Origin of the sequence: Mycobacterium novum (assembly GCF_010726505.1) — a bacterium.
GTDB lineage: Bacteria > Actinomycetota > Actinomycetes > Mycobacteriales > Mycobacteriaceae > Mycobacterium > Mycobacterium algericum.
In genome coordinates, this window is record NZ_AP022562.1 from 2,819,898 (window position 1) to 2,933,882 (window position 113,985).

At 67.4% G+C, this 113,985-nt stretch carries 112 protein-coding genes (2 of these 112 running past the window's edge); 79 read left to right on the top strand and 33 right to left on the bottom strand.

Annotation, left to right across the window (positions count from 1 at the left end; translation table 11 throughout):
• The 8 genes in view from G6N19_RS12990 to G6N19_RS13025 are tightly spaced (at most 53 nt apart) and all read left to right on the top strand, a layout consistent with a single transcriptional unit that may run on beyond the window.
• A protein-coding gene (locus G6N19_RS12990; protein ID WP_193465063.1) for a bifunctional 3-(3-hydroxy-phenyl)propionate/3-hydroxycinnamic acid hydroxylase crosses the window boundary here: on the top strand, positions 1-1,342 show its 3' portion. 368 nt of this gene lie to the left of the window's left edge; only the last 1,342 of its 1,710 coding nucleotides appear in the window; its start codon lies beyond the left edge, outside the window; its stop codon occupies positions 1,340-1,342.
• Positions 1,278-2,228, top strand: a complete 951-nt coding sequence (locus G6N19_RS12995) for a 3-carboxyethylcatechol 2,3-dioxygenase (RefSeq protein WP_081465570.1) — start codon at positions 1,278-1,280, stop codon at positions 2,226-2,228. Before G6N19_RS12990 ends, G6N19_RS12995 begins: the two co-directional genes overlap by 65 nt.
• 53 nt (positions 2,229-2,281) lie before the next feature.
• Positions 2,282-3,970 carry an FAD-binding protein gene (locus G6N19_RS13000; protein ID WP_232062698.1) on the top strand — a complete coding sequence of 563 codons (1,689 nt, stop codon included), beginning with the start codon at positions 2,282-2,284 and terminating at the stop codon, positions 3,968-3,970.
• The gene (locus G6N19_RS13005) at positions 3,967-5,289 is read left to right on the top strand and encodes an LLM class flavin-dependent oxidoreductase (protein WP_013830380.1); all 1,323 of its coding nucleotides are present in this window, start codon (positions 3,967-3,969) and stop codon (positions 5,287-5,289) included. The genes G6N19_RS13000 and G6N19_RS13005 overlap by 4 nt, the downstream gene beginning before the upstream one ends.
• Positions 5,286-6,122, top strand: a complete 837-nt coding sequence (locus G6N19_RS13010) for a coniferyl-alcohol dehydrogenase (protein WP_041318716.1) — start codon at positions 5,286-5,288, stop codon at positions 6,120-6,122. The genes G6N19_RS13005 and G6N19_RS13010 overlap by 4 nt, the downstream gene beginning before the upstream one ends.
• The gene (locus G6N19_RS13015; protein WP_013830378.1) at positions 6,110-7,099 is read left to right on the top strand and encodes a cyclase family protein; all 990 of its coding nucleotides are present in this window, start codon (positions 6,110-6,112) and stop codon (positions 7,097-7,099) included. The genes G6N19_RS13010 and G6N19_RS13015 overlap by 13 nt, the downstream gene beginning before the upstream one ends.
• A gap of 18 nt (positions 7,100-7,117) precedes the next feature.
• Entirely contained in the window at positions 7,118-7,876 is a 759-nt protein-coding gene (locus tag G6N19_RS13020) for an alpha/beta fold hydrolase (protein WP_013830377.1), read from the top strand.
• A 10-nt stretch (positions 7,877-7,886) separates the two neighbouring features.
• Positions 7,887-8,714, top strand: coding sequence for an alpha/beta fold hydrolase (locus G6N19_RS13025; RefSeq protein WP_013830376.1), 828 nt, complete (start codon positions 7,887-7,889; stop codon positions 8,712-8,714).
• Between the two features lie 103 nt (positions 8,715-8,817).
• Here the strand turns inward: G6N19_RS13025 and G6N19_RS13030 are convergent, their stop codons facing one another.
• From G6N19_RS13030 to G6N19_RS13040, 3 genes are read right to left on the bottom strand one after another with little or no spacing between them, the layout of a single operon-like run.
• Entirely contained in the window at positions 8,818-9,252 is a 435-nt protein-coding gene (locus G6N19_RS13030; protein ID WP_013830375.1) for a nuclear transport factor 2 family protein, read from the bottom strand.
• A complete protein-coding gene (locus G6N19_RS13035) occupies positions 9,249-10,733 on the bottom strand; it encodes an aldehyde dehydrogenase family protein (RefSeq protein WP_041318713.1) in 1,485 nt (494 codons plus the stop codon). The genes G6N19_RS13030 and G6N19_RS13035 overlap by 4 nt, the downstream gene beginning before the upstream one ends.
• A 36-nt stretch (positions 10,734-10,769) precedes the next feature.
• Positions 10,770-11,384, bottom strand: a complete 615-nt coding sequence (locus tag G6N19_RS13040) for a TetR/AcrR family transcriptional regulator (RefSeq protein WP_013830373.1) — start codon at positions 11,382-11,384, stop codon at positions 10,770-10,772.
• Positions 11,385-11,438: 54 nt separating this feature from the next.
• Here G6N19_RS13040 and G6N19_RS13045 point away from each other — a divergent pair, with 54 nt between their 5' ends.
• Positions 11,439-12,359 carry a TIGR03619 family F420-dependent LLM class oxidoreductase gene (locus G6N19_RS13045; RefSeq protein WP_041318710.1) on the top strand — a complete coding sequence of 307 codons (921 nt, stop codon included), beginning with the start codon at positions 11,439-11,441 and terminating at the stop codon, positions 12,357-12,359.
• Positions 12,360-12,371: 12 nt separating this feature from the next.
• On the opposite strand, the gene G6N19_RS13050 is transcribed toward G6N19_RS13045, so the two are convergent.
• Positions 12,372-12,983, bottom strand: a complete 612-nt coding sequence (locus tag G6N19_RS13050; protein ID WP_013830371.1) for a TetR/AcrR family transcriptional regulator — start codon at positions 12,981-12,983, stop codon at positions 12,372-12,374.
• Positions 12,984-13,095: 112 nt separating this feature from the next.
• Here G6N19_RS13050 and G6N19_RS13055 point away from each other — a divergent pair, with 112 nt between their 5' ends.
• The 13 genes from G6N19_RS13055 to G6N19_RS13115 all read left to right on the top strand — a co-directional run bounded on the left by G6N19_RS13055 (position 13,096) and on the right by G6N19_RS13115 (position 26,757).
• Entirely contained in the window at positions 13,096-14,472 is a 1,377-nt protein-coding gene (locus G6N19_RS13055; protein WP_013830370.1) for an aromatic ring-hydroxylating oxygenase subunit alpha, read from the top strand.
• 5 nt (positions 14,473-14,477) lie between these two features.
• On the top strand, positions 14,478-14,999 hold the full coding sequence (locus G6N19_RS13060) for a hypothetical protein (RefSeq protein WP_193465064.1): 522 nt from the start codon (positions 14,478-14,480) through the stop codon (positions 14,997-14,999).
• A 29-nt stretch (positions 15,000-15,028) separates the two neighbouring features.
• Complete coding sequence (locus tag G6N19_RS13065; RefSeq protein ID WP_013830368.1) at positions 15,029-15,493, top strand: hypothetical protein; 465 nt, start codon at positions 15,029-15,031, stop codon at positions 15,491-15,493.
• Entirely contained in the window at positions 15,490-16,773 is a 1,284-nt protein-coding gene (locus G6N19_RS13070) for a cytochrome P450 (RefSeq protein ID WP_013830367.1), read from the top strand. The genes G6N19_RS13065 and G6N19_RS13070 overlap by 4 nt, the downstream gene beginning before the upstream one ends.
• Positions 16,774-16,877: 104 nt before the next feature.
• Positions 16,878-17,696 (top strand): SDR family NAD(P)-dependent oxidoreductase, encoded by an 819-nt coding sequence (locus G6N19_RS13075; RefSeq protein ID WP_013830366.1) that lies wholly within the window; start codon positions 16,878-16,880, stop codon positions 17,694-17,696.
• A gap of 44 nt (positions 17,697-17,740) precedes the next feature.
• The gene (locus G6N19_RS13080; RefSeq protein WP_112683941.1) at positions 17,741-18,406 is read left to right on the top strand and encodes a TetR family transcriptional regulator; all 666 of its coding nucleotides are present in this window, start codon (positions 17,741-17,743) and stop codon (positions 18,404-18,406) included.
• A complete protein-coding gene (locus tag G6N19_RS13085; RefSeq protein ID WP_013830364.1) occupies positions 18,403-18,600 on the top strand; it encodes a ferredoxin in 198 nt (65 codons plus the stop codon). Before G6N19_RS13080 ends, G6N19_RS13085 begins: the two co-directional genes overlap by 4 nt.
• A 21-nt stretch (positions 18,601-18,621) precedes the next feature.
• Entirely contained in the window at positions 18,622-19,842 is a 1,221-nt protein-coding gene (locus G6N19_RS13090) for a cytochrome P450 (protein WP_049793057.1), read from the top strand.
• 23 nt (positions 19,843-19,865) lie between these two features.
• On the top strand, positions 19,866-21,038 hold the full coding sequence (locus G6N19_RS13095; RefSeq protein ID WP_013830362.1) for an amidohydrolase family protein: 1,173 nt from the start codon (positions 19,866-19,868) through the stop codon (positions 21,036-21,038).
• Positions 21,038-22,282: a M24 family metallopeptidase gene (locus G6N19_RS13100; protein WP_013830361.1), complete on the top strand. Its 1,245-nt coding sequence runs from the start codon at positions 21,038-21,040 to the stop codon at positions 22,280-22,282. The genes G6N19_RS13095 and G6N19_RS13100 overlap by 1 nt, the downstream gene beginning before the upstream one ends.
• The gene (locus tag G6N19_RS13105) at positions 22,272-23,387 is read left to right on the top strand and encodes a M24 family metallopeptidase (RefSeq protein ID WP_013830360.1); all 1,116 of its coding nucleotides are present in this window, start codon (positions 22,272-22,274) and stop codon (positions 23,385-23,387) included. The genes G6N19_RS13100 and G6N19_RS13105 overlap by 11 nt, the downstream gene beginning before the upstream one ends.
• A 15-nt stretch (positions 23,388-23,402) precedes the next feature.
• Positions 23,403-24,368, top strand: a complete 966-nt coding sequence (locus G6N19_RS13110; protein ID WP_013830359.1) for an enoyl-CoA hydratase/isomerase family protein — start codon at positions 23,403-23,405, stop codon at positions 24,366-24,368.
• A gap of 7 nt (positions 24,369-24,375) precedes the next feature.
• On the top strand, positions 24,376-26,757 hold the full coding sequence (locus G6N19_RS13115) for a CaiB/BaiF CoA transferase family protein (RefSeq protein ID WP_013830358.1): 2,382 nt from the start codon (positions 24,376-24,378) through the stop codon (positions 26,755-26,757).
• Between the two features lie 88 nt (positions 26,758-26,845).
• On the opposite strand, the gene G6N19_RS13120 is transcribed toward G6N19_RS13115, so the two are convergent.
• The 4 genes from G6N19_RS13120 to G6N19_RS13135 are packed head-to-tail and all read right to left on the bottom strand — an operon-like array spanning position 26,846 to position 31,339.
• Entirely contained in the window at positions 26,846-27,904 is a 1,059-nt protein-coding gene (locus tag G6N19_RS13120; protein WP_232062385.1) for an ecdysteroid 22-kinase family protein, read from the bottom strand.
• Between the two features lie 8 nt (positions 27,905-27,912).
• Positions 27,913-28,752 (bottom strand): mycofactocin-coupled SDR family oxidoreductase, encoded by an 840-nt coding sequence (locus G6N19_RS13125; protein ID WP_193465065.1) that lies wholly within the window; start codon positions 28,750-28,752, stop codon positions 27,913-27,915.
• A gap of 49 nt (positions 28,753-28,801) precedes the next feature.
• Positions 28,802-30,007: a cytochrome P450 gene (locus tag G6N19_RS13130; protein ID WP_193465066.1), complete on the bottom strand. Its 1,206-nt coding sequence runs from the start codon at positions 30,005-30,007 to the stop codon at positions 28,802-28,804.
• A gap of 33 nt (positions 30,008-30,040) precedes the next feature.
• On the bottom strand, positions 30,041-31,339 hold the full coding sequence (locus tag G6N19_RS13135) for a cytochrome P450 (RefSeq protein ID WP_193465067.1): 1,299 nt from the start codon (positions 31,337-31,339) through the stop codon (positions 30,041-30,043).
• A gap of 140 nt (positions 31,340-31,479) precedes the next feature.
• On the opposite strand from G6N19_RS13135, the gene G6N19_RS13140 reads away from it, so the two are divergent.
• Positions 31,480-32,133, top strand: coding sequence for a TetR/AcrR family transcriptional regulator (locus tag G6N19_RS13140; RefSeq protein ID WP_193465068.1), 654 nt, complete (start codon positions 31,480-31,482; stop codon positions 32,131-32,133).
• On the opposite strand, the gene G6N19_RS13145 is transcribed toward G6N19_RS13140, so the two are convergent.
• The gene (locus G6N19_RS13145) at positions 32,130-32,852 is read right to left on the bottom strand and encodes an enoyl-CoA hydratase/isomerase family protein (RefSeq protein ID WP_193465069.1); all 723 of its coding nucleotides are present in this window, start codon (positions 32,850-32,852) and stop codon (positions 32,130-32,132) included. The two genes, G6N19_RS13140 and G6N19_RS13145, sit on opposite strands and share 4 nt — an antisense overlap.
• 57 nt (positions 32,853-32,909) lie before the next feature.
• On the opposite strand from G6N19_RS13145, the gene G6N19_RS13150 reads away from it, so the two are divergent.
• From G6N19_RS13150 to G6N19_RS13200, 12 genes are all read left to right on the top strand, one after another.
• Complete coding sequence (locus G6N19_RS13150; RefSeq protein ID WP_193465070.1) at positions 32,910-34,556, top strand: AMP-binding protein; 1,647 nt, start codon at positions 32,910-32,912, stop codon at positions 34,554-34,556.
• A 35-nt stretch (positions 34,557-34,591) separates the two neighbouring features.
• Positions 34,592-35,782, top strand: coding sequence for an amidohydrolase family protein (locus G6N19_RS13155; protein ID WP_013830350.1), 1,191 nt, complete (start codon positions 34,592-34,594; stop codon positions 35,780-35,782).
• 29 nt (positions 35,783-35,811) lie between these two features.
• Positions 35,812-37,242, top strand: a complete 1,431-nt coding sequence (locus G6N19_RS13160; RefSeq protein ID WP_232062699.1) for a FadD3 family acyl-CoA ligase — start codon at positions 35,812-35,814, stop codon at positions 37,240-37,242.
• A 6-nt stretch (positions 37,243-37,248) separates the two neighbouring features.
• The gene (locus tag G6N19_RS13165) at positions 37,249-37,431 is read left to right on the top strand and encodes a (2Fe-2S)-binding protein (RefSeq protein WP_193465072.1); all 183 of its coding nucleotides are present in this window, start codon (positions 37,249-37,251) and stop codon (positions 37,429-37,431) included.
• Positions 37,432-37,514: 83 nt separating this feature from the next.
• Entirely contained in the window at positions 37,515-38,126 is a 612-nt protein-coding gene (locus tag G6N19_RS13170) for a TetR/AcrR family transcriptional regulator (protein ID WP_193465073.1), read from the top strand.
• Positions 38,127-38,171: 45 nt separating this feature from the next.
• A complete protein-coding gene (locus G6N19_RS13175; protein ID WP_083037788.1) occupies positions 38,172-38,849 on the top strand; it encodes a hypothetical protein in 678 nt (225 codons plus the stop codon).
• Between the two features lie 362 nt (positions 38,850-39,211).
• On the top strand, positions 39,212-40,744 hold the full coding sequence (locus G6N19_RS13180; protein ID WP_193465074.1) for a nitric oxide reductase activation protein NorD: 1,533 nt from the start codon (positions 39,212-39,214) through the stop codon (positions 40,742-40,744).
• 13 nt (positions 40,745-40,757) lie between these two features.
• Positions 40,758-41,549, top strand: a complete 792-nt coding sequence (locus G6N19_RS13185) for a CbbQ/NirQ/NorQ/GpvN family protein (RefSeq protein WP_193465075.1) — start codon at positions 40,758-40,760, stop codon at positions 41,547-41,549.
• Positions 41,550-41,563: 14 nt separating this feature from the next.
• A complete protein-coding gene (locus G6N19_RS21610) occupies positions 41,564-41,695 on the top strand; it encodes a hypothetical protein (RefSeq protein WP_013830342.1) in 132 nt (43 codons plus the stop codon).
• Entirely contained in the window at positions 41,692-42,378 is a 687-nt protein-coding gene (locus tag G6N19_RS13190; RefSeq protein ID WP_013830341.1) for a hypothetical protein, read from the top strand. The genes G6N19_RS21610 and G6N19_RS13190 overlap by 4 nt, the downstream gene beginning before the upstream one ends.
• A gap of 15 nt (positions 42,379-42,393) precedes the next feature.
• Entirely contained in the window at positions 42,394-42,798 is a 405-nt protein-coding gene (locus tag G6N19_RS13195; RefSeq protein ID WP_193465076.1) for a hypothetical protein, read from the top strand.
• Positions 42,799-42,813: 15 nt separating this feature from the next.
• Positions 42,814-43,983 (top strand): cytochrome P450, encoded by a 1,170-nt coding sequence (locus G6N19_RS13200; protein WP_193466392.1) that lies wholly within the window; start codon positions 42,814-42,816, stop codon positions 43,981-43,983.
• Here G6N19_RS13200 and G6N19_RS13205 read toward each other — a convergent pair.
• Genes G6N19_RS13205 through G6N19_RS13215 form a run of 3 tightly spaced genes read right to left on the bottom strand, consistent with a single transcriptional unit; the run spans position 43,978 to position 47,472 of the window.
• The gene (locus G6N19_RS13205) at positions 43,978-45,456 is read right to left on the bottom strand and encodes a class I adenylate-forming enzyme family protein (RefSeq protein ID WP_193465077.1); all 1,479 of its coding nucleotides are present in this window, start codon (positions 45,454-45,456) and stop codon (positions 43,978-43,980) included. The two genes, G6N19_RS13200 and G6N19_RS13205, sit on opposite strands and share 6 nt — an antisense overlap.
• 8 nt (positions 45,457-45,464) lie before the next feature.
• Entirely contained in the window at positions 45,465-46,286 is an 822-nt protein-coding gene (locus tag G6N19_RS13210) for a mycofactocin-coupled SDR family oxidoreductase (RefSeq protein WP_193465078.1), read from the bottom strand.
• 22 nt (positions 46,287-46,308) lie between these two features.
• The gene (locus G6N19_RS13215) at positions 46,309-47,472 is read right to left on the bottom strand and encodes an acyl-CoA dehydrogenase family protein (protein ID WP_193465079.1); all 1,164 of its coding nucleotides are present in this window, start codon (positions 47,470-47,472) and stop codon (positions 46,309-46,311) included.
• A 60-nt stretch (positions 47,473-47,532) separates the two neighbouring features.
• Between G6N19_RS13215 and fabG the strand changes: the two genes are divergently transcribed.
• The 4 genes from fabG (at position 47,533) to G6N19_RS13235 (ending at position 51,523) form a co-directional block, all read left to right on the top strand.
• Positions 47,533-48,318 (top strand): 3-oxoacyl-ACP reductase FabG, encoded by a 786-nt coding sequence (fabG, locus tag G6N19_RS13220; RefSeq protein ID WP_193465080.1) that lies wholly within the window; start codon positions 47,533-47,535, stop codon positions 48,316-48,318.
• 146 nt (positions 48,319-48,464) lie between these two features.
• Positions 48,465-49,622: an acetyl-CoA C-acetyltransferase gene (locus G6N19_RS13225; RefSeq protein WP_232062700.1), complete on the top strand. Its 1,158-nt coding sequence runs from the start codon at positions 48,465-48,467 to the stop codon at positions 49,620-49,622.
• Positions 49,619-50,812, top strand: a complete 1,194-nt coding sequence (locus G6N19_RS13230; protein WP_193465082.1) for an acyl-CoA dehydrogenase family protein — start codon at positions 49,619-49,621, stop codon at positions 50,810-50,812. The genes G6N19_RS13225 and G6N19_RS13230 overlap by 4 nt, the downstream gene beginning before the upstream one ends.
• A gap of 3 nt (positions 50,813-50,815) precedes the next feature.
• Entirely contained in the window at positions 50,816-51,523 is a 708-nt protein-coding gene (locus G6N19_RS13235; RefSeq protein WP_193465083.1) for a GntR family transcriptional regulator, read from the top strand.
• A gap of 18 nt (positions 51,524-51,541) precedes the next feature.
• Here G6N19_RS13235 and G6N19_RS13240 read toward each other — a convergent pair whose 3' ends face one another.
• From G6N19_RS13240 to G6N19_RS13265, 6 genes are read right to left on the bottom strand one after another with little or no spacing between them, the layout of a single operon-like run.
• Complete coding sequence (locus tag G6N19_RS13240; RefSeq protein ID WP_193465084.1) at positions 51,542-53,074, bottom strand: class I adenylate-forming enzyme family protein; 1,533 nt, start codon at positions 53,072-53,074, stop codon at positions 51,542-51,544.
• Complete coding sequence (locus G6N19_RS13245) at positions 53,067-54,569, bottom strand: class I adenylate-forming enzyme family protein (protein WP_193465085.1); 1,503 nt, start codon at positions 54,567-54,569, stop codon at positions 53,067-53,069. The genes G6N19_RS13240 and G6N19_RS13245 overlap by 8 nt, the downstream gene beginning before the upstream one ends.
• A complete protein-coding gene (locus G6N19_RS13250; RefSeq protein WP_193465086.1) occupies positions 54,559-56,025 on the bottom strand; it encodes an AMP-binding protein in 1,467 nt (488 codons plus the stop codon). Before G6N19_RS13250 ends, G6N19_RS13245 begins: the two co-directional genes overlap by 11 nt.
• Positions 56,025-56,816 carry an enoyl-CoA hydratase/isomerase family protein gene (locus G6N19_RS13255; RefSeq protein WP_041320176.1) on the bottom strand — a complete coding sequence of 264 codons (792 nt, stop codon included), beginning with the start codon at positions 56,814-56,816 and terminating at the stop codon, positions 56,025-56,027. Before G6N19_RS13255 ends, G6N19_RS13250 begins: the two co-directional genes overlap by 1 nt.
• Positions 56,813-57,619 carry an enoyl-CoA hydratase/isomerase family protein gene (locus G6N19_RS13260; protein ID WP_193465087.1) on the bottom strand — a complete coding sequence of 269 codons (807 nt, stop codon included), beginning with the start codon at positions 57,617-57,619 and terminating at the stop codon, positions 56,813-56,815. Before G6N19_RS13260 ends, G6N19_RS13255 begins: the two co-directional genes overlap by 4 nt.
• A gap of 16 nt (positions 57,620-57,635) precedes the next feature.
• Positions 57,636-58,472, bottom strand: a complete 837-nt coding sequence (locus G6N19_RS13265) for an enoyl-CoA hydratase/isomerase family protein (protein WP_232062386.1) — start codon at positions 58,470-58,472, stop codon at positions 57,636-57,638.
• A gap of 92 nt (positions 58,473-58,564) precedes the next feature.
• On the opposite strand from G6N19_RS13265, the gene G6N19_RS13270 reads away from it, so the two are divergent.
• The 3 genes from G6N19_RS13270 to G6N19_RS13280 all read left to right on the top strand — a co-directional run bounded on the left by G6N19_RS13270 (position 58,565) and on the right by G6N19_RS13280 (position 61,373).
• Entirely contained in the window at positions 58,565-59,251 is a 687-nt protein-coding gene (locus G6N19_RS13270) for a hotdog family protein (RefSeq protein ID WP_193465088.1), read from the top strand.
• Positions 59,248-60,123, top strand: coding sequence for an enoyl-CoA hydratase/isomerase family protein (locus tag G6N19_RS13275; protein ID WP_013830322.1), 876 nt, complete (start codon positions 59,248-59,250; stop codon positions 60,121-60,123). The genes G6N19_RS13270 and G6N19_RS13275 overlap by 4 nt, the downstream gene beginning before the upstream one ends.
• Positions 60,124-60,197: 74 nt before the next feature.
• Positions 60,198-61,373 carry a thiolase family protein gene (locus tag G6N19_RS13280; protein ID WP_193465089.1) on the top strand — a complete coding sequence of 392 codons (1,176 nt, stop codon included), beginning with the start codon at positions 60,198-60,200 and terminating at the stop codon, positions 61,371-61,373.
• 6 nt (positions 61,374-61,379) lie between these two features.
• On the opposite strand, the gene G6N19_RS13285 is transcribed toward G6N19_RS13280, so the two are convergent.
• Positions 61,380-62,132, bottom strand: a complete 753-nt coding sequence (locus G6N19_RS13285) for a TetR/AcrR family transcriptional regulator (RefSeq protein ID WP_013830320.1) — start codon at positions 62,130-62,132, stop codon at positions 61,380-61,382.
• 166 nt (positions 62,133-62,298) lie between these two features.
• Here G6N19_RS13285 and G6N19_RS13290 point away from each other — a divergent pair, with 166 nt between their 5' ends.
• From G6N19_RS13290 to G6N19_RS13325, 8 genes are all read left to right on the top strand, one after another.
• The gene (locus G6N19_RS13290) at positions 62,299-63,060 is read left to right on the top strand and encodes a crotonase/enoyl-CoA hydratase family protein (protein WP_041318687.1); all 762 of its coding nucleotides are present in this window, start codon (positions 62,299-62,301) and stop codon (positions 63,058-63,060) included.
• A 15-nt stretch (positions 63,061-63,075) separates the two neighbouring features.
• Positions 63,076-63,873, top strand: a complete 798-nt coding sequence (locus G6N19_RS13295) for an SDR family NAD(P)-dependent oxidoreductase (RefSeq protein WP_013830318.1) — start codon at positions 63,076-63,078, stop codon at positions 63,871-63,873.
• 139 nt (positions 63,874-64,012) lie between these two features.
• The gene (locus tag G6N19_RS13300) at positions 64,013-64,852 is read left to right on the top strand and encodes an enoyl-CoA hydratase (RefSeq protein WP_193465090.1); all 840 of its coding nucleotides are present in this window, start codon (positions 64,013-64,015) and stop codon (positions 64,850-64,852) included.
• A gap of 4 nt (positions 64,853-64,856) precedes the next feature.
• Positions 64,857-66,107 carry an amidohydrolase family protein gene (locus tag G6N19_RS13305; protein ID WP_193465091.1) on the top strand — a complete coding sequence of 417 codons (1,251 nt, stop codon included), beginning with the start codon at positions 64,857-64,859 and terminating at the stop codon, positions 66,105-66,107.
• Positions 66,108-66,109: 2 nt separating this feature from the next.
• On the top strand, positions 66,110-67,726 hold the full coding sequence (locus G6N19_RS13310; RefSeq protein ID WP_193465092.1) for an acyl-CoA synthetase: 1,617 nt from the start codon (positions 66,110-66,112) through the stop codon (positions 67,724-67,726).
• 10 nt (positions 67,727-67,736) lie between these two features.
• Complete coding sequence (locus tag G6N19_RS13315; RefSeq protein WP_013830314.1) at positions 67,737-68,576, top strand: amidohydrolase family protein; 840 nt, start codon at positions 67,737-67,739, stop codon at positions 68,574-68,576.
• A 1-nt stretch (position 68,577) separates the two neighbouring features.
• Positions 68,578-69,648 carry an acyl-CoA dehydrogenase family protein gene (locus G6N19_RS13320; RefSeq protein WP_013830313.1) on the top strand — a complete coding sequence of 357 codons (1,071 nt, stop codon included), beginning with the start codon at positions 68,578-68,580 and terminating at the stop codon, positions 69,646-69,648.
• A gap of 13 nt (positions 69,649-69,661) precedes the next feature.
• A complete protein-coding gene (locus G6N19_RS13325) occupies positions 69,662-70,834 on the top strand; it encodes an acyl-CoA dehydrogenase family protein (RefSeq protein ID WP_193465093.1) in 1,173 nt (390 codons plus the stop codon).
• On the opposite strand, the gene G6N19_RS13330 is transcribed toward G6N19_RS13325, so the two are convergent.
• Complete coding sequence (locus G6N19_RS13330) at positions 70,827-71,222, bottom strand: carboxymuconolactone decarboxylase family protein (protein ID WP_041318684.1); 396 nt, start codon at positions 71,220-71,222, stop codon at positions 70,827-70,829. The two genes, G6N19_RS13325 and G6N19_RS13330, sit on opposite strands and share 8 nt — an antisense overlap.
• A gap of 98 nt (positions 71,223-71,320) precedes the next feature.
• Positions 71,321-72,139 carry an AraC family transcriptional regulator gene (locus G6N19_RS13335; RefSeq protein ID WP_013830310.1) on the bottom strand — a complete coding sequence of 273 codons (819 nt, stop codon included), beginning with the start codon at positions 72,137-72,139 and terminating at the stop codon, positions 71,321-71,323.
• A 25-nt stretch (positions 72,140-72,164) separates the two neighbouring features.
• Between G6N19_RS13335 and G6N19_RS13340 the strand changes: the two genes are divergently transcribed.
• The 11 genes from G6N19_RS13340 to G6N19_RS13390 all read left to right on the top strand — a co-directional run bounded on the left by G6N19_RS13340 (position 72,165) and on the right by G6N19_RS13390 (position 82,196).
• On the top strand, positions 72,165-73,427 hold the full coding sequence (locus tag G6N19_RS13340; protein ID WP_193465094.1) for an amidohydrolase family protein: 1,263 nt from the start codon (positions 72,165-72,167) through the stop codon (positions 73,425-73,427).
• 64 nt (positions 73,428-73,491) lie between these two features.
• A complete protein-coding gene (locus tag G6N19_RS13345; RefSeq protein WP_013830308.1) occupies positions 73,492-73,710 on the top strand; it encodes a type II toxin-antitoxin system CcdA family antitoxin in 219 nt (72 codons plus the stop codon).
• Complete coding sequence (locus G6N19_RS21800) at positions 73,698-74,030, top strand: type II toxin-antitoxin system PemK/MazF family toxin (RefSeq protein ID WP_370492496.1); 333 nt, start codon at positions 73,698-73,700, stop codon at positions 74,028-74,030. The genes G6N19_RS13345 and G6N19_RS21800 overlap by 13 nt, the downstream gene beginning before the upstream one ends.
• Positions 74,031-74,193: 163 nt before the next feature.
• Positions 74,194-75,033, top strand: coding sequence for an SDR family oxidoreductase (locus G6N19_RS13355; protein WP_193465096.1), 840 nt, complete (start codon positions 74,194-74,196; stop codon positions 75,031-75,033).
• Position 75,034: 1 nt separating this feature from the next.
• Complete coding sequence (locus G6N19_RS13360) at positions 75,035-75,931, top strand: IclR family transcriptional regulator (protein ID WP_193465097.1); 897 nt, start codon at positions 75,035-75,037, stop codon at positions 75,929-75,931.
• Positions 75,928-76,953: an NAD-dependent epimerase/dehydratase family protein gene (locus tag G6N19_RS13365; protein ID WP_193465098.1), complete on the top strand. Its 1,026-nt coding sequence runs from the start codon at positions 75,928-75,930 to the stop codon at positions 76,951-76,953. Before G6N19_RS13360 ends, G6N19_RS13365 begins: the two co-directional genes overlap by 4 nt.
• The gene (locus tag G6N19_RS13370; protein ID WP_193465099.1) at positions 76,950-79,175 is read left to right on the top strand and encodes an acyl-CoA dehydrogenase; all 2,226 of its coding nucleotides are present in this window, start codon (positions 76,950-76,952) and stop codon (positions 79,173-79,175) included. Before G6N19_RS13365 ends, G6N19_RS13370 begins: the two co-directional genes overlap by 4 nt.
• A 24-nt stretch (positions 79,176-79,199) precedes the next feature.
• Positions 79,200-80,408, top strand: a complete 1,209-nt coding sequence (locus G6N19_RS13375) for a thiolase family protein (RefSeq protein WP_013830300.1) — start codon at positions 79,200-79,202, stop codon at positions 80,406-80,408.
• Between the two features lie 6 nt (positions 80,409-80,414).
• Positions 80,415-80,837 carry a Zn-ribbon domain-containing OB-fold protein gene (locus G6N19_RS13380; protein ID WP_013830299.1) on the top strand — a complete coding sequence of 141 codons (423 nt, stop codon included), beginning with the start codon at positions 80,415-80,417 and terminating at the stop codon, positions 80,835-80,837.
• On the top strand, positions 80,830-81,315 hold the full coding sequence (locus G6N19_RS13385; RefSeq protein WP_013830298.1) for a nuclear transport factor 2 family protein: 486 nt from the start codon (positions 80,830-80,832) through the stop codon (positions 81,313-81,315). The genes G6N19_RS13380 and G6N19_RS13385 overlap by 8 nt, the downstream gene beginning before the upstream one ends.
• Positions 81,316-81,422: 107 nt before the next feature.
• A complete protein-coding gene (locus G6N19_RS13390; protein ID WP_013830297.1) occupies positions 81,423-82,196 on the top strand; it encodes an SDR family NAD(P)-dependent oxidoreductase in 774 nt (257 codons plus the stop codon).
• Positions 82,197-82,268: 72 nt separating this feature from the next.
• On the opposite strand, the gene G6N19_RS13395 is transcribed toward G6N19_RS13390, so the two are convergent.
• From G6N19_RS13395 to G6N19_RS13405, 3 genes are all read right to left on the bottom strand, one after another.
• Positions 82,269-83,498 carry an amidohydrolase family protein gene (locus G6N19_RS13395; protein WP_193465100.1) on the bottom strand — a complete coding sequence of 410 codons (1,230 nt, stop codon included), beginning with the start codon at positions 83,496-83,498 and terminating at the stop codon, positions 82,269-82,271.
• 85 nt (positions 83,499-83,583) lie between these two features.
• A complete protein-coding gene (locus G6N19_RS13400; protein ID WP_013830295.1) occupies positions 83,584-84,729 on the bottom strand; it encodes a thiolase family protein in 1,146 nt (381 codons plus the stop codon).
• On the bottom strand, positions 84,726-85,151 hold the full coding sequence (locus G6N19_RS13405) for a Zn-ribbon domain-containing OB-fold protein (RefSeq protein ID WP_013830294.1): 426 nt from the start codon (positions 85,149-85,151) through the stop codon (positions 84,726-84,728). Before G6N19_RS13405 ends, G6N19_RS13400 begins: the two co-directional genes overlap by 4 nt.
• Positions 85,152-85,234: 83 nt before the next feature.
• On the opposite strand from G6N19_RS13405, the gene G6N19_RS13410 reads away from it, so the two are divergent.
• The gene (locus tag G6N19_RS13410) at positions 85,235-86,251 is read left to right on the top strand and encodes an NAD-dependent epimerase/dehydratase family protein (RefSeq protein WP_041318678.1); all 1,017 of its coding nucleotides are present in this window, start codon (positions 85,235-85,237) and stop codon (positions 86,249-86,251) included.
• A complete protein-coding gene (locus G6N19_RS13415) occupies positions 86,248-87,045 on the top strand; it encodes a thioesterase family protein (protein WP_193465101.1) in 798 nt (265 codons plus the stop codon). The genes G6N19_RS13410 and G6N19_RS13415 overlap by 4 nt, the downstream gene beginning before the upstream one ends.
• Here G6N19_RS13415 and G6N19_RS13420 read toward each other — a convergent pair.
• Positions 87,042-88,256 (bottom strand): CaiB/BaiF CoA transferase family protein, encoded by a 1,215-nt coding sequence (locus G6N19_RS13420; protein ID WP_193466393.1) that lies wholly within the window; start codon positions 88,254-88,256, stop codon positions 87,042-87,044. The two genes, G6N19_RS13415 and G6N19_RS13420, sit on opposite strands and share 4 nt — an antisense overlap.
• A gap of 57 nt (positions 88,257-88,313) precedes the next feature.
• Here G6N19_RS13420 and G6N19_RS13425 point away from each other — a divergent pair, with 57 nt between their 5' ends.
• Positions 88,314-89,870, top strand: coding sequence for an aldehyde dehydrogenase family protein (locus tag G6N19_RS13425; protein ID WP_193465102.1), 1,557 nt, complete (start codon positions 88,314-88,316; stop codon positions 89,868-89,870).
• 83 nt (positions 89,871-89,953) lie between these two features.
• On the opposite strand, the gene G6N19_RS13430 is transcribed toward G6N19_RS13425, so the two are convergent.
• The 3 genes from G6N19_RS13430 to G6N19_RS13440 form a co-directional block, all read right to left on the bottom strand.
• Positions 89,954-91,165, bottom strand: coding sequence for a cytochrome P450 (locus tag G6N19_RS13430; RefSeq protein ID WP_013830289.1), 1,212 nt, complete (start codon positions 91,163-91,165; stop codon positions 89,954-89,956).
• A gap of 73 nt (positions 91,166-91,238) precedes the next feature.
• Positions 91,239-92,519: a cytochrome P450 gene (locus tag G6N19_RS13435; protein WP_193465103.1), complete on the bottom strand. Its 1,281-nt coding sequence runs from the start codon at positions 92,517-92,519 to the stop codon at positions 91,239-91,241.
• Positions 92,520-92,533: 14 nt separating this feature from the next.
• Positions 92,534-93,319 (bottom strand): SDR family oxidoreductase, encoded by a 786-nt coding sequence (locus G6N19_RS13440; RefSeq protein WP_193465104.1) that lies wholly within the window; start codon positions 93,317-93,319, stop codon positions 92,534-92,536.
• A 147-nt stretch (positions 93,320-93,466) separates the two neighbouring features.
• Between G6N19_RS13440 and G6N19_RS13445 the strand changes: the two genes are divergently transcribed.
• Complete coding sequence (locus tag G6N19_RS13445; protein WP_193465105.1) at positions 93,467-94,276, top strand: NAD(P)-dependent oxidoreductase; 810 nt, start codon at positions 93,467-93,469, stop codon at positions 94,274-94,276.
• A 14-nt stretch (positions 94,277-94,290) separates the two neighbouring features.
• Positions 94,291-95,718 carry an aldehyde dehydrogenase family protein gene (locus tag G6N19_RS13450; protein WP_193466394.1) on the top strand — a complete coding sequence of 476 codons (1,428 nt, stop codon included), beginning with the start codon at positions 94,291-94,293 and terminating at the stop codon, positions 95,716-95,718.
• Here G6N19_RS13450 and G6N19_RS13455 read toward each other — a convergent pair.
• The 3 genes from G6N19_RS13455 to G6N19_RS13465 are packed head-to-tail and all read right to left on the bottom strand — an operon-like array spanning position 95,715 to position 98,987.
• The gene (locus tag G6N19_RS13455) at positions 95,715-97,364 is read right to left on the bottom strand and encodes an acyl-CoA synthetase (RefSeq protein ID WP_193465106.1); all 1,650 of its coding nucleotides are present in this window, start codon (positions 97,362-97,364) and stop codon (positions 95,715-95,717) included. The genes G6N19_RS13450 and G6N19_RS13455 overlap by 4 nt on opposite strands.
• Positions 97,352-97,969, bottom strand: a complete 618-nt coding sequence (locus G6N19_RS13460) for a cysteine hydrolase (RefSeq protein WP_013830283.1) — start codon at positions 97,967-97,969, stop codon at positions 97,352-97,354. The genes G6N19_RS13455 and G6N19_RS13460 overlap by 13 nt, the downstream gene beginning before the upstream one ends.
• A gap of 1 nt (position 97,970) precedes the next feature.
• Positions 97,971-98,987 (bottom strand): aromatic ring-hydroxylating oxygenase subunit alpha, encoded by a 1,017-nt coding sequence (locus G6N19_RS13465; protein ID WP_193465107.1) that lies wholly within the window; start codon positions 98,985-98,987, stop codon positions 97,971-97,973.
• Positions 98,988-99,067: 80 nt separating this feature from the next.
• On the opposite strand from G6N19_RS13465, the gene G6N19_RS13470 reads away from it, so the two are divergent.
• From G6N19_RS13470 to G6N19_RS13490, 5 genes are read left to right on the top strand one after another with little or no spacing between them, the layout of a single operon-like run.
• Positions 99,068-100,696 (top strand): flavin-containing monooxygenase, encoded by a 1,629-nt coding sequence (locus G6N19_RS13470; RefSeq protein WP_193466395.1) that lies wholly within the window; start codon positions 99,068-99,070, stop codon positions 100,694-100,696.
• A 5-nt stretch (positions 100,697-100,701) separates the two neighbouring features.
• Positions 100,702-101,805, top strand: a complete 1,104-nt coding sequence (locus G6N19_RS13475) for an alpha/beta hydrolase (RefSeq protein ID WP_041320167.1) — start codon at positions 100,702-100,704, stop codon at positions 101,803-101,805.
• On the top strand, positions 101,802-102,872 hold the full coding sequence (locus tag G6N19_RS13480) for a phosphotransferase (protein ID WP_193465108.1): 1,071 nt from the start codon (positions 101,802-101,804) through the stop codon (positions 102,870-102,872). The genes G6N19_RS13475 and G6N19_RS13480 overlap by 4 nt, the downstream gene beginning before the upstream one ends.
• Positions 102,869-103,252: a nuclear transport factor 2 family protein gene (locus G6N19_RS13485; protein WP_193465109.1), complete on the top strand. Its 384-nt coding sequence runs from the start codon at positions 102,869-102,871 to the stop codon at positions 103,250-103,252. Before G6N19_RS13480 ends, G6N19_RS13485 begins: the two co-directional genes overlap by 4 nt.
• A complete protein-coding gene (locus tag G6N19_RS13490) occupies positions 103,249-104,295 on the top strand; it encodes a TIGR03857 family LLM class F420-dependent oxidoreductase (RefSeq protein ID WP_013830277.1) in 1,047 nt (348 codons plus the stop codon). The genes G6N19_RS13485 and G6N19_RS13490 overlap by 4 nt, the downstream gene beginning before the upstream one ends.
• 90 nt (positions 104,296-104,385) lie before the next feature.
• On the opposite strand, the gene mftR is transcribed toward G6N19_RS13490, so the two are convergent.
• Positions 104,386-104,985, bottom strand: a complete 600-nt coding sequence (mftR, locus tag G6N19_RS13495) for a mycofactocin system transcriptional regulator (protein ID WP_232062387.1) — start codon at positions 104,983-104,985, stop codon at positions 104,386-104,388.
• Positions 104,986-105,094: 109 nt separating this feature from the next.
• Here mftR and mftA point away from each other — a divergent pair, with 109 nt between their 5' ends.
• The 7 genes from mftA (at position 105,095) to mftG (ending at position 111,687) form a co-directional block, all read left to right on the top strand.
• Positions 105,095-105,196, top strand: coding sequence for a mycofactocin precursor MftA (gene mftA, locus G6N19_RS13500; RefSeq protein WP_041318669.1), 102 nt, complete (start codon positions 105,095-105,097; stop codon positions 105,194-105,196).
• 2 nt (positions 105,197-105,198) lie between these two features.
• Positions 105,199-105,516, top strand: a complete 318-nt coding sequence (gene mftB, locus G6N19_RS13505) for a mycofactocin biosynthesis chaperone MftB (protein WP_013830274.1) — start codon at positions 105,199-105,201, stop codon at positions 105,514-105,516.
• Positions 105,513-106,700: a mycofactocin radical SAM maturase gene (mftC, locus tag G6N19_RS13510; RefSeq protein WP_193465111.1), complete on the top strand. Its 1,188-nt coding sequence runs from the start codon at positions 105,513-105,515 to the stop codon at positions 106,698-106,700. The genes mftB and mftC overlap by 4 nt, the downstream gene beginning before the upstream one ends.
• A gap of 3 nt (positions 106,701-106,703) precedes the next feature.
• On the top strand, positions 106,704-107,897 hold the full coding sequence (gene mftD / locus G6N19_RS13515) for a pre-mycofactocin synthase MftD (protein ID WP_013830272.1): 1,194 nt from the start codon (positions 106,704-106,706) through the stop codon (positions 107,895-107,897).
• 170 nt (positions 107,898-108,067) lie between these two features.
• Positions 108,068-108,823 carry a mycofactocin biosynthesis peptidyl-dipeptidase MftE gene (gene mftE, locus G6N19_RS13520; RefSeq protein WP_193465112.1) on the top strand — a complete coding sequence of 252 codons (756 nt, stop codon included), beginning with the start codon at positions 108,068-108,070 and terminating at the stop codon, positions 108,821-108,823.
• Positions 108,820-110,235, top strand: coding sequence for a mycofactocin biosynthesis glycosyltransferase MftF (gene mftF / locus G6N19_RS13525; RefSeq protein ID WP_041318663.1), 1,416 nt, complete (start codon positions 108,820-108,822; stop codon positions 110,233-110,235). Before mftE ends, mftF begins: the two co-directional genes overlap by 4 nt.
• Before the next feature lie 6 nt (positions 110,236-110,241).
• On the top strand, positions 110,242-111,687 hold the full coding sequence (gene mftG, locus G6N19_RS13530) for a mycofactocin dehydrogenase MftG (RefSeq protein ID WP_041318660.1): 1,446 nt from the start codon (positions 110,242-110,244) through the stop codon (positions 111,685-111,687).
• Here mftG and G6N19_RS13535 read toward each other — a convergent pair.
• A complete protein-coding gene (locus G6N19_RS13535) occupies positions 111,669-112,922 on the bottom strand; it encodes a cytochrome P450 (RefSeq protein ID WP_193465113.1) in 1,254 nt (417 codons plus the stop codon). The two genes, mftG and G6N19_RS13535, sit on opposite strands and share 19 nt — an antisense overlap.
• Positions 112,923-113,202: 280 nt before the next feature.
• Between G6N19_RS13535 and G6N19_RS13540 the strand changes: the two genes are divergently transcribed.
• Positions 113,203-113,985, top strand: the beginning of a protein-coding gene (locus G6N19_RS13540) for a carboxylesterase/lipase family protein (protein ID WP_013830266.1). It continues 861 nt past the right edge of the window; 783 of the gene's 1,644 nt are visible here — the first part of the coding sequence; its start codon is at positions 113,203-113,205; its stop codon lies off the right edge, out of view.

The following is a 113,985-nucleotide window of genomic DNA, read 5'->3' on the forward strand; positions in this document are numbered from 1 at the left end:
ACGGTTCGACCACGTCCGGGTGCTGTGGGGTCGCCCGATGACCGGCTGCACTGAGACGGCCGACGGCGTCACCGTAAGCCTGGGTGGTTCGGATGGCCAGGAACCGCAGCCGATTTCGGCTCGCTACGTCGTCGGCTGCGATGGCGGCCGCAGCGCCACCCGCCGACTGATGGGGGTGTCCTTCGACGGCACCACATCCTCGACCCGCTGGCTGGTCATCGACCTCGCCAACGACCCGTTGGGCCACCCCAACAGCGAGGTCGGCGCCGACCCCGCGCGGCCCTACGCCTCCATCTCGATCGCCCACGGCATCCGGCGCTTCGAGTTCATGATCCACGCCGATGAAACCGACGAGCAGGCCGAAGACCCCGAATTCGTCGCGGCCATGCTGGCGCCGTTCCTACCGCATCCGCACGACGTCGACGTGATCCGGCACCGAGTCTACACCCACCACTCCCGAATCGCCGGCGCCTTCCGCCGCGGCCGGCTGCTGCTGGCCGGCGATGCCGCACACCTGATGCCGGTCTGGCAGGGGCAGGGCTACAACAGCGGAATCCGCGACGCGATGAACCTTGGCTGGAAACTGGCCGCGGTGGTGCAAGGGCAAGCGCAGCCGAGCCTGCTGGACAGCTACGACACCGAACGGCGCAAGCACGCCCGCGCCATGATCGACCTCTCCACGATGGTGGGCCGGGTGATCTCCCCGACCAACCGTCGGGTCGCGGCGGTGCGCGACCGGGTGATCCGGGCCGCCTCGGCGGTACCGACGCTCAAGCGCTACGTGCTGGAGATGCGGTTCAAGCCGATGCCGCGCTATGACCACGGTGCGGTCGTCCACGACCAGCCGCATCGTCCCGATTCGCCGACCGGGACCCTGTTCATTCAGCCCCGCGTGGACACCCGCACCGGGACGGATCTGCTCCTCGACGACGTCATCGGGGTCGGATTCGCGGTGCTGGCCTGGAACAACAATCCCCGTGCGCTGCTCGGGGAGGAAGCCTTCGCGCAGTGGAACGCGTTGGGAGCGAGCTTCATCGCCATCCGGCCGCTGACTCAGCTGCACTGGACGCCGCCCGGCCAGGTCGATGATCCGGCCGTCACCATCGTGGGTGACCGGACCGGAGAGCTGAAGGCCTGGTTCGACCGCCACACCGAGTCGGTGTTGTTCCTGCGCCCGGATCGCTGCATCGCCGCGGCGTGCATCGCCCAGCGCGCCGCCGAGGTGAGCGCCCGGCTCGTCGACGTCCTGACGCTGACCGTAGGGGGTGATAACGCCGATGGCACTGGCCCTGTGCTGCATGTCCCACAGCCCGCTGCTGAATCTGCCGGGACCACCCCCTGAGTTGATGGCCGACATCGAGGCCGCCGTCGATGCGGCGGCGGCGTTCGTCGCCGACTTCGACCCGCAGCTGACGGTGGTGTTCGCGCCGGACCACTACAACGGGTTCTTCCTGCAACTGATGCCGCCGTTCTGCATCGGCACCGCCGCGCACGGTGTCGGCGACTACGGCACCTACGCCGGCCCGTTGAACGTCGCCGCCGACCTCGCCGGTGAGACTGCGGCCGCGGTGCTGGAACACGGTGTCGATGTGGCTGTTTCGGCTCACATGGATGTCGATCACGCCACGGTGCAACCGCTGGAGCGGTTGCTCGGCGACGCAGGCGCATGCCCGGTAATCCCGATCTTCATCAACGCCGTCGCCGCGCCGCTGGGGCCGATACACCGCGCCCGCGCGCTAGGCGCTGCGGTCGGTGCTTACCTGCGCACCCTGGATCTTCGGGTGCTGATCCTGGGATCGGGCGGGCTATCGCACGATCCGCCGATGCCTACCCTGGCGACCGCGCCACCGGTCACTCGCGACCGGATCCTGCACGGCACCCCGATGAGTGCCGAGCAGCGCCAGGCCCGCCAGAACGCGGTGACGGCGGCAGCCCGCGATTTCGCCGCGGGCGCCAGCGACCTCAGGCCGCTGAACCCGGAATTCGATCAACGGTTCCTGTCCATTCTCGACAGTGGCCGGCTCGACGACCTGGCCGACTGGTCGAATTCGTACATCACCGAGGCGGGTGGGGGATCTGCACACGAGATCCGCACCTGGGCTGCTGCTTTCGGTGCGTTGGCGGCGCAAGGCCCGTACCGTACGGCCAACCACTACTATCGGCCGGCCCCGGAGTTGATCGCCGGATTCGCCGTTCGCACCGCGCAACCGGTGGAGGTGGGCTCGTGACCGAGAACGACCACATCGTCGACGTGCTGGTCATCGGCTCCGGCGGTGGCGGAATGACCGCCGCGCTGGCCGCCGACGCCTGCGGCCTGCAGACCCTGGTCGTGGAGAAGTCGCCGTACTTCGGCGGATCCACCGCGTTGTCCGGCGGCGGCATCTGGGTGCCCGGCGCACCGGCGCAGCGCCGGGAGGGTTACGTCCCCGACCCCGACGGTGTCGTCGCCTACCTGCGCGCGATCACCGGCGGTCTGGTCACCGAGGCGCGGCTGCGGCAATACGTGGACACCGCGCCGAAGATGATGGCGTTCCTGGAACAGGCCAGCGGCTGGCTCGAGTTCGTCTGGAAGCCCGGCTACGCCGACTACTATCCGGAGCTGCCGGGGGGATCGGCACTGGGCAGCACCATCAACGTGCCGGAGATCGACCTGCGCAAGCTCGGCGATCAGGAGCAGCACCTGCTGGCGCCGTTGGCGTTGGCGCCCAAGGGAATCTGGTTCGGTCCCAAGGACCTGCGGCTGTTCTACCAAGTGCGGCAGTCCTGGCGCGGCAAGGCGGTGCTGCTCAAGCTGGCATGGCGGATGTTCCGCGCCCGGGTGTTCGGCGACCGCATGGCGGCCATCGGCCAATCACTGGCGGCCCGGCTGCGGCTGGCGATGCTCGAACGCGACATGCCGCTCTGGCTCGACACCCCGATGACCGAGCTGATCACCGATGCCTCCGGCGCGGTCACCGGCGCCGTGGTGCAGCGCGACGGTCGGCCGCAGCGCATCACCGCGCGCCACGGCGTCATCCTGGCAAGCGGCGGCTTCGACCACGACATGGCGTGGCGCAAGGAGCATCAGCCGGTGCTGGAACAGGACTGGAGCTTCGGCAACCCCGTCGCCACCGGCGACGGCATCCGGGCCGGGGAGCGCGTCGGGGCGGCCACCGAACTGCTGGACGAAGCCTGGTGGTTCCCGGCCATCTGCTGGCCGGACGGACGGCTGCAGTTCATGCTCAACGAACGCATGATGCCGTCGCAGTTCATCGTCAACGGCGACGGGGAACGCTTCATCAACGAGGCCGCGCCCTACATGGACTTCGCGCACGCCATGATCGCCGGACAGCAAACCGGCGTCACCCACATCCCGTGCTGGCTGATCACCGACCAGCGGTCCTTCCACCGCTACGTCGTCGCCGGGCACCTGCCGATCCCGAAGGTCCCGGGCGCCCCGGTACCGACCGGGCGCAAGATCCCGCAGGCCTGGCTCGACTCGGGAGTGGTCAAGGCCGCCAAGTCATTCGCCGAGCTGGCCACCGCGATCGGTGTCCCGCCCGACCGGCTGGAGCGCACCGCGCAACGGTTCAACGAACTGGCGAGATCCGGCCACGACGACGACTTCAATCGCGGCGACAGCGCCTACGACAACTACTACGGCGACCCGACCCTGCCCAACCCCAACCTGTATCCGCTGGGCAAGCCGTCCTACTACGCATTCCAGATCATCCTGGGCGATTTGGGCACCTCGGGCGGCCTGCGTACCGACGAGCACGCCCGGGTGCTGCGCGCCGACGACTCGGTGATCGACGGGCTGTACGCGGTGGGCAACACCTCGGCTCCGGTGATGGGCCGCAGCTACGCCGGTGCCGGAGCCACCATCGGCCCGGCGATGACCTTCGGCTACGTCGCCGCCCGACATATTCACGCGACCCGCCGGCCTCTCGGCACCCAGACTGCAACCAAACTCCAAGGAGGTAACCCGTGAAGATCTCACTGTTCTACGAATTCGCACTGCCCCGGCCATGGTCCGACGACGACGAGCACATCCTCTTTCAAGATGGCCTCGACGAGGTGGAGGCCGCCGACAAGGCCGGATTCTCGACGGTGTGGCTCACCGAGCATCACTTCCTGGAGGAGTACTGCCACGCGACCGCGCCGGAGATGTTCCTGGCCGCCGCCAGCCAGCGCACCAAGAACATCAGGCTCGGCTTCGGAATCATGCACCTGCCGCCGGTGGTCAACCACCCCGCCCGGGTGGCCGAGCGGATCGCCACCTTGGATCTGCTGTCGGGCGGCCGGGTCGAGTTCGGCACCGGTGAGGGATCGTCGATCGCCGAACTCGGCGGATTCGGCATCGACCCGGCTGACAAACGCGCCCAGTGGGAAGAGGCGCTGGAGGTCTCGATCCGCTGTATGACCGAGGAGCCGTTCACCGGCTTCGAGGGCCAGCACGTGCAGATGCCGGCCCGCAACGTCATCCCCAAGCCGATGCAGAAGCCGCACCCGCCGGTCTGGGTGGCCTGCACGCGGCCCGCCTCGGTGCAGATGGCCGCCCAGAAGTGCATCGGCGCACTGAGTTTCGCCTACACCGGCCCGGGACCGCTGGCCGAACGTGTCAACGGCTACTACAAGGAACTCGAGGAGAACGGCGTCCCGGTCACCCCGCAGGTCAACCCCAACATCCTGGCCATCGGCGGCGACCTGTCGATGATGGTGGCCCCCACCGACGAGCAGGCGTTGCAGCGGCTCGGTGTGGGCGGCGGGTTCTTCTCGTTCGGGATCATGCACTACTACATGACCGGCGAGCACACCCCCGGTCGCACCCGGGTATGGGAGCGCTACCTCGAAGAGGTCGAGAAGGACCCGACGCTGGCCTACGGGCCGGGCCGCGGCGCAATCGGCAGCCCCGCGACCACACGGGAGTTCCTGCGGGGCTACGAGGAAAGCGGTGTCGACGAGCTCATCCTGCTGCTCAACCCGCGCAGCCACGAGGCGACGATGGAAGCCATCGAGCTGATGGGCAAAGAGGTGCTGCCGGAGTTCATCGAACGCGACGAGAAGGCGGTCGCCGACAAGGCCAAGCGGCTGGCGCCGGTGCTGGAGAAACTGGAGGCGCGGCGTACGGAGTCGGTCGCGCCGAAGTTCGACGAGTCCTACTCGTTCGGCGGGTTGCCGACCGGCCGCGGTGGTAAGTTCACCGCGACTGAGATCCCCGAGGCGATGGCCGAGATGAACGAGGGCCGGGTGCAGGCTGCACAGCTGGCCAAAGACGAGCGAGCAGAGCGGGGCCGCGGCCAGAAATGACTGCACCCGCCGGGCTTTGGCGCTACGACGGTCGACGGACCGTGGTCACCGGCTGCGCGTCGGGTATCGGCGCGGAGCTGGTCGCCCAGCTCGGTGAGCTCGGAGCTGACGTGATCGGTCTGGACCTGGCCGAGCCCACCGGGGCGGTGGGCGAATTCCACCGGCTGGACCTGAGTGATCCGGCGTCGATCGATTCTGCGGTGGCGGCGATCCGAACGGGAGGTCGGGTCGATGCGCTGTTCAACGTCGCCGGGGTGTCGTCGGGCATCGGCGATCCGGAGCGGGTGGTCATGATCAACTTCCTGGGCATGCGCCACCTCACGGAGGCGTTGCTGCCGGCGATGTCGGCCGGCTCGGCGATCGCCAACGTCTCCTCGCTGGCCGCCGCGGCCTACCTGGAGAACGCCGAGACCACCGCCGGCCTGCTGCACACCGCCGACATGCCCGCCGGATTGCGGTGGTGCCGAGCGAATCCCGAAGCGCTCGCCGACGGCGGCTACCGGCTGTCGAAGGAGGCGGTCATCCTCTACGGCATGATCAACGCGGGCCGGCTGGGTAGTCGTGGTATCCGAATCAACTGCACGGCCCCCGGCGTCACCGAGACACCGATACTGGACCAGCTGCGCAGCAGCTACGGGCAGCGCTATCTCGATGACATCCCCAAACCGCTCGGCCGGGTTGCCAGCCCGGCCGAACAGGCCGCACCGCTGGTGTTCCTCAACAGCCCGGCCGCCGGTTACATCACCGGTCAGGTGCTCTGGGTCGACGGCGGCAACATCGGGAGTCGCACCGCCGCAACGCTTCCGAACGGATCGTGTGCATGGCCGGCCTGACCGAGTTCCGCCGGGTCGGCGATGCGGTGCGCAACTGGGGGCGCTGGGGCGACGACGACGAACTGGGCACGCTGAACCTCATCACACCGGAGAAGGTTGCTGCGGCCGCGGCCCTGGTGCGGCACGGCAAGGTCTTCCCGCTCGGCGTCGACTTCGGATCCTCGGGTCCGCAGGGCGCATTCGCGTTCCGGCACAACCCGATTCACGTGATGACCGTGGACGGCGGAGACGTCCACACGCTGGCGCAATACGGCCCGGAATGGCACCGCAATATCGTGGCACAGCAGCTGAGTGAGTTCTTCACCGACAATCCCTTCCGATTCAACGACGACATGGTCGTCATGCCGCTGCAGGCCGCCACCCAGTGGGATGCGCTGTCGCACGTCTACTACGACGATCAGCTCTACAACGGTTTCCCGGCCGGCTCGGTGACGAGCCTGGGCGCCTACCACTGCGGCATCGACAAAGTCGACGGCAAGGGCATCACCTCCCGCGGGGTGCTGCTCGACGTGGTCGCCCACCGTGGTGCGGAGACATTCCTGCCGCTCGGCACCCCGATCACCCCGGACGAACTCGACGACGTAGCACGTTCCCAGCAGGTCACGATCTCCCCCGGCGACATCGTGCTGGTCCGAACCGGTTGGTGGCAACGGTTTTCCGAGACCGGCGACGGCGCCGAGCCGGGCGCGGGACTGGACTGGCGGTGCGCCACCTGGCTGCACGAGCATGACATCGCCGCGGTGGCCGCCGACAACCTGATGGTCGAGAACCCGGTCTCCGGGGTCGAGGGCACGTTTTTGCCGATGCACATGCTGTGCCTGCGCGACATGGGGATGATGCTCGGGGAGTACTGGGATCTCGGCGCGCTGGCTGCCGACTGCGCCGCGGACGGCGTCTATGAGTTCCAACTGGTGGCGCCACCGCTGCGGGTGACCGGTGGCGTCGGGTCACCGGTGAACCCGATCGCGATCAAGTAGACCGGCAGAGGAAAGCACATGCGATTCGTATTCGTCCACGGCGGATTTCACGCCGCCTGGTGCTGGGAACGCACCATGGCGGAGCTGGAGCGCATCGGCCACAGCGCTATCGCCATCGACCTGCCCGGACACGGCGCCCGGCTCGGCGAGGAGTCGACGCTGGCCAACCGGCGCGAGGCCGTCACCGAGGTGCTACAGCCCGGCGACGTCCTGGTGGGACACTCCGGCGGCGGCTTCGATGCGACGCTGGGCGCCGACAGCGCACCGGACCTGGTGCGCCACATCGTCTATCTCGCCGCGGCGCTGCCCCGGGAGGGACGCAGCTACACCGATGCGATGACGATGGGCAGCGACGGAGCCGAGTTCTTCGACACCGCGGCCGGCGACATGCTGTCCCACCTGCACTTCGCCGACGACGGCGCGATGACCTTCGCCGACATCGACGGTGCGCGGCAATACTTCTACCACGATTGCGACGACGACACGCTGCGATGGGCGTTCGAACGGCTGGGCCCGGAACGTTTCGGCGACACCACGGTCGCCCCGGTTTCGGTGCCGAACTTCTGGGCGGCCGATATTCCGCGCAGCTTCATTCGCTGTGAGCAGGACCGCGCCTATCCGCGCTGGCTGGCCGACCTGGTATGCCGCCGACTCGGAGTCGAGCCGCTGACGATCGACGCCTCGCACTCGCCCTTTCTGAGCCGCCCCGCCGAGCTCGCCGAACTGCTGGTGCACGCCACCACGACCCGGCCGGTCGGCCCACTGATCCCGGACTGAGGAGTCGACGTTGCCGATCGAGCGTAAGACCGTCACCGTGGACGGCCTGAGCACCTCCTACCTCGAAGCCGGGGATCCGGCCGCCCCGGCGGTGGTGCTGCTGCACGGCGGAGAATTCGGCGCGGGCGCCGAAATCGGTTGGGAGCGCAACATCACCACCCTGGCGCAGCGGCACCGGGTGTTGGCCCCGGACCTGCTCGGCTTCGGCGAGTCGGCCAAGGTCATCGACTTCAACGACGGCCGCGGCATGCGGATTCGCCACGTCGCGCGGTTCTGCGCCCAGCTGGGTGTCGAGTCAGCCGATTTCGTGGGCAACTCGATGGGCGCGATCATGCTGCTCGTCGACACCACCTCGGACGCGCCGCTGCTGCCGGTACGCCGGCTGGTCGCCATCTGCGGCGGCGGCGAGATCCAGCAGAACGAACACATGGCCGCGCTCTACGACTATGACGCGACGCTGCCCGCGATGCGCCGGATCGTGGCGGCACTGTTCCACGACCCGGCCTATCCCGCCGACGAGGAGTATGTGCGACGGCGCTATGAGTCGAGCACTGCGCCCGGAGCGTGGGAGGCCATCGCGGCGGCCAGGTTCCGCCGGCCGGGTGCCGAGCCCCCGCCACCGGCGTCGAGCAGCCGTGCCTATGAACGCATCTCGGTGCCGGCGCTGGTGGTCGAGGGCGGCAGCGACAAGCTGCTGCCGTCCGGCTGGGCGTCGCAGATCGCCGATCAGATCCCCGCCGGCCGATCGGTCGTCGTCGATGCCGCGGGGCACTGTCCGCAGATCGAGCAGGCCGAGCAGGTCAACCGGCTACTGCTGGACTTCTGTTCCGGCGACTGATCAACTCCGCCATCTCCTCGACCAACCGCGAGCCTGTAGTTGGCGCGTGAAACTGCGAGTAGTGGGCACGCCAACTACAGGCCCGGGGGGAGGGGAAGGGAAATCAGCAGGCGTCGGGCCGCGTCGGGGGATTGGTGAACCAGAGGTTTTCCTCGCGCAGCCCCCGGCTGCGCCAGCCGTCGGCGGCGCGAACGAGGTCGTGGTGGTAGTAGCCGCCGCAGTAGCTGAGCTCGGCCATCCCCGGTAGCTGCATCGGGTTGTAGAACATCGCCCGCACCTGCGCGGAATCCCCGGCGTAGTCAAGTATCTCGATGTTGCTGATGTAATGCATCGACATCGGGATCGCGGTGAAGCCGGCGGCCAGCCAGTCGGCCACCTCGTCGCGGGTGCCGCAGATGGCCCCGGCCGACGAGTAATCGATGACGGCGTCATCGGTGAACACCGACCGGTACAGCGCCCAGTCCTTGGTGTCGACCGCGCGGGCGTAGCGGTACAACAGCGCAGCGATCTCCAGCCGGTCGTCGGCCGGGAACGTCATTCCGGCATCCCGATCGTCTTGATGTGCAGGTATTCGGTGAAGCCCTGGGCGCCGTTGCGATACCCCAGGCCGCTCTGCCTGGTGCCGCCGAACGGGCTGTCGATACCGAAGTGGCTCTTGCCGTTGATGCTGACGTTGCCGGTGCGCATCCGGGTCGCCACCGCCATCGCCCGGTCCATGTCGGCGCTGCTGACCTCGCCGGACAGGCCGTAGATCGAGTTGTTGGCGATCGCGACCGCATCGTCGTCGGTGTCGTAGGGGGTGACGGTGAGCACCGGGCCGAAGATCTCCTCCTGGGCGATCTGGCTGTCCGGGTCGACGTCGGCCAGCAGGGTCGGCTGCACGTAATAGCCGGTGGCCAGGTGCTCCGGGACGCCGCCCCCGGTGACCAGCCGCGCGCCCGAGTCCAGGCCGGAGGCGATCAGGCCCAGCACCTTGCGTCGCTGGGTCTCGCTGATCTGCGGGCCCTGCATGTTGCCCGGGGTCCACGGATCGCCCATCGGGAAGTTCTCCATCGACGCCTGGAGCACCGCAAGACCTTCGTCGTAGCGGCTGCGGGGCAACAGGATCCGCGACGGCAGCACACAGCTCTGGCCCGACATCACACAGGCCATCATGGCCGCCAGCGGCAGCGCGGAGTTGAAGTCGGCGTCGTCGAGCACGATGTGCGCCGACTTGCCGCCGAGTTCCAGCAGCGTCTTCTTCACCGTGGGTGCTGCGGCCGCCAGGATGGCGCGGCCGGTGGCCGTGGAACCGGTGAAGGTGATCATGTCGACCCGCGGGTCGGCCGACAATGCCGCGCCGACCTCGTTGGCGTTCGAGGTGACGACGTTGAACACCCCGGCCGGGATGTCCGTCTTTTCGGCGACGATCCGGCCCAGCTCGCTTCCGGACCACGGCGTGAGCTGCGCCGGCTTGAGCACCACGGTGTTACCGGCCATCAACGCCGGCACGGTCTCGGCGATGTTGAGATACAGCGGCACATTCCACGGCGTGATCGCACCGACCACGCCCTGCGGTTCGTAGTGCAGCTTGCGCCGTGCCGGGCCCAGCGGTGTGTCGTGCAGGCCGGTGTCCACCAGGTATTCGAACGCCCGGCCGTGATCCGCCCAGTGCTTCACCTCCGCGATCGGGGACTCGATCTGGCTGCCGGTGACCGTGACCGGGCATCCCACCTCGGTGATCAGGATCCGGCGCAGCCGTTCCTTGTCGGCCTCCAGTGCAGCGTGCAGCTGCATCAGGCAGTGGTGTCGGAACTCCAGATCGCGGGACCAGTCACTGGTGTCGAATGCGCGCCGGGCAGCGCCGACCGCGCGTTCCATGTCGTCGACGGTGCCGTCGGTGGCGGTTCCGGCCACCTGTTCACTGGCAGGGTGCACGACGTCGAACGTCGCCCCGCTGTTGGTTCCCACCAACTCACCGTCGACGAGCATCCGGGCCTCGCCGGCCAACACACCCGAATCATCTTGTACCGCAGTCATCGCAGATCCTTCCGTATGCGCGGTAACGCTACTCTATTAACGTAGAGCGTAGGAAGAGCCGACGCCGGCGACGATCCCCGAAATGAGCGCGTCCAGTTCCGCGGCGCTGCGAATACTGCGGTCACCGCTGGCGAACGCCTGCATCACGCCGCTGATGAACATCATCACCACGTAGGCCTGCCGGTCGGCCAGTGCTCGGTCCGGCTTGTCCTGTAGCCGCAGCACCACGTCGACGATCAGGGCGCGGAACCGGTCACCGTAGCTGCGGAGGGCCTCGTCGAGCAGTGGGTCCCGGCCGGCCTGCAACGCGAGTTCGTAGCGGGCCTTGGTGCGGATCAGCCTCGTGCCGGTCGCCGTGCGCATCACCAGGGTGGCCAGCCCGGACGGTTCGTCCGCGGTGAGTCCGGCCGGCGATTGCGCCCGAGTCGCCGCGATCAGGTCCTTGAGATCCAGCTCGGAGACCCGGACCGCGACCGCCTGCAGCAGTGCCGACCGGGTGCGGAAGTAGAACGACGTGGTTCCATCGGGGACACCGGCTTTGCGGTCCACCTTGAGATGGCTGACCCCCTTGACCCCGTCGTCGGCGAGTAGCCGGATGGCGGTATCGCAGAGCTCGCGCCGGCGTTGATCTGGATTGGGCTTGCGTCGCATGGTGCTGCCGAGTCTAGTCCGCAATGTCTCTACTGTTGTAGAGTCAGCGGCGATATGAAGCTAATATTCAACCTTCCCCACATGCTGCGGCTCAAAGCCATGATGCAACCGTGGGAGGCCGACGTCACCGGAGCCGACCAAACCCGGATGGCCAAGTGCGCCGACGAGTGGGGCTACGACATGATCGCCGTCCCCGAGCACTTCGTGATCCCCACCGAGCACGTGGAACTGTCCGGGCCGCACTATTTCCAGTCGACGGCCGCCCAGGCATATCTCGCCGGTGCGACCAACCGGATCATGCTGAACTCGTGCGTCACCGTGCTGCCACTGCACCAGCCGATCGTGCTCGCCAAGGCGCTCGCCACCGCGGACTGGCTCAGCGGCGGCCGCATGATGGTCACCTTCGGGGTGGGCTGGCTCCAGCGTGAGTTCGAACTACTCGGCGTGCCGTTCGCTGAACGCGGGCGCATCGCCGATGAGTATCTGGCGGCGATCATCGAGTTGTGGACCAGTGAGTCGCCGCGGTTCGAGGGCCGCTATGTCTTTTTCGACGAGGTGGCGTTCGAGCCGAAGCCGGTGCGCAAACCCCATCTGCCGGTCTGGATCGGTGGCGATGCAGATGCGGCGCTACGGCGTGCGGCGAAGTACGCCTCGGGGTGGTGGAGTTTCCTGACGCCGCCGGAGCAGATCGCGCAGCGCGTGGACTTCATCAAGTCCCAGCCGGAATATGACGGGCGTCCCTTCGAGGTGGTGCACGGCATGGCGACCACGCGGGTCGGGGAGGGCCACGTTGCGCGCAACGACCCGAACGCGCGATCAGGGATGAGCGGTCAGCAGATCATCGATCGGCTGAGCTGGCTCGCCGAGCAGGGCGTGACGGTCAGTGCCGTGCCACTGCCCTCGGTGCGCGACGTTGATGAGTACCTCGACTACGCGCAGTGGGTGATCGAGGAGATCAAGCCGAAAGTCCCCTGATCGTAACGGCGCTCAGCCACCACGCGGCGCAACGATATTGGCGACCACCATGCGCAGAAACGGCCGGAACACCGCTTGGTCGTCGAGCAGGCTGTTCAGCGTGACGCCGTCGTTGGCCGCCAGGATGACACGCGCGAGTTCCAGCGCGGGCATGGCGAGCTCACCGCCCAGCCGCGCGGCGCCTTTGGTGATGTAGTCGGCCAGGGCCTGCGCGGTCTCCTCGCGCTGGGCCGCGACACGCTCGCGGGCATCGGGATTGCGCAGCAGGAACAACGTGAACTCGTAGCCCAGCATCGAACGGTCGGGCCCCTCTTTGGTGATGAGCTGGCGCCAGCGCTCGGCGAGCTCGTCGATGTCGAGTTCGTCGAGTCGGTGGAAGGTGGCGATGACGTCGGCGAACCCGTCGAGGAACTGCTGGCGTTGCCGTTCGATCACCGCGAGGAACAGCTCGGCCTTGCTGCCGAAGTGCGAGTAGATGGCGCCCCGGGTGTAGCCGGCCGCATCCGCGATGTCCTCCAGCGCGGCTCCGTCGAACCCGCGCCGCGCGAAGATCTGCTCGGCGGCGTCCAACAGCAGGTTTCGGGTGTGTTCGAGGCGGCGTTGCATGGTCCAGCGTTCAGCCATCTGTCGATCCTTCCACGGACAACGGAGAGCGGCCGGGCTACTTTCAAACACTCTTGTATTAAATATACAACCATGTATAGGCGTGATGCCAGTCACGCGATAGGAGGCCACTGTGCAGACAACGCTCCCGGGCAGCTGGGTCGACAACGCCACATCGCTCGATGACATCGGTCCTGACCGGTACCGGATGCAGATCCCGACCGAGCGCTACACCAGCGCGGAATTCGCTGCGGTGGAACGTGAATCGATCTGGCTGAAGACCTGGCAGGTGGCCGGGCGGGTCGAGGAACTCGCCAAGACCGGCGATTGGAAGCAGTACCGGATCTCCGACCAGTCGTTCATCGTGGTGCGCGGCAAGGACGACAAAATCCGCGGCTTCGTCAATGCCTGCCGTCATCGCGGCAACCTGCTCTGCCCGGAGGCGCGCGGCAACACCAAGCGCAACTTCTTGTGCAACTACCACCTGTGGTCCTACGACCTGCAGGGCAAGCTCACCGGCATGCTGCGTGAAGATCTGGCCGGACCGATCGACAAGGACACCCACGGCCTGATCGAAGTCCCGGTGGACACCTTCGCCGGCTTCATCTTCCTCAACCCGGACCCGCAGGCCGCGCCGCTGTCGGAGTTCATCGGTGACGAGATCGCCACCATGCTCGCCCCATACCACCTCGACGAGATGGTCACCGTGATGGACGTGACCGAGCGCATCGACTGCAACTGGAAGGTCGTCATGGACGCCTTTCAGGAGGGCTACCACATCAACGGCATCCACCCGCAACTGCTGCGGGTCATCAACATCGACCCGGCAACCACCCGGTACCGGTTCTTCGACCGGCACAGCGTTGCCGTCGCCCCATTCGACGTCGTGGGTGCTACCCCGGCGGATCAGGTCGAAGGAACCATGGCGCTGCCCGACACCTTCCCGTCGACGGCCGCCGTGCTGCCGCGGTTCAAAGAGCTGGTGGCACAGTACGAATCGCCGGACGGTGCACTGACCTTCCCCGAGGGGGTCACCGCCCGGACCCTGCTGCAGCAGGCGACGCGCGACACCCTGACCGGTATGGGGCTCGACGTCAGCGGACTGACCGACGCCCAGATGAGCGACAGTCACGGCTGGGTGCTGTTCCCCAACTTCTTCATGACGATTCGTGCCGGTGAATGCCACATCATCATGGCGTTGCCGGACCCGGACGGCGATCCGCATCGCTGCGTCTGGCACGTGGCCAGCTACATGTACCTGCCCGAGGAGTACAAAGCGTCGTTCGTCGCAGAACCCGTCGTGGTCGACGAGCCGGGAAGCTACAAGTACTTCGAGGCCCTGCAACAGGACTACGACCAGATGCCGCGCCAGCAGGCCGGGTTGCGCAACAGCATGCTCACCTACATGGCACTGGTCAAGGAGGAAGTGGTGATAGCGCACTTCCACTCGGTCGTCGACAACTGCATCGCGGCCATGTGCGGGAACTCAAACCACCGAAGCGAAGGGTGAACAGCATGGATATCCGGGAACGTATCGAGCACCACCGCCGGATGGCCGAGGCGTACCGCAACGCCTATCTGCGCCAAGGGGTTCAGGACGGTGAGAGCTACGAGGCGTGGACCTTCGCCGACGACGGCGTGTACGTCTCACCGTACTTCACCGGCGATCAGGTCTTCTTACTCAAGGAGTTTCCCGCCGACACCGCGCAGGCCGCCACGATGGAGGCCAAGGCCTACTCGCTGACCTTTCCCGACTGGAAACCGGCCAGCTTCAACTACTGGCCCGCCGACAACGGGTTCGTGATGAAGACCCGGTGGCAGGGCACCACCAAAGACGGCAAGACCATGGGCTTCTACTCCTACAGCTTCGTCGAGACCAACGACAACGGCGAGGTGTCGCGCTGGGAGACCCACGTCAACGACGAGTACAGCCCGTTCCTGGAGGTCGCGATCGGAGTCAGCGGTCCGTTCCACGGCACCACCGAGTATGTGGACGCGCTGCACCGCTGCCTGGAGAAGGCGGGCGTCTCCATCTGACCGAATACCGTTGCGAGAAAAGAGTTGCGATGAAGGACGTTGACGAGGTCATCGACGGCCATAGCGGGCGGGCGCACACCGTGCTGTTGTACACCCAGACGGTCAAACGACTGGCCGACGCCGCCAAGGCGCCGGGCTTCACCGCCGATGACTGGTCCCCGCTGGCGGCGCTGGTCGACACCGCAGCCTTCGAGCGGGTCGGCAATTTCAAAGAGGTCATGAACTGGACGGAGTACCTCGGGTTCTTGTCGAACTGGGCGCCGTCGTCGAGCTGGGAGGCCTCGTTCAAACGGGTGAGCGAGGTCGACGGTGTGGTGTTCCTCGAACTCGAGGAGCGCAGCGAGATCGGTGAGTTCACGTCGGTGGTGAACTCGCTGTCGGTCTACGAGTTCGCCGATGACGGAAAGATCTCCCGCATCGACTTGTATCTGCAGATGGCACTACCGAACATGGAGATGCTGGACAGCTACCAGGCAGTGGAGATATCCGAGTGACCATCACCGGCCGAACCGACATCGACGCGGTCGACTTCTTCACCGATAACGCGGTGCTGCATGATCCGTACGCCTATCTCGCACAGCTGCGAGACGAATGCCCGCTGCGCCGGGAACCGCACCACGGCGTGGTGATGGTGACCGGCTACGACGAAGGCGTGGTCATCTACAACGACACCGAACGGTTCTCGGCGTGTGTGTCGGTGACCGGGCCGTTCCCGGGTTTCCCGGTCCCACTGGAGGGGGCGGACGTCTCGCCGCTGATCGAGAAGTATCGCGACGAATTGCCGTTCAGTGACCAACTACCCACCTTCGACCCCCCGAAGCACACCGCGCACCGGGAGCTGCTCGCCCGGATGATCACGCCCAAGCGACTGAAGGAGAATCAGGAGTTCATCTGGCGGCTGGCCGACCAGCAGTACGACGAGGTGCTGGCGGGCGGATCATGTGAATTCATCGGTGATTTCGCCAACCCGTTCGCGATGCTGGTGATTGCGGATCTGCTCGGTGTCCCCGAATCCGATCACGACGAGTTTCGCGCGGCACTGCTCAAGGGTGCCACCGGGACCATCGGGAGCAGTTCCGGTGATGCGATGACCCACACGCCACTGGAGTACCTCTACGGCAAGTTCACCGAGTACATCTGCGACCGACGCGCCGAACCGCGCGGTGATGTGCTGACCGGTGTGGCCTCGGCGACCTTTCCCGACGGCAGCACGCCGGAGGTGATCGACGCCGTCCGGGTGGCGGCCAACCTGTTCGCCGCCGGCCAGGAGACCACCGTGCGGCTGTTGTCGACGGCGGTCATGATCATCGCCGAAGACCAAGCGCTGCAACGGCGACTGCGCGACAACCGCGATCTGCTGCCGCGGTTCATCGAGGAATGCCTGCGCTATGAGAGCCCGGTGCGCGGCGACTTCCGGATGGCCCGGGTGCCGGTCACCGTGGGCGGCGTCGACCTCCCGGCCGGCACCATCGTGATGCTGGTCAACGCGGCGATGAACCGGGATCCTCGCAAGTTCGACGACCCGGAGGCCTTCGACGCCGAGCGCGACAACGCGCGCAATCACGTGGCCTTCGGTCGCGGTCCGCACAGCTGCCCCGGTGCCCCGCTGGCGCGCACCGAGGCGCTGGTCAGCCTCCAGCGCTTGCTTGACCGCACCTGCGAAATCTGGATAGACGAGGAGGTACATGGTCCGCCCGGGCAGCGCAGGTACCGGTACCTGCCGACCTTCATCCTGCGCGGGCTGACCAGACTGCACATCCGGTTCACGCCCTGACCGCCGGGCCCGAGGCTCGCCATTTAATTCAGTCGCTTGACTGAGCGGGGTGAAACGGGTTGAGTCGAACCGCTGCGGTGTTCCGGTCTGGTGAAGGGTTGTGGATGGTCAACGAGCTGGCGGGCAAGACGGCGATCGTCACCGGGGGAGCGTCGGGGCTGGGTCGCGGAATCGCCGAGCGCTTCCTCGCCGAAGGAGCCCGGGTGGTCCTCGCCGACCTGGATCCCGAGCGCGGCGCGGCGCTCGCCGGTGAACTCGGCGCTGACACCGTCTTCCGGGTCGCCGACGTCGCCGACCCGCAACAGGTCAGCGACCTGGTGGACGCCGCCGTCGAGACGTTCGGCGGACTCGACATCATGGTCAACAACGCCGGCGTCTCGGGCACCATGCACAACCGATTCCTCGACGACGACCTGGCTGACTTCCACCGCATCATGGCGATCAATGTGCTCGGCGTGATGGCCGGAACCCGCGATGCCGCCCGGCGGATGTCCAAGGCCGGCGGGGGATCGATCATCAACCTGACCTCGATCGGCGGCATCCAAGCCGGCGGCGGGGTGATGACCTACCGCGCGTCGAAGGCCGCCGTCATACAGTTCACCAAGTCCGCCGCGATCGAATTGGCGTATTACGACATCCGGGTCAATGCCATCGCGCCCGGCAACATTCCGACGCCGTTCGTGGCGTCGTCGGCCGCCGCGGGGCTGGACCGGGAAGCCATCGAACGGTACGAGGCGGGCATCCGCGAGACGATGCGCGCTGATCGCCCACTGAAGCGGGAGGGTACCGCGGCCGACGTGGCCGAAGCCGCGCTGTACCTCGCCGGTGAACGATCCCGCTACGTGACCGGCATCGTGCTGCCGGTCGACGGCGGCACGGTGGCCGGAAAGGCCATCCGGCGGCGCAGCGACCAAAAACGTTAAATCAATCGCTTGACTTAATTGTCTGGACGGGGTTGACTGGCGCCGTGACCACCGCTGATCGGGCCGTGCGGGCTGAGCGGGCCAACAGCACGCGGGAGGCGATCCTGACCGCCGCGGAACGGCTGTTCGCCGACCACGGGGTGTTCGCCGTCTCCAACCGGCAGGTCAGCGAGGCCGCCGGACAGGGCAACAACGCCGCCGTCGGCTACCACTTCGGCACCAAGACCGACCTGGTGCGCGAGATCGAACGCCGGCACCGGGCCCCCGTCGAGCGGTTGCGCGAACAGCTGGTCGCCGCTGCCGCCGATTCCACCGAACTGCGCGACTGGGTGTCCTGCCTGGTTCGGCCGCTAACCGACCACCTTGCCGCGCTGGGTAACCCGACCTGGTACGCGCGGTTCGCCGCACAGGTGATGGCCGATCCGGCCTACCACGACATCGTCGTGAAGGACGCGCTCAGTTCGCCGTCGCTGGTGCAGGTCATCGACGGCATCAACCGTTGCCTGCCGGACCTTCCGGTGCCGGTCCGCCAGGGCCGCAACGTGATGGCCCGAAACCTGTTGATGCACACCTGCGCCGACCATGAACGTGCGCTGGCGTCGGGTTCGTCGGCGTCCATCAGCTGGGCGGAGGCCGGGTCCGGCCTCATCGACGCGATCGTGGGGTTGTGGCTGGCGCCGGTCACCGGAGTGCAGGGAGGTTCGCCATGAAAGTCACCGCCGACCAGAACATCTGCGCGTCCTCGGGGCAGTGCGCCGCACTGGCACCCCGGGTGTTCGACCAGCGTGATGAGGACGGCGTCGTCGTCCTGCTCGATGAGAACCCGCCCGACGAATTGGCCGACGCCGTTCGTCAGGCGGTCGCAGTGTGTCCGTCCCGAGCAATCAAGATCGTTGAGGAGTAGAGCGTGACCGACGCAACCACCATGGCGGCCACCGAAACGCCGGAGTACCCGATGAGTCGGGACGGCCGGTGCCCGTTCGCCCCGCCGCCGGAGACTATGGCGCTGGCTGCGCAGGCCCCGCTGAGCCGGGTGCGGATCTGGGACGGCAGCACGCCGTGGCTGATCACCGGCTACGAGGCGGTGCGCACGCTGTTCTCCGATCCCCGGGTCAGCGTCGACGACCACCAGCCGGGCTTTCCGCACTGGAACGAGATGATGCGCGCCAGCGTCGACCACCGGCCCAAGTCGGTGTTCACCACCGATGGCGCCGAACACATCCGCTACCGGCGGATCCTGTCCCCGGCCCTGACCATGAAACGCGTCGACGCGCTGACCCCGGTGGCGCAACGGATCACCGACGAACACCTGGACGCCATCCTGGCCGGCCCGCAACCGGCCGACCTGATCGAGGGATTCGCGCTGCCGATTCCCTCCCTGGTGATCAGCGAACTGCTCGGTGTTCCCTACCAGGACCACGAATTCTTCCAGCAGCACGCCACCATGGGGGTGGACCGCAACGCCACCTCCGACGACCTCGCTGAGGGTGCCACCGAACTGTCGAAGTACCTGGTCCGGCTGCTGGAGACCAGGATGGCCGAGCCGGCCGACGACATGGTCTCCGCCCTGGGCAAGCGCGTGAAAGACGGGGAGCTATCGATACGCGAGGCCACCCAGCTCGGTACCGGAATGCTGATCGCCGGCCATGAGACCACGGCCAACATGATCGGCCTGGGCATCGTGGCCCTGCTGCATGAGGCCGACAAGATCGACGAGCGCACCGCGGTGTTCCGCGGTGACGACGACGCCGCGATCGCCAATGCGGTCGAGGAACTGCTGCGCTACCTGTCGATCATCCACACCGGCCAGCGCCGGGTCGCCTTGGAGGACATCGAGATCGGCGGTGAGACCATCCGCGCCGGAGAGGGCATCATCATCGACCTGGCGCCGGCCAACTGGGACCCCGCCGTCTTCCCCGAGCCCGAGCTGCTCGACTTGGCCCGGCCGGCCCGCCAGCACATGGCCTTCGGGTTCGGCCCGCACCAGTGCGTGGGCCAGCAGCTGGCGCGCGCCGAGATGGTGATCGCCTTCCGCACGCTGTTCCGCCGCATACCGACGCTGCGGCTCGCGGTGAGCGTCGATGAGATCCCGTTCAAGAATGACCGCCTCGCCTACGGCGTCTACGAACTCCCCGTCACCTGGTAACCGCCCGATTGGAGTGGATTGACATGTCCAGCACAACTACTCGAGACGCCACGTTCTATCCCCCCGGTGGCTACGGGGCGCCCAAGGACCGCCGCGGGCAGGCCGGACGCGATGTCGGCCTGCCGGCCGGGACCGAGGTGTTCTCCGCCGACAACCACATCTCGATAGCCGACGACATCTTCTATCAGCGCTTTCCCGAGGACCTGCGCGACAAGGCACCCCGGATCTGGTATGAGGACGGCGCCTACATGGTCGGGCGCAAGGGTCAGACTTTCCTGCCGGGCGACTTCTCGGCGGTGCTGATGCAGTACGACGACCTGGCCGGCGCCGCCAGCAGCAATATCGAGGCCCGGATCCAGGAGCTGGCCAGCGACGGTGTCGACAAGGAGCTGGCGTTCCCCAATGCGGTGCTGGCGCTGTTTCACTTCCCCGACAAGGAACTGCGGGAGCGTGTCTTCCGCATCTACAACGAGCACATGGCCGAGCTGCAGGAGCGCTCCGGCGGCCGCTTCTACGGGGTCGGCCTGATCAACTGGTGGGATCCGGTCGGCACCCGGCGCAACCTGGAAGAGCTGAAATCGCTGGGCCTCAAGACGTTTCTGTTGCCGCTGAACCCAGGCAAGGACGACGACGGCAATGTCATCGACTACTCCAGCGCGACGATGCGCCCGGTGTGGGATGAGATCGAGGCGGCCGGGTTGCCGGTGACCCACCACATCGGCGAGACCCCGCCGAAAACCCCGTGTGAGGTCAACAGTGTCGTCGTCGGCATGATGATCAATGTCGACTCGTTCCGGGAGATGTTCTCCAAGTACATCTTCGGCGGGATCCTCGACCAGAACCCCGGCCTGCGGGTCGGCTGGTTCGAAGGGGGCATCGCCTGGGTGCCCTCGGCGTTGCAGGACGCCGAACATCTGCTCGCCTCTTATCAGCACATGTTCAACCACCAGTTGGAGCATCCGATCCGGCACTACTGGAACACCAACATGAGCGCGTCGTTCATGGTCGATCCGCTGGGCCTGCGGCTCATCGACGAGATCGGGGTGGACAAGGTGATGTGGTCGTCGGACTACCCGCACAACGAGAGCACCTTCGGCTACTCGGAGAAGTCACTGACCAGCGTGGTCAACGCGTTGGGACCCGAGGATGCTGCAAAAGTGGTGAGCACCAACATCAAGAAGTTTCTGGGGGTCTGATGGGGCCGGCTGCGGCAACGCTGCCGGCCGCGGCCGGCAGCGTTGAGATCGCAGATGTCCCGGACCGCGCCCGATTACGTCGAGAGACCGGCGCCCGGTTGCGCGCGGCGATGACCGAACGCGGAATCGACGCCCTGGTGCTGCTGGGCAACGACGCCGTCACCTACGCGACCGGAACCAGCCGGCGGCTCGGCGACGCCGGACTGTCCCACGTGGACCGACCGGTAGCGGTGGTCCTCGCCGATGACCCCCACCCGCATCTGTTCCTGCCGTTCCACCGAGGCGGTTCGGAGAACCCGGAGCTGCCGGCCGATCACCTGCACGGGCCGGTGTACCTCGAATTCGATGAAGGGGTAGCGCAGTTCGCCAAGGAGATCGCCGAACTCATTCCGGCTGGCTCCGCAATCGGCGTCGACGAGTGCACCGGTGCCATGCGTCGCGCTCAGCAGCACCTCTTTCCCGGCCGACGGCCGATCGATGCGATACAGGTGGTCTCCGACGCCAAGTTGATCAAGACCGCCGATGAGCTGTCCTACATCCGCTCCGCCTGCCGGATCACCGAGCAGGCGATGGCCGCCGCGCAGGCGATGCTGGCGCCCGGCGCCCGCCAACTCGACCTGTCCGCGCACTTCCTGCGGCGGGCGTTCGAATTGGGCGCGGACGCCAGCATGTTCGAACCGATCTGGCAAGTGATGCCGGCCAGCAGGTCCGCCGGGGTGTGGACCACCCACGGTGAGCTGGCGCTGCCACTGCTGGCCACCGGGCGTGAGCTGACCGCCGGCGACGTGCTGTGGAGCCAGGTCTCGATCAGCTGTGGCGGGTACTGCTCAGAACTCGGACGCACCTGGATCGCCGGATCCGAACCGACGTCACGCCAGCGTGCCCAGTTCCGGAGGTGGCGGGAGATCATCTCGGCCATGCAGGAAGTGATCCGCGCGGGCTGCAATGCCGCCGAGCTGGCCCGGGCGGCCACCGCCGCCAACGCCGGCGTGCGGCCGTGGCTGCCGCACGGTTGCCTCGGCCACGGCATCGGCGTGACCGATACCGAGATGCCCAAGATCGGCACCGACCTGGGTGCAGAGTTCGACCGCAATTTCGTCTTCGAGCCGGGCATGGTGCTGGTGCTGGAGCCGATCGTGTGGGAGGACGGCACCGGTGGTTACCGCGGCGAAGAGGTCGTGGTGATCACCGAGGACGGCTTCATCTCGCTGACCGACTACCCGTTTGCGCCCTATGAGCACTGACGTTCTGCCCGACGTCGCCGGGCTGCGCTGCGGGCGGCGGGAGCGTGCGCTGGCCCAGATGGCCGCCCATGACCTCGACGTGCTGGTACTGGGCCGCCAGGCCAATGTCCGCTATGTCACCGGCGCGCCGCAGCGCTGGATGGCCGGCACCCGGCCGTTCTCGCCCAACTGCGTGCTGGTGCGCGCAACGGGCGCCATCCACCTGCTGAGCAGCTGGGACGACGGTGTCCCCGACGACATCCCGCACGACAATCTCTACGAGATCTCGTGCAATCCAACGAATATCATTGCCGCGCTGGCGCATATCGAGGGCGCTCTCACCGCGCGTCGGGTCGGAACCGACGCGATCTCACCGCTGTTCGCCCAGCTGCTGCCGCTGGCCTTCCCCAAAGCTGAACTCGTCGACGGTGAACCGGCTATGCGGGCGGCCCGGGCGATCAAGACGCCCGACGAGCTGACCGCGCTGCGCAGCGCCATCGCCGTCGCGGAGTCGGCGCTGGCCGCAACGGTGGACGCACTGCAGCCCGGGGTTGGTGAGGCGGCCCTGGCCGGGGCGATGATGCAGGCGATGGCCGGGGCTGGGGGCACTCCGGCGAACCAGGACGTCGCCTGGGTGACCTCACGCGACCAGCCGTGGCGACGGGCAGTGGGCGATGGGCGGGTCGGGCCCGGGGACCTGGTGGGAATCTCGGCCGCCGTGGTTGCCGGCGGCTACCTCGGTGAGGTGGGACGCACCCATGTCGCCGGCGGCCCGCCGGACGGCCACGCCGCAGCGCTGTATCGGCGATGGGACGCGTTGTGGCAGCGGCTATCCGGCGCCTGCCGCCCGGGCGCGGCCGGCAGCGAGCTGCTGAACGCCTACGCCGCGGCGGGCGAGGCGCTGCCGCCGGTGCCGGTGGCTCACGGGCTCGGCATGGGTTTCGACCCGCCGGTGGTCTCGGCGCGGCTGCCGCAGACCGCCGGCGCCGAACGGCTCGAACCGGGAATGGTGCTGGCCGTCACCGGGTATGTGTTCGAGCCCGGTGTCGGCGCGGTGTTCGGGCGCGAGGCGGTTCTGATCACCGAAGATGGCCACAAAGTTTTGACCACCAGTCCGTTCAGCTGAAGGAGCACAACACCAATGTCAGACACGCGCACGGACTCGGGCCGGCCGTCCGCCGAGGAGATCATCCGCTACCACAAGGACCCGGCCACCAAGATCGCCACCATCACTTTCGACCGGCCGGAATATCTCAATGCGCCAACATCGTCCGCGCGGCTGCGGTATGCGGACCTGCTGCGCGGCGCCAGCGTCGACAACGACGTCAAGGTGGTGGTGATCCGTGGTGTCGGAGACAACTTGGGCAGCGGTGCCGACCTGCCGGAGTTCATGGAAGGTGTCGATGAGCCCGAGAAGCGGTTGGCGGAACTGCGCTTGGAGGGCACCGACGTCAACTATCCGCCGAAGGGGACTTTCCGTAACGGCGCGACAATCAGCGCCTGGTACGCCAACGTGCAGGCCGGCAACCGGCCGCTGCAGGAGCTCAAGAAGATCAGCATCGTCGAGGCCAAGGGCTACTGCTACGGCTGGCACTTCTACCAGGCCGCCGACGCCGATCTGGTGATCTCCTCCGACGACGCCCTGTTCGGCCACCCGTCGTTCCGCTACTACGGGTGGGGGCCGCGGATGTGGACGTGGGTGCAGATGATGGGGCTGCGCAAGTTCTCCGAGATGGTCTTCACCGGAAGGCCTTTCACCGCCGCCGACATGGAGAAGTGCAACTTCCTCAACAAGGTGGTCTCGCGCGATCAGCTCGAGGCCGAGGTCGACAAGTATGCGCTGGCGTGCGCTCGCAACCGCCCCGTCGACACGGTGTTCATGCAGAAGATGTTCTTCGAGGTCTACAAGCAGCACCAGGGCGAGTACATGGGCAGCCTGCTGTCGGCGTTCTTCGAGTCGATGGGCTCCGGGGTGGCCCCCGACGCGGGAGACCTGATGCTCGATGAGGCCATCGAGTCCGGCCTGTCCGGAGCGGTCAAGGACAACGACTCGAGGTTCCCGCCCGACTTCAGGTTGAGCAAGTCCAGTCGCAGCAAGGACAGTTGAGGTCGTCGTGACACCACTCGACGGCTTCACGGTCATCGATCTCTCCACCGGGATCGCCGGGGCCTACTGCACCAAGATGCTGGCCGACGGCGGCGCGGAAGTCCTCAAAGTCGAGCCGCCGCAGGGCGATCCACTGCGGTACTGGTCGGCCTCGGGTGCCGATACCGCCGGCGAAGGGGCATTGTTCAGCTTTCTGTCCGGCGGCAAACGCAGCGTCGTCACCGATCCCGAATCCGGCACCGCGCTCGTGGACCGGTTGCTCTCCGGCGCGGACGCCGTCATCTGGTCGCGCGGATCGGCGCTGGCCGAGCACCCGGCGTTTGCGCCCCACCAGATCACTCGCGACCATCCGCATCTGATCGTCACCGCGATCACGCCCTTCGGTCTGGACGGTCCGTGGAGCGATCGGCCGGCCACCGAATTCACCCTGCAGGCGTGGTCGGGTGGCATCTTCGGGATCGGGCGCGGATCGCAGGACCGGCCACCGGCATTCGTCGGCGGACAGATCGGCGAGTACCTCGCCGGCGCTTACGCCAGTGCGCTGACCCTGGCATCGTGGTTCGCCCGCCGCGACCGTGGTGACCTGTTGGACCTGTCGATGCTCGAGACACAGATCATGGGCCTGACCTACTACCCGGTGACCTACTTCGAGATGCTCGGCAAGCCCTGGCGCGACACTCGCAGGCTCACCGTGCCCGGTATCGCCTCCGCCAAGGACGGCCTGGTCGATGTCGGGTGCGGCACCGCCCAGCAATGGTTCGACCTGTGCGCGATGACCGGGCATCCCGAGTGGATCGACGAGGACTCGCCGCTGTCGATCACCGAGCAGGCCAACGAGAAGGCCGAGGAGATCTACGCCTGGTTCAAAGAGCAGACCGTCGAGGAGATCCGGGATCTGGCCACCGCGTTCCGGATCCCCAACGCCCCGGTCGGCAACGGCGCCAACGTCACCGAACTGGATCACTTCCAGGCGCGGCAGGTCTTCGTCACCAACCCGCGCGGCGGATTCATCCAGCCCGATCGCCCCTATCGGATGCCGCAACTGAGCTGGGGCCCCCCACAGCCGGCGCCGCGTCTCGGCGAGCATACCGAGCACTACCGTTCGACGCCGCCACCAGCACGTGTTGCCGGTGGGGGTGAGCAGCACGACGCCGGGCCGTTCAGCGGCCTTCGGGTGCTCGACCTGACGACATTCTGGGCCGGCCCGAGCTGCACCCATCTGCTGGCCATGCTCGGCGCCGACGTCATCCATATCGAATCGACCGGCAAACCCGATGGCACCCGGCTCATCGCCGGAATCCCGGCCAGTGAACCGCAATGGTGGGAGCGTTCACCGATCTTCTCGGCGCTGAACACCAACAAGCGGGGGCTCACGACGGACCTGCGTCGGGAGGCCGGCCGCGAGATTCTGCGGAAGCTGGTCGCGACCGCGGATGTGATCGTGGAGAATTTCACCCCGCGGGTGCTCGAGCAGATCGGCTTGGATTTCGACACGGTCCGCCGGTTGCGGTCCGACGCGATCTTGTTGCGGATGCCCGGTTTCGGGCTCGACGGGCCGTGGCGTGACAATCCGGCGTTCGCCTACGCGATCGAGGCCGCCGCCGGCGTGAGCTGGCTGACCGGCTTCCCCGACCGCAACCCCTACGAGCCGTATTCGGTGGGCGATCCGAACGCGGGCGTGCACGCCCTCAACGCGCTGCTGCTGGCGCTGGAGCATCGTCGTCGTACCGGCGAAGGGATCCTGGTGGAAGCGGCGATGGTCGATGCGGCCCTCAACGTCGCCGCCGAGCAGGTGATCGAGTACTCCGCCTACGGCGCACTGTTACAGCGCGACGGCAATCGGGGTCCGACCGCAGCACCGCAAAACCTGTACCGCACTTCCGATATCGACGAGTTCGGCCGGCTCGACAGCTGGGTCGCAGTGGCGATCAGCACCGACGAAGAGTGGATCGCGCTCTGCGAGGCACTGGGTCGACCGGCCTGGGCGGCCGACCCGAGCCTGGCGACGGCAGCAGGACGGCGCGAACACCACGATCTCATCGACTCCCGGCTCGGCGCCTGGTGCGCCGAACGCAGCGGCGATGAGATCGTCGAGTTGCTCTGGCCGGCCGGGATTCCGGTGGCCAAAGCTGTGCAACCGCACCGGCAGGCCGAATCGCCACAGTTGGCGCATCGCGGCTTCTTCGAAGATGTCGCCCACCCGGTGAACCCGACGGTGCGGCACAGCACGCTGCCGGTGCGTTCGACGCACGGGCCCAGCCGGTGCCACCGTCGCCCGGCGCCGTTGCTCGGTGAACACAACCACGAACTGTTGCGCGAGCTGGGTTTCACCGAGGCCGAGGTCGCCGCACTGGAAGCCGACGGTGTGATCGGCAACGCACTCGGTTAGCCGGCAACCCGCCGTCGCAGTGACGCTGCACTCACGGCGCACCCTTCTCGCACCGTTTCGCCATGGGCTCAGCGTCAATGATCAACGGCTACGGCTTGTCCAGCGCGTCCAGCGCCGCCCGGGTGTCCAGATCGGTGAATGCCGCGGCGTAGCGCTGCGCGAGCGCCAGGCTGATGTCGGGCCGCTGCCAGTTGTCGCCACCGGACAGCGTGGCGATCCAGATCGCCAGGCCGTGCGCCGCGGAAGCCCGGTAGTGCAACCAGATCTCCTCGGCCGAGGGTAGTTCGGCAGACGGAAGGCCCAGGGAGCCACGGTAGTCCTCGACCAAGTCACGCTCGGCAGCCTGCCGGTCGGCGATGGTCAGCGCACCCTGCAGGAAGTAGCCCAGGTCCAGCGAGAAGTTGCCGTGCCGGACCATCTGCCAGTCCAGGAAGCCGACGTCACCGTCGGGCAGCACGTAGGTGTTGCCGATGTGCGGGTCGCCGTGCAGCAAAGTCTGCGGCCCCCGGGCCAGGCTGCGGATGTAGCGGGCCCAGATGTCGCCGAAGAGTTCCGGCCCGCTCATCGCGGTGATCTCGGCGGGAACCGAGTCGCCCAGTCGCTGGTAGGCGACGTCCAGCGGTGCGAGCTCCAGACCGGCGAACGGCACGAACGGCTCCACCCACTCCAGCGCGGGATTGCCGCTGATGCGTTCACCCCAGAACGCCCCGTGCAGGCGGGCCAGGCCGCGTACTCCCCGGGCCGCTTCGTCGAGGTTCAACGGCCGGGTCGCGTCGCGCGGGTCGGCGCCGCGTGCCACCACATCCTCCATCAGCAGCAGGAAGTCGCGGCGCTGCTCGTCGATCACCGCCCGGTAGACCGTCGGATGATCCAGTGGCAGTTCAACTTGCGCGAGGAATAGTCGCGGCTCGTGGTACAGACCGCTGGTCAGCTCGACTAGATCGGCGTGCTCGGGGTCGACCGCCTTGACGAAGACGGTGGCCGGCCCGCTTCCGGCCGCGTAGCGCAGCGCCAGCCGAGCCCGCCGGTTGGTGCCGTCGTCGCGCGACACGACCGAGACCTCTTGCACCACCGCGCCGGGGTGGTGACCGCTGATGGCAGCGGTCACCCACTCCGGTGTTATCGACTCCCAGCTGTCGGGAATCACCGGCGCGGCTACTTCAGGCAGCTTCCGGCGTCGACGGGCAGGGTCACCCCGGTGATGTAGCGGGCCTCGTCGGATGTCAGGAAGAGCACGGCGTTGCTGATGTCGACCGCGTCCACCCACGGAATCGGCAGGGTGTGGAAGAGCTGGCAGATCGGCGCCATGTCGTCGGGGCCCGGGTTCTCCAGGTCCGGCCGGAACATCTTCCAGGTGCCCTCGTTCATGATCATTCCCGTGCTGACATGGGTGGGGTGCACGCTGTTGACGCGAATGTTGTGCTGCCCCAACTCGACGGCGAAGGAGCGCATGATGCCCACCACGCCGTGCTTGGCGGCCACGTAGTTGCCGCAGTGGGGGTAGGCCTTCAGCCCGCCCACCGAGCTGGTCAGCACGATCGAACCGCCGTTGCCCCCGGCAATCAGGTGCGGCACACCGGCTTTGACGGTCTTCCACACACCCGACAGGTTGATGTCGATCATCTCCTGCCAGTCGTGTTCGCTGCACTGGTCGAGGGTGTCGCCACCGTTGCCGATGCCGGCGTTGGCGACGATGATGTCCAGGCGGCCGAGCTCCTCGACACCGGCATCGACCGCGGACTTGAGAGCGTCATAGTCGCGCACGTCGACCTCGGCGGTGTAGATCCGGCGGTTCAGCGCCTTGACCATGTCGGCGGTCTCGGCCAGCTCCTCCGGGGTGGCCGGCGGAATGGGCGAGTTCTCCACGATCGGCTTACAGACGTCGATCGCGATGATGTCGGCGCCCTCCTGGGCCAACCGCACCGCGTGGCTACGGCCCTGGCCGTGCGCCGCGCCGGTGATGAACGCGACCTTGCCCTCAACACGTCCGGTCATTGGAAACCTCAATTCTGTTGTTGCGGAAAATTTCGGGTGACTAGGGGGTTCAGGGAATGAGCGCCGGCATGGAGACCCAGCCCCGCACCGTCGACGTCGGGGAGATCTGCGTCGCCGACAGGTCGACCTCCCACTCCGGGAAACGCTTGAGGATCTCCTCGAGCGCGATCCGCGCCTCGAGCCGGGCCAGGGCATTGCCCACACAGAAGTGGGTGCCGTGACCGAAGCCCAGGTGCGGGCGCCGTTCCCGGTGGATGTCGAACACGTCGCCATCCGGCGGGAACCGGCGGTGGTCGCGGTTGGCGGCACCGATCAGCAGGAGCATCGCCGAGCCTTCGGGCACCGTCTGGCCGTAGTACTCCACGTCGCGCGTGACGTACCGGGCCGCGTGCGGTGCCGGCGGCTCGAACCGGACCAGCTCCTCGACCGCCCGCGGGATCAGTGCCGGGTTGGCCGCCAGCTGCGCGCGCTGGTCGGGGTGGTCGGCCAGCACTTTGCCGGCCCAGCCGATCAACCGGGTGGTGGTCTCACTGCCGGCGGTGGCAAGCACGGTGAGGAACAGGTGCAGTTCCTCGCGGGACATTCGGCGCCGGGTGCCGTGTTCGTCCTCGAACTCCGCATTCATCAACTCGGTGATCAGGTCATCGGAGGGGTTCGTGGTCCGGTAGGCGATGATGTCGGCGAACACGTCACCGGTGGCGATCGGACCGTCCGGGTTGTCGGTCATCTTCTGACCGGGCTCGGTGCGGATGGTGGCGTCACCGTGCTCGGTGACGTGGCGCTGCTGATCCTCGGGAATACCCAGCAGCATGCCGATCACCCGCATCGGCATCTCCGCGCCGAGATCGGTGACGAAGTCTAATCGGCCGGTGCCCACCAGCGGGTCCAGGCAGCGCGCGCAGAACTCCCGGATCTGCGATTCGAGGGCGTTCATCCGCCGCGGGCTGAACATCCCCGCCATCAAGTTGCGGTGGATGTCGTGGATCGGCGGGTCCTCGAAGATCAGGATGCCCGGCGGAATCTCCATGCCGGACTTGATGATCTCCAGGACGGCACCCTTGGCGGAGCTGAAGGTCTGGTAGTCGGCGAACGCGGCGTGCACGTCGTCGAATCGGCTCAGCGCGTAGAAGTCGTGTTCTTCGTTGTAGTACAACGGCGCCTCTTCGCGCAGCCGGCGAAACATCGGGTACGGGTCGTTGTTGAGTTCGACATCGTACGGGTCATAGCGCGCTTCGTCGGTGGTGGTCACCGTCATGGTTGCCCCTTTGAGTGGGTGGGAGAACAGCGGTCAGAGGCCGGCGGGGACGGGAGCCGCCACCGGGGTGAATTCCAGGTGGAGTTCTGTCAGGCCGCGCAGGATGAAGGTCGGTTCGAAACTGAATCGGCGGTCACCGGCCGGTCCGTGCTGCGACTCGTCGAGCCGGATGTCGGTCATGCGGTCCAGGATGCGTTCCAGCGAGATCCGGCTCTCGGCGCGGGCGAGCGGCGAGCCCGGGCAGGTGTGGCTGCCGCGGGCGAACGCCAGGTGCTCGCGCACATTGGGCCGGTCGATCCGGAACTCGTGCGGGTTCTCGAACTTGCGGGGGTCGCGGTTGATCGCCCCGGGGAACATCACCACGACCGTGCCGGCCTTCAGTTCGACGCCACCCAACGTCGTGGTCTTGCGCACCAGCCGCGGGTCGGTCTTGACCGGGCTCTCCATCCGCAGGGTCTCTTCGAGGAAGTTCGGGATCCTGCTGCGGTCCTCGCGCAGTTGCGCGACGAGGCCGGGGTCCTCGGCCAGGAACCGCAGCGCCGCGCTGAGCAGCTTGGTGGTGGTCTCCTGTCCGGCCGCGAACAGGAACGTGGAACTCTTGACCACGTCGGAGATCTCGGGGATCGACCCGTCCTCGTAGGTGGCGGTGGCCAGGTCGGTCAGCACGTCGCCGCGTGGATTCTCCCGCCGGTCATTCAGGTAGCCGCTGAACTTGTCGTCCAGCCACGCCAGCGGGTCGTGGGCCAACTCCTCGTGATCGAGCGAGCCGATACGGGCGCCCGGCTGCGGCGCGCCCAGCACCTCCTGGAACGTCGGCCGGTCCTCCTCGGGCACACCGAGCAGGTCGGCGATCACCAGCAGTGCGAACGGGCGGGCGTACTCGGAGAGGAATTCGCATTTGCCGCTTTCGGCGAAGTAGTCGAGCTGGCGGTCGGCCAGCTGCCACATGAAGTCCTGGTTCTCCTTGAGCCGCTTCGGTGTCAGCAGCCGATTCAGCAGCGACCGGGCCTTGGTGTGCATCGGTGGGTCCATGGTGACCATGTGATCGGCCATCGGCATCTGATGGCGGTGCGCCTCGATCTGCTCGCTGATGTCGTCGCCCTCAGGCTCGAACGGCAGCGGCGGGAAAGGCCCACCCACGGCCACCAGGTTGGAGTAGGTGTCAGAGTCGCGGTAGACCTCGTTCGCTTCTTCGTGACCGGTCACGGCGACGACGCCGTAGACGTTCAGCGGGGTCACCGGATTCTGGGCCCGCAGGTAGTCGAAGTACGGGTGAGGGTCCGGTATCAGGGACTGATCGGTGAAGAAGTCGATGGTGTCGAAGTCGGTCAACGTGGACCCCTCTGCTGAATGGGCTGACATGTGCTGTGCATCTGCTTAGCATGGGCGGGACCGGGAAGCAAGGGTTGCGGCGGCATTACGCTGGCCGCCGGACGTGTAAAGGTGGAATGTGATGACGCGGAGCGGACCGTATGCCCGAATCTGGTAAGGGGCAGCGCAGAATTGGGGCTCCGGACGCGAAGAACCGGTTGCGGTTGCTCGATGCCGCCGAGGAACTCTTGTTGACCGCCGGCCACACCGCCGTCAGCTCGCGCCGCGTCGCCGAGCGGGCCGGTCTCAAGCACCAACTCGTGCACTACTACTTCCGGACCATGGATGATCTTTTCCTGGCGATGTTCCGCCGTCGGGGTGATCAAGGGGTGGCCGAGCAGGCCGCGGCGCTGGCGTCGCCGCAGCCGTTGTGGGCGCTGTGGCGGTTCAACACCGACCCGGCGTGGACCGCGCTGACCATGCAGTTCATGGCGCTGGCCAACGAGCGTGCGGCGTTGCGGTCGGAGATCGCCAGCTATGCCGAGCGGCTGCGCGCCGAACAGATTGAGGCGGTGGCCGGCCTGCTGGCCCGCTATGGCATCGATGGCGGCGAGTTTCCGGCGACGGTGCTGACGGTGTTGATGACCAGCGCGTCGCGGATGCTGATCATCGAACACGAGGCGCTGGGCATGACCCTCGGCCATGCCGAGACCGTCGAGTTCGTGGAGCGGTGGTTGCATCGCTTCGAGGGCGAGCCGCAAGCGGTCACCGGCGCCGACGGACAGGTCCTCCCGGCCAGTGCCGCTGCGCGCTAGCGGTTGTTGCGCTGCTGCTGCAGCGCGTCCGCGGCCGCCCAATGCTCGTCGGAGACCCAGAGCCGGGCAAACGCTGCCACCGCCTCGTCCGCCGACGCGCCGGCCAGCACCCGTTTGATCTCGCCCGCCGACCGGTTGGCCAGCGACCGCGCCAGCCCACGCCATTCGGCCTCGAACGACTCCCGTGGCACCACCCGGTTCACCAGCCCGATCCGTTCGGCCGCGGCGGCGTCGAGCATGGTTCCGGTGCCGGCCAGCAGCAGCGCCTGACTGTGCCCGACCAGGGCCGCCAGCCGCTCGGCCCCGCCCCAAGCCGGCATGATCGCCAATGACACCTGATTGAACGCGATCTTGATGTCGGCGGCGGCGATCCGGATGTCGGCGGCTACCGCGACCTCGGCGCCGCCGCCCAGCGCGTGGCCGTTCAATGCCGCGATCACCGGCGCGGGGAACGCGGCGATGCGGTCGCACAGTAACCGCATCCGCCAGGCCATGGCCTGCGCGTCCGCTTCGGTGCGGATGGCGGCGAGTTGCTTGAGATCGCCGCCTGAGACGAAGGCGCGATCGCCGCCGCCGGTGATGACCAGCGCTCGTGCCGCGGCTACCGCATCAAGAGCACGATCGAGCTGATCCATCGTCTCCGGGGCGATCGCGTTGCGCGCCTGGGGACGATCGATCGTGATGACCGCCAATCCTTCATCCAGCTCGACATCAACCATGACTCTCCAATGAGGATATTGGCATTCTCGGATCAGGAGAATAACATCGCGGGGAACATGCGAAAGATTCCCGACGATCTGGTGCGTCACTACGAAGCCAATGGGTGGTGGACCCGGGAGACCCTCGGGGACTTGCTCGGTGACGGTTTGTCCCGCGGGGCTGACAACCACTTCGAGGTGCACTCGGCGGTACGCCCGTGGGTCGGCACCTTCGGCGAGGTGGAGCTGACCGCCCGCCGGCTGGCGGCCGGGCTGCGGGCCCGCGGCGTCGGCCCCGGCGATGTCGTGGCGTTCCAGCTGCCCAACTGGATGGAGGCCGCCGCGACCTTCTGGGCGGCGGCGTTCCTGGGGGCGGTCGTGGTGCCGGTCGTGCACTTCTACGGCCCCAAGGAGCTGGGCTACATCTTGGCCGCCAGCAAGCCCCGGGTGTTCATCACCGCCGAGAAGTTCGGGCGGATGAGCTATCGGCCGGAGCTGGCCGCGGACATCCCGATCGTCGGGGTGGTGGGCGGGAGACCGGCGAGCGTGGTGGGCGGGAGACCGGCGAGCGTGGTGGGCGGGAGACCGGCGAGCGTGGTGGGCGGGAGACCGGCGAGCGTGGTGGGCCAGGACTTCGATGAGTTGCTCGCCGCCGAACCGATGGCCGGGATCCTGGCCACCGACCCCGGTGCACCGGCACTCATCGCGTTCACGTCCGGCACCACCCGAGACCCCAAGGGCGTCATACACAGTCACCAGACACTGTGCTTCGAGACGCGCCAGCTGCTCGATAACTACCCCAAGGATCGCGGTCGGCAACTGACCGCAACCCCGGTCGGGCACTTCATCGGGATGCTCGGCGCTTTCTTGATCCCGGTGCTGGAGAGCGCTCCGATCGACCTCGCCGACACCTGGGATCCCGGCCAGGTGCTGGAGCTGATGACCAGTCAGGGGGTGTCGATCGGTGGCGGACCGCCGTACTTCGTCACCAGCCTGCTCGATCATCCGGGCTTTGCGACCGAGCATCTCAAGCACATTCCCAATGTCGGGCTCGGCGGGGCGACGGTGCCCGCGGCGGTCACCCGCCGGCTTGCCGACCTCGGCATCTACGTCTACCGCTCCTACGGCAGCACCGAGCACCCGTCGATCACCGGCTCGACCGCCAGCGCCCCGGAGGACAAGCGGCTGTTCACCGACGGTGACGCGCGGCCCGGCGTGGAGATCCGGCTGGCCCCCGACGGCGAGATATTGAGCCGCGGCCCCGACCTGTGCCTGGGCTACACCGACGATGCCCTGACCGAGGCGGCTTTCGACGCCGAGGGCTGGTATCACACCGGCGACATCGGCGTGCTCGACGCCGACGGGTATCTGACCATCACCGACCGCAAGGCCGATGTGATCATCCGCGGCGGCGAGAACATCAGCGCCGTGGAGGTCGAAGAGGTGCTGTTGGCGATGCCCCCCATTGCCGAGGCGGTGGTGGTCGCATCGCCCGACGCCCGGCTCGGGGAGCGGGCGGCCGCGGTGGTCCGGCTCAAACTCGGATTCGCGACGCCGACGATGCCGGAACTGCGGGCCCACTTCGAGCGGATGGGCGTGGCGCGGCAGAAGTGGCCCGAGGAACTGCACGTGGTCGAGGATTTCCCGCGCACCGCCAGCGGCAAGGTGCAGAAGTACCGGGTGCGACAGGGCCTTGCCAGCGAGGTTGCACCGACACCGTTGTGAGAATATGATTCTCATGAGCCGAAAAGGAGCATTTCATGGGTCAACTGTCACATCGCGTCGAGATCCCGTTCCCGTTGTTCGACGCCGACAACCACCTCTATGAGCCGCCGGAGGCGCTGACCAAGTACTTGCCCAAGGAGTACAAGGACATCGTCCAGTACGTGGAGATCAACGGGCGTACCAAGATTGCGATCGACGGCCACATCAGCAACTACATCCCGAACCCGACCTTCTCGCACGTCGCCAAGCCGGGCGCCTGGGAGGAGTACTTCAAGTTCGGCAACCCCGACGGCAAGAGCAAGCGTGAACTGTTCGGGGAGCCGATGAAGTCGATCCCGGCGTTCTTCGAGCCGGCTCCGCGCCTGGCACTGATGGACGAACTGGGCGTCGACCGTTCGCTGATGTTCCCCACGCTGGCCAGCCTCATCGAGGAGCGGCTGCGCGATAACCCGGTCGCCATCCACGTCATCATCCACTCGCTCAACCAGTGGCTGGACGAAGTGTGGGGCTTCAACTACAAGAACCGCATCTTCACCACCCCGGTGATCACCTTGCCCATCGTCGAGAAGGCGATCGAGGAGCTCGAGTGGTGTGTCAAGCGTGGTGCCCGCGCCATCTTGATCCGCCCGGCTCCGGTCCCCGGTTTCCGCGGCCCGCGCTCGTTTGCGCTGCCCGAGTTCGACCCGTTCTGGGAGCGTTGCGTGCACCATGACGTGTTCGTCGGCATGCACTCCAGCGACAGCGGCTACGCGCGCTACACGTCGGAGTGGGACGGCACGGTCCAGGAGATGCTGCCCTTCCAGACCAATGCGATGAACATTCTGAACGAATGGCGCCCGATCCAGGATGCGGTGGGCTCCTGGGTGATCCACGGTGCGCTGTTCCGCCACCCGAAGCTCAAAGTGGGCATCGTGGAGGCCGGCTCCAAGTGGATGTTCCCGCTGCTGGACTCCATGGCCGAGGTGTACAAGAAGGCGCCGGAAGCCTTCCTGGGCAACCCGATGGAGGAGATCAAGAACCGCATCTACGTCAGCCCGTTCTACGAAGAGGGCATCGACGATCTGATCAACCTGATCGGTGTGGAGCAGGTGCTCTACGGTTCCGACTGGCCGCACCCGGAGGGTCTGGCCGAGCCGACCCACTACGTGACGGCGCTGTCGCACCTGTCCGTCGAGGACCAGGCCAAGATCATGGGCGGTAACCTCGGTCGGCTCGTCACCGTTTAGCGGTGCCGCGCTGGCAGACCATTCCCGAGATGGTCTTGAGTGTCGGCGATCGCTTCGGGGATGCCGAAGCGATCGCCGATGGCCCGGTGCGGCTGAGTTTTTCCCAGTTGGCCGACCGAGTGCGCTGTGCGGCGGGGGCGTTCGCCGCGGCGGGGGTCGCCAAGGGGGACCGGGTGGCCATCTGGGCGCCCAACTCCGCGGAATGGATCATCGCCGCATTCGGGCTGCTGACCGCCGGCGGAGTGCTCGTTCCGGTCAGCACCCGCTTCAAGACGGCGGAGGCCGACGACATCATCCGTCGTAGCGGCGCCAAGCTGGTCCTGGTCGAAAAGGGTTTCCTGGGGCTGGATTTCACCGCGCCGCCCGGGATACCAGTGATCGACCTGAAATCGGACTTCCTGGCTTCAGGTGCGCCGCTGCAGCGTGCGGTCGACGGCGGCGACATCGCCGACATCATCTTCACCTCGGGCACCACCGGCCGGCCCAAAGGCGTGATGATGAGCCATCAGCAGAATCTGCGGCTCTATGCCGAGTGGTGCGACCTGGCCGACTTGCGCGAGGGCGACCGCTACCTGATGGTCAACCCGTTCTTCCACACCTTCGGTTACAAGGCGGGCTGTATCGCCGCCTGCATCCGGGGCGCCACCATGATCCCGGTCCGGGTTTTCGACGTCGACGTGGTGGCCGAACTCATTGAGACCGAACGCATCACGATGCTGCCAGGTCCGCCGACGCTGTATCAGTCGCTGTTGGACGCTCCGTCCGGGCGTGATCTGTCGTCGCTGCGCGCCGCGGTCACCGGCGCCGCCGACATCCCGGTGGACCTGATCCGCCGGATCCGCAGCGAATTGCCGTTCCAGTCGATCATGACCGGCTACGGGTTGACCGAGGCCGGCACGGTGACCGCCTCGCGCCGCGGCGACTCATTCGAGGACATCGCCACCACCGCGGGCCAGGCCTGTGCGGACATCGAGATCTGCATAGCCGGCGACGCCGAAGCCGGCGAGGTTCTGGTGCGCGGCTACAACGTGATGGCCGGCTACCTCGATGACCCGGCGGCGACCGCCGAGGCGATCGACGAGCAGGGCTGGCTGCACACCGGAGACATCGGGACGATCGACGACGCCGGTCGGCTGCGGATCGTGGGGCGGATGAAGGACATGTTCATCGTCGGCGGCTTCAACGCCTACCCGGCCGAGATCGAGGGCTTCCTGCTGGAGCATCCGGCCGTCGCGCAGGCCGCGGTGATCGGTGTCCCCGACGAGCGACTCGGCCAGGTGGGCAAGGCGTTCGTGGTGAAGCGGGCGCCCCAGCTCTCCGAATCGGAGCTGATCGCGTGGAGCCGAGACCGGATGGCAGGCTTCAAGGTTCCGCGATCGGTGCGCTTCGTCGACCGGTTGCCGCTGAACGCCACCGGCAAGGTGGACAAGGGACAACTGGAGACCCAGGCCGGGGCGTGAGACGTCATGTACGTCTGCCTGTGCGCGGGGGTGACCAGTCAGCAGGTGATCGATGCCGTCGCCGCCGGTGCGTCGAGCACCAGACAGGTCGGTGAACTCACCGGGGCGGGCACGGTATGCGGGCGCTGCAAGAACAACATCCGCGCCCTGATAGCGGCAGCTCCAACCGGAACGCGGTCACTGACGTAAGTCATCTTCTGGCGGGGGACTACTGAGGCGGTACTGTCGTGACCGGCGAATGGTCACAACGCAGTAGGCAGAGGGATCCGGGCATGGCCGTGGCGGACAAGTCAGACAAGATGACGGCGCGTGAAACCAAGCGCCTGCAGACGCGCGAGCGGCTGCTGGGTGCGGCGACGGCCGAGTTCAAGCGGACCGGGATGGCGCAGGCCGACGTCGGCGCCATCGTCGCCGCCGCGGGCGTCGCGCACGGCACGTTCTTCTTCCACTTCCCCACCAAGGAACATGTGCTGCTCGAGCTCGAGCAGCGTGAAGAGGACCGGATGGCAAAGCAGTTCGGCCGGTACCTGGCCAAGGGGCATGACCTGAAATCCGCCTTGACCGAAGCGGTGCGACTGGTGTTGGGGCTGGAGCGCCGCCTCGGTGAGCTGTTGTTCAAGGATTTCCTGGCGCTGCACTTCTCCCAGACCCGCCCGGCCGCCGAGGATGGTAGTGATCACTCACTGGTCCTGCTGTTGGGCAAGCGCATCGAGCAGGCCCAGGCCGAGGGGGAGGTGGACCCGGAGGTCCGGCCGATCAACAGTGCGGTGTTCTTCTTGCTCGGTCTCTACGCGCTGGCGATCACCACCAACGATCCGATGCGTCACGAGTTGCTCGAAGATTTGGTGAAGCGCACCCTGCACAGCGTTGCCGTGATCGCCTGATCAATCCTTGTCGTCCGCGACATTGAATGACTAGAGTCAGTCGACATGCCCGGTGCACTGTCGGTTGAAGAGCATATGGAAGCGTCGCGCCTCGCCCAGCGTCAGGCGGACAAATGGCTGATCAGCGGAAGCATCCTGATAGGAACTGCGGCATTGGGCATTTTCGGCCTGCCGTTGTTCCTCCGGGGAGTGTGGCTGCTACGGCAGGCGCAGCGGAACGGGATGTCGGTGCGGCCGATGCTGGTGACCCTGCTGGGGTACCTGGTCATCGTCGACGCGGCGATCAACACCGTGGGGTGGGCGCTCGACCTGATCGGTAGTCACACCTTGCTGGCGCGTGTGCTGCTCAGCGGCTGGGGCTACATGTTCGACGCCGGATACTTCTGGCATTTCAACGAACTCTGGGTCGGCGGCGCTGCCGGCCCAGGCGAAAAGGCCATGGAAGCGGGCATGATTCTCACCGTGTTCACCATGCGTATCGCGGCCGGGATCGGGTTCCTGCAGATGAAGCGCTGGGGTCACCAGTGGATGGTCGTCACCTGCTGGATGGGCGTGGTGATCTGGGTGTTGTACGTCTTCAACATGACGATGTTCGCCGACGTGCGGTTCGCCGGGGTGATCTTCCCGGTCGTGGGCTGGTGGCTCTACGACATCTTCTACATCACCCCGTTCCTTGCGATCCCGTATCTGCACACCGTGAACCGCGAGATCTTCACCGATTGACCACCCCGCAAGCATCCGTTCTATTGACTGAAGTCAGTCAATAGGTTAGAAACAGTGCACCATGACCCCACAGCTGCGCCGAGTCCGGCACGACACCCGCCGACGCCAGCCACGGACCGGCGTGGTCTTGGGGAGGCTTCGCGGTGGCGGACGAAACATCGTGCGTTACAAGTTTTCCTGCGCCGCGGCGCGCGGCTTGAACCCGTCAACAAGGAGGTCCGACCATGGACTACGTCTGGGAGATTCTGCGTTACGTCGCGGCATGGGGCGGTACCGGTCTGGTCATCTGGTTCTGGTACTGGATGTTCTCCAACATCGGCACGTTCTGAGCCGGGCGCACATCTGCCCGGGAGCGACGTTTCATGACTGACCTCGACCAGACCGCCGCCATGGCGTTGGAGCGCAGCTGCTCGGTCACCGCGGTCGCGCTGAGCGAGGAGAACCGCGCCGGCGTGCGGCTGGTCACCGGCGACCACCGCGGCTTCGGCCTCAGCGTGTCGCGCAGTCACGTGCACGTGCCCTACCCGGTATTGCGGACCGACTGGACCCGCCGATCGTTGACCTGCGGGATCGCCCTGCAATGCGCATCGTCGAAGGACCGGCTGGGCCAGTACCGGATCAACGAACTGTCGGCACGTGAACTGCGGGCGCTGACCGTCGTGGAAGCCGGCGTCGCCCTGGGCTGGATCGCGGCGCGGTGGCCGGGTTTGATGCCCGAGTTCGACCGTCTGCTACCCGAACTCGCACCGGCGGACCCGCAGCTCGAGGCGCGCGACATGATCGGTCGGGCCATCGAGACCGCCCGGGGATCGGATCAGGCGGAGCTCGACCCGTTGCTGGGCCGGCTGCCGGCGATCTACACAGCGCCCACCGGGCTGACCGACAGACTGCGGCGGCAATTCGGCAGGATGCCCTGGACCACGACGCAGCAGCGGATGCCGCGGCCGTACTCGGTGCCCGTCGGCGGTGACGGTGGGGTTCGCAATCCGAACCTGCCTCCGCCGAGCCGGCCGCAGGACAACGACACCGATGTCACCCCTGAGCACCGTCCGGGAATCCCGTATCCGGAGTGGAATTCCTGGACCGAGCGCCTGATGCCCGACCACGTGGCCGTTGTGGAGTTGGCGCGTGACCGACGAGTCGGTGCCCCCACCACGACCTCGGCTGACCTGCGCAAGTGGTTTCAGGAGGACACCCATCGCGCGATGGTCAGCCGGCTCGAGGACGGGTCGGATCTCGATATCGACCAGTACGTCCGCCATTACGTCGACCTGCGCACCGGGGAGGCCGGCGAGCCTCGACTGTTCCGCGACCTGTTGCCGTGTGACCGCGATGTCAACACCGCGCTGCTGCTCGACGGCAGCTCCTCGCTGGGGGTACACGGGGGACGGGTATTCCGGCTCGAGCTGGCCTGCGCGGATGCGTTGTCCCGCGCCATGACCCACGCGCGTGAGCGGCATGGGATCTTCGTGTTCACCGGCAACACCAGGCATCGGGTGGAAGTCCGTTGCCTGAAGGACTTTCCGGAAGCCCGATTCGTCCCGCCGAGCGGTATGGGGTTGTCCGCTGGTGGTTACACCCGCCTCGGTGCCCCGATCCGGCATCTGACCAGCCGACTGCTCGACCAGCCCTCGGAGCGCCGACTACTCATCATCATCGGCGACGGGATGATCTCCGACGAAGGCTACGAGGGTAGGTACGCCTGGTCGGACGCCGCGCACGCGGTGGAGGAGGCCAACGAGGCCGGTGTGTCGGTCTACTACGTGGGCGTCGGCCCGACACGCGTCGACCCGTTGCCCGAGGTTTTCGGACCCAAACGCTCACAACGGATCAGCCGGGTGGAAGAACTGCCGCGCGTACTGGCACGCGTGCACCGCGAACTGATCAGTACGTAAGGGAGGGAGCCACATGAGCAGCGACATGTATTACTCGAACGGAAACGAGGTCCGACTCTTCGAGCAGGCCTTCACTCGGAAGATCCCGGTGATGCTGACCGGGCCGACCGGCTGCGGTAAGACCCGGTTCGTCGAGCATATGGGATCACTGCTGGGTCGGCCCGTCATCACCATCAGCTGCCATGACGACCTGACCAGTTCAGATCTCGTCGGACGCTTCATGGTGACCGGCGGTGATGTCACCTGGACCGACGGACCACTGACCCGGGCGGTCAAAACCGGTGCCATCTGCTACCTCGACGAGGTGGTGGAGGCGCGTCACGACTCACTGGCGATTCTGCACTCGCTCACCGATCATCGGCGCAGCCTGTATCTGGACAGAGCCGACGAAGTGGTCCGGGCGCCGGACGATTTCATGCTGGTGTGCTCCTACAACCCGGCGTACCGGAGTTCGTTGAAAGAGCTCAAACCGTCGTTCCGGCAGCGCTTCGCCACCTTGCCGATGACCTACCTTCCCCCCGAACGCGAGGCGCAGGCCGTCGTCGCCGAAACCGGCATAGAACTTGCCGCCGCGCAGCGACTCGTGCACTGCGCCATCGCCATCCGCACCGCCGACGAGGCGTTCCACTTCGAGCCGCCGTCGACCCGGGTGCTGGTCACCGCGGCACAGCTCATCGCGGCCGGTGCCGGCGAACTGGAAGCGGCCGAAGCGTGCATCCTCGCGCCGCTGAGCACCGATGGTGCCATCAGTGAAGGACTGCGCGAGATCGCGGCCGCAGTTCTGCTCGACGCCGACAAACTCTAGAAGGGAAATCCGAAATGGCCGACCAGCAAGAGCAGAAACGCAAGAGGGCCCTGATCGTCTTCCAGATCGTCATCTACGGCTACCTGCTCACGATGTTCCTGATCCAGCTGTACATGTCGTTCGATCGGGGTTGGTGGTACCTGTGACGACCACCGATCCACCGGTCGGCCTGCACGAGCATCAGGAGCAGTCCCGCCTCGCCCAGCGGCAGGCCGACAAATGGATGATCGTCGGTGCTGCGCTGATGGGTATGTGGGCACCCGGGTTGATCGGTTTCCCGATCTTCATGCGCGGGGTGTGGCTGCAGCGCGAGGCCCAGCGGGCCGGTCTGTCGGTGCGGCCCATGATCGTTACCCTGATCGGGTATCTGGTGCTGATCGACGGCATGCTCAACAGCCTGGGCTGGTCGCTGGACCTGGTCGCCAACCACACCCTGATCAACCGGGTGCTGCTGATCGGCTGGGGTCACATGTTCGACGCCGGCTATTTCTGGCACTACAACGAACTGTGGGTCGGCGGTGCGGCCGGACCGGGGGAGAAATCCATGGTCTTCGGCATGATCCTGACCGTGTTCGCGATGCGCTGCGCCGCCGCGATCGGCTTTCTGCAGATGAAGCGCTGGGGCCACCAATGGATGATCGTCACCTGCTGGATGGGTGTGCTGATCTGGGTTCTCTACGTCTTCAACATGACCATGTTCGCCGACGTGCGCTACGCCGGGGTGATCTTCCCGGTCATCGGCTGGTGGCTCTACGACATCTTCTACATCACCCCCTTCCTGGCCATCCCGTATCTGCACACGGTGAACCGCGAAATCTTCACCGACTGATCAAGGAGCACAACGATGGAAACCACTGCCGCCGAGGACTTACCGCCGGGCACCACGCCCTACTACGCGCGTATGCACACCTGGATCAAGCGTGCCACGTTGGTGTGCCTGGTCGCACTGGTCATCGAAGGCGCTTTCACCTTGCCGTTCATGGCGGTCTACTACGGCTACCCGACGCTGAGCCTCACCCAGATCTGCAGCGAGCTGCTCAAGGTGCGCTATTCCGACGACACCCTCGAGTGCAAGTACCCCTACCCGCCGCTCGGGCCTCCGGAGGGCGCCGAGGGCAAGGACACCGCCAAGGACATCTGGGGGATTCAGCCCGTCCCGCAATATGACCGGCTCGGTTTCCGAGAGCTGGTCGACCGGTACGAGGCTCGGCTGGCCAAACAGCAAGCCGCCCAACAGCAGGGCGGCTGAGCGGTGCTGGACAAGATGCAGGTAGCGCCGGTACTGCCGCACTTCGCCTACGCCGACCTGCCGATGGCCCACGATCGTGGCAAAGGGTGGGCGGCGTTGCGCGATCTCGGGCCCGTGGTGTACGGCGAGGGCGCCTACTACCTCACCCGACGCGATGATGTGCTTGCCGCGCTGCGTAACTGGGAGGTCTTCTCTTCGAGGATCCCCTACGACGACATGATCAGCCCGGTTCCGCTGGTGCCATTGGGGTTCGATCCGCCCGACCACACCCGGTACCGGCAGCTGCTGCATCGCTACTTCAGCCCCCAGACCCTGATGGCGCTGCTGCCCTCGCTGCAGTCGCAGGCCGCCGAGATCATCTCCGGAATCGCCGCGCACGATCGGTGTGAGGTGATGGCTGAACTGGCTACCCCCTATCCCTCGCAGGTGTTCCTCACACTGTTCGGGCTGCCCCTCGAGGACCGGGACCGCCTGGTCGCCTGGAAGGACGCGATCATCGCGTTGAGCCTGACCGACGACCCCGCCAGCGTGGACCTGACACCGACCGTGGAACTGTTCGACTACCTCACCGAAGCTGTTGCGCGTCAACGGAAGGATCCGCTTCCCGGCATTCTCTCGGAACTACTGCGCGGCGCAGATCCGCTCGATGACAACGAGGCCATCGGGCTGTCCCTGGTATTCGTGCTGGCCGGGCTGGACACCGTCACCGCAACGATCGGCGCAACGATGCTGGAACTGGCCCGCGGGCCCGCGTTGCGGGCGGCATTGCGCGAGGATCCCGACGGTGTCGCGGTCTTCGTCGAGGAGATGATCCGCCTCGAACCTGCGGCGCCCGTCGTCGGGAGAGCCACCACCCGCCCGGTCACCATCGCCGGCGTTGAGATTCCCGCGGGCGCCGAGGTCCGCCTCTGCCTCGGTGCGATCAATCGAGACGGCAGCGACGAGTATTCCGGGAATGAACCGGTTCTCGACGGAAAGGTGCATAAACACTGGGGATTCGGCGGCGGTCCGCACCGCTGTCTGGGCTCACACCTCGCCCGTCTGGAGCTCAAACTCGTGGTCTCGGAATGGCTGGCCCGCATTCCTGATTTCGGGCTCGCGCCGGGTTTCGTGCCAGAGATCAGCTGGCCGTCGGCGACGTGCTCGCTGCCGGCGCTGCCACTTCGGCTCGGGCCGGACTCATGACCGCCGCGTCTCGAACAGCGCCGCGACATCGGCGGGCCGCACTTTGAGCGCGGCATTGCGCGGCAGTTGTTCGACGACGACGATCGCCACCGGCACATGATGGCTGGGAAGCGCGTTGCGCACCAAGGTCTTCAGGTCGTCCTCCGACGGCTTCCCGCCACTGTGCCGCAGCTCGACGGCCGCTACCGGGACTTGACCCAGGCGGGTATCAGGGAGCCCGATCACACAGGCGTCGCGCACCGCCGGATGTGACACCAGTACCGCGCGCACCGTTTCCGGCAGGACCTTGAAACCGCCGCGGTTGATCGCGCCATCCGCGCGCCCGTGAATCGTGACGAAACCGTCGGCATCCACCGAGGCGAGATCGGTGGTGCGGATCCACTCCGGTCCCATCACCTGCACCCGGGCTTCGAGAAGGCCGTGCCTACCGGTCGGCAGTACCGTGCCGGTGTCCGCATCCACGATGCGAACCTGCACGCCCGGCAGCGGTTTACCCGAACTGGCCGGCTTGGTGTCGCGGTAGCGCTCGTACAGCTCCGGCGTCCAGGCACAAACCGAGCCGGCGAATTCCGTTGCGCCGTACGCCCACAGCAGCGGTATGCCGTAGCGGCTCTCGAACTCCTCGCGCAGCTGCGACTCCAACGGGCCAGAACCACCGGGCAGGTACTCCAGTGAGGCAAGATCCGATTCGGCGACATCGGCGTCGAGCAGCATGCGCAGCATCGCCGGCTGCACACCGGTCCGTTTAATCCGGTAGGTCTTGACCGCCCGCACCCACTCGTCGACAGTGAACTTCTCCAGCAGCACCATCCGTTTACCGAGGTAGGGGCCGACCAGCAGTTGGCACACACCGATGCTGCCGAACGGCCAGTACACCAGTTCGGGGGAATCGTCGGGGGCGGGGCGCTGCCCCACGGTCATGGTCAGCACCGTGTGCTGCAGTGCCGACGTCGATACCGGCACCCGTTTGGGCGCTCCGGTAGTGCCGCTGGTCAAGATGTGCAGTCCGGGTGCGAGCCTGCCGCCGGGCGCTGCATCACCGACTTGCCGTCGCGCAGCGATGGTTTCGACACCGATCGGCTCGGGAATCAGCCCGATCCCGGCCGATCCGACATGCGTGACGGCGTCGCGCGCCGGTCCGGTCCAGTCCTGTTGGTCGGCCAGGATCGCCGGTAGCCGAAGCGAGGTGATGTCGCGCGCAATGGATTCGGCCGATTGGTAGGAGTAGATCATCGCGACCGGACGACCGGCGGCGACGAAGCCTAGGATGACCGCGGCGTGCGGGACGCGGTTGCGCACCACCACGCCCACCGGATCGCCGGGTGCGATACCCGCCCGGGCCAGCTGGTCGGCGACAGCTGCGATGTAGCCGGTGATGTCATTGCCGGAGTACCAGGTTCGCTCGAACTCGATACACGGGGCTGTGCCGTAGCTGTTGAGGCCCGCCGATAGCGTTGCGCAGAACCGGTCCATTCCCCACCTCAGTACTGCGTGCAGCCCTGATCCACCGGAATCGCGGCGGCGGTGACCAGATGGGAGTCACCGCTGGCCAGCCAGCACACCGTGCCGGCGATGTCTTCCGGCTCGGCCACCCAAGTGGGCAGGAAAGGCGTGAGCATCTGCGAGAGTTGCGGATTGGTCTCCATCGCCTGCCCCAGCGCGCTGACCATGTCGCCGGTACCCATGTCGGTGTTGACCGGGCCGGGATGCACGCTGTTGACCCGGATCCCGTGCTTGCCCAGTTCGGCGGCGAACGCGCGGGCCATGCCGGTGACGGCGTGCTTGCTGGCGGTGTAGTGCACCATGAACGGCTGCATCTTGATGCCGGCCGCCGAGCTGATCAAGATGACCGAGCCGCCGCGACCTCCGTCGATGATGTGTTGCGCACCGGCCATCACGGTGTTCCAGGTGCCGGTCACATTGATGTCCAGCACATCGCGAAAATTCTCCGGGGTGATGGCATCCCAGGCCTGCGGGGCTGCGACACCGGCATTGGCGACGATGATGTCCAGCCTTCCCAGCGTGGACACCCCGGCGACGACCGCCTCCCGCAACCCGTCGTAGTCGCGGGTGTCGACGACCGAGGACACAATGCGCCGACCGGTGGCTTCCACCAGTCGTACCGTTTCGGTCAGATCCTCCGGGCTTGCCGGGTCGTACGGTACGCAGTCCGGGAGTTTGCCCGCCACGTCGATTGCGATGATGTCGGCGCCCTCGCTGGCCATGCGCACCGCGTGCGCGCGCCCCTGCCCGCGTGCGGCTCCGGTGATGAACGCGACCCGGTCGGTCAGTCGTCCCGTCATGCCTGATCCCTCCCTTGTCGATTCATGTCTGCCGCTGAGCGGCTTTGACCAGACCCGAGCCGATGATCAGCCGTTGGATCTCGCTGGTGCCCTCATACAGGCGCAGCAGCCGGACATCGCGGTAAATGCGTTCGACCGGTACCCCGCGCATGTAACCGGTGCCGCCGTGGACCTGTACCGCGAGATCGGCGACCTTGCCGGCCATCTCGGTGCAGAACAGCTTCGCCGCCGACGGCGCGATTCGGCGGTCTTCCTCGGTGACCCACTTGCGCGCGGCGTCACGAACCATGGCGCGGCCGGCCAAAACGCCGGTCTGCTGGTCGGCCAGCATTGCCTGCACCAGTTGAAAGCTGCCGATCGGGGTGCCGCCCTGGGTGGCGGTGGCCGCATAGTCGACCGACTCGTCGAGAGCGCGCTGGGCGGCGCCGACCGCCAGCGCGGCGATGTGCACCCGGCCGCGCGCCAGCGAGGTCAATGCGGCCCGGTAGCCGAGATCCTCGCTGCCGCCGACCAGCGCCGCATCGGAGACGCGCACGTCGGTGAAGCTCACGTCGGCCGTCCACGCCCCTTCCTGGCCCATTTTGGCGTCCTTGACGCCCACCTCGACGCCGGTGGCGCCGGCGGGAACCAGGAAGACCGCGATACCGGCGCCCTGCTCGTCGGCCGGGCGGGTGCGGGCGAAGACGATGAACAACTCGGCCGTGGGCGCGTTGGTGATGAACCGCTTCTGGCCGGTGATCAGCCAGTCCGAACCGTCGCGGACCGCCTTGGTCAGCAGTCCGGCCGGGTTGGAGCCCGCACCCGGTTCGGTGAGTGCGAAGGAGGCCACGACGTCGCCGGTGGCAATGGGGGCCAGCCAGCGGCTCTTCTGTTCCTGCGTGCCGAACCCGACCAGCACCTGACCGGCGATGCCGTTGTTGGTGCCGAACATCGAGCGCACCGCCAGCGATGTGTAGCCCAACTCCATGGCCAACTCGACGTCCTGGGTGAGGTCCAGGCCCAGCCCGCCCCACTGCTGCGGGATGGCGTAGCCGAACAGGCCCATCGCCTTGGCCTGTTCGCGCAGATCGTCGGGAACGCGGTCCTCGGCGAGGATCTCGGCCTCGCGCGGAACCACCGAGCTGCGAACGAAATGGCGGGTCTGGGCCAGAATCTCGGCGAAATCCTCGTCGCTGACTTCACTCATCGACGCCGCTTCTCCTCACGTCCGACACGTTGAACGACCCGTTACCGACGATGATCATATATGAAATATGATGCTGCAAACATCTCACAGAAGGCGGGTGATCGAGTGTCCTTGCTGACCGGTCAAACAGCGGTCGTCACCGGCGGCGCCCAGGGGCTGGGCTACGCGATTGCGGAGCGATTCATCGCCGAAGGCGCCCGGGTGGTGCTGGGCGACGTGAATCTGGCGGCCACCGAGGAGGCCGCTGCGCAGTTGGGGGGATCCGAGGTGGCGCGAGCGGTACGCTGCGATGTCACCAGCTCCGCCGAGGTCGAGGCGTTGGTCGCCGCCGCGGTGGAGATGTTCGGCGGGCTCGACATCATGGTGAACAACGCCGGCATCACCCGCGACGCCACCATGCGCAAGATGACCGAGGACCAGTTCGACCAGGTGATCTCGGTGCACCTCAAGGGCACCTGGAACGGACTGCGGGCGGCCGCTGCGATCATGCGGGAGCAGAAGCGCGGCGCCATCGTCAACATGTCCTCGATCTCGGGCAAGGTCGGCATGGTCGGACAGACGAATTACTCGGCGGCCAAGGCCGGCATCGTCGGCATGACCAAGGCGGCCAGCAAGGAGCTGGCCTACCTGGGGGTACGGGTGAACGCGATCCAGCCGGGGCTGATCCGATCGGCGATGACCGAGGCGATGCCGCAGCGCATCTGGGACTCCAAGGTGGCCGAGGTGCCACTGGGGCGGGCCGGGGAGCCCGACGAGGTGGCCAACGTCGCGCTGTTCCTGGCCTCCGGGATGTCGTCCTACATGACCGGCACGGTGCTCGAAGTGACCGGCGGCAGGCATCTATGACCGGCGCGAGCAGACGTGAAAGCCCCCAAATCGGGCCTAGAATAGGGGCTTTCGCTGGGGGGACCTCCCGCTTGCGGGGGACTTCTCGGCCGAGGGAGGCGGTGATCTGCGAACCGGTCCGTACCCCGATCGGCCGCTACGGCGGGATGTTCGCCTCGCTGACCGCCGTCGAGCTCGGCGTCGCCGCGCTCAAAGGTCTGCTGGACCGCACCGGGCTGCCCGCCGACGCGATCGAGGACGTGGTGCTCGGCCACTGCTATCCCAATAGTGAGGCACCGGCCATCGGACGGGTGGTCGCGCTGGATTCCGGTCTGCCGGTGACGGTTCCGGGCATGCAGGTCGACCGCCGCTGCGGCTCCGGGCTGCAGGCGGTGCTGCAGGCCTGCCTGCAGGTGAGCAGCGGTGACTGCGACGTGGTGATCGCCGGCGGCGCGGAGAGCATGAGCAACGTGGCGTTCTACTCCACCGACATGCGCTGGGGCGGGGCCCGCGGCGGGGTCCGGATCCACGACGGCCTGGCGCGTGGCCGGACCACCGCCGGCGGCCGGCACCACCCGGTACCCGGCGGCATGCTGGAGACCGCCGAGAACCTGCGTCGGGAGTACGGCATCTCCCGCGCCGAGCAGGACGAGCTGGCGGTGACCTCGCACCGGCGTGCGGTGGCGGCCCAGCAGTCCGGCGTGCTGGCCGGGGAGATCATCGGCGTCACCGTGCGATCCCGCGCCGGCGAGGAGTTCATCGACACCGACGAACATCCCCGGGCCGACACCTCGGTGGAGTCGCTGGCCAAGCTGAAACCGGTGCTGGGCAAGAGTGATCCGGACGCCACCGTCACCGCCGGAAACTCCAGCGGTCAGAACGACGCGGCGTCGATGTGCGTGGTGACCACCCGCGAGAAGGCCGAGCAGCTGGGCCTGACCCCGTTGGTGCGACTGGTGTCGTGGGGTGTCGCGGGAGTCGCGCCCAATGTCATGGGGATCGGGCCGGTGCCCGCCACCGACGTCGCGTTGGGCAAGGCCGGGCTGCGGTTGTCCGACATCGACCTCATCGAGCTCAACGAGGCGTTCGCCGCGCAGGCGCTCGCGGTGATGGCCGCATGGGGATTCGGCGCCGCCGACCGGGAACGAACCAACGTGCACGGTTCGGGAATCTCGCTGGGGCATCCGGTCGGCGCGACCGGTGGGCGGATGCTGGCCACCCTGGCCCGCGAGCTCAACCGGCGCGGCGCCCGCTATGGACTGGAGACCATGTGCATCGGCGGCGGCCAGGGGCTCGCCGCCGTCTTCGAAAGGGTCGGGCCGTGACCAAACTCGCGCAAACCCTGGGGCTCACCGAGTTCCAGACCGAGATCCTCGACACCGTGCGCCGATTCGTGGACAAGGAAGTCATCCCGGCGGCCGGCGAGCTGGAGCGCACCGACACCTATCCGCAGGCCATCGTGGACTCGATGCGGGAGATGGGCTTGTTCGGCCTGATGATCCCCGAGGAATACGGCGGGCTCGGGGAATCCCTGCTCACCTACGCGCTGTGCGTCGAGGAGTTGGCCCGCGGCTGGATGAGCGTCTCCGGCGTGCTGAACACCCATTTCATCGTCGCCTACATGTTGCGCCAACACGGCACCGACGAGCAGAAGCAGCGTTTCCTGCCGCGGATGGCCACCGGCGAGACCCGCGGCGCGTTCTCCATGTCCGAGCCCGAACTGGGGTCCGATGTCGCTGCGATCCGCACCCGCGCCACCCGGCAGCCGGACGGCGGGTACGTCATCGACGGGCAGAAGATGTGGCTGACCAACGGCGGTAGCTCCACGTTGATCGCCGTACTGGTGCGCACCGACGAGGGCGCCGACAAGCCGCATCGCAACCTGACGGCTTTTCTGGTGGAGAAGCCGGTCGGCTTCGGCGAAGTCCTTCCCGGGCTGACCATTCCGGGCAAGCTCGACAAGCTCGGCTACAAGGGCATCGACACCACCGAGCTGATCTTCGACGGGTACGCCGCCGCCGACGACGACGTGCTCGGCGGGGCGCCCGGGCAGGGTTTCTTCCAGATGATGGACGGCATCGAGGTGGGCCGGGTCAACGTCTCGGCGCGGGCCTGCGGGGTCGGTATCCGGGCGTTCGAGCTCGCGGTACGCTACGCCCAGCAGCGCGAGACCTTCGGGAAGCCCATCGCCGAGCACCAGGCGATCGCCTTCGAGCTCGCCGAGATGGCGACCAAAGTCGAAGCAGCGCACCTGATGATGGTCAACGCCGCCCGGCTCAAGGACTCCGGCGAACGTAACGACGTCGCCGCTGGGATGGCCAAATACCTGGCCAGCGAGTTCTGCTCGGAGGTCACCCAGCAGAGCTTCCGGATTCACGGCGGCTACGGCTACTCCAAGGAGTACGAGATCGAACGGCTGATGCGCGACGCGCCGTTCCTGCTGATCGGCGAGGGCACCAGCGAGATCCAGAAGCAGATCATCAGCAAGCGACTGCTCGCCGACTACCGGGTCTAAGACGTGGGCGCCCCCGACTTTCCGGTGCGGTCACAGCTCTCCGAGGATGTGGCCCGTTTCGTGCGCAAGCGAATCTTCAACGGGGACTATCTCGCCGGGCAGTATGTGCGGCTGGACCAGCTGGCGGCCGAGCTGGGTGTCAGCGTGACCCCGGTGCGCGAGGCGCTGTTCGGCCTGCGCGCCGAGGGCCTGCTCGATCAGCAGCCGCATCGCGGATTCGTCGTGCTCCCGGTGACGCGGCGCGACATCACCGATGTTTCCGACGTCCAGGCGCACATCGGTGGCGAGCTCGCCGCGCGGGCGGCGGCCAACATCACCGACGAACAGCTACGCGAACTCGACGAGATCCAGGATCAGCTCGAAGACGCCTACACCGCCGATGACGAAGAACGGGCGGTGCGGCTCAACCACGAGTTCCACCGTGCCATCAATGTCGCCGCCGACTCGCCGAAGCTCGCCCAGCTGATGTACCAGATCACCCGGTACGCACCGGAATCGGTGTTTCCCACCGTGTCAGGCTGGCCGGCCGAATCGACCAGGCACCACCGCGCCGTGCTGGCGGCGCTGGCCAAGGGCGACGAAGAACTGGCCCGCGCGGCGATGGCCGAGCATCTGGCCGCCGGTGCGGCCCCACTGATCGATCACCTCGTCGAGCACGGTGTGGTGGAGTCGGCCGGCGGATCGGGTCGGCGTCGGCGGCAACCAAGCTGAGGGCCGCCGTCAGCTGGCTCAAAGCTGATTTGCTTCGATGGTCTCGGTCAGTTGTTCGCGGAGTCGCCGCTTGTCGACCTTGCCGGTCGGTCCGCGCGGAACGGCGTCGGGACTGGAAAACAGCAGCCACACCGTCGGCACCTTGAAGGGGCTCAACCGCTCGCGGGCATCCTCGCGCAGTCGCTCGACCGTCAGGGCAGCACCGGCCACCGCCGCACCGACCCGATCCCGGCCGTCATCGAACACATTCGTGACGAAGGCGGCCTCGACGCCGTCGATGGCGCGCAGCGCCTTCTCGACCTCGCTGGGATAGACCGTGGCGCCGCTGACCTTGAACATGTCGTCGGATCGGCCGTGGTAGAACAGGAACCCGTCGTCGTCGAGGCGCCCCAGGTCACCGGTGGGGTAGAAGCCGTCGGCGGTGAAGGTCTGCTCGCGGCTGCGGCGGCAGATGCCGCGCAGCATGTGCGGCCCGCGCAGCTGGATCATGCCCACCGTCTCGGCCGGTACCGGGACGCCGGTGTCGGGGTCGACGATCCGAACCTCCATGCCCTCGAACGGTTTACCGCAGCTGCCCCAGGCGGACCGGGGCATGTCGGTGTCGGCGGGATAGCCGCTGTACGGTCCGAACGATTCGGTCATCCCGAACAGATTGGCGCGTGCGCCTGGCTGGGCGCGCAGCTGCGGCGGCAGCAGTGCTTCCAGGCTGCCGGGTTGCAGCGCCGACAGGTCGGCGTCGCCGCGGTGGCGTGCCAGCGTCTCGGCTTGGTCGGGCCAGCCGCGAAACAACGTGACCCGTTCGGATTCCAGCAGTTTCAGGGTCGTCTCCGGTGTCGGGATCTGCTCGGTGACCAACGTCGCACCCGCCAGCAGCGCCGACAACACGCCGCCGCCGAAGCCACCGACCCAGAAGAACGGCATCGGCAGGTACAGCCGGGTGCCGGCGTGGATGCAGCGGGCGGCCAGACCGGCCCGAACGGCGCCCAGTGCGTTGCCGTGCGAGTGCAGCACCCCTTTCGGCGGGCCGCTGCTGCCGGAGGTGAACATGATCACCAGCGGGTCGGAGGGCGTGACGGCCGCGGCGAGTGCGTCGACGATCCGGGCGGGTGCGGCACCCGCGGTGACGGAAGCCAACTGTTCGACATCCCAAATCTGTTGCAGAGCGGGGAGAGTCGAAGTATTCACTTCCAGTCCGTCGAGGTAACGTCGGCCACGGAATTCGTCGACGCTCACCAAGAATTGCACCGCCGCGACGCGAAGCTGGGCGACCAGCTCCGGCGGGGTCAACAGTGTGCTCAGCGGCACCAGCACCGCGCCGATGCGGGTCAGGGCTATCGCCGTGCGCACCCACTCGACGCCGTTGGGCATGATCAGCCCCACTCGGGTGCCCTTCCCGACACCGGCCTGGACGAAGACCGCTGCCAGCTCACGAGACGATGTGTCGAGTTCGGCGTAGCTGAGCCGGGTGCTCGGATCGATCACGGCGGGCTTGTCGGGCTGCGAGCCGGCACGGGAGCAGACCAGGGCGTCGATGGTGGCGGAGTCAGACATCGAAGACCTCGGCCAGCCGGTGCCGGTCGACTTTGCCACTGGTCAGCAGTGGGAGCTCGGCGGCCGGGACCGTGGCAAAGCGGCGCGGGATCTTGTAGGCCGACAGTTCCGGCTTGAGAAGCTCCGGCAGCGATCCCAGATCCAGGTCCTGCTGCACGACGACCGCCGCCACCAGCTGTCCGCGATCGGGGTCGGGAATGCCGATCACGTGGGCGACGGCCCCGCCGGTCACCTTGGCGATGGCGCGTTCCACCTCGATCGGTGACACGGTGACGCCGGCTGTCTTGATCACCGCGTCACGTCGGCCCTGGTAGTAGTAGAAGCCGTCGGCGTCGGTGCGCACCAGGTCCCCGGTGGCGAACCAGCCGTCGGCGTCGAAACATTCCTCGCGGCTGCGCTTGTGATAGCGCTGCATCAGGTGGCGTCCGCGCACCATCAGCTCACCGTCGCGGACTCGGCACTCGAACCCGGGCGCGGGCCGGCCGAAACTGCCGCGCCGATGCTCGGCCTGATCGCTGTCGTCCTCGCTGAGCAGCACCGGGCCACCGGTCTCGGTCATACCCAACATCTGGTGTCGCAACTGGGGATCCGCGGGTCGCGCATCGGGGGCCATGAGCGGATACAGGTTGCCCCGGCGCAGCGTGGACAGGTCACGGCGGGGCAGGCTCGGGTGGCGCGCCAGGGCCGTTATCCCGCTGACGAAACCATTGGTCATCGTGGGCTTTTCGGCCTCGATCAGGTCCAGCGTGGCGCCCGGGTCGGTGGCGTTGGAGCACAGTAGTGTCGATCCTGCCAGCAGGCTGGCCAGCAGCGCGAACGCGAATCCCCCGATCCAGAAGAACGGCGAGTTGCAGAACAGGATGTCGGCGGCGGTCAGTCGCCGGATGTCGTTCAGATTGCGCTGGTGGCCCAACAGCCCGGCGTGGGTATGGATCACGCCTTTGGGCATCCCGGAGGACCCCGAGGTGTAGATGATGCACAGCGGATCGCTGCCGTCGACATCGGTCTCCAGGGCTTCGAGGATTTCCGGAGCCTCGCCACCGGCATCGGCATCGAAGACCACCCGGCGCAGCTGCGGGGCATGGACGCTGAATACCGGCTCACCACAGTCGAGCCCGACCTCCAGCGCTTCGGTGAGCCGCTGCCGGTAGTCATGCGACCGATAGGACTCGCCGGCCAGCAGGATCTGGGCATCGCTGTGGGCCAGTTGGCGGCGCAGCTCCGGGGCGGTGGCGAAGGTGGGGAAGGGGACCACCACCGCTCCGATACGTGCGGCGGCCAGCGCGCCGACCAGGAACGACCCGCCATTGGGGTACAGCAGTCCGATGTGACTGCCGCGGCCGGCCCCGAGCGCGAGCAGCCGGCCGGCCAGCTGGGCGGATCGCCGCTCCGCCTCGGTGTAACTGATGCGTTCGGTGTCGCAGATCAGCAGCGGATGAGCCCCGCGCGAACGAGCTTGTGCGCGCAGGATTTCCGGCAGTACATCAGTGGACATGCCGTCCCTGTGCGCCGATCAGCTCCCGCACCGCATTGAGGTCGGCCTTGCCCGACGGGGTCCGCGGCAGGGCGTCGACGATCGTGATGTCGGTGGGGATCTCGTAGCGGGCCAGCCGGGTGCTCAGGAAATCGGCCAGTGTCTCGGCATCGGTGACGGCTCCGGAGTGCAGCTCGACCGCGGCCACCGGTGTCTGACCGAGGCGATCGTCGCTGCGTCCCACCACGGCGGCGCCCTTCACCGCCGGGTGGGCCTCCAGGGCGACCCGCACATCGTCGGGCATCACCTTGAAACCACCGCGGATGATGGCCTGATCCGCCCGGCCGAGGATCCACAAGAATCCGTCGACGTCGATGCGGGCCAGGTCGGTGGTGCGCATCCAGTCCGCGTCTGGGCCGAGTTGGCCCGGCTTGACCTCCAACAAGCCGGGCTTGTCGGGGCCGACTGGGACGCCGTCGTCACCGACAACCCGCAGTTGTGCTCCCTGAGTTGCCCGTCCGACGCTGCCGCGCTTGTCCTGCCAGAACCGCTGGTAGTCGCCCAGGGTCCAGCCGGCTACTCCGCCACCGAATTCGGTTGCCGCATAGGAGGTGAGCACCGGGATGCCGAATTTGGCGGTGAAGGCGTCGGAGTCGTCGGCCGACAGCGGAGCCGTGCCCGAGGTGACAGCACGGATACTGGATAAGTCCTCACGGGTCAGGTCTGAGTGCAGCACCATCCGCAGCGCGGTCGGGACCAGCGACACCGCGCGCGGCCGATACTTGCGCACCGCCTCGGCCCAGCCCGTCAGCTCGAAGCGGTCCAGCAGCACGAATGGCCGTGCCTCGGCGACACACTGCAGTACCCGGAACACTCCGCCGATGTGTACCAGCGGTGAATTGACGATCGCCACACCGCCGCGCAACTGGGTCGGTGCCGGTGCCCGGGCGGGATCGGGGCCGATCACGCTGTGCGCCAGCATGTCGTAGGTCAGGTCGATGCGTTTCGGGGGGCCGGTCGTCCCGCTGGTCAGCATCCACACCGCCACGCCGGGACGGCCCGCATCCGAACCGGCCTCGGTGGCCGCGGTGACCTGTGGCTCACCGGTGAGGTCGGAGACCGACACCGTCGTGGTGCGCGGTGTCGGCGCGACCAGGGCGGTCAGATCCTCGGGTTCGCCGATGAGTACCGGCAGTTCGAGCGCGGCGATGTCCGCGCGGGTGCGTTCGTCGCCGCGGGACGGGTTGATCACCACCACGCAGCCGCCACCGAGCAGCACGCCGAGCAGCGCGGCCAGCTGCGGGGGACGGTTGCGCAGCAGGATTCCGACTCTTCGGCCGGCGGTCAGTGCCGCGATGCGCCGGGCCATGACGGCGACCTGAGACCAGGAGTGCCATTGGCCGGCGTATTCGAACGCGCGCGCGTCGGGCTGCAGGTCGAGGACCGCGGCGATACGTTCGGTGAGCGGATGCGCCATCAGCGGATCCGCGGCGGGGCGGCAGGGTGGGGTGGTTGGGCGTCGAGTTCGGCTTTGCCGAGCGGGTTTCCCAGCCGGGTGTAGATCAGTCCCTGTTCCAGGGCGGCTCGGTAGGGCTTGTCCAGCGATTCCCAGATCGCCTTCACCGTGCCCTGGGTCGCCGACGGCGGCTTGGCCGCGATGGCGGCCGCGATCTCGTGTGCCCGCCCCCAGAGTTGTTCGGGTGCCACGATCTCTGACACCAGGCCGATGCGCAGCGCGGTGTCGGCGCCGACTCGTTCGTCGTTGCCCATCAACGCGATCCGCAACGTTTCGCCCAGACCGATCCGGCGCATCAGTCCGATCGGTTCCAGTGCGCAGACCAGTCCGGCGGACACGTGCGAGTCGAAGAACGTCGCGTCGGCCGAACAGATCACCACGTCGGCTTCGTTGACGAAGTAGAACGCGCCGGCGGTGCACATCCCCTGCACCGCGCAGATCACCGGTTTGAACATCTTCTGCCACTTGGGGCTGAGCGCCTCGCCGGGATCCTCGTGATTCCAGACGTTGTCGGGTTGTCCGTAGGAGGCCTTGATGTCCAGTCCGGCGCTGAAAGCCCGGTCGCCGGCGGCTCGCAGCACGACGGCGTTGACGTCCTCGTCGAGTTTGACGATGCGCCACGCCGCGGCCATCTCCTCGCACATGGTGCGGTTGAAGGCGTTGAGCCGATCCGGCCGGTTCAGCGTGATGGTGGCGACCCGGTCGTCGCGGTCGACATCGAGCAGGATGGTCTCGAAGCTGTCCGGCGTCATCGGCACTGCCATTCCGGTGCCCGCTTCTCCACGAAGGCCTTGGGGCCCTCCAGTGAATCCTCGGTGTGCAGGTTGCGCTCCCGGAAGGCCTCGGCGAGCATTTCGGCTTCGTGGAGCGGCAGGTCGAGGCCTTTGAGGATCGCCAGCCGGGTCCCGCGCACCGCCAGCGGAGCGTTGGAGTTGAGGATGCCGGCGATCTCATGCGCGCGTTCCAGCAACCGGTCGTGCTCCACCACCTCGCTGATCATGCCGAGGTCGTAGGCCCGCTGGGCGTTCATGCGTTCGTGGCGGCCCATCATCGCCATGCGCAGGGCGACCGAGCGGGGCAGCACGCGTGCCAGCCGCACCACTTCACGGCCGGCGACCAGGCCGATCGAGACGTGCGGGTCGAAGAAGGTGGCACGCTCCGAGGCGATGACGATGTCTCCGGTGGTCACCCAGTCAAGGCCCGCGCCGCAACAGATTCCGTTGATCGCGGCCAGGACCGGTTTGGCCATCGTCCGGAACGGCGGGGTCCCCTCCTGCGGGGCCTCCCACTGCTCGTAGGTCGACAGGTAGGGCCGTTCGTTGATCACCTTCCCGTCGCCGGGGATCGCCTTCACGTCGGCGCCGGTGCAGAACGCCCGCCCGGTTCCGGTCACGATCAGCAACCACACCTTCTCGTCGTTCTCGGCCTCGGCGTAGGCGGCCCGCAGTTCGGTGACCATGTGCGGGCTCAGTGCATTGAGTGCCTCGGGACGATTCAGGGTGATCGTCGCGGTATGGCCGTCCAGTTCGTAGGTGATGGTGTCGAATGTCGGCATGGCCGGTCCCTTCTTCTCAGCGTCCGGTGAATCCCGGCGGGCGCCGCTGCGAAAACGCGGCCAGTCCTTCTTTGAAATCCATGGTGCGGCAGGCCAGTTCAAGATTGAACAGCTCCTGGGTCATGGATTGGGGCAACGTTGCGTGCTGCCCGTAGTGCAGCGCCTGCTTGGTCAGGCCGATGGCGACGGTGGGTCCGTCGGCCAACCTGGCCAACAGCTCGTCCGCGGTCGCGTCGACGTCGGTTGGTGCCACCGACTGATGGATCAGCCCCCATTGTTCGGCGGCGGTTCCACTGACCTGCTCGCCGAGCAGCAGCATGCGGCGGGCCCGGGCCAGCCCGACCAGTCGCGGCAGCAACCAGGTGGCTCCAGAGTCGGGGCTGAAGCCGCGGGCCAGGAATGGCTCCCAGAAGACGGCGTCGGCGGCGGCGATGGTGAAGTCGGCAGCCAGCGCCAGATTGCAGCCCAAACCGACCGCCCAGCCCTGCACACTGCACACCACCGGCAGCTGGATGGTGTGCACCAGTTCGATGATCCGGTGCGCGGCATGCGGGATGCGCCGGACCAGATCGCCGGTGCGGGGCCGCCGGTCGGCCGCATTGGTGGCGACCCAGTCGGCGCCTGCGCAGAAATCGTCGCCGGAACCCCGGATGTGAACGGCTCGCAGCGTGTCGTCGCTCGCCGCCTCGGTCAGGGCGCTGATCAGCGCTTCGGTCATCGCTGGACTCAGCGCGTTCCGGCGATCGGGGCGGACCAGCGTCAGTCGCAGCAGTGCGCCGTCGCGCAGCACCGTCACCGAACCATCAACCGGAGAGTCCGCGGCCCCGGACCCGGAATCGGGGGAGTCGGCCACTGTGCTGCCCACCTTTCAGCGCCATATCGTGAGAGCTACAGTATGCTATACGATTAGCGTGTTTCGCCGCGGATTCGACCGGGAAGGGCCCCATGACGGACGGCTCGGGCAGCTCAGCGGTTTCGGCCGGTAGCAGCCGTTTCGGCGAACAGCCGCTGCAGCAGACCGTGGCGGCGGCCGGCGCGCTGCGGCGGATGACCGGGCTGCTGCTGGCGCTGGAGCATCCGCACCCGGTGGTCGACGACATGCTGGCGCGATTCGCCGACTGGGAGCGACAACTGGGTGGGGTCGTCCGGGCGGACGCGACGCCCCGCCTCGAATCCGACGACCGCGGCCGGGTCTACCTCAACCACGCCTTTGACGTCGGGGCGTTCAACCCGTGCTTTCCGGAGTACCGGTTCGACCTGCTCGACACCGACACGGCGTCGGGACGAGTCACGTTCCCGCTGGCCTACGAAGGGCCTCCGGGGCTGGTGCACGGCGGGTTTCTGGGCGTGTTCTTCGATTGCGTCACCCAGCACCAGAGCTGCGCGGCGGGGTTGGCCGGCCGCACCCGGTCGCTGCTGGTCGCCTACCGCCGCCCGACGCCCATCCTCACCGAGTTGGAGTTCGACATCGCGCGAACCGAGACCGGGCGTGGGATCACGTCCACCGCGCGACTGACCCTTGGCGGCGAGCTGCTGTGCACCGGCGAGGTCTCCACCGCGGCGATGCCGCCGGAGAAGGTGAGCGCCAATCGATTCGGCCGCCGGCGGCCGGGCAAGGAGACGCAGCGATGAGCGATGGCAGCGACGACCGGGTGCTCTTCGACGTCGACCCCGACGGGCGGATCGCCACCATCACGTTGAACAACCCCGGCCGGCGCAATTCCTACGATGCCGCGATGCGGGATGCGATCGCCCGCTTCCTGGACCGGGTCGCCGACGACGATGACGTCGTGGTGGTGCTGCTCCGAGGTGCCGACGGCGTGTTCAGTACCGGAGCCGACATGAACAACGCCTACGGCTGGTACGGCGAGCGGGGCGAGCAGCCGCCGGCCAAGAGCCGGCCCAGCCAGCGTCGCCGCCTCGCCGTCGACCGCCGCTCGTTCGGCTTCTACCACAACCTGATGGGCTTTCCGAAGGTCACTGTGGGCGAGATCAGCGGCTACGCGCTGGGGGGCGGTTTCGAGATGGCGCTGATGACCGATATCTCGGTGATCGCGCGCGACACCAAGATCGGCATGCCCGCCACCCGCTTCCTCGGTCCGGCGCTGGGCAGCCTGCACATGTTCTTCCATCGGCTGGGTCCGGTGCTGGCACGGCGACTGTTGTTGACCGGGGACATCATCGAGGCGGGCGCGGTCGAACACCTCGGCGTCTTCACCGAGACCTGTGACCCCTCGGCGGTTTCGGCGCGAGCACGCTATTGGGCGAGCAAGGCGGCCAAGATGCCCGCCGACGGGGTGGTGATCGCGAAGGAGGCCTTCCGGCTGGTCGAGCAGAGCCAGGCCTACCAGGGCGAAGAGGTGGCCAGCTACCTGTTCCACGCCTACGGCACCAACCTGCAGTTCGCACCGGGCGAGTTCAACTTCGTCAAGACCCGGGCGCAGCACGGCACCAAGGAGGCGTTCCGGCTGCGTGATGAGCATTTCCACGTGCCGGAACCGTGATCCGGCCCCGGGCGGCGCCTGCCGCCGCAAACCGGTAGCTTTACAGAAACAATCAACAATGTAAGGTTCGAAGAATGTCCACACCTGTCATCGTCGGCGCCGTTCGCACAGCCATCGGACGCTCATTCAAGGGAACACTGGCCAACACCTCCGCGGAGACGCTGATCACCACGGTGGTGCCCGAGGTGATCCGCCGGGCCGGTATCCCGGTCGCGGACATCGACGACATGATCTTCGCCGAGTCCCACTACGGCGGTGGCGATATGGCGCGTTTCGCGGCCGCCGCCTGCGGGATGGAGTCGGTGCCCGGCCAAGCCGTCAACCGGCACTGTGCGGGCAGCCTGACCGCCATCGGCAATGCCGCCGCGCAGATCGGATCCGGGATGGAGCGGGTGCTGATCGCCGGGGGTGTGCAGACCCTGTCGATGCTGCCGGTGATGAAGATGCGCATCCCCGGCCCGGAGCTCAGCTTCGCCGAGCCGTGGATGCCGCCGACCCACCCCGAGACCGTGGATGCGCCCACCCGCGACATGTCCATCACGGTGGGCTGGAACACCGCCCAAGCCGTTGGCATCTCCCGCGAGGAGATGGACGCGTGGGCGGCCCGTTCACACCAGCGGGCGATCGCCGCGATCGACGCCGGCAAGTTCGCCGACGAGATCGTGCCGCTGAAGGTGCAACTGCCCGACGGCTCGGTCACCGAGTTCACCGTGGACGAGCACCCCCGCCGCGACACCACACCGGAGAAGCTGGCCGGCCTGAAGGTGCTGCACCCCGAGATCGAGGGATTCTCGATCACCGCCGGTAACAGCAGCGGCACCAACGATGCCGCGGCCGCGGTGGCGCTCGTCGACGACGGCTATGCGCAAGCCCAGGGCCTGGACGTCATGGGCACGGTGAAGGCGTGGGCGTCCGCCGGTGTGGCCCCGCGCGACACCGGACTCGGCGCGGTGAAGGTGATCGGCAAGGTGCTGCAGCGGGCGGGCCTGCGGCCCGGCGATGTCGCGCTGTGGGAGATCAACGAGGCGTTCGCCTCGGTGCCGATCGCGGCGTGCCGCGAGTACGGCCTCGACGAGGAACTGGTGAACTTCTCCGGCAGTGGCTGCAGCCTCGGTCACCCGATCGCGGCCTCCGGCGCACGGATGGTGACCACCCTGGCCTACGAGCTGCGCCGGCGCGGCGGCGGTATCGGCGTGGCGGCGATGTGTGCCGGCGGCGGTCAGGGCGGCGCCGTGGTCATCGAGGTCTGACGGCCGCTAGCGGGCTTTAGCCGAAGCCGGCGCGGTGCGACGCCGCGCCGGCTTGCTGTTCTGCTCGATCAATCGCTCGGCCTGGTCAAGGATGCAGTCGAGCCCGTAGTCGAAGTTGGCGTCATCGGCCGCGCCGATCCGGTGCCCTTGCCGGGTGGTCTGCGCCAGCAACGGGGTGGCCTCGGGGTCGATGACCATCGCCTCCTCGAAGTCGGATGGGCCTTCGGCATCCGATGCCCGGTTCTTCTCGTAGAGGCGCCGCAGCACGACCGATCCGCGGATGTGCAGCGAGATCGCCGAGTAGATGTCGAAGGCGTCCTGCGGTGACAGCCCGGCTTCCACCAGCCCGGCGATCGCCCGCTCCACCTCCTGGACGCCGAGCTGCGCGGCTCTGGGGCTCAACGCTGCCCGGATCAGGATGAGGTCGCACAGAATCGGGTTGCCCAGGAACGTCGTCCGCATGGTGTGGGCGTGGTTGCGCAACGTCTGACGCCAATCCTTGGCCTGCACGTACGGGGTGGCGAACACGTACTGGCGCAGCGCCCGACTGGTCATCGCGTTGAGCAGATCGTCCTTTTTGCGGAAGTACCAGTAGATGCTGGTCACCCCGACGCCGAGATGCTTGCCGAGCAACGGCATGCTCAGGTTGTCGACCCCGATCTGTTCGGCGAGCTCGAACGCGCCGTCGATGATGTCGTCGGGATTGATGGATCCGCGTTCGCGCCGCTGCCGCTTCTCGGCGACTGGCTGCTTGGCCACTGCGGGTACCTCCAGTTCTGGTCGACAAGGCCGGATTCTTCGCCGTCAAACCTAGTCGTCAAACCTACCTGTGCCCTCGTCGTCACCGGGCATCGAGCTTCTCTTACCGTAAAGCATATGGTAAGCATTTTGATATAAATTGTCGCAACGCGTGTAGGGGTGGCCGGTGTCAGAAGCAGTGCTCAGCGAACGTCGTGGACGAACCCTCATCATCACAATCAATCGTCCGGAGGCCCGCAATGCGGCCAACAAGGCGGTCGCCGAAGGCCTGGCCGCCGCCTGCGACGAACTCGACGGCACCCCGGAACTATCGGTGGCGGTGCTGACCGGCGCCGGCGGCAACTTCTGCGCGGGTATGGACCTCAAGGCGTTTGCAGCCGGCGAACTGGCGTATGTACCGGGCCGGGGTCTGGGCTTCACCGAACGCCCGCCCCGCAAGCCGATCATCTCCGCGGTCGAGGGTCACGCGGTGGCCGGTGGCACCGAGCTGGTGCTGGCCACCGACCTGGTGGTGGCCGCCAAGGGGGCGAAATTCGGTATCCCGGAAGTCAAAAGAGGTCTGGTGGCCGCCGGTGGCGGTCTGCTGCGGTTGCCGCACCGCATCCCTTACCAGAAGGCGCTGGAGTTGGCTTTGACCGGGGAGAGTTTCACCGCCGACGAGGGCGCCCAATGGGGTTTCGTCAACGTGCTGACCGAGCCGGGCGAGGCGCTGAACGGGGCGATCGAGTTGGCCGAGCGGATCACCGCGAACGGTCCGCTCGCGGTGGCGGTAACCAAGGAGATCATGGTGAAGGCCGCCGGCTGGTCCCAGGACGAGATGTGGGCCAAGCAGGGCGAGCTGATCGCGCCGGTGTTCGCCTCCAAGGACGCCAAAGAAGGCGCCATCGCGTTCGCCGAGAAGCGCGCCCCCAACTGGACCGGCGCCTGATCCCGGCGGGTAGTCGTGGATCTGGGCTTGCGCGACGCGCGCGCCGTCGTCGTCGGCGGCGGCCGCGGCATGGGGTTGGCCACCGCCCGCTGCTTGGCCGACGACGGCGCGCGCGTCGCTGTCGTGGCGCGCACGGCCGCCGACCTTGACCGCGCGACCGACGACCTGGCCCGGCGCGGCAGCCCAGACGCGCTCGGGTTGGTCGCCGACGCCTGCGACGAACAGCGCATTGAGCAGGTCTTCGCCGAGCTCGGTGAGCGTTGGGGCGGCGAACTCAACATCCTGATCAACACCGCCGGACCCGATGTGCAGGGCAGCTTCGACGAGCTCACCGACGAGCAGTGGCGCCGGGCCATCGACCAGGGCGCGATGGGGATGGTTCACGCCGTGCGGGCGGCATTGCCGTTGCTGCGCAACGCGCAATGGGCCCGGATCGTGAATTTCTCGGCACAATCCACACAGCGCCAAAGCACCGTGCTGGCCGCCTACACCGCGGCTAAGGCAATGGTCAACAGTGTCTCGAAGAACCTGTCGCTGCTGCTGGCCCCCGATGAGATCCTGGTCAACGTGGTCTCCCCGGGCAGTGTCGCCTCCGAGGCGCTGACTGGCTGGGCCCGCTCGATCGGGGTGGACGGTGATGACCCCTACCGGCTGATGGGCGCCATCACCGAGCATTTCGGTCATCCGGCGCACCTGCCACGGGCCGGCCTGCCGGACGAAGTGGGCGCGGTGGCGGCCTTTCTGGCCTCGCGCCGCAACTCGTACATGACCGGGGCCAACGTCAACGTCGACGGCGGCTCGGATTTCCTCTGATCGGAGCGCCCGAAACCAGCCCTGACCTGCTGACATGACAGTTCGCGCCAGGATCGGCGTGGGTTGCGGAATGCGCTACCGAAAGGTATACAGTAAGAATCATTCCGAAGGATTCCCAAGGTGCGGAGGTGCGGGATCGATGGCCGCTGCCGACGACGGCACGCTCGTTGACGCAGGCGCCGCGGTTCGCTACGAGGCGCGAGACGGCGTCGCGGTGCTCACCTTCAACCGGCCGCAGCGGCTCAACTCCTGGGGCGCGGACACCGCAGCGGGCCTGTACGCGGCGATCGACCGCGCCGAGGCGGACCCCGACGTGCGGGCGATCGTGCTGACCGGCACCGGCCGCGGGTTCTGTGCCGGCGCGAGCCTGGGGCCCACCACGAGCCTCGAGGAGGATGGGGGCGACAGCTCAAAGACCGATGTCGCCCAACTGGTCGGGGACCGGCCGGCTTACTTCCTGACCGAACTGCGCAAGCCGGTCATCGCGGCGATCAACGGCGCCTGCGTCGGTATCGGGCTCACCCACGCGCTGATGTGTGATGTCCGATTCGCCGCTGCCGGAGCCAAGTTCGCCACTGCGTTCACCCGACGCGGCCTGATCGCCGAACACGGCATCACCTGGATCCTGCCTCGACTGGCCGGCTGGGGGGCGGCGATGGATCTGCTGCTGAGCGGTCGGACATTTCTCGCCGAGGAGGCCCGCGAACTCGGCCTGGTCAACCACGTCGTCGCGGGCGACCGGCTGCTGGAACGCGCCATGGACTACGCGCGAGACATCGCCGCGAACTGCTCACCGGCATCGCTGGCGGTGATTAAAGCACAGGCCTACCGCGATGCGCTCGACGACGTCGCGGCGGTGAGCGCGCGCGCCGAGACGCTGATGTACGAGTCGCTGCAGCGGCCCGACCTCATCGAGGGCATCACGAGTTTCTTCGAGAAACGCCCGCCGAACTTCCCGCCTCTCATGCAGAAAGGTTGAGTACATGACTGCCACACCTGAACGGCTCCCGTACTTGGCCGTTGACGTCGACAACCACTACTACGAGCCGCTGGACGCCTTCACTCGGCACCTGCCCAAGGAATTCCGCAGCCGCGGTGTCCAGATGCTGCAGGACGGCAATCGCACCCTGGCGGTGTTCGGCGGGGTCGTCAACCACTTCATCCCGAACCCGAGCTTCGACCCGATCATCGAACCCGGCTGCCTCGATCTGCTGTTCCGCGGCGAGATCCCCGAAGGTGTGGACCCGGCGTCGTTGATGAAGCTCGACCGGCTCTCCGAGCATCCCGAATACCAGAACCGCGACGCCCGCGTGCAGGTGCTCGACCGGCAGCGGCTGGAGACGGTGTTCATGCTGCCGACCTTCGCCTGTGGTGTGGAGGAGGGACTCAAGCACGATATCCCCGCCACCATGGCGTCGGTACACGCGTTCAACCTTTGGCTCGACGAGGACTGGGGCTTCGACCGTCCCGACGGCCGTCTGATATCCGCACCGATCATCTCGCTGGCCGACCCCGAGAAGGCCGTCGACGAAGTCGAATTCGTGATCAGCCGCGGTGCCAAGCTGGTGTGTGTGCGTCCGGCGCCGGTGCCCGGCGAGGTTCGGGCCCGGTCCCTCGGTGACCCGGTGCACGACCCGGTGTGGGCGCGCCTTGCCGAGGCGGGCGTCGCAGTCGTCTTCCACCTGTCCGACTCCGGTTACATGGCGATCCCTGCGTTGTGGGGCGGCAGCGGTGTGTTCAAGGGATTCGGCAAGCGCGACCCGCTGGACATGGTGATCATGGACGATCGCGCGATCCACGACACCATCGCCTCGATGATCGTGCACCAGGTGTTCACCCGTCACCCCAAGCTCAAGGTGGCCAGCATCGAGAACGGCTCGTACTTCGTTTACCGGCTGATCAAGCGGTTGAAGAAGTCGGCCAACAATGCGCCGTACCACTATAAGGAAGATCCGATCGAGCAGCTGCGCAACAACGTCTGGATTGCCCCCTACTACGAGGATGACGTGAAGCTGCTAGCCGACACCATCGGCGTCGACAAGATCCTGTTCGGTTCCGACTGGCCGCACGGTGAGGGCCTGGCCGACCCGACCACCTTCACCGCCGACATCCCGCAGTTCCCTGAGTTCAGCGTGGAAGATACCCGAATGGTGATGCGGGACAACGCATTGACCCTGCTGGGTGATCCGAATCGTACTGCACCAGGCGCCGCCCACCTGGCAGCTTCGGTCTGACGGTGGGCGAATGGACGATCGGCGGCGTCGTTGACGCGATCGCGGAGGTCGTGCCCGATCGTGAGATGACGGTATGCGGCACCCGGCGTAGCACGTTTGCGCAGAGTGCCGAGCGCACCCGCCGGCTGGCCAACTTCTTGGCCGGCCGCGGGCTGGGCGTCCGGCGAGAGCGTGCGGAGCTGGCGAACTGGGAGTGCGGCCAGGACCGGGTCGCGCTGCTCATGCACAACGACCTGTACCCCGACATGGTGGTCGGCTGCCTCAAGGCGCGGACCGTTCCGGTCAACGTCAATCACTACTACACCCCGGTCGAAGCGGGCGAGCTGCTGGACTACTTGCGGCCCCGTGCGGTCATCTTCCATGCGAGCCTGGAGGCGAAATTCGCCGACACGCTGCGGGATTGCGGGGCCGACCTGCTGATCCGCATCGACGACGGCGCGGCCGACGCGCCGATCCTGGACGCGACATCGCTGGATGATGCGCTGGCGCAAGGCGATACCGATCAGCAGATCGCGCCGTCCCCGGACGACGTGCTGATGATCTGCACCGGGGGGACCACCGGCAGCCCGAAAGGTGTGCTGTGGCGCCAAAGCGACATCTACGTCTCGTCGATGGTCGGCGACGACCATGCGTCGGCCGCGGAAATCCACCAGAAAGTGCAGTACGCCGGCCCGCCGTGGTTCGCGCTGTCGCCGCTGATGCACGCCGCGGGTCTGTGGACGGCGTTCTCGGCGATTTTGAGCGGGCAGACGGTGATCCTCAACGACACCCGCACCAAGTTCGACCCCCGTGCGGTATTGGAAACCGTCGAGCGGGAGAAGGTCGGCTTGATGACCATGGTCGGCGACGCCTACGCCGCACCACTTGTCGCCGAACTGGGCCGCTCGGATTACGACCTATCGTCGCTGCACTCGATCGGAACCGGCGGCGCGGCAACGAATCCGAAATATCAGGCGGCACTGCTGGAATACCTTCCGCAGATCACCCTGATCAATGGGTACGGGTCATCGGAGACCGGGAACATGGGCTTCGGGCGCAGTCAGCGTGACGCGCGGCGCGACACCTTCGAGTTGCGGACCGGGGGATCGGTGGTTTCGCAGGACCGTACCCGGTTCCTGCAGCCAGGTGATCCCGAGGTCGGCTGGGTGGTGCGGACCGGCCGGATCCCGCTCGGCTACTTCGATGACGCCGACGCGACCCGACGCACCTTCTGCGAGGTCGACGGTCAACGGGTGGTGATCTCCGGAGACCGGGCCTCGATCGAGGAAGACGGAACCCTGCGTTTCCTCGGTCGCGATGCACTGGTGGTCAACACCGGCGGGGAGAAGGTATTCGTCGAGGAGGTCGAAGAAGTGCTGCGCGCCCACCCCGGGGTCGCCGACGCGCTGGTGGTGGGACGTCCCAGCGACCGGTGGGGCGAAGAACTCGTTGCGCTGGTGGCACTGCAGTCGGACGCCGATATTGACCTGCTGGCCGCAGAGTGCAGATCGGTGCTGGCCGGATTCAAGGTGCCCAAGGAGTTCATCGTCGTCGCACAGGTGCGCCGACTGGGTAACGGCAAGGCCGACTACCGCTGGGCGAAACGCCAAGTGAGTCAGGAGGCGTCCGCCCCATCATGAGGGAGTCAGCATGAGAGCAATCGACTGCCTGGTCAATGTGCACTTCGGCGAGAGCGAGCAGCCGGCCTGGATGCGCAAGACGCGCGACGAGTACTTCAAGGGGCCGGCGTCGATGTTCGATCCGGTCGACATGTCGGCGCTGCTCGACGAGATGGACGCCAACGGTGTCGCCAAGGCCGTGCTGATGGACAACCTGGCCAAGCCGTCGGTGACCGCGCGAAAGTTCGTGGCGGACAGGCCGGATCGTTTCGCCCTGGCGATGGGCGGGGCGAATCTGCTGCGGCCGGTGCCGTCGCTGCGCGAACTCAGTGCCGTCGTCAAGGACCTGCCGGTCGCCTACGCCGTGGTGGGGCCCAGCTTCTGGGGCGATGGCCAATACCCGCCCAGTGACGCCGTCTACTACCCGCTGTACGCCAAGTGCGCCGAACTGGACCTGCCGCTATGTGTCAACACCGGCATTCCGGGACCGCCCATCCCCGGTGAGGTGCAGCATCCGATCCACCTGGACCGGGTCTGCGTGCGCTTCCCGGAGCTGCGGCTGTGCATGATCCACGGCGCCGACCCCTGGTGGGACGTTGCCATCCGGATGCTGATCAAATACCGCAACCTGCGGCTGATGACCTCGGCATGGTCGCCGAAACGGTTGCCGGAAGCCCTGCTGCACTACCTGCGCACCCGGGGCGCCGACAAGATCATCTTTGCCTCCGACTGGCCGGTGCTGCGGATGAACCGCGTGGTGCCCGAAGCACTCGCACTGGACCTGCCCCCCGAGGTGATGGACAAGTACCTGTACCGCAATGCTGCGGACTTCTTTTTCGCCGATCTACGCGCCCCCGAACAGGAGAGCTGATATGGACCGTTTCGAGCTGCGCAGGCTGGACTACAGCCTGACCGAGGATCACCAGGCGCTGCAGGCCGCCTACAAGCAGTTCTTCACCACCCACTGCGATATCGAAACCGTGCGTGCCGCCGAGGAATCCGGCTTCGACAAGAATCTGTGGGAGCGGCTGTGCGCGATGGGCGCCACCACCATGGCGCTGCCGGAGTCGGTCGGTGGCGACGGCGCGACCCTGGTGGACCTCACCCTGGTCGCCGAGGAGATCGGCCGGGCGCTGGCCCCGGTGCCGTGGATCGACCATGTCTGCGCCGCACGGCTACTGGAACGACTCGGCGCGCTGTCGCACGGCGACATCGTCACCGGGACACGCTTGGTCGCGTTCGACCCGCATCAGGACAGCGCTGTGGGGCCGCGTCTGCTGCCCACCGGTTCGATCGCCGACGAGATCATCGTCCGCGATGGTGACCAGATCGTCCGCCTGGTCTTCGATACCCGGCCGGCGACCGTCGACAACATCGGCCGGCTGCCGATGGCCTGGATCGACCCGGACACTGCCGACGCCCGGACCGTGCTGGCCGAAGGTGTCCAAGCCGCCGCGGAATACCAGCGGGCGCTGGATGAATGGCGGCTGCTGACTGCCGCCGCGCTGGTCGGGATGGTGGAGCAGACCATGATGATCGCCGCGGAGTTCGCCAAGACCCGCTACACGCTCGGGGTGCCGATCGGGACCCTGCAGGCGATCTCACACCCGCTGGCGAACATGGCCATCACCGTTGCCAGCGGGCGCAATCTGGCCTACCGCGCCGGATGGTTCATGGACAACGAGCCCGATGAGCGGCCGGAGCTGGCCGCCTCGGCGTTCGTGTTCATGGCCGAGGAAGCCGCCAAGGCCGCCACCATGGCGGTGCACATCCAAGGTGGTCTCGGGGTCTCGGCGGAGGCCGCGGCCACGGCATATCTGGTGCGGGCGCGCGGCTGGCCATTGGCCGGCGGCGACCCGGGTGCCAGCGCATGCCGCATCGCCGAGTTCGTCGCCGCCCGCGAAACCGCCGCCCGCGAAACCGCCGCCCGCGCAGCCGAATAGGACACCGAACATCATGGACTTCTCACGACCCCAACTGACCGACGACGACCTTGCCTTCCTCGAAGAGGCACGCGCCTTCCTCGCTACCCACGTCACCGAGGACGTCAAGCGCCGCGACCGCGAGACCGGTGACAACTTCGACGAAGGCGTGCACCTGGCGCTGGGCGCCGCCGGCTACCTGGAAAAGGAATGGAAGACCGAGGCCGACGGCGGCTTCTCCCGGGTGCGGCGACGCATCTGGGAACTGGAGAAGCGCCGCGCACACGTGCCCTGGGTGACCTGGGGGACCACCGCGATGGTGGCGCGCTCGGTGGCGTCGTTCGGTTCGCCGGAGCTGTGCGACGAGATCCTGCCCGGCGTCTTCAGCGGCCACATCCGGCTCTGCCTGGGCTACACCGAACCCGAAGGCGGCTCCGACGTCGCGACCTGCAAAACCCGCGCGGTCCGGGACGGGTCGAGCTGGGTGGTCAACGGCTCCAAGATGTTCACCACCGGCGCCCACAACTGCCAGTACGTTTTCTTGATCACCAACACCGACCCGGAGGCGCGAAAGCACAAGAGCCTGACCATGTTCCTGGTGCCACTGGACTCCCCGGGTATCGAAATTCAGGGCCTGCGCACCGTCGACGGCGATCGCACCAACATCGTCTACTACAGCGATGTCCGCGTCGACGACAAATACCGGCTGGGGGAAGTCAACGGCGGCTGGACGGTGCTGCGCGAACCGCTCAACGTCGAACACGGTGCCGTGGACGCCGATCCCGACGGGCTACAGGATGTGTCGATCATGATGCACCAGGCCGGCTTCATGGCCGAGGCCGTCGACAAAGCCGGCGCGGTCGTGGGGCGGTCGGGACGCATCGACGATCGTTCGGTGGCCTACCGACTCGGTCGGGCCGCAGCGCGGGTGGAGGCGTCCCTGTCGGCCCCGTCCATCTTCGGCCGGGTCGCGCTCGCGCAGACGATGCGCGACGTGTCACCGGATCTGATGGACCTGCTCGGCAGCGCATCGGCGCTGCCGATCGGCACCGACGGCGCCATCGACGACGGTGCGTCCGATTACGTCTACCGGTTCGCTCCGCTGGTCGGCATCTACGGCGGCACCCTGGAGGTGTTCCGGAACATGATCGCCGAGTACGTGCTCGGGCTGGGCAAGCCGAATTATTCGCCGCCGCTGGTCAAGTGACGGCGGTGTCGCCCTCGTCGGCCCGCTTGGCGAAGGCGCGTGTCGCTGCCTGCCGGGCCGAGTTGGCAGCGGGGAAGCCGACGTAACCGGTGGTGTGATAGACCACTTCGGCCAGTTCGCCGCGGGTCAGGCCATTCTGCTCGGCGATCCGGAAGTGCGACTCGAGTTCCTCTTCGGCGCCCAGCGCTATCAGCATGCCCAGCGTGAGCAGACTGCGGTCCCGGCGTGCGAGGCCTTCGCGTGACCAGAGCCGGCCGAAGACACCTTCGACGCCGATATCCATGAGTTCCGGCGCGAACCCGTGGTGGAAATCGACGTCGCCGTCGGGCAGTACCCCCGGCAGCATCTCCCGGAAAACTCGAAGACCTTCGGCACGCCAGTCCGTCATACGCTCATCCCTTTGGGTAGGTGTGGATCAGTTGGGTTGCAGGATACGGTGATTCAGTAGACTTCGTCACTCGACGATGCGGCCCATTCGCCGCGTGGTCAAGCCGTCGTGATCCGGCGGTGGTAGCGCGACGGGGCTTCGCCGGCGAACCTGGTGAACGCCCGGGTGAACGCCGACAGGCTGTCGAACCCGACGGCCGTCGCCGTCTGCTGCACCCCCTGATCCGGGGCCGCCAACAGCGCCATCGCCTGCAGCATCCGCGCGTGCAGCAGATACGTCCGCCACGACATCCCGGTCACCGCTTCGAACTGCCGGCGCAGCGTGCGCTCGGAGACCGCGACCGCGCGACCGACGTCGGCTGCCGTCACCGACGACAGGTGCGCCTTGGTGTAGACCATCGCCGGGCCCACGATCGGGTGATCGGACACCGGTAGGCTCAGCGGGGCCTCATGGTCGAGTGCTGCGGAGACCAGATGACCCAGCGTGCGGAAGAAGTCGTCGGAGACGGTGTCGCCGTCGGATCGCTCGATCGGCCAGCGCAGTGAGTACAGCATCATCTCCCGGATCAGCGGCGAGACGGTCAGGATGCGGGCGCGGTCACCGGCATGCGCCACCAGTTCGGGGTCGAACATCACCGCCACGGTGCGCACCTCCGGGCGCATGACGGCCTGATGCTCCAGCCCGGCCGGAATCCAGGCCGCCTGCTGCGGCGGCAACAGATAGTGCGCCGCGGCGGTCTCGACTTCCACCACCCCGCCGACGGCGTACTCGATCTGGTGCATCTCATGGGAGTGCCACCCGGTGACCAGATGCTGCCCCTCGTAGAGATAGCTGCCGGCGCGGGCGCGACCGCCCCGGCGCAGATCGATGTTGGCCGGTTCTGCAAAGTCTATGGCCGAACGCGCGGAGACGGTCACGGTTTTCCAGGGTACTAGTAGAGACATGAATACCGACGACTTGATCCTGGTCAGCATCGACGACCACGTGGTGGAGCCGCCCGACATGTTCCTGCGCCACGTGCCGGCCAAATACAAGGACGAAGCGCCCATCGTCGTCACCGACTCTCACGGTGTCGACCAGTGGATGTATCAGGGCCGCCCGCAAGGCGTCAGCGGGCTCAACGCGGTGGTCTCCTGGCCCGCCGAGGAGTGGGGCCGCGACCCCGCCGGCTTCGCCGAGATGCGCCCCGGCGTCTACGACGTGCACGAACGGGTCCGTGACATGAGCCGCAACGGCATCCTGGCCTCGATGTGCTTCCCGACCTTCACCGGGTTCTCCGCGAGGCATCTCAACATGACCCGCGAGAACGTCACGCTGGTGATGGTGTCGGCCTACAACGATTGGCACATCGATGAGTGGGCGGGCTCCTACCCGGGCCGCTTCATCCCGATCGCGATCCTGCCGACCTGGAACCCCGAGGCGATGTGCGCCGAGATCCGCCGGGTGGCCGCCAAGGGCTGCCGGGCGGTCACGATGCCCGAGCTGCCGCACCTGGAGGGGCTGCCCAGCTACCACGACGAGGAGTACTGGGGACCGGTGTTCACCACGCTGTCGGAGTGCAACGTGGTGATGTGCCTGCACATCGGCACCGGCTTCGGGGCGATCAGCATGGCGCCGGACGCCCCGATCGACAACCTGATCATCCTGGCCACCCAGATCTCGGCGATGTGCGCCCAGGACCTGCTGTGGGGTCCGGCGATGCGCAACTATCCGGACCTGAAGTTCGCGTTCTCCGAGGGCGGCATCGGCTGGATCCCGTTCTACCTGGATCGCAGCGACCGGCACTACACCAACCAGAAGTGGCTGCGCCGCGACTTCGGCGACAAGCTGCCGTCCGAGGTGTTCCGTGAGCACTCGCTGGCCTGCTACGTCACCGACAAGACGTCGCTGAAACTGCGTCACGACATCGGTATCGACATCATCGCCTGGGAATGCGACTACCCGCACTCGGACTGCTTCTGGCCGGACGCTCCCGAGCAGGTGCTCGCCGAACTGAACGCCGCCGGCGCCAGTGACTCCGACATCAACAAGATCACCTGGGAGAACTCCTGCCGGTTCTTCGGCTGGGACCCGTTCGCCCACACCTCGCGCGAACAGGCGACGGTGGGGGCGTTGCGGGCCACCGCGACCGACGTCGACGTGTCCATCCGGCCGCGTGCCGAGTGGGCGCGCCGGTACGCCGAGAAGCAGCTGGCGAAAGCATAGGGGTCTCGCGAGTGTCGGGAAAAGATGTCGGCACATTTGGAGGATAATTAGTAGGATCATTTTCATGGCAGCGAAAACCAAGGTCTCGGCGACGCTGACACCCGAGCGTTTGCGGCAGGCTCAGGCGGTTACCGGTACCTCAAACGTCTCCCAACTGCTCGAAGATGCGCTCGGCGCACTCATCGAACGCGAGCTTGAGAAGCGATGGCTTGAGGCGAACCGCGACGACGAACTGCCGGGTGAGGTCCCGGTCGACCTGAGTGCGGTGCCATGGGAGGAGTAGGCGGACCGGTCATCAACCGGGGCGAGGTGTGGTGGGCCGACGTGCCAGGCGACAAGATTCGTCCCGTTCTCGTCTTGACCAGACAGCGCTTCACTTCGCGTCTGACGTCACTGCTGGTCGCGCCGGTGACGACAACGGTCCGCAATATCCCCACTGAGGTTGCCCTGGACCGGGCAGACGGGCTACCGCGACAATGCGCGGTCAACTTCGACAACGTATTCACGTTGGGCCGTTCGAGGTTCACGAGTCGTATCGTCCGACTGGCTGACGAGCGGCTTTCGGAGGTGTGCCGAGCCTACCGGTTCGCCGTCGGCTGTTGATCTTGTATGCGTCGAATAGTCGACGTATCCTTCGACAATGTGACGGCGGACGTCGGCGCCCGGGTCGCCGGTGCGGCGCAGCTGTTGGCCTCGCTGGGCCGCAACGAGTCGGTCGCATTCATGGCACAGGCGATCAACGCCACCATGGGGAAGTGAGGGAGCCATGTCGATGGTGTCGGTGATCACCGGTGGTGCGGGCGGCATAGGCCTGGCCACGGCGAAGATCGTCGGTCGCGAGCAGTCGCTGGTGCTGTGCGATGTTCGGCAGGACCGGCTGGATACCGCGGCGAAAACCCTTGAAGCGCTAGGCATCGCGGCATCGGTGGTCAACTGCGACGTCACCGACCGCCGGGCTGTCGCCGAGCTGTTCGACACCGCGGCCGCCATCGGGCCGGTCGCCTCGGTGATCCACGCCGCGGGGGTCAGCCCGAGCATGGGTGACGCCGACTATGTCATGCGGACCAACGCAATCGGCACGCTCAACGTCAATGAGGCCTTTTATGGTGCGGCCGGGCAGGGCTCGGCGATCGTCAATGTGGCATCGATGGCCGCGCATCTGCTGCCCGAGGAGCTGATCCCGGTCGGGCAGTTCCCGCTTGCCCTCGGTGACGCCGGCGCCTTCCTGGCGGCCATGGCGACGGTCTGCGAACCGATGCCGCAAGAGGTGCGTTCGGGTGTCGCTTATGCCGTGAGCAAGGCATTCGTCCGCTGGTACAGCAGTTCGCAGGCTGAACGGTTCAACGGCCGCGGTTTGCGCATCGTCTCGGTCTCGCCCGGGTCGACCGACACCGAAATGGGCCGGCTGGAGGAACAAGCCGGTGCCGGGGCGCTGGTCGTCGACGCCGCCGTCCCGCGCTGGGGCAAACCCGAAGAGATGGCGGCGCTGCTCGCGTTCTGTGTCAGCGATGCTGCCGGCTATCTCACCGGCACCGACATCCTCAATGACGGCGGCGTGGTCGCCTCGGTGCGTGAACGCGCCCGGGTGGCTGCCGAAAACGCTTGATATGACCGCAAATGCCGGCGAGTCCGGCCGGCCCGTGTCGTCGCCGCCGACCGAGCGCGTGATCAGGATCCTGGAGCTGCTGGCATCAGACCCCGAACGCGGCTTCTCGCTGTCGGAGATCGCGCGGATACTGCACATCAGCCACGGCACGTGTCACGCGATCGTCACCACCCTGGCCGCCCGGCAGTGGATCGTGCGCGACCGGCGCTCGAGCGGCTACTCGTGGGGGCCGGCACTGGCCGCACTGACCCGGCCGGTCAACAAGCAGGCGTTCCGACCGGAGCTGCAACGGCTCTCCGACGATGTCGGCATGCAGGTCATCCTGGGCGCGCGGCAGGGACCGACGGTGGTGGTCACCGATGCGGTCGGTGAATCCCTTGCCGCGCCGCACGTCAGCGTCGGCTTCCGAATGCCGATAGTGGCCCCGTTCTGCCGGGAGTTCGTCGCCGAAGCGAGCGATCAGCTCAAGAAGGAATGGTTGAGCGGCTTGGGGGCTCCGTCGCCGCGGCTGCGCCGGCGACTGGCCGCGGTGCTCGATGAAGTGCGCGCTCGCGGCTACGCGGTCGAACGGCTCAGCCGCGAGTACGTCCGGGTGTATTCGGCGCTGCAGGCGCTGGCCGCCGAGGGCGAGCCCGACGAGATCACCTCGCGGCTCGCCAGCGCCTTCGCCGACCTGACCGTGGTCGACTACCTGCCCGGTGAGCTCGACAGCGCCGAGCATCGGATCGCCAACGTGGCCGCACCGATCCACGACACGGATGGCACGGTCACCATGTCGGTGGGCGCGTCCCCGTTCGCGACGATGACTCCGGCCGAGGTCAGTGATCTCGGAGCGGTCGTGCAGGAGACCGCGCGGCGCATCGAATCACTCTGGACGGCAAGGAAAGAGCCGGTATGACCGATCATGCCGATACTCACAAGAAGTTGGTCATCGGGGCCAGCGGATTCCTCGGCTCGCATGTCACCCGGCAACTCGTCGACGCCGGCGAAGACGTTCGGGTCCTGATCCGCGCCACCAGCTCAACACGCGCGATCGACGGCCTCGATGTCGACGTCCGGCGCGGTGACATCTTCGACCAGGACGCCGTGCGCTCGGCGATGAACGGATGCGATGTCGTCTACTACTGCGTCGTGGATGCGCGGGCATGGCTGACCGATCCGGAACCGTTGTACCGCACCAACGTCGAAGCTCTGCGCCATGTCCTCGACGTTGCGGCCGGCGCGGCACTGGACCGGTTCGTGTTCACCAGTTCGATCGGAACCATCGGGCGCGTCGATCACGGTCTGGCCGACGAGCGCACCGCCCACAACTGGCTCGACTCCGGCGGGGACTACATCCGAAGCCGGGTCGAGGCCGAGAATCTGGTGCTGGACTACCACCGGGACAAGGGCCTGCCTGCGGTGGCGATGTGCGTCGCCAACACCTACGGCTCCGGCGATTGGCAGCCCACCCCGCACGGCGGGCTGGTCGCCGCTGCCGTCCGCGGGAAGCTGCCCTTCTACATCTCCGGTGCGCAAGCCGAGGTCGTCGGTGTCGATGATGCGGCGCGCGCCCTGATTTTGGCCGGGCAACGCGGCAGGCCGGGCCAACGCTACATCGTCTCCGAACGGTTCATGAGCGCTCGCGACATCTACCGGGCGGCATGCGCCGCGGTCGATGTCGAGCCACCGAGGTGGGGCGTGCCGGTCGCGGTGATGTCGGCACTGGGACATCTCGCCCAGTTCGCGGCGCGGCGGCGGCGGCGCGAAACCGCACTCACCCCGCTGTCGATACGGCTGATGCACATCATGTCGCCGATGAGTCACGACAAGGCCGTCCGGGAACTCGGGTGGGAGCCCCGGCCGGCCACTGAGGCACTGGCCGAAGCCGCCGGTTTCTTCCGCAGCAGGCGGCGCACCAAGAACCAGGAGAGCTCGTGAGCGTGGCACTCACCGTCGAGCAGCGGGAACTCGGCGAATCACTGCGACGCTTCGCCGCCCGGCACGCACCGATCGCCGACGCCCGCAAGGCGTTCGACTCGCTGGCGGCGGGGGAGCTGCCGGGATGGTGGCCGGAGCTGGTGGCCAACGGCTTTCACGCCATCCACCTGCCCGAATCGTGCGGCGGGCAGGGCGGAGGTCTGCTGGACGCCGCCGGCGTTCTGGAGGCCGCCGGAAAAGCGTCCCTGCCGGGGCCGCTGCTGGCGACGGTCACCGCGGGAGCGGTCGGGCTGCTCGCCGATGCGACACCTGCCCGCGAGGTGTTTCTGGGCGCCTTGTCATCGGGTACGCCGGCGACCGTGCTCCTGCCGCAGTACGCGAAGCTCACCGCACATCCGATCGGCGACGGATGGCTCATCGACGGTGCCGCCGAACTGATCTCGGGCGCCTGCTCGGCGCGGCTCGCGCTGGTCTGCGCCGAGCTCACCGACGGTGCGGCGATCTGGCTGGCCGTGGACATGTCCCGACCGGAAGTGGCGGTCCGGCCGGCCGCGGGTACCGATCTGCTCACCGACGTGGGAACGATCACGTTTACCGGCTACCCCGCGGCGGCGGCCGACGTCATGACCGGTATCGACCCCGGCCGTGCCGAATGGCTCACCGTCGGGCTCGCCGCGGCGGTATCCGCAGGAATCGCCGGATGGTGCGTCGAGGCGGCCACCCAACATCTGCACACCCGCGAACAGTTCGGCAAGCCGATCGGGACATTCCAGGCGCTGCAACACCAAGCGGCCATGCTGTTGGTGAACAGCGAACTGGCCAGCGCCGCCGCCTGGGACGCCGTACGCGCAGCCTCCGACGACTCCGACCAGCACGAGATGGCGGCCGCCGCTGCGGCGCTGACCGCCATCGCGCCGTGCCCGGACGCCGTCCTGGACACGCTGACGATGTTCGGCGCCATCGGCTTCACCTGGGAACACGACCTGCACCTGTACTGGCGCCGCGCCACCAGCATCGCCGCATCGATCGGCGCCGCCACCGGTTGGGCACGGCGCCTCGGCGAGCTCACCACCACGCAGCAGCGGGATTTCACCGTCGATCTCGGCGGCGCCGAAGCCGAGTTCCGGGCGGAGATCGCCGCGACACTCGACGCTGCGAGTCTCCTGCGCAACGACGGACCCGGACGGCAAGGCGACTACCCGCACTTCGAAACAGGTCCGCAGCGAACCCTGATCGCCGAAGCCGGGCTCATCGCGCCGCACTGGCCGGCGCCGTGGGGTATCGACGCCACCCCGTTGCAGCAGCTCATCATCGTCGAGGAATTCGCCAACCGCCCCGGCCTGATACGGCCGTCGTTGGGCATCGCCGAATGGATCCTGCCGTCGCTCCTGCGGGCAGCGCCGGATGCCCTGCGCCAGCAGCTGATTCCGCCGACGCAACGCGGTGAGCTGGCTTGGTGCCAGCTCTTCAGCGAACCCGGGGCCGGTTCGGACCTGGCGTCCCTGATCACCCGGGCGGTCAAGGTCGACGGCGGCTGGCGCGTCAACGGACACAAGATCTGGACGTCGTGCGCGCAACGCGCCGACTACGGCGCACTGCTGGCCCGCACTGATCCCGACGCCGCCAAACACCGCGGCATCGGCTACTTCATCGTGGACATGCGCTCGCCAGGTATCGAAGTCCAGCCGATCGTGCAGGTCACCGGCGACTCCGAGTTCAACGAGGTCTTCCTCAACGACGTCTTCGTCCCCGATGACATGCTGCTCGGCGAGCCCACCGGTGGCTGGCAGCTGGCGCTTGCCACCATGGCCGAAGAGCGTTCCGCCATCAGCGGATACGTTCAGTACGACCGGGCGGTCGCATTGCGGCGGCTGGCCGCCGCCCCGGGCGAGCAGCGTGACGACGCGGTGCGGGCTCTCGGTGAGCTCGACGCCTACACGCAGGCGATCAAGGCGCTCGGCGTACGCGAGACCATCAGACTGCTGGACGGCCAGGGCCTGGGGCCGGCATCAAGCATCGCCAAAGTGGCGATGAACGTCCTGCTGCGCCGCACCTTCCGGGCCACCCTGGCCATCGCCGGGCGGCTGGCGATGACAACCGACTCCGACCCGGCCGTCGTCGAACCGTACCTGCTGTCACCGGCCGAACTGATCGGCGGCGGCACCAACGAGATCCAGCTGAACGTCATCGCCCAGATGATCCTCGGCCTGCCCCGCAAATGACCGCATTCAGATAGAGGACAACACATGGGATTACGAGGAGAGGCCGCGATCGTCGGCTACGTCGAGCTGCCGCCCGAGCGGATGAACAAGGGCACCCCGGCCCCGTTCACGCTCGAGCAATGGGCCGAGCTGAGCGCGGACGCGCTTGCCGACGCAGGGCTATCGGGTGAGCTCGTCAACGGAATCGTCACCTCGCACCTGGGCGAGTCGGAGATCTTCGTGCCCTCCACCATCGCCGAATATCTCGGCGTGCCGGCCCGCTTCGCCGAGATCGTCGACCTGGGCGGGGCCAGTGCCGCTGCCATGGTGTGGCGGGCCGCGGCCGCGATCGAACTCGGCATCTGCGATGTGGTGCTGTGCGCGTTACCGGCCCGCTACATCACCCCGATGTCGGAGCGCAAACCCAAGCCGCTGGTCGACGCGATGTTCTTCGGCTCGTCGAGCAACCAATACGGTTCTCCCCAGGCGGAGTTCGAGATCCCCTACGGCAACCTCGGCCAGAACGGCCCCTATGGGCAGGTGGCCACCCGCTACGGAGCGGTCTACGGCTACGACGAGCGGGCGATGGCCAAGCTTGTCGTCGACCAGCGGGTCAACGCCAACCACACCGACGGCGCCATCTGGCGTGACACGCCGCTGACCGTCGAGGACGTGCTGGCCAGCCCGATCATCGCCGATCCACTGCACATGCTGGAGATCGTGATGCCCTGCGTCGGCGGTGCCGCCGTGGTGATCGCGAACGCCGAGGTCGCCCGGCGAGCCCGCAACCGTCCGGTGTGGGTCAAGGGGTTCGGCGAGCACGTTCCGTTCAAGACCCCGACCTACGCCGCGGACCTGCTGGCCACCCCGATCGCCGAGGCCGCCGACACCGCCTTTGCGATGACGGACCTGACCCGCGCGGACATGGACATGGTCTCCATCTACGACTGCTACACGATCACGGTGCTGCTGTCGCTGGAGGACGCCGGCTTCTGTGAGAAGGGCAAAGGCATGCAGTTCATCACCGACCACGACCTGACCTTCCGCGGCGACTTCCCGCTCAACACCGCCGGCGGCCAACTCGGTTTCGGGCAGGCCGGCCTGGCCGGCGGCATGCACCACGTCTGTGACGCCACTCGTCAGATCATGGGCCGGGCCGGTGCCGCGCAAGTGGCCGACTGCAACCGGGCCTTCGTCTCGGGCAACGGCGGCATTCTGAGCGAACAGACCGCTCTCATCCTGGAAGGGGAATGAGCACCGATGACCACCTTCGAACGCCCGATGCCGGTCAAGACGCCCACCACCGCACCGTTCTGGGACGCACTGGCGCAACACCGCATCGTCATCCAGTACTCGCCGTCAACCGACAGCTACGTGTTCTACCCACGGGTCCGGGCACCGCGCACCCTGGCCGACGACCTGGAATGGCGCGAGATCTCCGGGATGGGCACGCTGTACTCCTTCACGGTGGCACGCCGGCCGGTCGGCATCCACTTCGCCGACGCCGTGCCGCAACTGTTGGCCATCGTCGAATGGGATGAAGGGCCACGGTTCTCCACCGAGCTGGTCAACGTCGACCCCGCAGAACTGGCGGTCGGTATGCGGGTGCGACCGGTGTTCTGCGACTATCCGGAGCACGACGTCACGATGCTGCGCTACGAACCGGCGGCGAACCATGACTGACGACGCCGCGGAAATCGAGGCGATCAAACGCCTGAAGTCCCGCTACTGCCGTTACCTGGACACCAAGGACTGGGCGGCCTGGCGTGCCCTGTTCACCGACGACTTCGTCAGTGACACCTCCCGCGCAGGCGGCAAACTCATCAGCGGCGCCGACGAATTCGTCGCCTTCACCCGCAAAAGTCTGCGCGACCAACCCACCGTCCACCAGGTCCACGCTCCCGACATCGAGTTGACCTCACCGACCACCGCCGGCGGGGTGTGGGCGCTGGAAGACGTGGTCCGGTTCGGCCCGGGAGTCAACCTGCGGGGTTACGGCCACTACACCGAGACCTACGAGAAGACCGACGGTCAGTGGCGGATAGCGAGTTCCACGCTCACCCGGCTGCGCGAGGACGTGTTCAACGGGTTGTTCGCCGTCTACCTGTCACCGCGCGTGCGCGCGGTGCTGGCCGCAGTGGCGGGACGGTTGATGAAGTGAGCGTGCCCAGGACTGCCGTGCACTGTCCCGATGGTATTACCGAAAGGTCTATAGTATAGGCGCCGGGACCGGTCCCGGGTGCTCGTAAACCGAGAAGGGGAGTGTTCGTGGAGATCGAAGGCAAAGGCGCGATCATCGTCGGTGGCGCATCGGGGTTCGGCAAGGCGACAGCGGAGCTGTTGGCCAAGCGCGGGGCCAAGGTAGCGATCCTGGACCGGCCGCAGTCCAAGGGCAAGGATGTCGCCGACGCGCTCGGCGGCCAGTTCTTCGAGGCCGATGTCACCGACTTCGCCGGGATCGAGAAGGTGCTGAACGAGGCCGTCGAGGCGCTGGGCGGTGTGCACATCGCGGTGACCACGGCCGGCGGGACCACCGCGGGCGGCGGTATCGGTGAGCGAACGATCAAACGCGATGGGCCGCACGATCTGGAGGCGTTCCGGTCCACCCAAGATCTCAACGTCGTCGGTACGTTCAACGTGAGCCGGTTGGCCGCCTGGCACATGAGCACCAACGAGCCGGAGGACGACGAGCGCGGCGTGATCATCAATACGTCGTCGATCGCGGCGTTCGAGGGCCAGATCGGGCAGATCGCCTACACCGCATCGAAGGCCGCGATCGCCGGGATGTGTCTGACGATGGCCCGCGATCTGGGCGGCGTCGGCATCCGGGTGCTGGCGATCGCGCCCAGTTTGTTCGCCACCGGTCTGACTCAGGGCATCCCGGACGAGTTCGCCGCGGTGCTCACCAAGGACGCGGCGTTCCCCAAGCGGCTGGGCCGCCCGGAGGAGTACGCCAAGCTGGCAGCGGCCATCGTGGAGAACCCGATGCTCAACGGCCAGTGCATCCGCCTCGATGCCGGCCAGCGCTTCGCGCCGAAGTGAGCTTGCGTTGACTTTGCAGTCAGGGCTGTGAATTGCGTGGATTCACAGCCCTGACTGCAGTTTCAAGACGGCTCAGGGGCCGGCGAGCACCGGCGGCTTGGTGGCGGCCGGGTCCGGGTTCGCGATCGGCAAGGCCATGAACCGGCGGGCGTTGTCGCCCATGAAGTCATAGCTGCGCCGGACGTCCATGCCCTCGGCGTAGCGCCAGAATCCCTTCGGTTCGGCCAGGCCCTCGGGATGCGGATAATCCGACCCGAACAGCACCTTGTCCCAGCCGACGGTGTCCACCACGTCGGAGATGCAGCCCTCCCAGAACGGGCTCACCCAGATGTTGCGCCGGAACACCTCGTGGGGGTGTTCGGGGAAGTTCTGCGGCATCTTCTTGTACAGGTCGGCGAAGTCGTGGAACAACGGGGCGATCCAGGAGCTGCCGTTCTCGACGCTGGCGATGCGCAGCTTGGGGAAGCGGGTCAGGGTGCCGTGGCAGATCAGCGCGGTGATCATGTCGGCGATCTCCCGATGGCCCAGCACCATCCACCGGAATGCGCTCTGCGCCATGAAATTCTGGGTGTACGGCGGCTCCCAGCGGCCGACATAGTCGTCGAGCGGCGGGAAGCTGGCGTGCAGCACGATGGGCAGGCCGGCGGCTTCCACGTCGCGCCAGAACGGGTCGAACTCCGGCAGTGCCGGTGAGCGCCAGCCGTGGACGCCGTTGACCGGGCCGGGTTTGATCAGCGCCACAGCGGCGCCGTGATCGAGGATGTACTCCAGTTCGCGCTGGGCGCCGTCGACCTCGGAGAGGTTGATGATCGGCGTGGAGAAGACCCGGCCGTCGTAGTTGTAGGTCCAGTGCTCGGCCATCCACTGGTTCAGCGCGTGGATGATGGCCAGCGTGAGCTCTGGGTCGTCGGCGCTGGAGTGTTCCACCAGGCTGGCCAGCGTCGGATAGTTCAGCGCCTCCACCACCCCCTGGCGGTCGAGTTCGGCGACCCGGTCGGCGGGGTTGCGGGTGGCCGCAGGCGCCTCGATGGCGGGTCCCTGCATCTCGCGCAGGGTCAGTCCCTCGGTGTTCTCGCCGGCGAAAAATTTCTCGTGGGCACCCGGCGCGGCGACCCGCTCGAACGTCGGGTTGGGGATGAAGTCGCTGACGCGGTTGTTGATGATGATCCGGGTCTGGCGGCCGATCTGCGCGAATTGGACTGCGCGGGAGTACTTCTCCGGCAGGTACTTGGTCAGTGCCTCGGGGGTTTCGTACATGTGCTGGTCGGCATCGAAGATCGGTGCGTCGCGGAATTGGGTCATGACGGGTTCCTTTCCCACCGCGAGCAGTCGCGAAAGCCCCCTAAAATCAGCGTGTTTTGGGGGCTTTCATGTCTGCTCGCGGTAATTACGTCGTCAGGATGGTGGCCGCGGCGGTGCCCGGCGCCCCGTAGAGCTGGGCGAACCCCACCTTGGGCTCGCCCGGCACCTGGCGGTCACCGGCCTCGCCACGCAGTTGGCGCACCAGCTCGTGGAGCTGGCGCAGCCCGGAGGCGCCGATCGGCTCGCCGTTGGCGATCAGCCCGCCGTCGGTGTTGACCGGCAGCGAGCCGCCGATCTCGGTGGCACCGTCGGCGAGTAGCTTCTCCTGGTCGCCGTCGGCGCAGAAACCGCATTCGGCCATGTGGATGACCTCGGCGCCGGCGTCGGTGTCCTGCAACTGGATGACGTCGACGTCCTGGGGCGACACCCCGGCCTTCTCGAACGCGGCGCGAGCGGCGTACACCGTGGGCGCCACATCCTCGGTGACCGGGGCGAAGGTGGTGTTGACCTCGTAGGCGCCGTAGCGGCGGGTGCGCACCTCCACCGCGCGTAGGTAGACCGGCTTGTCGGTGTAGCGGTGAGCGATGTCCGCGCGGCACATCACCACCGCCGCCGCACCCTCATCCGGTGCGCAGAACATGTACTGCGTCAGTGGGTAGTTCAGCATCGTCGAGCCGAGAATCTCCTCCTCAGAGATCGGCTTGCGGCGGAACGCATTCGGGTTCAGCGCCCCGTTGCGGAAGTTCTTGGCGGCGACCTTGGCCAATGTCTGTTGGGAGATACCGTGATCATGCAGATACCGGTTGGCCTTCATGCCGAAGAACTGGGTGGTCAGGTACTGGCCGTTCTCGGCGTACCAGCGTGGCATCCCGACCAGCGCTGGGTCCTCGGTGAACGCCCCGCGGGGATGCTTGTCCAGGCCGACGGCGATACCGATGTCGTAGTCGCCCAGCCGGATACCGTCCGCGCAGACCTTGGCGGCGCTGGCCGCCGTGGCGCAGGCGTTGAACACGTTGGTGAACGGGATACCCGACAGCCCGACCATGCCGACGATCGCATCCGGGTTGGCCACCGTCCAGCTGCCGCCGGTCGCGGCGCCGATGTCCGACCATGCCACGCCCGCGTCGGCGACCGCGGCGAAGATGGCATCCACCCCCATCTGCATCGCGGACTTGCCTTCGAAGCGGCCGAACGGGTGCAGGCCGACCCCGATGATGGCGACGTCGTTCATGCGCCCTGCTCCATCGGCCGGAAGGCGAACGTGATGATCTCGGTGCCGTCGGCGTCGGTGGCGAACGGCACCATGGTCAGCTCCACCGGCATGTCGAACTCCAGCTTCTCGGGGTCGTTCTCGGTGAGCCGGCCTTCCACCCGCACGGCATCCCCGAGCTGCACCAGGCCGACTCCGAACGGGACGAAGTCCTTCCCCGTCGGGCCTAGATACGGTGGGCCGGGCGGGAAGCCCTGGGTGGTCCAGGCCACCAGGGTTCCGTTGCGGGGGAGCAGCTGCTGTGTCATCTGGTCACCGCTGCAGCTCGGGCAGCGCGGCTGCGCCGGAAATACCGTGGCCTGGCAGTCCGCGCAGCGGCTGCCGATCAGCTGCGGGCTCGCGTCCGGCCAGGTCGAGATATCGGGAGCTAGCGCCTTCTGCATGGATCCTCCGCGCAACGGGTTTATTAACTGTAACGCTTACAGTAATGTACGCTAGCGCGAGTTGAACAGTGGGGTTTGAGGCGATGACGGCGAACAACGAATCGGCGAAACGGCGTCGCATCCTCGTCATGGGCGCCAGCGGCAATGTCGGCGCCTGCGTCACCCGGCACCTGGTCGCCCGTGGCGACGATGTGCGGGTGCTGCTGCGTCGTTCGAGTTCCACCAAGGGCATCGACGGGCTCGACGTGCAGCGACATTACGGTGACATCTTCGACACCGAGGCCGTCGCCGCCGCCATGGCAGACCGCGAGGTGGTGTATTACTGCGTTGTCGACACCCGCGCGGAACTCCGTGACCCGGCACCGCTGTTTCGCACCAACGTCGAGGGGCTGCGCAACGTGCTGGAGGTGGCTGCCAATGCCGACCTCGACAAGTTCGTCTTCCTGAGCACCATCGGCACCATCGCGGTGGGGCGCAACGGCGAAACGGTCGACGAGGAGACACCGTTCAACTGGGCCGACCAAGGCGGCGCCTACATCGCCTCCCGCCGCGAGGCCGAGCGGCTGGTGCTGTCCTACGCCGCCGACCGTGGTCTGCCGGCCGTCGTCACGAACGTGTCCAACCCCTACGGCCCGCCCGACTGGCAGCCGCGCCAGGGCATGCTCGTCCAGCTCGCGGCGCTGGGCAAGATGCCGGCCTACGCGCGGGGGGTGGGATCGGAGGTGGTCGGCATCGACGATGCCGCCAGAGGCCTGATCCTGGCCGCGGAACGGGGGCGGATCGGCCAGCGCTACATCATCTCCGAGCGGTATATGAGTCAGCGCGAGATGCTCACCATCGCGGCTCACGAGGTCGGGGCAACGCCGCCCCGCTTCGGCATACCGATGGCGGTGTTGCATATCGCTGGGCAAGTCGTCGGGGCACTGGGCGCGCTGTTGCGCCGCGACTTCGCGTTCACCGCAACGGGTGCCCGGCTGATGGCGTTGACGTCGCCCGCCGATCACAGCAAGGCCACCCGCGAACTGGGCTGGCACCCCGAGCCGACCGAGCGTGCGATTCGCAGTGCCGCACGGTTCTACGTGGAGCGGAGCAAGACATGATCCCGTTCGTGGTCCGGCGTGACGACGGCTTCGTGCCCAACGCCATCGCGCACGGCGGGTGGGGGCCGACGCTGGGCGGACAGGTGGTCGGCGGGCTGCTGGCCCGCGCTGTGGAGCAACACGTCTCCGACGACGACCTGCAGCCGGCGCGGCTGACCGTCGAGATTCTGCGCCGCGTGGCCAGTGAGCCGCTGCGGGTCACCGCGTCGGTGGTGCGCGCGGGCTCGCGGATGCGCGCGATAGACGCCGCGATGACGCAGGGCGGCGAGCTGGTCGCCCGCGCGTCGGCGCTGTATCTGCGTCGCGGCCTTCAGCCCGGCGGTGAGTTCTTCACCACCGAGGTCACGATGCCGCCGGTGCCGGAGGAACCGGCGCGCTTCGACGAATCGGTGCCGATGTTCATCCAGACGTACGGCAACAACGACGGCGGCCGCTTCCCGTGGCAGCATTCGGGACCGCGGTACGCCTGGATACGCGAGGTCCGTGATCTGGTCGACGGCGAAGAACTGACCCCGTTCGTGCGGGCGGCGATGGCTGTTGACGTCACCGCGTCGCTGACGAATTTCAGCACCAAGGGGTTGGCGTTCATCAACGCCGACTACACCCTGACCCTGAGCAGGTTGCCGGTCGGCCCCTACATCGGGCTGGCGGCGCTGACCCACTACAGCGATGCGGGCGTGGCGACCGGAAGCGCCGCCCTGTCGGACCGCTGCGGCCCGATCGGCAACGGTGTATCGACCGCGATCGCGAACTTCAACTTCGATCCGAGCCGGGAGAGCCCCGCGGCAGGCTAGGCGATAGCGCCGGACTCCTTCAGCTTTTCGATGCGGTCCCAGTCGATCCCGAGTTCCATCAGCACCGTCTCGGTGTGCTCAGATGCCTGCGGGGCGCGAGTGGTCTCCAGCGGCTCGTGGTTGAACTGCACCGGGCCACGGACGACTTTGAACGCCGGCCCGCCATCGCCCGCGTCGACCTCGACGATCATGTCGTTGGCGATCGCCTGCTCGTCGGAGCCCAGGTCCACCAGGCTCTGGAATGGCGCCCACTGGCCCTTCATGGTCTTGAGGTGCTGACGCCAGTATTCGAAAGGCTTCGCGCCGATCGCGGCGACGATCAACTCACTGGCCGCATCGGCGTTCTCCATCAGCGGCAGCACGTCGGAGAAACGGTGGTCGTCGGCGGCTTCGGGAATGCCGAGGTGCTCGAAGGTGTCCCGAATGTATCCGGTCGGGCTGACGATGCACAGGTTGATGGTGCCGCCGTCGGAGGTGGTGTAGTTGCCCAGGAACGGATTCGCTGGGGAGCCACCGGATTGCGGCATCAGCGCTCGCATGGCTTCGCCGGTCTCCATCCCCTGGGTCACGCTGGCGCCGGCCGCCCACCACGCGGTGGACAGCAGCGAGACGTCGACTTCGAGAGCTTCCCCGGTGCGTTCCCGATGCAGCAGCGCGGCGGCGATACCGCCGGCGATGTTCATGCCGCCGACCGAGTCGCCGAACGCGGGAATCCCCTGGGACAGCGGCGCCCCCAGTTCTTCTGGGCTCAGCGCGTGGCCCACTCCGCTGCGGGTCCAGAACGCGGTGCCGTCGAAGCCGCCGATGTCACGCTCCGGGCCCTTGTCGCCGTACGCGCTGCCGCGCGCGTAGATGATGTTCGGGTTCGCGGCACGAATGTGCTCGACGTCGAACCGGTTCTTCTGCCGTGCCCGCGGAAGGTAGTTGGTAAGGAAGACGTCTGCGGTCGCGGCCAGTTCATAGAGCACCTGCTGCCCGTCGGGGGTCGAGACATCGATGCCGACGCTGCGCTTGCCGCGGTTGGGATGCTCGATCAGCGGATGCCGGTCGGGGTCGAGTTCGAAACCGCCCATCCGGATGAATCCGCGCTGAGTGTCGCCGCGCACCGGGTGCTCGACCTTGATGACGTCGGCGCCCCAGTCGGCCAGGATCGCCCCGGCCGCCGGGACGAACGTGAACTGCGCGACCTCCAGCACCCGGAAGCCGTCCATGACCTTGATCAACCCGGCACGCTCCTGACATCCGACCAATTGGAGTATTCTACTGTAATGGTTACGGTTGGGCATCCGAAAGACGCCGGCGTGGTCCGGGCCACGAGTGTCGAGATCGGCAAACGCGCCGCGACAGCCGCCGAGTCGCGGATGCTCATCGACGGTGAGCTGGTCGGGGCGGCCTCAGGCGCGGAGTTCGACAACATCAGCCCCGCCACCGGGCGGGTGCTGGGCACCACCGCGGCCGCCGATGCCGCCGACATGGACAGGGCCGTCGGCGCGGCCCGCCGAGCGTTCGACGACACCGACTGGTCGATCAACAGGGAACTGCGCAAGCGATGCCTCCAGCAGTTGCAGTCCGCACTGGAGTCGGAACAGGAGGAGTTGCGCACCGAGCTGATCGCCGAAGTGGGCTGTCCGGTGATGACGACCCAACTGGCACAGCTGGATTGGCCGCTGGCCGACGCATTGCGCTATCCCGCCCGGCTGATCGATGAGTTCGAGTGGGAGCGGCCGCTGCAGGGTGGCGGGCTGTTCGGCGAGCGCAATATGCGCACCGTGGTCAAGGAGCCGGTCGGAGTGGTGGCGGCCATCACCCCGTCCAACTTCCCGATCGAGGTGATCCTCAACAAGCTGGGGCCGGCACTGGCGGCCGGCAACACCGTCGTGCTCAAGCCCGACCCGAACACGCCGTGGAACGCCACCCGGCTGGGGCGGCTGGTCGCCGAGCACACCGACATTCCCGCAGGCGTGCTCAACGTGGTGCCCACCGGATCCAACGAGGTGGCCGGTTTGCTCGGAACCGATCCCCGCGTCGACATGATCTCGTTCACCGGATCCACCGCCGTAGGCAAGCTGCTGGCACGCCAGAGCGCCGACACCATGAAGCGCACTTTCCTTGAACTGGGCGGGAAGTCGGCGCTGATCGTGCTCGACGACGCCGACCCGGCCAAGGTGATCCCGGGTGCGGTCGGAGTGTGCGTGCACGCCGGACAGGCCTGCGCGGCAACCACCCGGATGCTGGTGCACACCTCGCTCTACGACGAGGTGGTCGCCGCGGTCACCGCGGCGTTCGCGGCGGTGACGGTCGGTGACCCGGCGCTGCCGCAGACCCTGGTGGGACCGCTGATCAGCGCCGCGCAGCAGCAGCGGGTGCTCGATGCGATTGCACAAGCCCGCCGCGATGGCGCCGAGATCACCACCGGTGGTGGGGACGTCACGGATCTGCCGGGTGAACTGGGGGGTGGGTACTACGTGCGGCCGACGGTGATCGTCGGCGTCGACAACAGCGCGGCCATCGCCCAACAGGAGGTGTTCGGTCCGGTGCTGGTGATCCTGCCGTTCGGTGATGACCACGAGGCGGTGCGGATCGCCAACGACAGCGCCTACGGGCTGGCCGGCGCGGTGGTGTCGGCGTCGAGCGAGCGGGCCATGGCCGTCGCCCGCCGGGTGCGGACCGGGGCCATCGGCGTCAACGGCGGCATGTACTACGGCGCCGACGCGCCGTTCGGCGGCTACAAGAGCAGCGGCTGGGGTAGGCAGTGCGGGATCGAGGGGTTCTCGCAGTATCTGGAGACCAAGACCATCGGCTACCGCAGACCGCGGGGGGCGTAAGGAAACCCCGCGGTTGGATCATCGACTGTGCGGTCTGGGTGGCCAGCGTCGGTGTGTCGCGTACCAAACCGCACAGTCGGCGGCTACTTCGGGGTGAACGTCACCGGCAACGCACGCGGGGAGCGGAACGGCTGACCGTAGATGTGCGGGTTGTCGTCGGTCGCCAGGGCGATGTCGCCGAGCCGGTCCAGCAGGCACTCCATCGCAACGCGCATCTCCATGCGGGCCAGATGCAGACCCATGCAGGTGTGCTCGCCGGCGGCGAACGTGATGTGCGGAATCCATTTGCGGAAGATGTCGAACTCCTCCGAGCGCTCCCACCGGGTCTCGTCCCGGTTGGCGGACCCGATGCAGACATCGACGACGGCGCCGGCGGGGATCGCCACTCCGGCGACCTCGGTGTCGCGGATCGCGGTGCGCTGCACGGTGGTCAGTGGGGTTTCGTAGCGCAGCCCTTCCTCGATGGCGGCGCCGATCAGGTCGTGGTCGGCCCGTACGGCGGCGAACTGTTCGGGATGGGTCAGTAGCAGATAGAGCAGGTTGCTGGTGGCCCGGTAGGTGGTCTCCAGCCCGGCCGGCAGCAGTAGCCGCAGGAACGAGTAGATCGCCTCGTCGCTCAACTTCTCGCCGTCGATCTCGGCAGTGACCAGATCGCCGATGATGTCTGCGGTCGGGTGCGATTTGCGCTCGTCCATCTGGTCGAGGAAATAGTCCTTCAACGCCGCCGACGCGCTGAATGCGCGCTCGTGGTCGACGGTGTAGCTGATCAGCTCGATCGCTCGCTGCCGGAACCACGGTAGGTCCGCTTCGGGGAGGCCCAGCAGCTTGGAGATGACCCGGGTGGGGAACTCGAAGGTGAAACCGGCCACCAGATCGGCGGAGCCGGTGTCGATGAACTCATCGATCAGGGCGTTACAGACGGGCCGCACCACGTCCGGTTCCCAGTGCACCAACGATTTCCGCTTGAAGGCCGAGGATACCAGGTTGCGGTGCTTGCGGTGCGGCTCGCCCTCCATCGCCAGGATGGTGGGCCCCAGGAACAGGCCGATCGTCATGTCGTAGATGCGCGAGTTGAACGATTCCGCCTCGCGGAACACCTGGTTGACTGCTTCAAAAGAGACAGCGGCGAACGACATCTTCGGTCGCAGGGATTCCGGGGTCTTGGAGTAGTCCATGACCGTTCCGGGGAAGATGCCCGCCTCGCGGCGCTTGGCCTCGAAGTACGGGTACGGGTCCCGGATGAAGCCGGTCGGCTTGTCGAGTGCGGTGGCGGCGCCGTCAACCTGGCTCTCCACGACTGGTCTCCCGTCTGGCTGAGAAGAATACTGTAAGCATTACAGTAAATGATCACACATGCCTGCGCCACCCTCAGGCCAGGCTGACCGGCATCCGCTTGATGCCGTGCACGAAGGTGCTCTGCAGGTACTCCGGCTCGCCGAGCGTGACCTCGGGCAGCCGCGTCAGCAGCTCGTAGAACAGGTGGCGCAACTGCATCCGGGCGACGTGGGTGCCCAGACAGTAGTGCGCGCCGCCGCCGCCGAATCCCAGGTGCGGGTTGGAATCACGGGTGATGTCGAACTCGTGCGGCCGGTCGAACACCGCCTCGTCGCGGTTGGCCGAGCAGTAGAACAGTGCAATCTTCTCGCCGGCCTTGATCTCGGTCCCCGCGACTTCGGTGTCGACCACGGCGTGACGGGCGAACGCGAGCACCGGTGTCGACCAGCGCACGAATTCCTCGACCGCCCCGCCGATCCGGTTGTCGAAGTCGGCCAACAGCCAGGCGCGCTGTTCGGGGTGATCGATCAACGCCTTGAACGCGTGCGTGGTGGTCTGTTTGGTGGTGTCGTTGCCCGCCGATCCGAGCAGCACCATGAAGGAGCCGAGTTCTTCGTCGGTGAGCCGGTGGCCGTCGACCTCGGCGTTGACCAGTTCGGTCATCAGGTCATCGTGCGGCTCGGCGCGACGGCGCTGCGCCAACTCGACGCCGGAACCGGCCAGCACACCCAGCTGCGTCATGACATGCACGGCCCGCTCCTCCAGCGAGGCGTACTCGTCGTCGCTGCCGCTGAACAGACATTCGGCGGCGTAGGCGACCTTCTGCTGATCGGCGGGATCGATACCGATCATGTCGGAGACGGTGCGCATCGGCAGCTGGCCCGAACAGCTTGCGACGAAGTCGATCTGGTTGCCGGTGTGCAGCTGCTCGAGCAGGTCGTCGACGATGCGGCGGGCGTTGGTCTTGATCTGCTCCTCGATGCGGCGGACCTGCCGCGGGGTGAAGCCCGAGCTGATCAGCTTGCGGTAGCGGGTGTGCTCCGGTGGGTCCATCGCCAGGAAGAACGTCATGTTGCGCTGGATCTCGGCCGGCATCGGATCGACGCTGACCCCTTCACTGGAACAGAACAGCTCCTCGTGCTGGCTGACGAACTTGACGTCGGCGTGCCGGGTCGCCGCCCAGTAGCCGGCCTCTTCGTGGGGGAATACGGCCGGTATCGGCCGGTGCCAGCTCAGCCCCGGTTCGCCGCGCAACATCGCGAAACTCTCATCGCGGGAGCGAAAGTCATTGCCCCAGAAGGCTGGATCCGAGATATCGAGCCGGTGGTAGGGGCGCGGCGAAGTGGGCGGGCTGGCAGGTGAACTCAGGGTCATGTCGTCCTCTCGGCTCAGACGGTGATGGGGGTGCCGGCGGTGATCGCGGTGATGAAGCCGCCGTCGACGGCGATGTCCTGACCGGTTATCCAGCCGGCCTGCGGCGAGCCGAGGAAGTCGATCAGCGGCACGATGTCGTCGACGACGCCGTGCCGGCCGACGGTGTCGCGCACGGTGTCGAGCACTTCTTTGCCCATCGACTGCTCGAAGTCGGCCAGGATCGGGGTCTCGACCGGGCCCGGGCTGACGGTGTTGATCCGCACCCCGTACTTGGCGTGCGCGGTCGCGGCCAATCGCTTGGCGTACAGGATCATCGCCTGCTTGGAGGAGGTGTACACCGGGAACGCCGGATCCTGGCCGGCCTGCCAGCGCAGCACCGACTCGGCATCGGTCGCGTCGAGCAGCCCGTTGAGCGTCTCGATACGCTGCTCCCAGCCCAGCGCGGCCGTCGAGGCCACCGCGACCACCGCGCCGCCGGGGCGCAGCCGCGGCAGCATGGCCTCGATCATCAGGCGCATGCCCAAGTAATTGATGGTCAACACGTCCGCGGCCGATGCGGTCCCGGGTACCCCGGCGACGTGGGCCAGCAGGTCCCAGCCGTCGCCGATCCCGCCGGTGAACTCGGCGATGGCGCCGGCATCGCGTAAGTCGCAGCAGGCGTGCTGCGACGCCGGGGTCTGCTGTGGGCGCACGTCGACGGCGAGCACGAAATCGCCACGCTGGTGAAAGTGCGCGGCCGTCGCCGCGCCGATCCCCGATCCGGCGCCGACGACCACCACCCTGCGCTGAGCGTTGCTCATTCTCGCCAGCTTTCTGGTGAACCCGAAATGTCGACAGTAAGCTCGACTGTAACGAACTCGGGGGCTCCCGACAATGCTACGGTTGGCCCTCCGGACCACCCGCTGAACTCCCGGCAGGGGCGGCGCACGACGCAGGAGGAGCCGAACATGACCGACACCATCGGGTTCATCGGCGCAGGCAAGATGGGCGAGCCGATGGTGCTGCGCCTGCTCGATGCCGGCCACCGCGTGCAGGTGTATGCACGCCGGCCCGATGTGCGCGAGCGCCTGGCGGCGGCCGGTGCGGTGCCGGTGGAATCGGTCGCCGCGGTCGGTCGCGAATCCGACCTCGTGATCAGCTGCCTGTTCTCCGACGCCCAACTGCTCGAGATCGCCGCTGGTCCTGACGGCCTGCTGGCCAACGTCAAGCCCGGCACCGTGGTGGTGTCGCACACCACCGGCACGGTGAGCACTCTGACCGGACTGCTCGAGCAGTTCCCCGCAGGGCCGGTGCTGGCGGACGCACCGGTCAGCGGCGGCGCCCACGACATCGCCGCCGGGAAGCTGACGGTCCTGCTCGGTGGCCCCGGCGACGCGGTGGCTCGCGCCCAGCCGGTGCTGGCCGCCTACGCCGACCCGGTGATCACCACCGGTGCTCTGGGCACCGCCTTGAACCTCAAACTGATCAACAATGTGCTGTTCGCCTCCAACGCCCAACTCGTGGCGGCCGCCGTCGAATTGGCGAAGAACCTCGGGGTGCCCGAAACCAGCCTGTTCGCAGCGCTGGAACACTGCAGCGGCGGCAGCCGGGCTGCGGGATACGTGCAGTCGGCCGGGGGCGTGGAGGACTTTGGCAAAGTCGTTGCGCCCTTTATGCGCAAAGACGTGGCAGCGTGCATCGAGGCCGCCGCGGACCGCGGTGTCGAGCTCGGGCAGCTGCGTACCGTGGCCGAAACCGGGCCGCTGGACCTGTCGTGACCGAACTGGCGAACCTGCTGGAGAAGCAGCGGCGGTCGTTCGTCGCCGACGGGCCGCCCGATGTGGACGTCCGGCATGGCCGCATCGACCGGTTGCTGGCCCTGGTGCTGGACAACACCGACGCCTTCGTCGACGCGATGGCCGCCGATTTCGGGACCCGGTCGCGCGCGGCGTCGCTGTCCACCGAACTGGTCGGCATGATCCCGGTGATCGAGCACACCAGATCCCATGTCAAGCAGTGGATGCGGGCCGGAAAGTTGATGCGGGCCGCACGGCTGGCCGGGCTGCGAGCCGAGGTGCAGCCCAGCCCGCTGGGCGTGGTCGGGATCATCGGCCCGTGGAACTTCCCGCTGCAGCTGGTGGTGCTGCCGGCGGCGGCGGCATTCGCGGCGGGCAACCGGGTGATGATCAAGATGTCCGAAATCACCTCGCGCACCGCCGAGTTGATGAAAGACCTGGCACCGAACTACTTCGATGACCACGAACTCGCCGTCGTCACCGGCGGCGCCGACGTGGCGGCCGCGTTTGCGGGGCTGCCGTTCGACCACCTGTTCTTCACCGGGTCGCCGTCGGTGGGTGCGCTGGTGCAACGCGCCGCGGCCGAGAACCTGGTCCCGGTGACACTGGAACTCGGTGGCAAGAACCCGGTCGTGGTCGCTCCGAACGCCGACGTCCGGCGATCGGCGAAACGGATCGCGTCGGCCCGGATGGTCAACGGCGGTCAGGTCTGCGTATGCCCCGACTATGTGCTGGTGCCCGAACGCGACATCGACTCGTTTGTCGAGGTCGCCCGGCAGACGCTGCGGGAGATGTTCCCGACCATCGTGGCCAACGACGACTATTGCTCGTCGGTCAACGGGGCCAACTTCGACCGGGTGCTGGCCCTGATCGACGACGCCCGCGAACGCGGCGCCACGGTGGAAACCATCGCGCCGGAAGCGGAATCGCTGCCGGATCGTGGCTCCCGCAAGATCGCCCCGACCATCGTTCGCGACGTCGACGACACGATGCGGATCGCCGAGGAGGAGATCTTCGGGCCGGTGTTGATGGTGCAGGGATACCGCACCGTCGATGAGGCGATCGATCAGATCAATGCGCGTCCCGCGCCGCTGGTCGCCTACTGGTACGGCCCCGACGACAGCAGTTTCCGGGATTTCGTGCGGCGCACCCGTAGCGGTGGCGTGGCCCGCAACGACTTCGCCGCGCAGATGATCCCGTCGGCTGCCCCGTTCGGCGGTGTGGGGCGCAGCGGGATGGGCGCCTATCACGGTAAAGCCGGCTTCGACGCCTTCAGTCACTACCGGACGGTGGTCGGCTCAGACCTGCCGTTCAGCCTGACCGGATCCGCCGCGCCGCCGTTCACACCCGGGATGCGGTTCTATGCCGATGCGATGTTGCGCCGGGCACGCAACCGGACCCACCGGCGGCTCAAGCGAGGCTAACCCTGCTCGGCCTGCTCGCGGGCCCACCGGTAGTCGGCCTTGCCGGCCGGGCTGCGTACGATCTGCGGCCGGAAGACGATCGCCTTGGGCAGCTTGTAGCGGGCCAGCGATCCGCCGGCGTGCTCGATGATCTCGGCCGCCGTGGCCGAGGCCTGGTCGGCCAGGGCGACCACGGCCACCACCTCCTGACCCCAACGGTCGCTGGGCCGGCCGGCGACCACCACGTCGACCACGGCCGGATGCGACGCGATCGCCGTCTCGACCTCCTCGGCGAAGATCTTCTCCCCGCCGGAGTTGATCGTCACCGAATCCCGGCCGAGCAACTCCACCGAGCCGTCGCCCAGATGACGGGCCCGGTCACCGGGAACGGCGTAGCGCACCCCGTCGATCACCGGGAACGTCGCCGCGGTCTTGGCCGCGTCGCCCTTGTAGCCCAGCGGGACGTAGCCGCGCTGACCCAGCCAGCCCAGACCGTCGTGGCCGGGTGTCAGCACCGAACCGAGATCCTCGGCCACCACACAAGTGTCCGGCCCGGCGCCGAAGGTCCCGGTCGAGACCGCGCCCGACGTCGACATGTGGCGCATCTGGGCGCCGGTCTCCGAGGAGCCGACCCCGTCGATGACCATCGCCCCGGGCAGCGCCTCGACGATCTGCTGCTTGACGTGCGGCGTCAACAGCGCGCCGCCGTTGGCCACCACCATCAGCGACGACACGTCGGCCTCACCCCGCTGGATCGCCGCGATCAGCGGCCGGGCCATCGCGTCACCGACCACGGTGACCGACAGCACCTTCTCCCGCTCAATGGTGCGCACCACGTCGTCGGCATCGAAATGGTCGACAACCGAAGGGAAGACCAGGGTTTGGCCGGTGTTGATCGCGGTCATCACCGCCCACTGCGCGGCGCCGTGGATCAGCGGCGGCAGGATCATCAACTTCACGCCGGGGTTCTCCCCGGCCGGCCCCACGATGTCGTCGATGGAGCCGACCTCGTCGCCGGTCATCAGGTTGCGGCCGCCGAACGAGCCCATGAAGATGTCGTGCTGTCGCCACAGCACGCCCTTGGGCATCCCGGTGGTGCCACCGGTGTAAAGCACGTAGAGGTCATCGGGGTCCGGCTGCACCGGCGGCGGTTGCGGCGAGCTGTCCGCCAGCACCGTCTCGTAGGCCACGGCGCCGTCGAGCAGGGCGTTGCCGGAGTCGTCGGCGATCTGGATCAGCACCCGCAGTTGCGGCAGCTCGGGAAGCACCTCGGCCAGCGTGGGCGCGAACCTGGCGTGATACACCAACGCGGTGGCGCCGGAATCGGCCAACAGGTAGGCCAGTTCGTTGCGCACGTAGCGGTAGTTGACGTTGAACGGCGCCACCCTGGCGCGGAAGCTGCCCAGAAGGGTCTCGATGAATTCGTTGCCGTTGTAGGCGTAGATCCCCAACAGGTCCTGGCCGGTCTGGTGTCCGAGCAGGTCTGATCGCGCCGTGTGGCAGCCCAGCCCTTGCGCATGCAGGTACGCCGCCAACCGGTTGGACCGCTCGAGGATCTGGGCGTAGCTGAAGCGCCGATCGCCTTGGACCACCAGGTCGCGGTCCGGAATCGCCGCGGCCACCGCGTCGATGACCTCTGGAACGGTGAATTGGGTCAAGGGCGCCACGTGCGCATCAGCTCCTCGGTGGTGGTGATCGTCGCCAGCAGGGACAGGGTGTTCTTGATCATCGCAGCCCCGTACTCGGCCGGCACACCGGCTACCGCATCTCGGGGCAGCACCACCCGGTAAGCGGCGTTGACCGCATCCATCACCAGATTCGGGATGGCCACGTTCAACGAGACGCCGGCCACCACGATGGTCGAGATCCCCAAGTTGCGCAGTACCGCATCCAGATCGGTCCCGCCCATCGGTCCCACACCGTGGCAACGGCTCAGAACCAGATCCGATGGCTCCGGCCCGAATTCGGGCAGCAGGCTGGCGCCGGGGCTACCCGGATCGATGCTGACGGCGCTGCGTCCCGCGGCGAACAGTCGTGCATTGTGGCTGGAGCCCCGTCCGTCCGGCCGTCGGTGTACCAGGCAGTGCACCACCTGTACTCCGGCGGCTCTGGCCACCGGCAGCAGCCGTGCGATGTTCGGACACGCTTCGCGGCGGGCCTCATCAGCGAGTACCGGCAGTCCGGCATCGACTCCGACGACCGCTCCCTGCAGCTCCTGGGTGATGATCGCGGTGTGTGCGGGTGCCACCAGCTCCGCGAGCGTGACACCCATGTCAGCGCGATGACAGGGCCGGCTCGGCCGGCGGCGTGTCGTAGAACTGCGTCGCCCATTTGCGCAGCGTCATAAACGGTTTCGCGTCGACCTTGGACAACGCCGGATGCTCGACGTAGCGCTGGTAGCGCCAGATGCCCAGGTCGTCCTCGACGGTGGACAGGAACTGCTCTTCGACCCGTGCCCGCACGTCCTCCGGGGGCGCCTCCGATTCGTCGCCGGGAACTCGGGGCCACCAGATCGAATAGAACAGGTCCGAGCGGCCCTCGTCGACCGGGGTGCACGTGAAGATCAGCCGATGCTGCTGCACGCCTTCGAAGATGCTGATCGCCCCGCCGAGCCCGAACAGATGGGAGTGGAAACGCAGCGCCATCTGATCGGGGTCGTCGCTGTTCACATCGGGGAAGCCGGCGACGAAGTGCCACTCCCGGTCGGTCATCTTCCACTCCAGCAGCCTCGGTGTCACCGTTGCGTGGTGCACGTACTGGAAATGCGCGCTGTCGGCTGCGTTCTCGGCGACGATCTGCGGATGAACGGGCTCGCCTGACAGTCGGCGGGAGAACTCCGGATACGCCCGGTAGTAACCCTCGGGTCCGGTGGCGAATTGCGGGAACTTGCCGAAGATGTCCGGCATCTGCCACCCGGGCTCAGCGCCGTCGGGATGATGCCAGAGGAACACGCAGCCGTACTGCTCCAACACCGGATAAACGCGAAGGCGCAATGCCTTGTTGGGTCGGTCCGGCTGGTACGGGATGAACTTGTTGCAGCCGTCTGGTCCCCACTGCCAGCCGTGGAACGGGCATTCCACCCGGTCTTCGACGACCTTGCCGCCGTGACCGAGGTGGGCGCCGAGATGCTTGCAGTGCGCCTCCATCACGTGCAGCTCGCCGGACTCGTCTCGGTAGGCGACCAGATCCTCACCGAAATAGCGCAGCGCGCGCGTCTTGCCGACCTCGAACTCGGGTGACCAGCCGATCATGAACCAGCCGGTGACCTTCCAGGTGAACGGAACTTTCATGGCGTTTCCTCCCACATGAGCTAACTGAATACCGTACCGTAGGGCATTCAGTATGGAAACAGCTGATGGGAGGCGCTGACATGTCGCACGTCGGCGAGGCGGAACGTTGCGACGCGCTGGTCATCGGGGCCGGTTTCTCCGGTTTGTACGCCCTGCACAAGCTGCGCGAACTCGGACTGCGCACCCGAGTGCTGGAGATGGCCGAGGGGGTCGGAGGCACGTGGCTGCTCAACCGGTACCCGGGTGCGCGCTGTGACATCGAGAGCATCGAGTACTCCTACAGCTTCTCCGAGGACATTCAGCAGGAGTGGGCCTGGACGGAAACCATGCCGGCCCAACCGGAGATCGAGGCGTACCTGAACTTCGTCGCCGACCGACTCGACTTGCGCCGCGATATCGCGTTCAACACCCTCGTCGTGGCGATGAGTTTCGACGACGAAGCCGCGGTGTGGTCGGTGACCACCGACGCGGGAGAGCGTTTCACCGCGCCGTTCGTGATCGCCGCTACCGGAATCCTTTCGGTGCCACTGGAACCCGCCATCGCCGGCATGAGCGGGTTCGGTGGCGTGTCGCTCTATACCAGCCGCTGGCCCAGAAGCGGTGTGGACCTGACCGGCAAGCGGGTCGCCGTCATCGGCACCGGATCCACGGGGGTTCAGCTGATCCCGGTCATCGCCCGAGAAGTCGGTCAGCTCTATGTATTCCAGCGCTCCCCGGCCTACACGTTGCCCTGGAAAGTCCGCCCGTTCGCCGCCGGCGAACTGGAAGCACTGAAGGCCGACTACGCCCAGATCCGGGCCGCCCAGCTGGCGCACCCGGTCGGCGCCGCGCGGCTCTCGGCCTTCTCGGTGCTGCTGGACATGCTGGGCCGCCCGCCGGTGAAGTCCGCGTCGCGCGACGAGCAACTCCGCGCGATCGAGGAACACGGCGTGATGGGCGCTCTGAACTGGGGCGACGTCTTCTTCGACATCGACGCCAACCGGATGGCCGCGCAACTTTACGGCGAAGCGATCGCCCGCATCGTGCGCGACCCGGCGACGGCGGCCGCGCTGGTGCCGAGCCACCCGTTCGCCTGCAAGCGCCCGATCATCGACCAGGGCTACTACGAGACGTTCAACCGCGACAACGTGACCCTGGTCGATCTTCGCGCCGAGCCGATCAGCGCGGTGACGCCGACCGGGATACGGACCGAGGGGGACCACTACGACCTCGACGTGATCATCTACGCCACCGGCTTCGACGCCATGACCGGTGCGTTGAGTCGCATCGATATCCGTGGCCGCGACGGGGTGTTGCTCCGTGACGTCTGGGCGAACGAGGGGCCGGTGTCCTACCTGGGGCTGCAAGTCGCCGGGTTTCCGAATCTGTTCACCATCCAAGGCCCCGGTAGTCCCAGCGCGGCCACCAATTTCGTTGCCGCGCTGGAGCAGCACGTGGAGTGGATCGGTGACTGCATCGCCTTCCTGCGGGCCAACGGGTACCGCACCATCGAGGCGTTGCCGACCGCACAGGACGAATGGATCGAGCACACCACCTCCCTGGTCGCGCCGACCGTGCTGGTTCACCCGAGTTGCAATTCCTGGTACAACGGCGGCAACGTCCCCGGCAAGAAGCGGATGTATATGGGATACACCGGAGGCATTCCGGAATACCGCCGCCGCTGCGAGGAGATCGCCGCCGCCGGCTACACCGGATTCACCCTGGGATGACGACGATGGGATCGCCGCAACGGCTACCGCAGATCATCCGGGGACTGGGCGGGGTGCTGCCCCGGTCGGTTCGCTCGCTGCGCGGCGCTCCGGACTGGGCGCCGGGCTCTCGGCGGGGGATGCGCCAGCTGGGGGAGGTGCTGCTCGACGAGCTGACGCTGACCGGTATGACACTGCTGGCTCCGACCCCCGTGCTGGCGCGACCGCTGTCGGCGTGCGGTCCGGCCGCCCAAGAGCTGGCCGGCCTGGGAATCGACGCCGCGCACACGGCCCCGAACCCGTTGCGGCTGTCGGGAAGTCGCCGGCGCCGACTAGCCGGCCTCACCTTCGAACAGCTGAGCTTCCGGCACGATCCCCGGCTGCCGCCGTCATTGGCGGAGTTCGACGGTCCGGCGACCGCGGCCGTCGTGGTGTGCCGCCACCGCGGTGCTCCGCGGCCCTGGCTGGTCTGGGTGCACGGAGCCGGTCAGGGCAACTGGTCGGATCTGTTGGTGGCGCGCGTGGCACGGCTGCACCGCCTGGGTTTCAACATCGCGCTGCCGGTCCAGCCCGGCCACGGCGTACGTCGCCGCGCCTGGCCGGCCTACCCCGGGCATGATCCGCTCGCCAATATCGCCGGGATGATGCGCGCGATCTCCGAAGTCCGTGCGGTGGTGCGCTGGGTGACTCCGCAGGCCACCGCCGTGACGGTGGCCGGTGTGTCGTTGGGCAGTCCGGTCGCGGGGCTGGTGTCGCACCTGGAGTCCGGCGTCGACGCCGTTGCGGTCTATACCCCGATCGCCGGGCTCAACTCGATGATCGCGCACCATCTGTGGCGGTGGGGACCGGCGGGGCTCTCCGTCGCCGACGCATTGCGCTCCGAGACGGCCGCGGCGTTGATGTCGGTGGTCGATCTCTTGGCCACCAATCCGAGGCCGGCTGCCGATCGCCGGCTGATCGTGGCCGCACGCCACGACCAGATGGCGTATCCCGAACCCGCGGTGGCCCTGCATGATCGGTGGGGCGGGCGGTTGTTCTGGCACGACGGCGGGCACGCCGGACATATCCTCTCGCGGCGGGTGCAGGCGGAGACGGAACGGTTCCTGTCGCAGATCGGAGGTGGCCGATGACGGCGTTGACGATTCCTTCCGGTATCGACGGTGTGACATCGGAGTGGCTGACCACGGCACTGCGTTGTGGCGGCACCATCGCCGACACCGCTGCAATCACCGGCGTCAGTGCCGAGCGGATCGCCGAGGACACCGGGTTCTCGGCTTGGTTGTACCGGCTGCGGCTCACCGGAACCGACGGGCTGCCACCGAGCCTGATCGTCAAGCTGCCCGCCCAGTCCGAGGCCCGGGGAGCCATGGACATGCTGGGCGGCTACCAACGTGAGCTGGCTTTCTACCGGTCGGTGGCCGGCAGGGCACCGCTGTTGACGCCCCGGGTCTACGCCGCTCTGATCGACGGCGCGGATTTCGTGCTCGTGATGGAGGACCTGGCCGACTGGGTCAATGCCGACCATCTCGCCGGACTGTCGATGCGACAAGCCCGAGTGGCGCTCCGGCAGTTGGCCGGTTTGCACGCCTGGTCGGTCACTGCCGCCGACTCCGATGCGCTTGACGTCTTTCCCAGCCTCGATACGCCGGTGGTTCGTGAGCTGCTGGTCGCGGCGTTCGGCATCGGATGGCAGATCTACCGCGACAAGTCAGCGGCCCGGGTGCCCGGCGCGGTGGCACGATACGCCGAGCGGTTCACCGAGTTCGCCCCGCAGGCGTTGTCGGCGTTGACCGAACGCCGGATGTTGCTGCACGGAGATATCCGGGCCGACAACATGTTCTTCGACGACGACGTACTGAAGGTCGTCGACTTCCAGTTCGCCTCACTGGGTTGCGGTGTCGCCGACCTCGGATATCTCGTCAGCCAGGGGCTGCCGGTGCGGGCCCGCCGCGGCCACGACGAGGAACTGGTGCGCGACTACCTGGATGCGCTGGTCACGCACGGAGTCACCGACTATGGCTTCGACGAGGCGTGGCGGCACTACCGGATGGCCGTCGCGTATCTGCTGTTGTTTCCCGTCCTCGCCCTGATCGGCTGGGACACGATGCCGCAACGGTCCCGCGACCTGTGTCTGACGCTGACCGACCGGGCGGTGGCGGCGATCAACGACATCGATGCGATCGGAGTGTTTGTGTGAGCAGCAGGGTCCGCAGTGCCCGTGAGGTGGTGGAGCTGTACAACCTGGTGGTGTGGAACGAGCGGGATTTCGCGCTCGCCGACGAATTGATCGGTGACGTCGTGGTGCGACACGAGGTGGGCGAAGCGCACACGCTGACGCATGACCAGGCTGTTGCGCGGGTGGTGGATCACTGGAAGCTGTTCGACAAGCTGCGCTTCGAACTCAACCTCGTCGTCGCCGACGACGACGGCGAACATGTCGCCATCGTCTACCAATCGCCGATGACCCTGACCGACGGGACCGAGCTGACCGTCAGCAGTATGGAGGTGTTCCGCGTGGTCGATGGGAAGATCACCGAGGTGTGGAACTGCGGCTACAAGCAAGGGGTTTGGGCATGACCGACCGGGTACTCGATGAGTTGGGTTACTACCTGCTGGCCGGTGCCGGTGGCGAGGGTCCGGCCGCGCTGATGGACGAGGCCCGCCGTGGTGAGGAACTCGGGTTCGGTACCGCGTTCATCTCCGAGCGCTGGAACGTCAAGGAGGCGTCATCGCTGGTAGGGGCGGCGTGCGCGGTCACCGGCCGGATGCAGGTCGCCACCGCGGCAACCAATCACAACACCCGTCATCCGCTGATCACGGCGTCGTGGGCGACCACCATGCACCGGCTGTCCGGCGGCCGCTTCACCCTGGGCATCGGCCGCGGAGTGGCGGCCATGTACGCCGCGTTCGGCATCCCCGGCGTCACCACGGCGCAAATGGCCGATTTCGCGCAGGTGATGCGGCGGCTTTGGCACGGTGAGGTGATCTTCAACCACGACGGGCCGATAGGTCGTTATCAGGTGCTGTTTCTGGATCCCGACTTCGACGAAGACATCCGGCTGGCGCTGGTGGCGTTCGGCCCGAAGACCCTCGAGCTGGGCGGCGTGTTGTTCGACGACGTCATCCTGCACACCTACTTCACGCCGGAAACGTTGCAGCGCAGCGTGAAGACGGTCAAGGACGCCGCGGAACGGGCCGGTCGCGATCCCGCCGATGTGCGGGTGTGGTCGTGTTTTGCCACCGTCGGCGATCACCTGCCCGAGGAGTTGCGGCTGAAGAAGACCGTCGCGAGGCTCGCCACCTACCTGCAGGGCTACGGCGATCTGATGGTGCGTACCAACAACTGGGATTCTGCTGTGCTGCAGCGATTCCGGGAGGACCCGGTGGTGACCTCGATCGCAGGCGGCATCGACCACAAGGCCACCGCCGAGCAGATCGAGCACATCGCCACCCTGATCCCCGACGAATGGCTGGAACCGGCGGCCACCGGTTCGGCGCGGCAGTGCGCCGAGCGCATCCGGGCGGAGTTCGGTTACGGGGCCGACGCGGTGATCATGCACGGCGCCACGCCCGACGAGTTGGAGCCGGTGGTGCGCGCCTACCGCGACATCACGCGCTGAGCCGGCCCCTCATCGTGCGCGAGCGTGCGTAAACCCGGTGTCCTGAGCGGTGTGTCGGGCGGGGACACGCACTCTCACGGCAGAAGGGTGTCAGTCCAGACCGTCGCGGATGGTGTCGAACGCCTCGCCCAGGGCCTGCGGCAGCGCCAACTGCTCGTCACCCAGCCAGTGTTCGTAGGCGCTCAGCGCGACGCCGAGCATCGTCCACGCCACCGTCTGCGGCCGCAGGTCGGCCGGCGCCACCCCGGCCCGGCGCGCCACGAACTCGGCGATGACACTGCGCCAACCCGCGTACATCGTCATCGAATACGCCTGTAGTTCGTCGGTCTGCAGGATCACCCGCATTCGGCGGCGATGCCGTGCCGTCTCCCCCTCGTCAAAGGTGTTGAACGCCAACAGCGCCGCGCGCAGCGCATCACCGAGTGGGGCGTCGGGCTCGATACCGTCCAGCAGCTCGCGCAGTTGGTGCAGGTGGGCATCGAAGTCGCCCCAGGGGATGGCGTTCTTCGAGGGGTAGTACCGGAACAGCGTGCGGCGGGCGATCCCGGCGGCCTGCGCGACGTCGTCGACACTGACCTCACTGAAGCCGCGGGTGGCGAACAAGTCGATCGCCACGTGGGTGATGTGCTCCCGCGTGGTGGAGCGGCGACGGCCGACGCGCGCCTGCGCCTGCGACTCGGTCCCGGCCACTTTTCTCCCGACCCACTTCCATATCGGCACTCGATGCCATATTCTGTCCGGGATTGTGACCGATCCGACAGTGCGCTGTCGACCCCCACCGCGAAGAAAGGCCCGGCCCATGGACGCTCAGCAGCAGACCGAAGCCAGCACCGACACCGACCTCGTCGTCGAGAACCTGGTCGAAGAGGTGTCCATCGACGGCATGTGCGGGGTCTACTGACCGTGGCGGCCGCCGCCGGGGCGGCGCGCGCCACCGACACCTTCGATCCGGACCGTGGCTGGCGTCTGCATCCGCAGGTGTCGGTTCGGCCCGAGACTTTCGGCGCACTGCTGTATCACTTCGGGACGCGCAAGCTGTCGTTCCTGAAGAACCTCACCATGGTCACGCTGGTCACCTCGCTGGCCGAGCACCCTGACGCGCGGTCGGCGTGCCGCGCAGCCGGCATCGATCCCGGCGCGGAGTCGGCCTACCTGCGTGCCTTGGGCGTCCTGGCGGCGTCCGACATCCTGATCCCCGCGGACCCGAAGGAGACACCGTGACCGCTCCAGCCGTAACCCCGAGCCTGGTCGAGCACTTCGAGCACGGCCTGGAATCGCCGATCTGCCTGACCTGGGAGCTCACCTACGCCTGCAACCTGGCCTGCGTGCACTGCCTGTCGGCGTCCGGGCGGCGCGACCCGCGTGAGCTGTCCACAAGGGCGTGCAAGGACATCATCGACGAGCTGGAACGCATGCAGGTGTTCTACGTCAACATCGGCGGTGGCGAACCCACGGTGCGAGACGACTTCTGGGAACTGGTGGACTACGCCACTGCCCATCACGTCGGGGTGAAGTTCTCCACCAACGGCCTGCGGATCACCCCGGAGGTGGCGGCCAGGCTGGCGGCCAGCGACTACGTCGACGTCCAGATCTCGCTGGACGGCGCCACCGCCGAGGTCAACGACCCGATTCGCGGCAAAGGCTCCTTCGACATGGCGGTCCGTGCGCTGGAGAACCTGTCCGCGGCAGGCTTCGCCGACACCAAGATCTCAGTCGTGGCGACCCGCCACAACATTGACCAGCTCGATGACTTCGCCGCGCTGGCAGCGCGATACGGCGCCACGCTGCGAATCACCCGGCTGCGCCCGTCCGGTCGCGGCGTCGACGTCTGGGATGACTTGCACCCCACCGCCGCCCAACAGCGCCAGCTGTACGACTGGCTCGTCGCCAAGGGCGACGGGGTGCTGACCGGGGACTCCTTCTTCCACCTGGCGCCGCTCGGCGAGTCCGGTGCGCTGGCCGGCCTGAACATGTGCGGAGCCGGACGGGTGGTCTGCCTGATCGACCCGGTCGGTGACGTTTACGCCTGCCCGTTCGCCATCCACGACCAGTTCTTGGCCGGAAATGTGTTGACCGACGGCGGGTTCGATCAGGTGTGGAAGCACTCCAAGCTGTTCAACGAGCTGCGCAGCCCCACGGCGGGCGGCGCCTGTGCCAGCTGCCCGCTGTATGACACCTGCCGGGGCGGCTGCATGGCCGCCAAGTTCTTCACCGGCCTGCCGATGGACGGACCCGACCCGGAATGCGTTCGTGGGTTCGGCGAGCAGGCGCTGGCCGGCGACCGACAGAAGCCGCGTCCGAGCAGCGACCACTCGCGTGGAAAGCGCAGCAGCACAAGACAATCCCTTACCCTGCTCAATCCGGCGAAGCCGCCCAAGCGGCTGTGCGATGAAAGTCCGGTCTGATCGATGGCTCGTGATATCTGGTTCGAAACCGTCGCCATCGCCCAGGAGCGAGCGCGCAAACGCCTCCCGAAGTCCGCGTACTCGTCGCTGATCTCAGCCAGCGAGAAGGGCGTGACCGTCTCCGACAACGTCGAGGCGTTCAGCGAGCTGGGTTTCGCTCCGCACGTGGTCGGCGCGTGCGAGAAACGTGATCTGTCGACTACCGTTATGGGCCAGGAGCTTTCGTTTCCGGTAATGATCTCGCCGACGGGCGTGCAGGCGGTCGACCCGGACGGCGAGGTCGCCGTCGCGCGGGCCGCCGCCGCGCGCGGCACCGCTATGGGCCTGTCGTCGTTCGCCAGCAAGCCGATGGAAGAGGTCATCGCCGCCAACCCCAAGACCTTCTTCCAGATCTACTGGCTCGGGGGCCGCGATGCGATCGCCGAACGCGTCGAGCGCGCCCGGGCCGCCGGTGCGGTGGGCCTGATTGCCACCACCGATTGGTCCTTCTCGCACGGCCGGGACTGGGGAAGCCCCAAAATCCCGGAGCAGATGGATCTCAAGACCATGATCAAGATGATGCCCGAGGCCCTGGGCCGGCCGCGGTGGTTTTTGCAGTGGGCCAAGACCCTGCGCCCGCCGAGCTTGCGGGTGCCCAACCAGGGCCGACGCGGCGAACCGGGTCCGCCGTTCTTCCAGGCCTACGGCGAGTGGATGGGAACACCGCCGCCGACCTGGGAGGACATCGCGTGGCTGCGCGAACTCTGGGGCGGGCCCTTCATGCTCAAGGGTGTCATGCGGGTCGACGATGCGAAAAAGGCTGTAGACGCTGGAGTTTCGGCGATCTCCGTGTCGAACCACGGTGGTAACAACCTGGACGGCACACCGGCGGCGATCCGGGCGCTGCCCGCTGTCGCCGAGGCGGTCGGCGGCCAGATCGATGTTTTGCTGGATGGTGGCATCCGACGGGGCAGCGACGTCGTCAAGGCGGTGGCGCTGGGCGCCCGGGCGGTGATGATCGGCCGCGCCTACCTGTGGGGGCTGGCCGCGGCCGGCCAGCCCGGGGTGGAGAACGTCCTCGACATCCTGCGCGGCGGGATCGACTCGGCCCTGATGGGGCTCGGGCGGGCCTCCGTGCACGATCTGTCGCCGGACGACATCCTGATCCCGCCCGGTTTCGCCCGCGCGCTCGGTGTGCCCTCCGACGGAGGCCGGTAGCCCGCTCAGGCCGTCCACCTGCGAACTCCCGGCCTATCCCTGGTACTGCCGTGGCGGACGGGACGGGCGTGATGTTCGGCGATCGCTCCGGAGTGCCGATGGCCAGGAATTTCTTTGCCTTCCCTGTCAATAACTGGTGTACGGCAGGTGAATTCGCTTACCATCGTCCGATGGCGGTTCGTGGCGACCTCGGTAGTTCGACCTGGGACGAGCTGCAGAACCGGCTACAGCGCCAGCTGCCGGGGCAGTCGCTGACCCTGCTGGTCCCGGTCGGGTCGACCGAACAGCACGGACGGCACCTGCCGCTGGACACCGACACCCGGATCGCGCAGGCGCTCGCGCGGGCGGTGGCCGGGCGGCTGCGCAGAACCGCGTCGGGGCGCGATGAGCACGCCTGGTCGGTGGCGCCCGCGGTGGCCTACGGCGCCAGTGGGGAGCACCAGAGCTTCGCCGGAACCATCTCGATCGGCACCGAGGTGCTGAGTCGAGTGTTGCTGGAGTACGGCCGGTCGGCCTGCTGCTGGGCGCAACGGGTGGTCTTCGTCAACGGTCACGGCGGCAACGTGCCCGCGCTGGCCGAGGCGGTGGGCCGGTTGCGCTTCGAAGCGCGCGATGTCGCCTGGCTGCCGTGTGCCACTGCGGCGGCCGATGCGCACGCGGGTCACACCGAAACCTCTCTGCTGCTGTATCTTTCGCCCGACGACGTGAGATTTGAGCAGGCGCAGCCGGGTAACAGTGCCCCGTTGGCGCAGCTGCTGCCGGCGATGCGGCGCGGCGGTGTCGCCGCAGTGAGTGCGGTCGGAGTGCTCGGTGACCCGACGACCGCCACCGCCGCCGAGGGGGAGCGACTGTTCGCCGAAATGCTGGACAGCGGTGTGGCGGCCATCCACGCCTGGGCTCCCGGGCCGGACGGGATGCTGCGATGACCCCGGCCCGACTTCCTGACGGTTTCGCGGTGCAGGTAGACCGGAAGGTGCGGGTGCTGGGCCGTGGGTCGACGTTGTTGGGCGGTTCACCAACCCGGCTGCTGCGGCTGGCGCCTGCCGCCCAGGGGATGCTCTCCGACGGCCGCCTGGAAGTACGCGACGCCGTCAGTGCCCAACTGGCCCGAACCCTGCTCGACGCCACGGTGGCCCATCCGCGGCCGGCGGGCGGGCCGTCACATCGTGACGTGACCGTCGTTATCCCGGTGCGGGACAACGTCATCGGGCTCAAACGGTTGATCGCGTCGCTGCGCGGGCTTCGCGTGGTCGTGGTGGACGACGGATCGCAGGCTCCGGTCTGCAGGGACGACCTGGCAGCGGCGCATTGCTGCGAGGTCGAGGTGCTGCGCCACCCGGAGGCAAGGGGGCCCGCGGCCGCGCGCAATACCGGACTCGGCGCCTGCACGACGGATTTCGTGGCGTTCCTGGACTCCGATGTGGTGCCGCGCCGGGGCTGGCTGGAAGCGCTGCTCGGGCACTTCTGCGATCCCACCGTGGCGCTGGTCGCCCCCCGAATCGTCGGTATGGCCGCTCACGACCACCTGGTGGCGCGGTACGAGGCCATCCGTTCGTCACTGGACCTCGGCGGGTGCGAGGCCCCGGTGGTCCCGTACGGCAAGGTCGCTTATGTGCCCAGCGCGGCGATCATCTGTCGCTGCTCGGCGCTGCGTGAGTTGGGCGGTTTCGACGAGGAGCTGCGTTCCGGCGAGGACGTCGACCTGTGCTGGCGGCTGGTGGACGCCGGCAGCAGGTTGCGCTACGAGCCGATCGCGCTGGTGGCCCACGATCATCGGGTGGCATTACGGGATTGGGTGGCGCGCAAGGCATTTTACGGTGGCTCGGCGGCACCTCTGTCGGCGCGTCACCCGGACAAGACGGCGCCGATGGTGATCTCCGGCTGGGCGCTGGCGGGTTGGGCGGTGATGGCGCTCGGGTCGGCGCTGGGCTACCTGGTGTCGGCGGCGATCACGGCGCTGACCGGCCATCGGGTCGCCAGGTCGATGCGCGGAGCTGACACCGCGCCCGCCGACGTGCTGGCGGTGACGCTGCGTGGCCTGGCGGCGGCCGGGCTCCAGATCGCGTCGGCGCTGTGCCGGCACTACTGGCCGATTGCGCTGCTGGCCGCGTGCGTGTCGCAGCGCTGCCGGCGGGTGGTGCTGCTGGCGGCGGTCAGCGACGGAATAGTGGACTGGTTGCGGCATGCCCGCTGCGACGGCGACGACTCCCGCCCGCTCGGGCTGCCCGCCTACCTGCTGCTCAAGCGGGTCGACGATCTGGCGTACGGGGCCGGCCTGTGGGGCGGGGTGCTGCGGGAGCGCAACTTTGCCGCACTCAAGCCACAGATCCGCAGTTAGGTCGCTTTGACGGTTCCGGTGGTGCACAGTGATGTGCTCGTGGTGGGTGCCGGTAGTGCGGGGTCGATTGTGGCAGAACGCCTCTCGGCAGACCCGGCGTGCACGGTGACAGTGTTGGAGGCCGGCGTCGGGTTGTCCGATCCGGTGCTGGCTGCCAAGGTGGCCGACGCCTCGCTGTTGCCGATCGATACCGCCAGCCCGTTGGTGCGGCGCTATGTCGCGCAGTTGACCGGCCACCCGGGCGCCGCGATGACGATAGTGCGTGGCGCGACCATCGGCGGCTCCGGCGCGGTCAACGGCGGCTACTTCTGCCGGGGGCTGCCCGGCGACCTCGACAGCGACCTATTCGGCTGGTCGTGGCCCGAGGTGCTGGAATCCTTTCGTGCCATCGAGACCGACCTGGACTTCGGCGGTGACCAACACGGCGACCGCGGTCCGATACCCGTTCGGCGTACCCGTGAAATGTGCGAAGGCACAGCGCGATTCATTGCCGCGGCGGAGCGAGCGGGTTTCGGCTGGGTCGTGGACCTCAACGACGCCGCTGCCGCAGCCGGGCCCGGAGTGGGCGCGGTACCGCTGAACGTGGTCGACGGGGTACGCACCGGACCGGGGGCCGCCTATCTGCTCCCGGCATTGCCGCGGACCAACCTGACGCTGCTCACCGGGGTGGCGGCGTTCGGCGTCGACATCGTAGGGGAGCGGGCCGTGGCGGTACGCGCGCTGGGCCCGGACGGTCCGTTGCGCCTGACGGCGGACCGAATCATATTGTGTGCCGGCGCGATAGGGTCGGCGCACCTGTTGATGCTGTCCGGTATCGGTGAGGAGGCGATGTTGCGGCACGTCGGCGTCGCCGTGCGATCGGTGCTGCCGGTCGGGGCGAACTGTGCCGATCACCCGGAATGGCTGGTGACGCCGGACTGGCAGGGAACGCCGGGACGTCCGCCGTTGGAGGCGGTGCTGTACCACGATGATCTCGAAATTCGGCCCTACACCACCGGTTTCGCCGGAATGGTCGGCGACCATGCGCCCGGGGAGCCGCCGCGCGTCGGCGTGGCATTGATGTCGCCGCGGGCGCGGGGGCGCGTGACACTGGTATCGGCGGACCCGCGGGTGGCGCCCCGTATCGAACTCCGCTACGACAGCGAGCCAGCCGACTTGGCGGCGCTCCGGGCCGGGGTGGAGCTCGTCGGGGCCATGCTGGGCGTGAAAGTCGATGCCGCGGCGCCGCACTGGTCGACGTCCCAACACCTGTGCGGCAGTGCCCCGATGGGCCGGGCCGACGACGCGTCCGCGGTGCTCGATGCGCAATGCCGGGTGCGCGGCATCGAGGGGCTGTGGGTGATCGACGGCTCGGCGCTGTCCCGGGTGCCCGGCCGCGGCCCGCACGCGACGATCGCGATGCTGGCGCATCGCGCGTCGGGCTTGATCGGCGGTCAGGCCCGCAGCCGGTAACGGATGGGCAGGTGCTTGACGCCGCCGACGAATGTCGTCGAGATCAGCTGCGGCTCACCGGTCAACTCGATGGCGTCGAGCCGGGGGATGAGTTCACGGAAGAAGCTGTCGATCTCCATTCGGGCCAGCGCGGACGCCACGCAGAAGTGCACGCCGTAGCCGAACGACAGGTGCTTGTTCGGGTCCCGGCCGACGTCGAAGGCGAACGGGTTGTCGAAGACCTCCTCGTCGTGGTTGGCCGAGACATAGGACAGATACACCGATTCGCCCTTGGTGATCGGCACGCCGCGCACCTCGGTGTCGGCCGTCGCGGTACGCATGAACTCCTTGACCGGGGTGACCCAGCGGATGATCTCCTCGACCGCGGTGGGCATCAGCTGCAGGTCTGCGCGGAGCCGCTCGCGCTGGTCGGGGTGTTCGATGAGCGCGCGCAGCCCGCCGCCGATCGCGGCGCTGGTGGTGTCGTGGCCGGCGGTGGCGATGATGACGTAGTAGGAGACGGTATCGAGATCCGACAGCGGCTCACCGTCGATCCGGGCGTTGGCGATCGTCGACGCGAGGTCTTCGGTGGGGTTCTCCCGGCGGTCGGCGGTCAGGGCGTTGAAGTAGGCGAAGAAGTCCAGCAGCACCGGCAGCTGTTCCTCCGGGGTGATGCCGCGCCGGTACTCGTCGTCGTCGCCGCCGAACAGTTCCTGGGTCAGTCGCAGCATCCGCGGAAAGTCCGATTCCGGCAGGCCCAACAGCGACATGATCACGTACAGCGGGTAATTCAGCGCGATGTCCTGGACGAAGTCGCATTCCGGGCCGATCCGCAGCATCTCGTCGACGTAGCGTTTGGCGAGTTCGTCGATGCGGGCCTTCATCGCCCGCATCGCCTTGGGCCGGAACCAGTCGGAGACGATGGCGCGCATCTTGTGGTGGTGCGGGTCGTCCATGTGGATCAGCGTGCGCAGTCCCATTCCGGAGTCCAACAGCGAGCGCTGCAGATCGTCGGCGTCGGCAGGAGCCAGCACCGGACGCGGTTCGTTGATCCACAGCTCGTTGTCGCGTTCGATGTCCATGATGTCGGCGTGCCGGGTGATCGCCCAGAACGGCCGGTAGGGACGATGGTCGACCAGCGAAACCGGCGCATTCGCCCGCAGATGCGTCAGGGCCGCGTGCAGCCGCGGTTCGTCGGCGTAAGCGCTCGGGTCGGTGAACACCCGGGCGGCCTGATCGATTATCGGTGCGCTCATCGCGGCTCCTTGCCCCATTTTCTTGACACGTGTCAGCTTCGTTCCAGTGTCGGCGATATCCACTTGTCGTGGCGGTGCTTTGCCGGTATTGGGCCGGGTTTGATTCGGCGGTCCAGCTTCGCCTCTCCTCCGTCGAGCCTTGCTAACCGCCGGGTTTGATTTGGCGGTCCAGCTTCGCCTCTCCTCCGTCGAGCCTTGCTAACCGCCGGGTTTGATTTGGCGGTCCGGCTTCGCCTCTCCTGCGTCGAGCCTTGCTGACCGCCGATTAGGCTCATCGGTCATGTCGACCGGATCTTGTCGCCGCCGCGGACCGCTGGCCGGCGCCGTCGTGCTGGCGCTGCTTGCCGGGCTGCTGGCCGGGTGCGGGCGATCCGACGGCGCGGCGCTGCAACCGGGCTTCGGGCCACGGGCCGTCGCACTCAACGCCGACGTGGTGCGTACCGCCGCCGGATTGTTGCGGGGCACGGTCGGCCCGGATCATCGGCTTTTCCAAGGGATCCCGTACGCCGCAGCGCCGGTCGGGCCGCTGCGTTGGCAGCCGCCGGCGCCGATGCCGGCGTGGCAGGGAGTGCGCGACGCGGTCAAACGCGGGCCGTGGTGCATCCAGCCGGATGCCGCCGAGGTGGACCCGATCAGCGAGGACTGCCTGACGCTCAACGTGTGGACGCCGACCGGTTCGGCGGCCGAGCCGTTGCCGGTCATGGTGTGGATCCACGGCGGCAGCTTCATGCGGGGCGCCGGTGACATCTACCACGCGCAGCGACTGGCGGTCCGCGGCCGCATCGTCGTCGTCACCGTCAACTACCGGTTGGGCGCGCTGGGCTTCTTGGCCGACCCCGCATTGGGTGAGGCCGGCAACTACGGGCTGGCCGACCAGCAGGCAGCGCTGCGCTGGGTGCGCGACAACGTCGGTGCGTTCGGCGGCGACCCGGCCAAGGTGACGATCGCCGGTGAGTCGGCCGGTGGCATGTCGGTCTGCGACCACCTGGCCGCGCCGGAGTCGGCCGGGTTGTTCCGGGCCGCGATCATTCAGAGCGGACCGTGTCAGGCGCAGGTCGAGGTT

Bases quoted from the DNA above. Each gene is read 5' to 3' on its own strand.
- G6N19_RS13015 (WP_013830378.1), top strand. From the start codon at position 6,110: ATGGCCGGCCTGACCGAGTTCCGCCGGGTCGGCGATGCGGTGCGCAAC.
- G6N19_RS13160 (WP_232062699.1), top strand. From the start codon at position 35,812: ATGGTCTTGAGTGTCGGCGATCGCTTCGGGGATGCCGAAGCGATCGCC.
- G6N19_RS13215 (WP_193465079.1), bottom strand. From the start codon at position 47,472: ATGAGTGAAGTCAGCGACGAGGATTTCGCCGAGATTCTGGCCCAGACC.
- G6N19_RS13535 (WP_193465113.1), bottom strand. From the start codon at position 112,922: ATGAGCGCACCGATAATCGATCAGGCCGCCCGGGTGTTCACCGACCCG.
- G6N19_RS13210 (WP_193465078.1), bottom strand. From the start codon at position 46,286: ATGACGGGACGACTGACCGACCGGGTCGCGTTCATCACCGGAGCCGCA.
- G6N19_RS13400 (WP_013830295.1), bottom strand. From the start codon at position 84,729: ATGAACGACGTCGCCATCATCGGGGTCGGCCTGCACCCGTTCGGCCGC.
- G6N19_RS13195 (WP_193465076.1), top strand. From the start codon at position 42,394: ATGGAAACCACTGCCGCCGAGGACTTACCGCCGGGCACCACGCCCTAC.
- G6N19_RS13275 (WP_013830322.1), top strand. From the start codon at position 59,248: ATGAGCGATGGCAGCGACGACCGGGTGCTCTTCGACGTCGACCCCGAC.
- G6N19_RS13035 (WP_041318713.1), bottom strand. From the start codon at position 10,733: ATGACTGCGGTACAAGATGATTCGGGTGTGTTGGCCGGCGAGGCCCGG.
- G6N19_RS13470 (WP_193466395.1), top strand. From the start codon at position 99,068: ATGTCGCACGTCGGCGAGGCGGAACGTTGCGACGCGCTGGTCATCGGG.
- G6N19_RS13020 (WP_013830377.1), top strand. From the start codon at position 7,118: ATGCGATTCGTATTCGTCCACGGCGGATTTCACGCCGCCTGGTGCTGG.
- G6N19_RS13095 (WP_013830362.1), top strand. From the start codon at position 19,866: ATGTCCAGCACAACTACTCGAGACGCCACGTTCTATCCCCCCGGTGGC.
- G6N19_RS13385 (WP_013830298.1), top strand. From the start codon at position 80,830: ATGACTGACGACGCCGCGGAAATCGAGGCGATCAAACGCCTGAAGTCC.
- G6N19_RS13280 (WP_193465089.1), top strand. From the start codon at position 60,198: ATGTCCACACCTGTCATCGTCGGCGCCGTTCGCACAGCCATCGGACGC.
- G6N19_RS13315 (WP_013830314.1), top strand. From the start codon at position 67,737: ATGAGAGCAATCGACTGCCTGGTCAATGTGCACTTCGGCGAGAGCGAG.
- G6N19_RS13090 (WP_049793057.1), top strand. From the start codon at position 18,622: ATGGCGGCCACCGAAACGCCGGAGTACCCGATGAGTCGGGACGGCCGG.
- G6N19_RS13105 (WP_013830360.1), top strand. From the start codon at position 22,272: ATGAGCACTGACGTTCTGCCCGACGTCGCCGGGCTGCGCTGCGGGCGG.
- G6N19_RS13410 (WP_041318678.1), top strand. From the start codon at position 85,235: ATGACGGCGAACAACGAATCGGCGAAACGGCGTCGCATCCTCGTCATG.
- G6N19_RS13130 (WP_193465066.1), bottom strand. From the start codon at position 30,007: ATGACGGTGACCACCACCGACGAAGCGCGCTATGACCCGTACGATGTC.
- mftA (WP_041318669.1), top strand. From the start codon at position 105,095: ATGGACGCTCAGCAGCAGACCGAAGCCAGCACCGACACCGACCTCGTC.
- G6N19_RS13085 (WP_013830364.1), top strand. From the start codon at position 18,403: ATGAAAGTCACCGCCGACCAGAACATCTGCGCGTCCTCGGGGCAGTGC.
- mftD (WP_013830272.1), top strand. From the start codon at position 106,704: ATGGCTCGTGATATCTGGTTCGAAACCGTCGCCATCGCCCAGGAGCGA.
- G6N19_RS13475 (WP_041320167.1), top strand. From the start codon at position 100,702: ATGGGATCGCCGCAACGGCTACCGCAGATCATCCGGGGACTGGGCGGG.
- G6N19_RS13140 (WP_193465068.1), top strand. From the start codon at position 31,480: ATGCCCGAATCTGGTAAGGGGCAGCGCAGAATTGGGGCTCCGGACGCG.
- G6N19_RS13420 (WP_193466393.1), bottom strand. From the start codon at position 88,256: ATGGACGGCTTCCGGGTGCTGGAGGTCGCGCAGTTCACGTTCGTCCCG.
- fabG (WP_193465080.1), top strand. From the start codon at position 47,533: ATGAAATATGATGCTGCAAACATCTCACAGAAGGCGGGTGATCGAGTG.
- G6N19_RS13205 (WP_193465077.1), bottom strand. From the start codon at position 45,456: ATGGACCGGTTCTGCGCAACGCTATCGGCGGGCCTCAACAGCTACGGC.
- G6N19_RS13240 (WP_193465084.1), bottom strand. From the start codon at position 53,074: ATGTCTGACTCCGCCACCATCGACGCCCTGGTCTGCTCCCGTGCCGGC.
- G6N19_RS13045 (WP_041318710.1), top strand. From the start codon at position 11,439: ATGAAGCTAATATTCAACCTTCCCCACATGCTGCGGCTCAAAGCCATG.
- G6N19_RS13125 (WP_193465065.1), bottom strand. From the start codon at position 28,752: ATGACCGGACGTGTTGAGGGCAAGGTCGCGTTCATCACCGGCGCGGCG.
- G6N19_RS13395 (WP_193465100.1), bottom strand. From the start codon at position 83,498: ATGACCCAATTCCGCGACGCACCGATCTTCGATGCCGACCAGCACATG.
- mftE (WP_193465112.1), top strand. From the start codon at position 108,068: ATGGCGGTTCGTGGCGACCTCGGTAGTTCGACCTGGGACGAGCTGCAG.
- G6N19_RS13355 (WP_193465096.1), top strand. From the start codon at position 74,194: ATGTCGATGGTGTCGGTGATCACCGGTGGTGCGGGCGGCATAGGCCTG.
- G6N19_RS13325 (WP_193465093.1), top strand. From the start codon at position 69,662: ATGGACTTCTCACGACCCCAACTGACCGACGACGACCTTGCCTTCCTC.
- G6N19_RS13490 (WP_013830277.1), top strand. From the start codon at position 103,249: ATGACCGACCGGGTACTCGATGAGTTGGGTTACTACCTGCTGGCCGGT.
- G6N19_RS13065 (WP_013830368.1), top strand. From the start codon at position 15,029: ATGAAGGACGTTGACGAGGTCATCGACGGCCATAGCGGGCGGGCGCAC.
- G6N19_RS13060 (WP_193465064.1), top strand. From the start codon at position 14,478: ATGGATATCCGGGAACGTATCGAGCACCACCGCCGGATGGCCGAGGCG.
- G6N19_RS13255 (WP_041320176.1), bottom strand. From the start codon at position 56,816: ATGACGCCGGACAGCTTCGAGACCATCCTGCTCGATGTCGACCGCGAC.
- mftF (WP_041318663.1), top strand. From the start codon at position 108,820: ATGACCCCGGCCCGACTTCCTGACGGTTTCGCGGTGCAGGTAGACCGG.
- G6N19_RS13375 (WP_013830300.1), top strand. From the start codon at position 79,200: ATGGGATTACGAGGAGAGGCCGCGATCGTCGGCTACGTCGAGCTGCCG.
- G6N19_RS13340 (WP_193465094.1), top strand. From the start codon at position 72,165: ATGAATACCGACGACTTGATCCTGGTCAGCATCGACGACCACGTGGTG.
- G6N19_RS13040 (WP_013830373.1), bottom strand. From the start codon at position 11,384: ATGCGACGCAAGCCCAATCCAGATCAACGCCGGCGCGAGCTCTGCGAT.
- G6N19_RS13050 (WP_013830371.1), bottom strand. From the start codon at position 12,983: ATGGCTGAACGCTGGACCATGCAACGCCGCCTCGAACACACCCGAAAC.
- G6N19_RS13100 (WP_013830361.1), top strand. From the start codon at position 21,038: ATGGGGCCGGCTGCGGCAACGCTGCCGGCCGCGGCCGGCAGCGTTGAG.
- G6N19_RS13445 (WP_193465105.1), top strand. From the start codon at position 93,467: ATGACCGACACCATCGGGTTCATCGGCGCAGGCAAGATGGGCGAGCCG.
- G6N19_RS12995 (WP_081465570.1), top strand. From the start codon at position 1,278: ATGGCACTGGCCCTGTGCTGCATGTCCCACAGCCCGCTGCTGAATCTG.
- G6N19_RS13435 (WP_193465103.1), bottom strand. From the start codon at position 92,519: ATGACCCTGAGTTCACCTGCCAGCCCGCCCACTTCGCCGCGCCCCTAC.
- G6N19_RS13075 (WP_013830366.1), top strand. From the start codon at position 16,878: ATGGTCAACGAGCTGGCGGGCAAGACGGCGATCGTCACCGGGGGAGCG.
- G6N19_RS21800 (WP_370492496.1), top strand. From the start codon at position 73,698: ATGGGAGGAGTAGGCGGACCGGTCATCAACCGGGGCGAGGTGTGGTGG.
- G6N19_RS13000 (WP_232062698.1), top strand. From the start codon at position 2,282: ATGACCGCCGCGCTGGCCGCCGACGCCTGCGGCCTGCAGACCCTGGTC.
- G6N19_RS13110 (WP_013830359.1), top strand. From the start codon at position 23,403: ATGTCAGACACGCGCACGGACTCGGGCCGGCCGTCCGCCGAGGAGATC.
- G6N19_RS13320 (WP_013830313.1), top strand. From the start codon at position 68,578: ATGGACCGTTTCGAGCTGCGCAGGCTGGACTACAGCCTGACCGAGGAT.
- G6N19_RS13405 (WP_013830294.1), bottom strand. From the start codon at position 85,151: ATGCAGAAGGCGCTAGCTCCCGATATCTCGACCTGGCCGGACGCGAGC.
- G6N19_RS13345 (WP_013830308.1), top strand. From the start codon at position 73,492: ATGGCAGCGAAAACCAAGGTCTCGGCGACGCTGACACCCGAGCGTTTG.
- G6N19_RS13425 (WP_193465102.1), top strand. From the start codon at position 88,314: ATGGTTACGGTTGGGCATCCGAAAGACGCCGGCGTGGTCCGGGCCACG.
- G6N19_RS13270 (WP_193465088.1), top strand. From the start codon at position 58,565: ATGACGGACGGCTCGGGCAGCTCAGCGGTTTCGGCCGGTAGCAGCCGT.
- G6N19_RS13245 (WP_193465085.1), bottom strand. From the start codon at position 54,569: ATGTCCACTGATGTACTGCCGGAAATCCTGCGCGCACAAGCTCGTTCG.
- G6N19_RS13360 (WP_193465097.1), top strand. From the start codon at position 75,035: ATGACCGCAAATGCCGGCGAGTCCGGCCGGCCCGTGTCGTCGCCGCCG.
- G6N19_RS13150 (WP_193465070.1), top strand. From the start codon at position 32,910: ATGCGAAAGATTCCCGACGATCTGGTGCGTCACTACGAAGCCAATGGG.
- G6N19_RS13200 (WP_193466392.1), top strand. From the start codon at position 42,814: ATGCAGGTAGCGCCGGTACTGCCGCACTTCGCCTACGCCGACCTGCCG.
- G6N19_RS13380 (WP_013830299.1), top strand. From the start codon at position 80,415: ATGACCACCTTCGAACGCCCGATGCCGGTCAAGACGCCCACCACCGCA.
- G6N19_RS13165 (WP_193465072.1), top strand. From the start codon at position 37,249: ATGTACGTCTGCCTGTGCGCGGGGGTGACCAGTCAGCAGGTGATCGAT.
- G6N19_RS13465 (WP_193465107.1), bottom strand. From the start codon at position 98,987: ATGAAAGTTCCGTTCACCTGGAAGGTCACCGGCTGGTTCATGATCGGC.
- G6N19_RS13170 (WP_193465073.1), top strand. From the start codon at position 37,515: ATGGCCGTGGCGGACAAGTCAGACAAGATGACGGCGCGTGAAACCAAG.
- G6N19_RS13480 (WP_193465108.1), top strand. From the start codon at position 101,802: ATGACGGCGTTGACGATTCCTTCCGGTATCGACGGTGTGACATCGGAG.
- G6N19_RS13175 (WP_083037788.1), top strand. From the start codon at position 38,172: ATGCCCGGTGCACTGTCGGTTGAAGAGCATATGGAAGCGTCGCGCCTC.
- G6N19_RS13185 (WP_193465075.1), top strand. From the start codon at position 40,758: ATGAGCAGCGACATGTATTACTCGAACGGAAACGAGGTCCGACTCTTC.
- G6N19_RS13250 (WP_193465086.1), bottom strand. From the start codon at position 56,025: ATGGCGCATCCGCTCACCGAACGTATCGCCGCGGTCCTCGACCTGCAG.
- G6N19_RS13260 (WP_193465087.1), bottom strand. From the start codon at position 57,619: ATGCCGACATTCGACACCATCACCTACGAACTGGACGGCCATACCGCG.
- G6N19_RS13155 (WP_013830350.1), top strand. From the start codon at position 34,592: ATGGGTCAACTGTCACATCGCGTCGAGATCCCGTTCCCGTTGTTCGAC.
- G6N19_RS13415 (WP_193465101.1), top strand. From the start codon at position 86,248: ATGATCCCGTTCGTGGTCCGGCGTGACGACGGCTTCGTGCCCAACGCC.
- G6N19_RS13180 (WP_193465074.1), top strand. From the start codon at position 39,212: ATGACTGACCTCGACCAGACCGCCGCCATGGCGTTGGAGCGCAGCTGC.
- G6N19_RS13305 (WP_193465091.1), top strand. From the start codon at position 64,857: ATGACTGCCACACCTGAACGGCTCCCGTACTTGGCCGTTGACGTCGAC.
- G6N19_RS13440 (WP_193465104.1), bottom strand. From the start codon at position 93,319: ATGAGCAACGCTCAGCGCAGGGTGGTGGTCGTCGGCGCCGGATCGGGG.
- G6N19_RS13010 (WP_041318716.1), top strand. From the start codon at position 5,286: ATGACTGCACCCGCCGGGCTTTGGCGCTACGACGGTCGACGGACCGTG.
- G6N19_RS13225 (WP_232062700.1), top strand. From the start codon at position 48,465: ATGTTCGCCTCGCTGACCGCCGTCGAGCTCGGCGTCGCCGCGCTCAAA.
- G6N19_RS13300 (WP_193465090.1), top strand. From the start codon at position 64,013: ATGGCCGCTGCCGACGACGGCACGCTCGTTGACGCAGGCGCCGCGGTT.
- G6N19_RS13030 (WP_013830375.1), bottom strand. From the start codon at position 9,252: ATGACGTTCCCGGCCGACGACCGGCTGGAGATCGCTGCGCTGTTGTAC.
- G6N19_RS13460 (WP_013830283.1), bottom strand. From the start codon at position 97,969: ATGGGTGTCACGCTCGCGGAGCTGGTGGCACCCGCACACACCGCGATC.
- G6N19_RS21610 (WP_013830342.1), top strand. From the start codon at position 41,564: ATGGCCGACCAGCAAGAGCAGAAACGCAAGAGGGCCCTGATCGTCTTC.
- G6N19_RS13145 (WP_193465069.1), bottom strand. From the start codon at position 32,852: ATGGTTGATGTCGAGCTGGATGAAGGATTGGCGGTCATCACGATCGAT.
- G6N19_RS13365 (WP_193465098.1), top strand. From the start codon at position 75,928: ATGACCGATCATGCCGATACTCACAAGAAGTTGGTCATCGGGGCCAGC.
- G6N19_RS13330 (WP_041318684.1), bottom strand. From the start codon at position 71,222: ATGACGGACTGGCGTGCCGAAGGTCTTCGAGTTTTCCGGGAGATGCTG.